The organism is bacterium, from assembly GCA_016703265.1.
GTDB lineage: Bacteria > Krumholzibacteriota > Krumholzibacteriia > LZORAL124-64-63 > LZORAL124-64-63 > CAINDZ01.
On sequence record JADJCK010000004.1, the window covers coordinates 230,687 to 346,029 of the forward strand.

A 115,343-nucleotide genomic window follows, 5' to 3' on the forward strand; every position below is an offset into this window, starting at 1 on the left:
CCGGGTACGACAACCCAGCGCTCGCGCGGCACGCCCATCCGCTCTTCTAGCATGCGCAGGAACGCATAGACGGAGGCGTACTCGTCCATCGCCGCGGTATCCGCAAGGTCTCCGGTGACGACAACCGAATCCAAACGCTCGATCTTCAGCCGGTGCTTCAGATCGAACACGAGATCGACCACAAGCTTCCGGATGTTTTCACCGCCGCGGAAGTGCAGATCGCTCAGGTGAAGGACATGTGCCGGTGCGCGACCGGGTGCAGAACGCTGCGGGATTTCGCACGCTGGGGCTGTTTCGTGCCGGTAATCGACGTCGTGCAGGGCCGCCGCCATTTCCGGAAGCTCCCAGATCTGGATCTCGCGGCTGCCGTTTGTCGGAACCGCCAGCCCGCCACCGGCGGGATTGAACGACAGACAGCCGCCCGGTTCGTGGTAGTGCGTGGCATCCATCGCGAGCGAGCCGTCCGCGAGCAGCGAGCCGTCGCGCCACCCCCACAACCGGCAGTGACCGCTGCGGTCAAGCGTCAGCAGGCGGGAACCGTCCGGCGACAGGCAGAGGCGTACCACGGCGCCTTCCGGCTGAGTCCAGCGGCCACGGTACCGCCGCTCCCTGACGTCCCAGATGCCAATGCGCCCGTCGTCGCCGCCGGAGATGACAAAGCGGCCCTCTGGCGTCCAGACGACGTCATTGACCGCTTCCAGGTGTCCGGCCGTGATATCGACGAGATCGTTGTCGACCACGGACCAGATCCTGACGGTTCCGTCGGCTGCGGCCGATGCCAGTTCGTGCCCCGAAGCAGACCACGCCAATGCCCGGACCGGCGCATGATGACGTCCAAGCGGCGACGAGCGGAGCCGGCAAGCGCCGGGTGTCCGCGTCCACAAGGTAACGGACCCATCGGCGGATCCGCTCGCGAAGGCATCTTCATTGGGCGCCGCAGCCAGCGCTCCGACACGGCCGTGGCCGGTCTCCAATACGGCCCGGCGCGCCCAGTCCGGCCCATCGAACCTGATGACGCGGCCACGATCGACGGCCACGATCAGCCCCAGACCATCGGCAGTGCCCGTGACTGCCGTGACATGTCCGTCGATCCGGGCGGTGGCCAGGCAGCGGCGCGCCGTCAAGCTCCATTTCTCGACTTCTCCGTCCGCGTTGATCAGCGCCAGATGTCGGCCGTCTGGAGTCCAGACAGTGTGGCTGAACCTGCCGCTCCGGCAACCGAGACGCATCACGCCTTCCGGGTCCACGCGCAGAACCCGAGCCAGTTCGTTCATGGCGTCACCGTTCGCGTCGTCACGGTCGCTGCGCGGATCTCGCGCGGTTCCGGTCTCGCTGGTCCTGATCATCCATGAGGTAAGCGGTGCAGGCTCGTCCATGCTCGCCGTCCGAACCGGGTCTCCTGCTCCGGCCCGGTCGTGACCACACAAGGCCTGGAGCTGTGCATGGCGCCGGGCAATTGTGTCGAGAGAAGCACTGTTCATCACATCGGCCAGGGTTGGGGCCACCTTCTCGACGGCGCGTCGCGCGAGTGCAACCAGGGCCACTTCGTTACGATCAAGAATCTGCAGCAGCACCGGGTCCAGACGATGGTCAGCTGGACCCTGCGCGATGCCATCGGCGAAGCCGGCGCGGCGCGCCAGCGCGTCAGCGATCTGGACGACCCCTGCCAAGTCCCAGCGATTCCAACCCTGTACATGGTGCTCAAACGGATCGTGGTGCCCCGCGATGGCACTGACGGTCTCGGCGGCCAGGTGCGACAACTCGAGCACCTGCGCGGCAACGATGGCGTGGTCTGCTGCGCTCCCGTCCGCCTGGCGCAGGTGACGACGTTCTCCGTCCTGCGTTGTCAGACCCTCGCCCTGGCAGGTGATCGCCACATGGCGGTAGATGTCTCCGCCGTGCCGGATCAGCAACAACTTGCCGAAATCGTGCAGGAGCCCCGCCAGGCGAGCCTGTTCGGCGAAAGCTCGATTGCGATGTTCGCCCAGATCATGCGCCAGCTCAGCGACGATCAGGCTGTGGGCGAGCAGATGGTCCGCGAGCGCGCCCGCCCTGCCGGCCAGATGGCACAGGCCCTGACGCAGCGCACAGTAGTTGACGACGTCGCGCCCCAGACGTGTCACGGCCGTCGGCAGATCGCTGATCGTGCGCCCGGAGGTTCCGTAGAAGGCGCTGTTGGCGCGGCGCATGATCACGGTGGTCAGATCGGGATCGTTGGCCACGGCTCTGGCCAGGCGCCGGTTGTCACTGCACTCGGCTTGGCGCAGCTCCTCAAGCACTACCGCCAACGCCCCGGGCAATGACGCCCGGGCCAGGTTGGGAAGGTCGGGCACATCCACGATGTGGAACAGGTCGGGCTCGCCGGCCGCGCTGGCGGGCTCGTGCTCGATCGTGAGTGCTTCGGCGGTAGTGAATACCAGGCCCATGTCGTGCCTCCGTGCGGCGGCGCTGCGCTTATCCCGGATGACCTCCCTCGGGTGCCCTTCAATTGCTGATATCGTTCGTCAATCGCCGATACGGCTTGAGATCGCTATTGGACCAGGCTTGCACGTTTGTCTTGTTTTTTGCGGCGCCGTGTTGCGATGCTCCGCTTTGGGCGGTCAAACTCCCTGGTCGGGGCGGAACTCGTTCGTGAGTGCTTAACAATCCTCCCGGATAAATCGCTCGAGGAATGCCTCGTAGGCCCCCTTCATCGGCAGCCCCAGATCGACGCATAGACCGCGTCCCGAAGCTCGGGCCCCCGTACCATCTGCGTCGGAGACCGTTGACGATTGATTGCCTTCCCAGTAGACACCAATGCCGCGGCGCTGCCAGGCCGGCAGGTCATTGAAATTGATGCCGGCCCGCTCATACAACAGGTCGTTCTTGGCGGCAGTCGACATCCCCGCGAGCTGAGTCGCAGACTCGGCCGGGGTCCGGCCCTCCCGTCGCAACTGCCAATAGCAGTGTCCGTTCAGTGCATTGCGGTGGGCGTCATCGGCGCGCCAGCGGAAGTAGCTCAGGACGCGCGCCCGGTCGGGCAACTGGGCGATCCGGGCGTCGAACGCCGCGGGTATCCCCAATCGGTGGGTAAACCACGCGCTGGCTTCGCCGGCCAGGATCGATTCGTACTTACGAAGCTTGCGGCCAAAGGCGTCTTCGTCGCGGTCCAAAAGCAACGAGATCTCATCGCTCTGCGTGTATGCATAGACGACGCGAAATCCGCACGACATCAGGTGCTTGGTCGTCTCGACCATGTGGTCGCGAAATGATTCGTCATACGGTGCGGTGAAACAACACACTTCGCGTGTCAGGCGGGTGAAGTTGCGGCCATCGATCCGCACTACAATGTGCAGGCCTGGCAGGACACAATGGTCGTGCGCGGTTTCGAAGATCCGCATCGCGGTATCAAGATCCGTGAACCTCATCGCGCCACTCCTCGACTGCGAAGCCACCCCTCGGCACCTGTGAGACATACCATAGTTGCGTGAAACCCTCGGCAAGGCTTGGCAGCCTCAGCCGCCCAGCCGTGCCCCGGACGGCCGCGTCCGGCACGCGTTCAGGGCCGGAACGGAGCCGGTTGCGCTCCAGACAATCGGTGACCACGCTTCGGAAATAGTACCCCACAACCTCGTAACCCGCGGCCAGAGCCGGCACGATAAAGCGCGCGCGTTCCGCGATGCTCGCATTCGTGTTGTCGACGACAAAAGGCCGACGCTCGAGGATACATGCCTCCAACAGCGTCGCTTCGCGACGTCTCGTGCGCAGCGAGTCGAGATTCAAGCGCACGTGGGTGTCGGCGAAGCGCTGCTGGCAGAACGTCGACTTTCCGGCAGCGGGAAGGCCGATGAGAATAACTGCATGCATGTGTCTTCATCACCCGGTCGGATCCTGAACGGCACGGTGGCCCCTGAATCCTGGTGGCGAGCGACGGCCTCATCAGAGTCCGCTGCGCGATGTACGTCCCGTCCACATGTTGTCAAACATGCGGATGGAATTCAACTGCGAACAACCGAACGATCGACGGAAACACCGCGGGACTGCGGAATCCGGTTTCCCGGGAACCGCGCCGTCCTCTACAATGGGGGCCGATCGGAACCTGACGGCGGTTCGACGTCGACTTCGTCCCGGCGCCGCGGGCTTTGCGAGCCGGGTCGTCCTCAAACGGGAGTACGTGAAGTGAGCCTGAGCTGCACCGTCCTGGGCGCCCCCGGCAAGGACAACGCCCTGCTGGTGACCGTCGACACCGGCCAATCTGTCCACAGGCTGCTATTCGACTGCGGGGACGGGTGTTTGACCGGTCTGCCGATAGCCGACATTCTCGCGATTGACCACTTGTTCCTGTCGCATCTGCACATGGACCACATTGCCGGCTTCGACACGTTTTTCCGATGCACCTTCGATCGCTCCAGTCGGCCCAATCGGGCGTGGGGCCCGCCTGGAACCGCGCGCATTCTCCAACACCGGTTCCAGGGCTTCCTGTGGAACCTGCACGAGCAGATGCAGGGCACCTGGCGTGTCACCGACATCGGCCCCGAATGCCTGCACACGGCACGCTTCGAACTGGGTGAGGCGTTCGCCGCGCTTCACGACGACTGCATGGAGGAGCGGTCCGCGGTCGTTCTGGACCATCCTCAGTTCACCGTCGAAGCCATTGCCATGGAGCACCGCACCACCACTTTGGCTTACATCGTGCGCGAGAAGCCACGCCGCAACATCGACGTCACGCGTCTTGGCGCGCTCGGCTTGCAGCCTGGCCCATGGCTGAAGCAACTGAAGGAAGCGATCGATCCGGATTCGACCATTGTTGTCGAAGGAGTTGCGCATACCGCCGGCACACTTGCCGAGTCACTTGTCAGCGAAACTCCAGGCGATTCCGTTGCCTATCTGACGGACTTTCTTCTCGACGACCAGGCGATGGATGCTCTCGTGCCGCGGCTGCGCGAATGCAACACCGTCGTCTGTGAGGCGCAGTACAGGCACGCGGATCTGGACCTTGCGCATCGCCATTTCCATATGACCACCGTCTTGTCCGCAACGTTGGCACAACGAGCAGCCGTCCGGGAGTTGGTACTCTTTCATCTGTCGGAGCGATATTCGCGAAGCGAATGGCTGGATATGTTGAACGAGGCGCGGGCCGTGTTTCCCAGGACGCGGTTCGCGGATTCCTGGCGCCTGGATGCCGACTAGGGTGGCTACTGTCAGGCAGCGCGCCCGCGTGGCCGGAAGTTCAGCCCCTGGCGGCTAATCGGGCGCTTTCCCGGCAGCTTTGCCACTCGACTCCCTGAGCGCGCGCCACTCGTCCGCCAGCACGTCGAGATACACCATGTCGCACCATTCGCCTCGCATGAACGCTGCCTGGCGCAGCACACTTCCGCGGCGATAACCCTGCTTCTCGAGAGCGCGAAGCGAGGCGTGGTTGTCGGCCAGCACCTCAGCCCACAAACTATGTAGTCCGAGCTCGCCGAATGCGTAATCCATCATCAGGTTCTTGGCTGCCGTGCCGAATCCCCGGCTGCGGTACTCCGGCGGGCCGATCACGATGCCCGTCATCGCACGGCGACGAATCCAGTCAATGGCATGCAGGCCTGCCGTCCCGATCAGGATTTGATTGTCGCCATCCGGAATAGTGATGCCCAGAACCACATCTCGACGATCGGCGCCCGCCGTCGAATGCGACTGCAGCCATGCCGTCTCGTCGCCAGCCGTGATGGGGAATCTGACGGAGAGAAAGCGCCTCAGCTCAGGACTGTTCAGCCAAACAACCAATTGTTCGGCGTCGCTGGGCTCGAGTGTGCGCAGATTCACGGCTTCGCCGCTTAGAAACACCACCGCGTGTCCCCCTCCGTGTTCTCGGCCATGTTGGCCCCGAAGGCGCGCTCAGCTCTTGCGCCGTCGCGCGGTCTCCGGCGGTACGGATTGTACGGCTTGAACTCCGTCGCGGTCAACCTCTCCGGAACAGACGCGACCGTGCGAACCCTATCCCAGCAAGCGTTCGTAGACTTCAAGATCTCGCGCCGAGAAGCAGCAGAACTGCACCTCTTCGATGCCCTGTGGTGCCGAGCGGACCGTCGCGATGGCCGTTGCAGCCGCCTCTTCTATCGGATAGCCGAAGATGCCCGTGCTGATGCTGGGGAACGCAAGCGTCCTGATCCCATTCGCGACGGCGACCTCCATCGAGCGGCGGTAGCATGACGCCAACAGATCCGGCTCACCATGGGTACCGCCGCGCCACACCGGTCCGACGGTATGAATGATGAAGCTCGCGGGAATCCTGTAGCCACGTGTGATCTTCGCATCTCCCGTTCGGCAGCCGCCCAGCAGCCTGCACTCGTGCACCAGTTCTGGACCTGCCGCACGGTGAATGGCACCATCGACGCCACCACCACCCAGCAGCGACGAGTTTGCAGCGTTGACGATCGCCTCTACAGGTACCTTCGTGATGTCGGCCTTAACGGCCCGGATGATCATGGCGTCTCCAGTTCGGGCTCTCAAGCGTGCCGCGCGACACAGATCCGCAGTCTCCAGCCAAGCCCATCAATCGACGGCCAACTGCAATCGGCCGGCGATCGCCGGATCACGGGGGCGGTACACACGTTCGCGTGGGGCCTGAAGCCCGGCCACCCCGGCGACCGCAAGTCGGGCTCGTTGGTCGGCCACGAATCCCGACACATCCATGACCTCGATCAATTCGTTGCACCCGTATGACTTCAGAACGCGTCCGCGCAGGCCCAACTGGACAGCTCTTCGTGGCAAGCGGGCGCCGAATGGGTGATGATCTGGGTCCCATCGCAGCCTTACCTCTGACGTCTTCAGCGCGCGGGACCATTCGCCTTCCGTGGCGAACTCGCCACAATCCCACAACGAGGGCACCGCCTGGGCCAACAACGAGTCAAAAAACACCTGTCGTATGCGCAATGCCAGGACGGTTTCCTGCCCGACTTTGGTGCCCCATCCGGAGCGATACATCATCCACAGGAAATTCGGCTTCACCCAGCTCATTCGTGAATAGCTGAAGCCGGGTCCGAATGTCCCGTGTTCGGCGGCATATTGACCAGTCGGCGATCGGAATGCCTGATAGACGATGATTGTGTCGTCGTCGTACTGGGCGAGTATGTGGCGCCCTTCCGCGGGCCACAGCTTCACCTGCTCCAGATAGGATTCGGTTTCCAGATTCATTCGTCTCACCTTGGGCCCTCGCGCAGACTCTCGACTACGGCAGCTTGTTGGGCGATTCAGCGGGCGCCGGTGGCGCCTCCAGAGGCATAAGACCCAGATCCGCCTCGACAACTTCCGCATACTCCACGAGCGTTGCGATCACTTCACAATAGGCATCGAGAGCGCCGGTGGCCATGCTCTGCGCTCGCCGCAGCAGGTCGTCTTCGGCTGCCGCCAAGCGTGCGTCGGCGTCCCGCAGACTTTTCAGCATGACTCCGGTAACGCCATGTTCTGCCGTGAGTACCGCGACGATGGTCGCCAACTTGCCGAACTGATCGACGATTGCTGAGGCGTGGAGATTCACGCGCTCCGATGTGACATCCGTCCACGTGGCGCCCCTGGCCGACACCAGATCGGTCATGGCTTCCACGCGTTCGCTGATTTCCCGGCTCGGCGCCAATATGCGCTTGAGGCTCTGTGCGTCCGCTGCCAGGGCGGCCATGGCCGCGGAGGTGTCACTCCGCAGTGCCGATTGCAGCTGGCAGGACTCGAGCGCGGTCCCGAACAGGACACATGTTGTCAGCCGGGCTGACATGGCGTCGACAGGCGCTGCTTCACCGCGGCGGATCGCCTCCTGGATCAGATCGCGCGCGGCGACCAGGTCGGCTCGTGCCGCCTGCTCGGAGACTGGATCCCGTTCCGCAGGTACCTGAATTTCAAGGCCGACCAGGGAACAACCCGTCGGCATGTACCTCGCCAGGCACACCGGCGTGCGGCCGAACGCTCCTTGCGGTTCAGGTACTCGCTCAAGGGCTCGATCGTTTCCGGGCTGGGCGCGGCGCCCAGCCCGGACGCGTAGAACACCTGACTGGCCGCGACATGCACCGCATTCGGCCTGCTCAGCAAGGTACTGGCGGCGGCATTGCCGGCGATGACGCCCTCACCGCCAAGTTGTTCCGCTGCGGCGATGCGATCGGCTTCACACTGATGTGTCGCGCGAGGCTCCGTCCGTGTCGCCAGAACTTCGCTCCAGCGCTCGGCGAAGGTCGCCTGGTCAAGACGCGACGCCTCGACGGCAATCAACTCGCCAACGGAGTCTGGAAGGACTCCGCGGCGCAGGAAGTGCGACAATTCAGCCTCGACAACGGATCTTCCCGAAGCCAATTCGTGCAGCCGCCGCGCGGTTGCCGCGAACTCGTTGCTGCCGGCCACCAGGGTCTCGTAGCGATCCGCATCGAACTCCATCTGGCGCAACTGGAACGAACTGATGAGCACGCCGACTTCCATAAGCAGGCGCAGGATCGCACGCGAGATCCACACCATGCCACGAGCAGCCCAGCAAACCACAACCAACGTCACATGTTGCGAGCCGACCCCGTTGTCGAGCCACTCGTCCAGGCGATCCCGCTGGTACACGACCCGCGAGAACCACCAGTTGACAGAGCGAATCACGTACGAGACACGCATCGCGCCGCCTTGTGCGAAATGGCCCAACTCATGCGCCATGACGCCGGTGAGTTGCCGCAGGGACATGCCGGCCAGGAGCGGCGTTCCGATCGTCAGCACAAGGTCGTTACCAATGAAGCTGAACATGCCGCGGCGGAATGCGGCCGAGGCATTGACGTCGCAGTTCACTCGTATCTCGCGCGGTCTCGGCGCTTGTAGCGTGTCGGCGAGACGGTTCACGTGGGCATGCAGTTCCGGTTCTGCAATGGGGTCGAGCACCACATGATCGGCCCGGTAAGCGGCACGGCTGAAGAGCGGCTTGATCAGAAAGAGCCAGGTAATGCTCCCGACGATGAGCGGGCCAAGGTAAAATGTGAGTTGGAGACGGCCCATGCCGTGGTCGAAGATCGCCAATCCACGAACGGCGTGCGTGGCGATCAGCCACGCCAGTGCAGCCAGCAGGCCCACGTACAGCATGGGCAGTAGAATCATGCCCGCCGCCACGATTGTCGTGCCCAGGTTGTAGCGCGCCGGGCGGCGAGGCCGATTGATGGCGTTGGTCGTCCAGACCGTCGCTACCGCGATGGGTTCCTCTGCAACGGGGCTTTGCACAGTGAATTCCTTGGTTGAAGAACCAGACGCACGCGCGAGTGGCAGGACACACCGCCCGCGTACGATCTCGAAGATCATCATGTCGGTCTTCGTCAGCATCTGTGACAAAAAGCGCGAACCGCAGCCAGGACCGGCAACGTTGACCTCCCTTTCCGCACAACAACGGACCCGCAGTCGCGATAACGACGCTATCGCCGAAGGAGACCGCGCAGAATTCATGAGGCTGTGCGCGGTTTGTCCTTGACAACGGTCGGAGAGACTTGTAACATCCCCGCCGTTACAAAAACGCGCAACGCTTCAGGGAAGGAGGAATGGACATGTTCGGGCAAGCCAGACTGCGAAGTTCGCATATGTCGATTCCCTCACTGGGCTTTGCCGCGGTGTCGGCGGGAGTTGGATGATCTCATCCGGCCACGCCAACAGCATTCCGCCCGCGAAGCCCTTGGGAAACCGAGGGTTTTTTGTTTTCGGGCCCGTAGCTCAGTTGGATAGAGCGCCTGGTTCCGAACCAGGAGGCCGGGGGTTCGAGCCCCTCTGGGCCCACCAGATCGCGAGCCTGTATGCTCAACTGGATAGAGCGCCTGATTACGAATCAGGAGGTTGGGGGTTCGAGCCCCTCCAGGCTCGCCAAGAGCATCGCCGCAAGTTCAAGCAACCAAGGAAGCAAGGCTGTTGAAGCAATCAAACGAATCCGACCGCGATGAGGCAGCAAGGGCCCCCGTCGCGACCTGGCTGAGCGAGCGGATGCCTGAGCCCGTATCGCGGGCCATCGCAAGACTGTCGACCTGCGACGATGTGGTGAAGATCGCCGTGATGCCGGATGTGCACCTGGCTGCGGACGTCTGCAACGGAGTCGTCGTGGCGACGCGGGAGCGACTCTATCCGCAAGCTGTCGGTGGGGATATCGGCTGCGGCATGACCGCACTGCGGCTTGACGGCAGCGCAGGTCTCTTGCGCTCCCGGCATCAGGCGCAGCAGATACTGAAGGGGCTTGAGACGGCCGTGCCGATCGAACGTCATTCGCGGGCCACCGTCGCCGATGAACTGCCCGGCGATCTGCGCGACCAGCCCCTGAGCGATCCTGCAATGGCGCTGCAGGCCGCGCGCACGGGCCTGTTCCAGCTGGGTACGCTGGGGCGTGGCAACCATTTCCTGGAGATCCAGGCCGACGACCAGGACCAGCTCTGGCTGATGGTCCACAGTGGCTCGCGGGGTCTTGGTCAGGCGATTGCGATGCGGCATCTGGCGCGCGCGGAGGATTCCGGTCGCGGCCTGCGCTCGCTGGACGCGGGCAGCGACGACGGCAAGGCCTACCTGAACGACATGGACTGGGCGGTCCGCTACGCCAGCCGGAGCCGACTGGCCATGGCTCGCGCGGCGGCTCACCTGCTCGAAGCGGTACTCGGCGCTCCGGCGGTCGAGAACTCGCTTGTCGACACCCCGCACAACCTGGTTCGCCAGGAGAACGTGGCCGGGCAGCAGCTCTGGATCCACCGCAAGGGCGCCATGGGCGCCCGGGAGGGAGAGCCCGGGGTGATTCCCGGGGCCATGGGCGCCATCAGCTACCATGTCACCGGACGCGGCAGCGAGGAAGCGCTGAACTCGTGCTCGCACGGGGCGGGTCGCGCCATGAGCCGAACGGAGGCGCGGCGGCGGATCACGCGACGCGATTTCGAGCGCCAGGTGGGAGACCTGTGGTACGACGAACGCCGCGCCAACGATCTCCGTGAGGAATCTCCGGGCGCCTACAAGGACCTCCGCCTCGTAATGAAGGCACAGGCCGATCTCGTGCGTATCGACCGCCGCTTGCGGGGCGTGCTGACCTACAAGGGGATCTGACGCCCCAAACGCTGTCGGTCACACTGCGAAAGCCGCGCCACTGCGGAAATCGCGGATTGACCAGCGAAAGGGCTCCGTGGGATCATGGCATCGTTTGATGCGGTTCCGGGCTGGGGGCGGGATGCGATCTTGTGAGCTAGCTTCGACTTGATCTGACAGATCGTGCTCCAAAGAACAAACGATCTTTCAGGTCCAGTTGCCGCTGTCTCAACTAGCGCCCCTCTTGGCTTCGCACCCAGGCCTCGTCCTCCTCGGTGGCGTGCTGCCATAGAGAGGTCAGCCCCCACCACTTGATCCCGCCCCCGCGCGAGTCCGAACCGGCACACACACCAGGAATGCCGTCAGCGCCGCAGTACGTCACTTCGACATTCCACGCCTTCGTTGCATCTGCGATACGTAGGGCCTCGTCCAGATCCTGGATGTGCTCCGAGACCGTGATGTACGGCTTGCTTCTTCCTTCCTGTCGGCTCACCGTGAAGCTTCCTCCGATCCGTTCCACCATCAGCTTGTCCAGGTTCTTGCCGCGTTGCTCGCCTGCGCCTTCATCCGTTCCCTTGCAATCCCCGCAGACGCGATCAAGAGAGGTCCGCGTGACCCGACGACGGCAGTACCCGCACCGCTGGGGGTCGCTGCTCCAGTATCCCGTTTGGGGAAATTCCTCTCGTGACGCGCGCCACTCGACCATGCTCGGATGGTCCTCGGGGAGCCACGAGCCTTCACCATCTGTTGGTGACTCAGGGCAATTTCCGTGCAGGTAGCCCAAGATCCAGTATTCGGACTCACGTGAGCAGGACATGATCTCTGCCTTCGAGATCCGGGTGAACCCCTCCTTCGAAGGGCAGTACACCTCAATGCGTCCCGGATGTGTGTAGGGATTCCCCACCAGGTAGTGCCGAGCCGTCCCGCAAGTATCATTGATTTCCACCCACAGGCAGTCGTCAATCTCATACTCCGCATCCGATGCCGATAAGCGAACCTTCACGTCTGATCTCCCTTCCGGACCCCGCGCACTCGGAAACAGGTGGTAACGCCCAGGACTGGATTCACATGACGCTCATTCGAATCGCGTGACACAACTTCACGATCTGCGCATCCTCAAGATCAATATCAAGCTGGCGCAGGCGACGACGTCCCAACCGTCGATCCAGCATTGCGAACGCACGGATCAGGTCGTCTTCTGAATGAAGTGCCTCGTCGATGTTGCAAGTCAGATATTCCTCGACGGCACGGATGAACTCTTCTTCGTCGTAGACATCCTGCTCGGCCACTTCATCATGCGTGTATCTGGCATTCAGCTTCTTGTAGTACCCGGCGCCGAATACCTTCTCGCCGTCAAGGGTGATCCAGGCCTCGCCGACGTCGTCGTGCGCGCCGCGATATGAAGTCACGTAGATGTCGACCCGCTTGCTGAGCTCTGGGCACAGCATGCTCTTGAAGCTCTTTCTCTTGCCGGACCAATTCATCGCTTGCACAATCTCCTTGTTCACTCGTCGCGAGGCGGGCTCGTTCACTTTCGCGATACTGTCGCATCGGAATTGCGGGCGAGGCGTACTCGCTGCAGCCCAACAAAGAAGTCACAAAGCCTCAATTTCGACGCCGAACGTGACCCTCAATCGCTCTGATGCCAGCAAGCATCCGCTCCCTGGCCGCCGCATTGGCCGAATGGACGGCGATCTTCGGCGGTGAGAATTCGCGCAAAGCCACTTCCTCCTCGATCCAGAGGATCACGTCGTATCCCGTTCCCCTCGCATCGTCTCCCAGGTCATGATCCAGACTCAGCTCCTGTACGGCGCCGGTCTTGAGAAGTTCGATGGCTTCTGACGGCCAGTACACGCGAATCCAGCCTTCCGGCGCTGCGCGCTCGTCATCCAGAAAGACCTTCATGCCGCACCGCTCCTTCTGGGCGTCGAGGCCCCTGGGCGCTGCCGCGCGCCGGGCCTATTGCCCTGCACGCCGCCCGCCCCGCGCGCGGAAATCTGCGCCCTCGTACACCCGAATCGGATTCCCTCTCTCCAACTGATCGTGCCCCTCCCAGCGCTGCTGCCTGGCAGCATCCAACTGGCGCTCACCGCTGCGGTGCACCAGAATCGCCAACCGTTCCAGCGCGCGCTTGCGATTGGCGATCTGGGATCGTTCATCGCGAGCGATGGCCACCAGCCCTGTCGGGACATGGACAGCGCGGACGGCCGACTCCGTGGTGTTCACGTGCTGTCCGCCGGGACCCGAGGCGCGCATCACTTCAATCCGTACATCCCGCTCGGAGAACACCGGTGTCGCGGGTACGGGGACGCGCCGCACGCCGACAAACCAGTTCTTTCGCTTGTTTTCGGGCCGGAAGCGCGAGGTGCCGATCCACTGGACGGTGCCCTCAAGGGTCGCAGCAAAGGCGGCGCAGTCATCGCCGGACAGGTGAATCAGAGCCGAGAGGAGCGTGCCGGGTTCCGGCCCGGGCTCGGTTTCGATCAGTTCGGCGTTGAGTTCGGCCCCACGCGCCTCCATGAGGAGCACTTCGACCAGCTGTGCGGCCACCCAGGCGCACTCCACCGGCCCGCGGCCGGATGTGATCTGAATCAGCTCTGTGCTCATCTTTCCCTGACCTTGTACGTCAACACGGGGGTGAACGAGGCGATGACCCGGATCAGGCCGAACGTCTGCATGTTCTCGATGATCGTCTCGATGTCCTTATAGGCCTGGGGGGCTTCTTCGTACAGCAGGCTCTTGTCTTCGCAGATGACGTAGCTCCCCACGCCGGTCCGGCGCAGCGAGTCGGCGCTGTAGCGCTCCCGCAAGCGGCCCTCGCATTCCGAGCGGCTCCATTTGCGGCCGGCTCCGTGGGCCACGGACCAGAGATTCGGCTCCTGTTCGCCGCTCGGCATCACCAGATAGCTGGCTGCTCCGCGTGATCCTGGGATGACAACGGCGCCGGCATCAGAGGGGGCTGCGCCTTTGCGGTGCAGACAACAGGGCCCATCGTCGGTCGCCACCTGAGTGACGGAATTGTGCACCAGATCCACCACGCGGCGGTATCCGCTCCCCAACTGTTCGAGAAAGCGCAGCGCGATCAGTTCCCGGTTGGCGCCCGCCCAGCCAATGGCATTCTGGTGACGTTCCAGGTAGATCGCGGCTTCCTCGCCGCCGGCGGCCAGACTGCCATCGCGGAACCGGGTTGTATGGGCCCGCAGCAACGCTTCGCCGAGTCCGCGGGAGCCTGAATGCACCAACAGCGCAAGTGCGTCCTTCTTCAAGCCCAGCGACTGGAATGTCTCGGGGTCCGGGATATCCTTCGCGCGCAGGAGTTCCGCAAAGTGGTTGCCGCCACCGATCGTGCCCACAGATCTGGCATGGCCCTCTTCCCGGGCCCCACGCTCTTCGAGCCAAGCAACCGCATCGCCATCCCACGGCTCTTCCAGATGGCAGAGCTTCTTGGACCATCTTTCCGGCTTGGCTCTGGCCACCTCAAGATCGGTCGCGAACAGCCCCATACCGCAACCCACGTCCGAACCGACCAGATGGGGATAGAACTCCAGCCTCGAAAGCATGGCGGCGCCAACCGGCGAGCCCTTTCCCGGGTGCAGGTCCGGGAAGCCCGCAACCCTGACCATGCCGGACAAAGCGGCCACCCGCTCCAGCTGGCGAAGCGCTTCGCCCTCGATTCGGGCGTCAGAGGTGGCGAAGAGTGAGATCGGCTTGTCGTTCACGGGATGCGTTCCTTCTGTATTTCGATCGGCTTGGCTCGGCACCAGGGATGTCCTCGGGGTGAACTTCCGTTTTCGTCATGTCGCAGGCATGCGGACCATTGTGACAGACGGCGTCACTTTGAATCGAACAGGGTATGCGGTTCCGAAGGCAGTGATTCGATCTCCTCGACTCGCCGGTGGTCTGTTGTCGCGATCGGCGGGCTCCAGGGCTCTACTCATAGATCTTGCCACAATAGAGCATGACTGCGAACTGCTTCCAGGGATTGTCAGGCGACAGCTCGCCGAAATCGGTGTCTTCAGCCCATCTGGCGGCCGCGCTCAGGAACGTGTCGATCTTCGTGTTTTCCCACCCACCCGCGTCCGGCCCATACCGTGAACTCGGCTCGGCGCGCTCGGCCGTGATCGCGCGCTTGCGATCCTCAATCAGTGCCTGGACGAATACGAGTAGGGTCTGGGAATCACAGACATCATCAAGCACCTCGTGCAGCTCTTTGCGCGGCGGCTCCACGGGTTGCGGTACGGATCTCGACACTCTCTTGGCGCGTTTTTGCGAGGACATGGATTCACTCACTCTTCTGATGTTCTGCCGTCACAACTGTCTCGTCGAGGACTGCCGTCTCCCAGCGACCGTAGAGCGTCCTCCACATCCCGGGCACCACCCAACCGAGCGCGTAGCGAAGCCTCGGCTCCGGATTGAGATGCCGCGGAATGAGAATCTCGTTCCCGCCCTCGGCCGTGAAGAGCCTGCCCGCGCCGTCGCCCGGCAACCGGCACACCACGGGACCAGGCGCCTCGCCGTCGAATACAGGACGGATGACGATGTGGCTTCCGCGCACGCCAACGACCGCCGACAGTTGAGGTATGCGCTCGAAGAGATCCCGCTCACGATGCGCGAAGTCTCTCGTTGCCTCCGCCTGTCGGCCCAGAACGCGCTCCAGGTCGATGCCCGCCCCCTGAGCGGTGTCGTACCACCACGCCGCGCCCGTGAGGTCGTGCCGAGCGCCGGGCCGCGCCATGCTCCCAAGAAGCCGTGCCGGCGCGTCCTTGCCGTAGGCATCAACGAGGGCCCGGAAGAACGATTCCCCCAGGGCATAGACCACCGCATCGTCGCGCTCTTCACACAATCGCTCGTCGTCGGACAGCAGATCGAATGCGACCGGATCCTTGACCTCAATGGCCGCCGCATAGCGTCGCAACTCCTCAAGACCGGCCGGATAGAGTTGGTGTTCCACAAACGTCGCCAGTCCTTCGTGCGCAAACCTGGTTGACGCCCAATGCTTCGCCATGGCACCTTTGCTCAGTTTTTCCACATACACGTGCGCCGTCTCGTGGGCGAGGACCGCCCGCACTGCGCTGTCCCCCAAAGCACGCTCGAGCGGAATCCTGATCTTCGTCCAGTGCGCATCCCCAAGAACGCCGTCCCGACTCTCGCCCCCCAGATCCGCCACGATTCTTATGTCAAGTGGCGGACACTGCAGGGCCAACGCCACAGCTTCGCAAATGCTGTCCGCCGCAGCTATCAGGCCTCTTGCGTCCGTCTTCTGGGACGTGCGATAGACGAACTCGTAGTAGCGCGTTTCCTGCCTCTGGAATGCCGCCTCACCGCCTGGATGGCGTTCATCCTGTGTGTCATTGTCACTGCCGCCGTCGCCCAGCGCAACCATTCCCACGATCCAGATCACTGGCAGCGACCACGTCCCGATGCGCGCAGCGCCAGCAGCCAGCGCTCGCCGGCGCGGGGAACGAAGTCCACCGCCACCAGGCCATGCATTGAGTTGGCTGAATCCGACTGTGACTAACGCAACAGCCGTCACGGCGAGGCCAGCGTACAGAAGACTCTGTCGCCAAGCGACGGGTGCCGGTGGATCCGCAAGTGCGGCGCCAAGGTATCGGCTTGGGTCCACGTAGGCGATCACCTTCCAGTCGGCTTCGCGCAGCCACATGAAGCCCCAGATCACCGCTGCCGACACCAGGGCGTACCATTTTCCGGCGAGCGAGATCATCAGGGCGACGCTATAGATGGCGATCGCGACAATCAGCAACTGCGCCAGCACCCCCATTTGCGTTCCAGCGTGAAGCGGGGCATCCAGCGAGGTCTTCGTCCACGCCTGCTGCACCAGATCGTAACCACGCTGGGGCAAGATCATGAGTACGATGGCGCCGGCGCCGGCGCACCACTTGGCCAGGAGCACCCGGGTGCGCCCGACCGGAAGCGTGTCCAGGAACTTCAGTGTGCCGTCGCGGGCCTCAGCTCCGGTCTGGCCGGCAGCTATCAGGAATGCTACCAAGACGATCCACAGCACCCATTCATCCACGAACTCTGATTGAGGGCTCGCATCGGGCATATCCAGGAACTCCGTGCCCATGACAAAGACGAAGTCCACGAGCCAGATCGCCGCCGCGAGCATGAGCGCCGGCGCGACGGCACGGAGTTCCTTGCGAATCAATTGTCGCATCACGAATCGGACCTCCGTGCCGTGTCTGCGCTTGCAGAGCGCCATTCGGCCCATTCGGCCACGAAGTCCTCCAAAGTGGCCCCGGTGGCGCGCCGCCAGCGGAGCGAAACCGGGTGTGCCGCGTCCCGGATTGACGCCACGGCATTGCGGCGCACTTCACGGCCGAGAACGTCGCCGAGGAATGTCCTCAAGGCTACGGAACCATAGCGTTGTGCAGCGAACCTGAGTCCGCCTGCTGCCATGGAGCCCGCTTCATCAGCGCCTACCCGTTCACGCAATGTCAGCCAGGCATCCAGGTCGTGACGATCAACGACTTCCATATCTGCCCTGCCGCAATCCCCGGCGTCGGCGATGGCGGAATCGACGCCGGCAACCGTTCCAGGCCACCAGGACACGAACCCGTCCAGTACCCACGACGTCTGCTCGCGCTCCAGCCGCCCGAGGCTCCGGGCCAGGAGTGCTTCCCGAATCACGCGCGCTCGGAGCTCCTCGCCCTCGCCGGCCAGCAGACGCAGATCCAACCTCAGCATCACGCCCTGTTCGTGAACTATGTCGCCAGGACTGATCTCATGTGGAAGCATGTTTCGACGGTGCACGAGATGTACCGGCGGCAGGTCCTCACAGTCCAGATAAGTGGCCAATCGGTCGAGATCCCCGCTTATCCATTGCGCCACCCGTTCCATTGCGGCCTGCTCCTCCGGTAGCAGATCACCGACAGCAGACGCCACGACGACGCGCGTACGCAGGCTGACGATCTCTACGGCGCCGGGGAACTGGAGGGGGCGATTGTGCTTTCGATTCTCGTCGTACGTGAAGCGTATGATTGCAATCGCGAGCAGCAGACTGATGATCACCGTACGCTCCCTGGAGGACATTCGCTGCGCCAGCGCCGGGCCCAGGTGCCCCCCGAAACCCGCTCCCAGCGCGAACGCCACAGAGATCCAGACCAGGCTGGCAAAAGCAGCCACAAGCAGAGCGACCACTGGAAAGTCGTAGCGCTCGTAAGCGAAATCGGAACCCACGAGAGCCCAAGGCATCGCGTGTTCAAAGCCGCGGGCGGGCAGGGTTGGCATGAACACCAGGACGGCAATCGTCACCACGACAACTGCGAGCCGGTAGCGCCCGGTGAAGGCCCAGGCGAATGTGAAGCTGTACACGAGACCGGCATGAGCGAAGGACCGGGCTGCGATGATCGCAATCTGCCGCGCCGTCACGGCATCTGTTGTTCTGCCGGCCCAGACGGCCAGGCCCAAACCGACCGCCAGTCCCAAACCGACCGCCGCTATTCCCAGTATGAACTTGATGGCAACCATACGGCTGCGTGAGATCGGAATGCCGTCAATGAAGACATGAACCGGATGATGGTACTCCGAGGCAACCAGAGCCTGGGCCAGCACGAGACAGCTGATGGGCAGCAGACTGAAATGGAGCAGCCGCAGAGCTTCCAGCGGCGTGTCGTTGGACTTCCCGATCACCGGCAGCGCGGCTATCAGCAGTACGCTCCCCGCAATCACGAGTACAGTGGCGAGGAGCAGGCCGCGGTGCTGGCGCCATTCCTTGACGAGAATTCCGTACGTCATGACGAGGCTGCCGGCGCGCGTACGAACGCCACAAAGATGTCCTCAAGCGACAGCGGTACGCGGGTCGATCCTGGAGGCAACGTGTCGTCCGACCACGCACCAGAGCGCGAGTGCAGTGTGACTCGCCGCATCTCGTCAATGGTGGCGTCGTTCCAGATAGCGAGATCGTTGTTCTGCGGCAGGTCGGCGCCAACCGGCACGAGGTATTGCCGCACACGATCGCGAAGCTCAGCCATCGCGCCCTCGAAGCGCATACGTCCCTGATGGATGATGCCGACGCGATCCGCACAGCGCTCCACCTCGTCGATCAGATGGGACGAGAACAGGGTTGTGCATCCGCGTTGGCGGGCTTGCTGCGTCACGAGCTCCATGAACTCACGGCGAGCGAGCGGATCCAGCCCGGCCGTGGGTTCGTCCAGGACCAGCAGATCGGGGTGGGGCGCCACCGCGAGGGCCAGAGCCAGTTTGGCCGTCATGCCCCCCGACAGCTCGCTGCACCGCCGTCGCTCCGGGATATCGAAGATCCTGAGCAGGCGGGCGAACTCCGCTCCGTCCCAAGTGGGGTAGCAGGCGCCGACGAAACGGCCCAGATCGGCACATGTCATCCACGGATAGAAGTGTTGTTCCTGAGAGACGTAGCCAATACGTCGCTTTTCCTGGATGGAAACCCGCCGTATAGGCCTGCCGAGCAGCTTGAATGTGCCGGCGTCAGCCGAGAGGATTCCCATCAAGAGACGAATTGTAGTAGTCTTGCCGGCGCCGTTGACGCCGAGAAAGCCGTAGATCTCGCCACAGCGCACCGTAAGATCGACTCCGTCGACCGCGGCAAACTTGCCGAAGCTGCGCCTCAGTCCGCGTACTTCCAGGAATGCCGCTGCGCCATCCGAAGTCGCCACCAGTGGGCTCGGTTCGTTGGGCAAGTGCACGTCACTCACTCCTCGGGTTCGCGGACCATCCCGGATCGATCCGAATCGATCGGCGCCTGTCGTCATCTGCCTTGGTGGCCCGGGTTTCTGAAAATCCACGGCGCGGGTTTCGCGGGTACGGTCGGCCGTAGGCGCTCCCTGGGCGCGAACCAGCATCGGCGATCTTGTGAGTTATCGTCAACTGCCGATCGACGTTGCCCTGTTGCCGACGGACGCGTGGACTGCGGGCTCCTGATCCGGCTGCGCGCGGCAACCAATTCGTGAATCTGATTCAACGGCCTGACTCTCAGCAGCTTCAGCGTGAAACGCGAACAGATCCGGCAGCATTTTCTTGTAGCATGAGCGGGCAAGAAGGCAGGGAGAACGCGGCGAGACACATCTGCCCGTGTTTGAGACCGTCCGCCGACCCCGTCCAGGGCGCTTCGGTGCCCGGGTTTCTTGCCGCTATCGGGGCACCGCAAAGCGGCCGCCCCGCGGCTTCAGCGACTCGCTCTGTCACACGAACTGCCAACTGGCGACTATCACATCACGGCCCACGCCGACGCAGTAGCCAATTGTCGAGCCAATCCCAGGCGAGGTTAATCATGAATCGATCACCTTTGGTTTCGGCCGCCTACCGGACGGCCTTCGTCGCGCTCGCGCTTCTTGGCATCCTCGGTGTCCAGCGAGCGCAGGCCGGTAGCGCCTCTGTGCGCGAGCTCTATGCCCTTCAGAAGTTCGATGACGTGATCGTTGCGTGTCGCGGGAAAACCGATCACGAGAGCACGATCATGCGCGCCCTGGCCCTGTCGGAGAAGGCCGCCCTCTACAGGCAGTCGGTCGACAAGAAAGACCTGGACGCCGCAACTAAGAGCCTGAAGGACGAGCTGGCGGCCGCCGATCTGGAGCTGCTGGCCGATCTGGCGGCGATCTCCACCAACCCCAACGGATCCGCACTGGCGACCAAGCTGATGCAGGGCGTCCTACAGCGCGTGTCGACGCTCGAGGACATGAATCTTGTCGTAGAAGCGCTGAAAGCCAATCCGGGCCCACTGGGTACGGAGGCCGCCCTCAAGTCCGTGGCACGCCATCTCGACTACGTGCGCGCCTATGTTAACGACGGGGGCACCATGCCTGAACCGGAGCGCCTGTTCTTCGCCCGTGAAGATCTGATAGCTCTGCTTGTGGGCCAGCTTGAGACCAAGGGTTGCGCGTCCGTCGCCCAGAAGTGCTTGGTGTTGATCGAGGAACCCGCGTTGATGCCCTGCGAGAGCCGCGGCGGCGAGGCCGCGCTGGAGACGGCGCGCAAGATCCGCGCCGCCATAGCGACTCGGGAGAAGAAGCTGCCGGGAAGCGCCTGGCATGGGAAGCACTGACACCCGCCAGCGACGGAGGTCACGATCCCCTTGGCATAGTGATCGAAGGCGCGAAGTTCCTTGACGGCGTGCTGGAGTAGGCCGCCGGGCAAGAGGTCATACACAACACATGGCCATTGCTCTAAATGACACGTGGTCACCCCGCGTCGTCGGCCACACTCCAGCCGACGCCTTTGACTGTGATGTCCTCGGCGAACTATCACGAACGCCGCGCAAACTGGACTGTCACACGCCCGTAGTCGCAGCGACAAACATCGCTGTTGGCGCTGAGGCCGCACACCGGCCACGCAGCCAGATCGAGCAGATCATCGCGGGGCAACGAGATCAAACAGGGAGCACGAGACATGAGACAGGATGCAATGCGCAGGCTGAAGTTCGGAATGATTTGGCTGGTCGGGGGGATCATTGTGACCGTCGGTTCCTTTGCGGTTGCCGAGGACGGCGGCAGCTACGTCGTGGCTTGGGGAGCCATCGCCTGGGGAGTGATCCAGGTGCTGCGCGGGCTGGTGGGTATCGCCAGGTCATCGCGCGAGCACGCCGACCCGTCTGTGGGTGGCATCGTGGGATCAGCGGTTTCCGCCGGCTTCGAGCGCGCCAAGAGGGGCGACGACTGATTCCGAGCGTGAATCCTCCCCTGATCGCGCTGAACGCCGCGGGGATTGAGCCACAAGATGAGTGCCCCGCCGTGATTCACCGTGTCCATCGCCAACCCCTCGCGATAGCCCTCTGACACCCCCTGAATGTATCCCCCACCTGGGCGCCGTATCCGCCCTGCGCGGCTCGTCTAATGCACCACGGGCACCTGCTCAAGTTCGAATGAAGGAGTTCGCGGCTGAAGGAGGCCGCGGCCCGGGTTGCAAACCGCGGCACGCGTGCCTAGAATGCGACCGTCCAGTCGGGGCCGGGTGGAGGAAGTTGACCTGGCCACAGGTAGGGGACGTTGGGGTGGCCGCCGGGGGCGGCGGTCATCGGGCCAGAATCGGTGTCAGAAAGCGACTATTAGCTGGAGCGGTTCTTCGTCTCAATCAGGTGACGACCGACAATGACCTTTGACTCCCTGTATTCCAGATTCGCCTGGCAACCTATTCGCGATTGCCCCGGCCGGTTCGTCTTGCGCGGGGTCACGGCGACCGTTGGGCTTGTGGATCTGCTTGACGAGACGATGGTCGCTCGGCGTTTTGATTCGGTGCATGCGAAGGATGCCGTCTGGGTCGCTCGGTTCGACGATGGCGGGGTGATTTCGTATCAGCGAGGCGATGGGACCTGGCTGCACACGCTCTGCACGCCGGCGGGACTTGAGCGCAAGCTAAGGCAGCTAGAAATCCCCTACAGCGACTCTTGATCTTGCCGGCGCGCGGCGCCATGAAAAATGGTGGCGGCAATGCGGCTCCAAGGCATGCTTACAGAAATGCGCCCCCTCAACCTGGTTTCGCCTCCAAGAGCTGTCCGACCTTCTCTATCAGCACGGCAACGTCATTTCTGGCATGTTCAATGAATTCCAGATCGGAAGCACGCGCATCCCCAACAAATAGATCTATTGCGTAACCAACTCCGGGAGTGATTGCGTAGAGAACCTCGCCCTCGTCAGGGTGGGCGGGATCAGGAATGTGAATAGCCCACGGGTTAGTGCTTGCTGACTTGTATCTCTCAGTGATCTCCATCAACTCGGACTTGGTCATGGAAATTTCTTTGAACTGAGAAAGAAGCCTAGGTATATCACTGCGCGCCGCCACGATGAAGTGCAAGTCCTCGCCGGGTCCCCCGGGGATTTCAATATAGTCACCAGTCGTGGGTTTTCCCGGCTTGTGTCCAACGACAATGGTGCTGGTATGACTGTCGGACGGGCCTTCGGGTTTGGCCCACCAGGGCAACTTCGTCGCAGCACCGCAGCGACAGGCGATCTCCAGAAGAACTGGATCGTTCATTGCGCATCTCTTGTCAGATTGCATTGTGCCTCCAATTGTCCCAGATCTTCATCACGGCATCGGCCTCACCCAGAATCCCAATGATCTGAGTCTCTGTGATCTCGGACGTCCTCATCGGAACCTCCTGGCTGCAGTACGCCAAGAAGCTCCGCTTCTCAACTGTCTGGATTCGGGGGCAGCTTACGCTGGCACTCACAACCTATTGTCGACGCGACGGCAAGTGGGTGACACAGATCTCGCAGCCCAACACCTTGCTTCAGTGGCGGGTGCGGTTGGCGCAGGCACTGCTTTGCGCAGCCCGTTGCAACCGTGACCATCAGCCGCAAACAGAAGTTTCGGCGCCGGTCCCCGACCGGAAAAGCCAACCCGCCCCGCTCCCACCCGCGCGGCCACGTGCAATCTCAACTGTTTGGCGGTGCTGGACACCGCCTAGTCACGTTTCTGGCTGCTGAGAATCACCTCGCGGGCGCAATGGTGTAGATGGCCACGAAGTCAGGATCGACCAGAACTTCGCCAGTAGTTCGAAGATGATACTCCCCCGGCGTGGCCACATGAATGGCTGATGTATCGGGTGGCAGATTGAACTGCTCGCCCTCTCTCATTCCCTCCAGGCCCAGCAGGATTCCTTCGCGACTGTGCGCTCGCAGAACTCGGCCATAAAACTGCCCCTGCTTCTTGATCTCCCCGTTCTCTTCGAGAAACGTAAGGCCGACGAGTACTACCGAGCCAGTGAGAGACTGGGCGAATTCCTCGTTCCATGGTGTTTCGTCCGGTCGTGAATCAGTCATTCACTTCTCCTCAAAAGTTGTGTCCAGACGGCGTGGAGCAGCTGCCCAGCGCCGGCTTCAGCAGCGAAGACGACTGGCGTTGGCCGTGTGCATACACGGACCGTGACCGGCGGCTTCGTCTGCTGCAAGATCCGGCCAGGTGCCATCCACCGTCGCGATTCATGGCCCTCGCGACCTGCCATCGCCAGGACGCCTCTTCCTTCCGGGCAAGCCGTACTCGTGAAGCATACTCGCTGGCAGCACCGTTCCAAGATTCGGCAGCGCAGAAGAGAGCGCCGCGCATCCGCGTTCTCGATGTGTATGCGCACGACGCTATTGGCTGCTGCAAATCTGCTCAGAGATCGCGCTTTCGGAGTATCCAGCCTCATCTCGGAAGAGCCCCTTCAAGCTCCACCCGAAGCGGCCACCGACCCTGCAGCTTACCCGCCTCCAAGTAGTCGTGGTGGAAGTAGCTGATGACCCATGCCGCTGAGCCGGGAAGTAGCGGTAGCAGCACACAGTCCGAGTTGGGGTTGCAAAGAAGAATGTCGGCCCAGCGGTCACGAAGCGTCGCGCTTTCGATCAACGCCGCCATCGATTCGTACTCCCAGAGAGCGACTGCATACTCATCCGCAGAACCGGTCAGCAACGTCTCGACGGCGACCTTCGCTATCGGCGCTTCCGTCGCCTCCGGCCACCGCCCCGAGTACACCAGCTCGAACCGGCCCGTGTCGAGTTGGGGTGCCCAGGGAGCCCACGCCACTTGCGCCTCATGTGCCCAATCCGTGACAAGCGCTCGCGCCTCCGCATCCAAGATCCACGCACTCTCCGTCACATGCGCGAGTCCGAGATTTTCGAGAGCACTCCGATCGCTGGTAAGGTGCCGGCCCAACATGCGGAAGAGTGCGGGAGCGCCGCGGCATTCGCAATGCGCGATGCAGTACTCTCCAAAAGGGGAGCGCCTGATCGCAGGCGGAAGGCCTTGCGTCCAAAGGCGCAGTTCGTCAACCGTGCGCAACTCGGCCAGACGCGCGCCGAACCCCGCTGGTTGCCAGCGACGATCATCAGAGCCAATTGCCCGGACCAAATGGTCCCATCGACGCACGACCGCGTCTCTCAAGTCCTTGTCAAACATGTCACCATTACTCATGCCCGCCACTCCTTCATACAGCACGGCCGCATGCACCTAACACCAGCTTCAGCAGCGAAGACGGCTGGCGCGGACCGTGCATCAGCACGAGCCATTACAGATGGCCTCATCTGCTGCAGGCTTTGGTTGACACTTGACACCGCATCAACGGCATAACGGTTTCCACTAGCCGTCACTTGAGCCCAATTCTCTGTAGATGCCACCAGGGCCTCCGTGATTCCTGCTCTTGCGACGCGTCATCACCATCTCCAGCGCGCCAAAACGCACCGCGATTTCCCTGTACGGCCCACCCGCCTCATCGCGACCGACCCAGAAGATCATCCTATGCTCAAACAGCCCAGCGGCGATGGCGTCCACTTCATCACGGAGCAGTTCGGCGCAGTGACTGCCCGTGTCGTCTTGAAGAGTCGCCACCGAGCGCCAAGCCCCGGCGTCGGTGTTCTCCAGATCCACCGCGGCATACTTGAGGTCAAGATCGAAGTACCCACGGTCAAGATCGCCACACCGAAGCACAAGATGCAGACTGCACGCAATTCGATCCAGCGTAACGGCACGAATTAGACCATCGTGAAGACTGACTTCAGACGCCAGAGCATATAGAGCCGGCGGAAGCACAGGCTTGAGCTGGCGGACATGATCGCCATATGCAGAAGCCACTGCCCGGCGCTCGCCATCAGGCATATCACCGGACAACCACCTGTCCGTAAAGTATCTCACAGCCGCACCCCCGATCCATCTCTTAAGTAGCCGCGTCGCCCGCCCGCCGCAGCGTGCGGATGTCCAGTACCGCGACGACGCACGGATCGGCGCAGTCGCGGACGAAGCGATCCCGGGCGACCAGCCCCAGCAACACGTCGGGGTATGGTCGCGCCTCAACCGACAGGAAGACATGCAGCATACTTCGCGAGCAACCGAAGCGGACGACGGCGCCGAGCGGGCCGTTCAGCCGCTCTACGGAGATCTGCCCGGCCGGAGCATCCTGGGGTCCGAGTGACCGGGATGCAACGGACCGCGCGTGCTCGGCCAAGTTCAGCTCGGGATGGTCACTTTCACAGGCGACGCAGGTGCCGTGCTCGAGTAGTGCCAGACCGACCGCTGCCCGGTCGACGACCGCAGGAAGCGCGGCCAACACCGCCTGCCGGCGCAGAGTGCGGCGTACGGGCTCCAGAACGAGGCCGAGCTTGTTTCCCCCCTCACCATCGCCTCCGTCGGCCCAATAGTCGTCGTTCCGCGTGTGCTCTACGAGGCGTGCATCGCAGGTCGCCAACAGGATCTCCCGTATGTCGTCGTGCTGCTCGAATTTCGCCAGCACGCATCTTTCCATGACGGCATCTTTCACGGCCGCCCAGTCCGCACGCAGATTGCCATCCCTGCCGCGCCCTATGCGCGCCGCCCTGCCGGGCGTGGTCGCGCTGCGAATCAGGTCCTCCTTCGGAGTACCCGCGTACTTCTGTGCCTGGAAGTAGTGCTCTGTCGTGGGCCAGACCTTGCCGTCCAGAGTGATCGGATGCGCCGAGAAGTTCGAGAAGCAGCCGTAGGCGTCTTCTGCCCGATAGAAGAGGATGCGCGGCTCGTCATCATCGTCAAGAGTGTCGTGATCGGACTTACCGCACATGACATCGTCCCCCTGGCAGTCGAACGGCACGTTTCGGGTTCGAAAACTGCGTACACGCACTGCGCCCATCGCCGGTCAGGCCTCTCGGCGGGACCTTCAACTGCCCCTGCCATGGCGATTCAGTATTCGCGAAGATCTTCCAGGCTGACCTCGATGCCGCCTTCGCCAGGCTCAGCTGCCAGCGCCTTGTCGTAGAATGGGGCCTCTCGTCCGCGCCGGTCCGATCGGCTCCGCTCGCGGCGGCCCACCTGCCTGTAGATCTCGGCCATCGCGATCGTTGCGAAGAGCCGATAGTGATAGGCGAATTCGCTGTGCGGCAGTTCGATATGGACGAGCGTGGCACCAGCGAACCGCTCTGTCGCCAGATCAGCGGCGCACATGCGGGCCTCGTCCGGAATGACGATCAGCTGTTCCGGGCCATTGGACAGTCGGGCCTGCCCAAGTGGTGTTCCCATTCCCCTGGTGTTTACGACGACGACCTCCCGGAACGACAAGCGCGACCCCGGTTCACCGGCACCAGCCTGGTGGTATTTCGACTGGCGCGCGGCGGCACGCCCCTCCGCGCGCTTCCAGCGCTCAGATCCGAACCACACGCCGCCGGGATCATCGATCAGGCATCGGCGCCAGCCGAACGCGCACGCGGAGCGGATCGCGCTGCCCAACTCCACATGATCGTCGCCTCCGACCAGCAAAAGCTCGGGGCGACGGCCGTCCGGACTTCCGCCGGCGCGCATCCGGCCGACCCCACCCCGTGTCAGATAGTAGAGGCCGACCCCCGAAGCGGCGGCGACATTGAGGCAGTTGATCGCTTTGGAGTCCATCGGGATCTCCACGGCTGCAGACATGGAGGCCGTCACTTCGCGGGACAGCCCGCGGCGCTCGTTCCCAACGATGAGCGCGGCCGCCGTCGACCGCGGCAGCCGGTACCCGTAGATGGCTTGGGCGCCGGCGCTGTTGTCGAAACCAATCAGGAGGGGGAACGCCTCCGTGAGCGCGGCGATGGTGACGTCCGGCACTGCAAGGCCGTCTTCGTCGCCTCTCGCTTCCGTCAGCCCTTGCGTATCGCGGAAGAGGCATGTGCAGCCGAACATCTCGGCGGCGTGCATCATCGTCTGCGCGTTGTGGTGGTTCTCGATGCCGTCACCAACGAGCGCAATTCCAGCTGTCTTCATCGGTGGACGTCCTTCTGTGCGACTACTCCGCGCAGCTGATGTCTCCGTCGATGTCCGCGGAAAGGGCCGTCGGCGCCCCACCGTGCTTGCTGCGCGTTGCTCAGTCCGTCTCTTGATCGCGTTTGCGCCCGAAGGCGCCCGTCGCTGCCGCCTGCCCCGTCCAGTTGATCCGACATTGTCGCGCGAACGCATCGGCAAAGGCCTCATGGTCGCTGGTCCTGGCTGCCGCGCTTCGCATTCGGCGACGGGAGTGTTGGATCAGGTGGTGACCGATCTCATGGACCAGCACGTCGAAGAGCATAAAATCACGAAGTGCCGCCCGGCTGGGCCAATCAACGACGGTGACGGTGCCGGCGTTGACGACCTCGACACTCGCACCCGCCCGCTCCAGCTGCGCCACCGCCCCGGCGTCGACAATCCCGTCGATCCGCCACGGAGGAGGAGGCTGGGCGAAGAGAGTGATGCACCCGGGATTCTCGTACCGCCCCAGTTTCAGCTGCCGGGATCCGTCATTCGCCGAACCCAAGGTGATGCAGCGCAGGCCATAGTAGCACTCCGGCCCGAGGCGCAGCAGGGCTTGTCTGATCTCCCGCCTGTTCAGGACGTGCTCACGACCAGGCCGGGGACGAGTCTCGACAATCCGCGGAAGTATCGCCCGACGAATCCGACGCGGCTCGCTGGGCTGCGGCACAACGCCTCTCAACTTGAGCTGCCTGGCCACCCGCCGTCGCTGCCGCGCATCGCCCGCGCTGCGCGGCGCCCGCGGATCGGCCGTGCGATCGGTCGCGATCAGGATCCGTGGTCTCGTGTGCTTGCTCCGGGACATGAATTGCGCCCCCGTACCTGCATTGCAGCATCGGCGTGCCTCGCATGATGACCGATCTGGGCCGCGCGTGCCCGGGACGACACATATTGTCAGGGATCGTTTGGGTGCGGTCAAGCGGCGCGTGTTCTTGCGTGATGCGCGCCGGACGCAATTGAGGTGGCGGAGGTAGTGCGACGGCAACGGGGCGTCACGGGACGGATTCAGAAGCCGGATCAAGGCAAGGCGCTGTTCGATTGACCTCTGGTTCGGAGTTGCGGATACTGAAGAGGGCCACGCGATATCGCGTAGCTCTTGAAGGGGGGTAATGGCGCCATGGAATTTCCTCGCCCCACGCCGTTGCGACTCATAGCGGAGAAGACATGGGCGATTATCCAGGCGGGCGGCTATACCGCCGATGATGGCATGCGCATCGAAATCGCACAGGAGATCGCAGCTGCGGTCGCCGGCACACAGCTCTTTGATCTAGGGCGTCTCGAAAGCCTGCTCAATCGTGCTGGCGGCAACGGGCCGCGTGCCGCGATCGAGGTGACGGGCGAACTCACGCAGGAGGCGGCCAGACGAATGATCCTGGACGAGCGCTGCAAGGACGTGCTTCTGCTGAACTTCGCGTCCGCAAAGCGGGTCGGGGGCGGGCTTCTGACTGGCGCGAAGGCCCAGGAAGAGGATCTCCTGCGGGCATCAGCGCTGTACCCCTGCCTGCTGAAGGTTCCTGAATACTACAGCCGCAATCGGGAATGCGGACACCTGACCTATACTGACCACATGATCGCGTCGCCACGCGTGCCATTTTTCGGGTCAGCGCGCACGCGCTGCTCCATCGACCGTTTTTTGCGACCGTCATTTCGGCTGCGGCCCCGAACGCGATGGCACTCACCCTCCCGTGGCCGGCCAGTCTCGAGGACCGCGACTACCAAGCCATCCTGCGCCGCCGCGTGGGCATGGTGCTCGCGCTCGCCGAGCATCTCGGCAGTCGTCAACTTGTTCTGGGCGCCTGGGGTTGCGGGGTGTTCCGCAACGACCCCGAATGGGTCGCGGGTTCATTCGGCCACTGGCTCGAGCACACGCGTTTTGCGGGCTCCTTTGATCGTGTGGTGTTCGCCATCCGGGACCGGAACACGGCCAACCGCATGGTCTTCGAAAAGCGCTTCGCCACCTGAATTCTAGCCGAGCGGAACAAGCCGTGCCCGGCGCGGTGTCCGCGTGCCCGCCTATTCGGGGCTTCTGGCGTCATTGGTCGAAAGCACGGCAGTCTCATCCTGCCGGGATGCACCGCGCCAGATCGCGCCGTAGCCATAGGACCCTGGCGATCTGCTGTCCCAATAGTAGGAGCCATTGGTCTCCACACAGATGGCCCAGCCGCTCTGCGCGCGCGCTAAGCGCATCGCGTCGGGGAGCCGCTCCATGCCGGCCTCGATCGGCATCCATGGCTTCGATTTGCCCGCCTGCACATTCACGGTGAACACAAGGCCTCGCCGACGGGCCATTTCGGCATCAAGTTCGAGACCGCGCTCGGCGTCGAAGCCGGCCGTTCCTGCGCATGTTGCACACCTGTCCTCGAGTGTCGTGGGGAGGAGGCGCTTTCTGCACATCTCACATCTACGATTCTCGTTCCAGTGGCCGGTGAGGGGGAACTCATCCCTGGCCATCCCCCATTCGACCATCTCCGGTGCATCGAAGTCGAACCAGTCGCCTTCCGCGTCAAGGGGCGGTGCAGGAGTCGCCCCATGCAGGAAGCCGGCTATCCAGTACGCGGCCTCGTGGGATTGATCGACGATTTCGCTCTTGCTGATTCGCGTCGTCTTTTGCTGAGCGGGGCACCAGACGAGGATTCGACCGGGGAACGTGAAGGCGTTTCCAACCAGATAGTGACGTCGTTCACCGCAGCCGGCGTCGAGATCCACCCAAAGCGTCTCGTCCAGGCGGAATGCCAAAGATCCATCGTTGTTTCTGACGTCAATCATCTCCGACTCCGGGCTCGCGCCAATGGCGCATACAGGCCAGGTGGTGAGGGCTCCGTCTGCAGACTGCGCAACTAGCGGTGACCTCCGTCAAACCGTCCTCGCCAACCGCGCTTCTCGATGGAGAGGACGTTCGACACGCTCTTCAAGGACTGCAGATAGACCCCCATGAGCTGCAGCTCATTGTCTTCTGGATCGCCTTCGTAGTCGGACGCCAGGACGAGATTGCCATAACTTCTTGTCCATTTTGCCGCTGTATTGTCGACGACAATGATCCTCTCAAGATCGTAACCGAGCTTCTTGACCTTCTTGATGTTCTTGGTATGACGATAAGCGAAGTCATGATGATCAAACTGCAGTGTGCAGCGTTCGCGCGCCCAGACGAAATCAAGTTCCGCGCGCGCGCCGAACAGGTGGTCGACAACGCCGGCAGCATAGGCCTCCGTCGCTGAGGTCCAAACCGCCAACCGGAATGCCGCGGCACACGAAGCAATGAACTCTCGCACGAAGGGTCGCTCGTAGCCGTGATACCCACCGACGCGGCAGTCGGCCGGCGTTTCCAGAGGCGGTATCGTTCCGAATATCAAGGTCTCGTCGAGATCCAGGATCAACAGCTTCCTGTCCACGCGTCCTCGCTTACATGTGCCGACTAGAGTTGCAGGCTTGCACGACCACTTCATTGTTGGCCGCTCGTCTCGAGCCCGGCCAGTCACGCCAATTGCCAGGATTCCACTTGCCCGTTGGTGCCTTTGACGTCCCAATCGAGAACTGCACTCATGTATGGCATCGCCTCGGCAAACCAGGACTTGGCCGCAATTCGGGTTGCCGATGAGCCGCAGACATCCTGGCGATTCGTCTATCCGGACCCACCATCATCAGGCGCGCGCTTGTAGTACTCGCGGACATTGCGATCGCGGTAGAAGTACCACACCAGAATGGCGATACTGATCACGCCCTGTACGACCCGGCCCCAGCGAGCGGTATCGCGGGACATGATGGCGGCTTCCCCGGTCGAATCGGCGATAAGCCCCAGATTGTTGATGCCGATCGATCCGTAGTGGATGACCGCGAGCACAACGAGTGCGTGTCGCGCGAACGAATGGCCGCGCCACGCCCCGGCCGCTGCTGCCGCGATGGCGACACTGAACGACAGTTGGTACGCCCAATTTGCTGGCGTCAGAAGACCAGCAGGGTCCTCCACATTGTCTACGCCGGCCATGATCGACAACGCAATGATGGGAAAGGCCGCCACGACAACCACCAGGTAGATCGTGAGCACAGTGACGGCTCGAGGCCGTCCCGCGCGGCGTGATTCCCGCCTTCCTGGCCGCCTGTGGATAGTGGAGCTTGGGCATGGACAGCCGCACCGGCTCTTCATCGACGACGACGAGATCCTCTTCGTGGGGTGCGTTCGTTTGGCTGGAAGCCGAAGTTGTCGTGGTCACCAACTCACGTGACGGTCCCGCACATCCCATTGCGATGAGCGAAAGGAAAACGTAGGCCAGCAAGGGCTTCATCATTCCACTCACTCCAAAGGGTACCTCGGCAGCCCTCAAGTACACCCGTGTAAGAAGTACATCCGTATAAGCGCGGAACGGACGCAGAGACGGCAATCTCTCTCCGGGAGACGGCCATCACCTCGCCGGCGAGGGCTGGCCGCCCTGAGCGCGCCGCGCCCGGCGATCGTCACGATTCCAGTCTCTCATCGAGATAGGCACGCACGGTCTCCGCGGAATCGAACAGCCCGTACAATTGGTCCTCATAGCACTGCCGTAGAAACTCCCCCATGTGTTGCCCTGGCGCCATACCGCGGGCGACCAGGTCGCGCCCCCGGATCAGCGGCTCCGGCCGACTGGCCGTGATGCCTTCAGCGTCAGCCTTGGCTAGCAGCCACTTGCCGGCCTCGAACTCACCGACCTCGATCGGCGGGCGGCCGCGCTGATCCGCTTCCGCCACGCGCACCAGGCGGTCGATGCGTCCGACCCGGCTCGCCAGCCTCCTGATGGCGGCGGCCGACGCCGAAGCCTGGAAAAGCTCGACCGGACGCAGGTGCTCCGCGACCAGCGGACAGACCTGGTCCACGAGATCCTGGTGTCGCGACATGCCGGCCAGGAAGCTCCGTGTCGGCTCAAGGCCGGCTTCGCTGTGACCCAGAGAGCGGATGCCCTCTCCGGTCGTCGCCGTCGTCAGCGGCTTTCCCAGATCATGGCAAAGCACGGCAAACCCGACGACGAGGTCTTCCCAATCGTCGCCAGTGCGCGCCGCGGCGAATGCGTCCAGGCAATGGCAGGTATGCGTCCAGACATCGCCTTCCGGATGCCAGTATGGATCCTGCTCACAGCCGATCAGTGCCTCCACTTCGGGAAAGAACCGCACCCATCCGCTTTCACGCAGGAAGCGCAGCCCGCGCGACGGCTCCTCGCCCTTGAGGATGAGCTTGGACCATTCCTCGAACACTCTTTCGGGGGCGAGCCCCTCCATGTCCAGGCCGCGACACAACGCAACGGTCTCCGGCGCCGCGTCCAGGCGGAAGCGCGCGCAGAACTGCATGCCGCGCAGCACCCGCAGCGGATCCTCGGCGAACTGTTCCGATGTGTGGCGCAGTATCCGTCGCTGCAGGTCCTCGGCGCCTCCGAACGGATCGACGATCTCCCCGGTCAGCGGATCGAACGACATGGCGTTGATGGTGAAGTCGCGGCGCCGGGCGGCGACATCCGGCGGCAGCCCGGGATCGGACTCGACGAGAAAGCCGCGGTGCCCGAGCCCCCGCTTCGATTCGCGCCGGGGAATCGAAACGTCGATCGGCCAGCTCTTGAGCTTGAGGATGCCGAACGCCTTCCCCGTGAGATCGACCGCGTGATGGCGCTCCAGCAGCGCCTGCACGTCCGCCGCGGGGATCCCGTACACCTCGAGGTCCAGATCGCGCGATTCCAGGCCCAGCAGGCGATCGCGCACCCAGCCGCCGACAAGCAGCGACCTGCCGCCATGCTGACGGAAGAGACGACAGAGATCTTCCGTGGCCTGCAATTCCGGGGTTGTCGGCTGCCAGTCCATGGGCTGGGCCTCGCTTCAGTTGACCCGCCACCAGGATCAGGCAGGATTGTCGATGTCGATGAATTCATGCTGGAGGTCGAACTGCGCGGCCACATGCTCGCCCAGCGCCGCCGCGCCCAAGCGCTCCGTGGCGTGATGACCGCACGCCAGGAAAGCAACACCCGTCTCGCGGGCCAGGTGCGCCTGCGGTTCCGAGATCTCACCCGTCAGATAGGCGTCGGCACCGGCGCCGATCGCCAGTTCGAACTGGCCCTGCGCACCACCGCTGCACCAGGCCACCCTGCGGAGTGGGCGCCCGTCACCCGGCACGAGCACCGGAGCGCGCCCCAAACGTTCTGTAACCAAGGCCGCCAGATCGGCGGCGGACGACATCGGTCCCACCGGCCCCACAAAGAGAAGTCCCTGTTCGCCGAGAACCTGCTCGACTTCGAAGTCCAGACGCCGCCCCCATTGCGCATTATTGCCCAAGGTGCGATGGGCGTCCAACGGGAGATGATAGGCGAACAGGCTGAGCCCGGCGCGTATCAGGGCCGCCACGCGCCGGTATCGCCAGCCGACCAAGCGGACGTCCTGCCCCTGCCAGAAGATTCCGTGATGCACCAGCAGCGCATCAGCGCCTGCCGCCGCCCCGGCCTCGATGAGTGCCAGGCTGGCGGTCACGCCCGAGACGACCTTGCGGATCTCCGGGCGGCCCTCGACCTGCAAGCCATTGGGGCAATAGTCGGCGAAGTTGCCAACTTCAAGCAAATCGAGAAGATAGCGCTCAAGGGCGTTGCGGTCTGTCACGTCGAAGACCCTTCTGTGTGGTTCCGCTCCGGCACGCGGATGGTGGCCGAGCTGTGGCTGGCGGCAATGTAGATGCCAATCATGGCGAAGCCCAGATTGAACTTCAGGCTCTCGGTCGTCGCAGCCTTTGGATGGACTTGTCGTCCGCACTTGGATGCTGTGACGGCGCATCAGACTTGGGGCCTCATAATATGAGCCGGCTTGGACTCGCGCGCGGGGACGGCGCATCTCGCTTGAACAGAAAGGAGCGCCACACCCAGTCACTGGGACGCGGGATTCCCCAGCATCCTCTTCGCCTGTGCCGGGCGCCGCAGCGCCTCGTAGGCCGAAGCTGCAATCCGCCTCTCGTCATCATCCCAGTCCCGCGGCCGTCCGTAGGGGCCCGCCCGTAGAGTCCGCAACGCGAGCGATGGCTCACCGACAGCCACAAGCTCCTCTGCGATCTTGCTGCGCCACCACCAGCCCCACGCGCGCTGGGCGTGCCGACGGCACATGAGGCGGTCCATGATCCTCCGACTCGTCGCTACGTTACCGTTCGACCTCAAGAGCTTGGAAGCGAGGAGATTGAATCTGGTGTCCAGGTCATCACAGAGGAGGAGCTCCTCGGCGAACGCATAGACAATCTCCGGCCGCCGGTCTTCGGGCATTGCCTCCACAACGGAAGGAATCAGCGTTGGGCTCAGTTCATGGGGATCCAGCCGGCGTTCAATTTCTGCGCGCAGCTGGCCGGCCGGGATCTTGGCGACTGAGCTCATGAACTCTGAATCGGCTTTCAGGAAATCAAGCAGTCCACCGATGTCGACGGGTCCGTCGTCATACCATCCACGCATCACCAGATCAGCGACGCGCCCGCCGGCCGCCACACCGGCGCCCATACGCGCCGCGAGTTCGGTGACATAGGTGCTTATCATGATCTCGAACTCGGCCCGGTTCCCATGTGTGTAACGATGATAGGTCAGGATCTCCCCGCGCTCCGTCAGAGCCAGCAAGCACCGCCCGACGACCGATCCCCGGCCGTCGCGCGCATAGACCACGGCCTTGTTGGCACCGGCCGCATTCAGGACGGCGATGTGGAAGTTCATACCGTCGGGGGACAGGTATGTTCCGAACGGCGCGCCCATCATCATGACGCGCGCAGGATCATGCTCGATCTCCAGTTGCACCCGGGATCCATCACTGAACTCGGCGGCGCGGCGCGAGTCCCCTTCCAACCAGGGAGCCAGGTCGAGGCCCATCTTGCGCATGCGCTCCGCGAAAGCGTGATTGTCCGCATGGTCGTACATGCGCGTTTCGCCGCGAGCAGACGCCGCGAGCATCTGGTGCGCCAGCGACCTGTAGCTCTCGGGGAGGCGCGCAGCCGCGCTGAACAGGATGCCGAAATCGCGCTCTCGAAGCGCTGCCGAGCCCAGCTCGACACCGAGAAATCGATCTGCAGCCGCGTGGATCTCAGCGTCCAATCCTGACGCGATCAGGGCCGCTTCGGCTTCACATACGCGTCGTTCGAGCCTGTGACGGGCTTTCTCGATCATCTTCTGCCTCGGACCTGCCGCGGGGCGCGCGCGGCGCTCCTCAAGATTCGCTACTCGTCGGAGAAGCCGATCGCGTCGCGAATCAGTGGCCTCGACTGCCAGCTGCCCAGATGAACGGGCACAGATGTGGAGCCGCATTTCTGCGGATCTGCGGATGTGCATGGAGGCCCCGGGGCTATCGCAACGGCCGGCCAGCTGGGTCAATCGTCCAGATCCGGGAGCTCTTCGTCAGACATTACCAGCTTGAGGACGAACTGCAGTTCCGGCATCTGCTTACCATCGATCTCCGTGGCCAGCATGCCGCGCAGATGCGCCCGCCGCGCCCGCAGTGCCTCAAGAATGCCGTTCGTCGCCAGTTCCGCAGGCAGCTCGGCCCGGGGATCAATGGTCACACTGAGAACCGCCGCACCCCGGACGGAACGCACTGAGGCCACTTGGAAATGCCCAGGTCCGGTTGCGGCCGGGGCCACGGCCAGGAATGCATCCACGACCCGTTGTGCGGCCTTCCCAACACGGCCCGCGTGAGGGTTGGGCTTGTCACCGATCCGGGATGAGCGGTCGAGGCCGCGGCGGCCGTCGGGGCCGTCGTCCGCACTCAGTTCATCGGTAAGCGTTGCGAGAATCCCAGGCAAACGGGTACTGGTTTTCCGCAGCCGACTTTCGAACTCGTCCTCGCCGGAGATGTCCCGATTGTCCATGTGTCAATTGTTCCGATCTGCGGAAATGGGTGCCAATGAACGGGTCATGCCGTTCAGGTCGTACGCGAGTTGCCAACGGCGCGAATTATCGCCGTTCGGGCTTGCGATGTTGCTCAATGCCGTTTCATCTAGAAGCCGGCGTTCCATCGTCTACCGAGGGTATCAGAAGTTCCGCAACCTGCTGCCAATTCTGCACGAACGTTGCCCACGGCGGACACTGCTTCGCGCCCCCAGGATCCCCAAACAGGTACAGATGCGGAACCACATCCCTGAGGATCTGCATGATGTGGATGCGATCGTCGACGAAATGCGTGATTCCGAGATCACGGCAGATCTGAGCCTTGTCCTCGCGGCGCGGGCAGAATCGGACCTGATTCGCGCTCATGCGGGTGCGGGCGAAGAAGGCCTCAGCTTCAAGCCAACTGAGGGTCTTCGCCTGCATGCCCGGGCCGGCCTTCGAGACGATCCAGACATTGCCGGCGTAAGCCGCGACCACGTCGTGCAGCGCCTCGTAAACGCCGTCTCTGGCGATCAGCGGCCTGCTGGAATGCGCTACACCTGTTCGCGCGTGCGAACTATCCACGCAGCTCGTGGCGATGACCCCACCGAAGTCGATGCCCACACATCCGTTCACGGACGCTCCGATCCGCGGGCTCCCGCACCGCGCCAGTAGTGTCAACGCACACGCCGCCGCTCATGTCACGCCTAAATGTCCTGATAGGCCGCTTTGTCCGGCTTCTTCAGGGCGCGTCCCGTTACGCGGACCCTCCGCCCGACTACTCCCACGCTGTCTACGGTATTCAGCACGAAGCAGTCATCTGCACCAACGCCGTGAGCGCCGCACCAGATATCGAGTATTTCCCTCCCAAACACTTCGAAGACGAGCGCGAGCCTGTCCGGATCTGTGACGACCGCCTGAGTATCCGGCCAATCCGCGCCGCAAAGAGCAACTCCAAGCCTGTCGTCAGGATCATGGTCCTCTTGCGCCAGCAGCCGCCATTCCGGGAGATTGCGCTCCAAAAAGTCGCGGACATAGGTCGCCGGCAGTTCCAGGGAGTATTCTTCGTCCACGGCGCCGGGGGTGCGCCAGTGTTGACCGAAGTTCATCGTGCGAACTGTCAGCGCATCGACCGCAACCGCGTCGCCGGATGCCGTGCAACGGCATGATGGCGTGTCTGTATACATCACTCGCAGATCTTCACCGCTGAAGGCAAAGCCGAAGCACATCGGGTCCCCCTCGCGCTTCCAAAGCAAATCGCCATGCTTGCTGCGTTCCCAATTGTCAATTCGGCCGTCGGGCATGATTAACTTCCCAGCTCATCGATATACCCCACCCCCACCCCCTCCGTAAGCCAAACCCCATTCGCCGAAACAAGGAACACTACCCCTGCACGCGACATCTCCCCCGCCCGCACCCGCAGCACAACCGGCACGCCGTGCCGCGCTCCTACGCTCCGGGCGGTCTCCTCGTCTGCCGACAGATGGACGTGGTGCCGGGCACCGCGGTGCAGCCCCTCGCGCCGGATCACTTCGAGGAAGCGCGCGGCCGTGCCATGGTAGAGCACTTCCGGCGGCACGCACGGTTCATAGCCAAGATCGATCGGCACCGAATGGCCCTGGCTGGCGCGGATCCGTCGTCCGTCCTCGCTGATGGCGTAACGCCGTTTCTCATCCTGCGCCACGACCAGATCCAGATCGGCGCGACCGAACATCCGCCCGTGAGCCGCACACGCAGCCAGCAGCGCGTCGATATCGACCCAACCGTTGGCGTCCAGCGCCAGGTCGACGGCATCGGGGCGATGCCGCAGGACGTAGCTCAGAAACCGACTGATGCGGATGTGCTTCTTTTCCATGCTCTCTTCACCGCTCTGACGACCGCCTGATCGCCTGGGTAGCCCACGCCCACGCTACATCCTGAACACCTTCCCCCGCGCCACGAACGGCAACTGCCCACGCCGCGGCATCAGGAAGGCGTGCTCCCGGCGGATCTTCACCACGTCGCACCCGCCGTCGGTGATGATCAGCAGCGGCCCCTTCTCCGGGAAGTCCTCCGCCGCCTCGAGCAGGTCGATCGCCGGCTGCAGTACTGTACCACCGCGTCCGCGCACCCGCACGCGGCCGGCGATATCCTCGGGGGCCAGGTACCCCTGGTCATACGGATGCGCGTCGCAGAAGACGACCCGGGCCAGCGGCACCTCGCGCGACACGCAATAGCTTGCGATCGCGCCCAGCGCATGTGCGAGCAGCGGCCGCTCCATCGAGCCCGAGGTATCGAGAACCACACCGAAGGTCCGCGCCTCCGCCCACCCATCCACCGGCACCCAACGGGGTCGGGGGATGTCGGGCGTCGACGATTGCCGTCGGCTCGGGCGGGCATACGTCCGGCGCCTTTCGACCGGCGCGAAGTAGACATCCAGCCACTGCGCAAGCTGGACGTCCCACGGGATCGGCGGAAACGATTGGGCCCGGATCTCCTCGACCAGTCCGGCCGGCAGCAGGCCTCGCCCAGCCTCCTGGTGATAGGTGAGTCCTTGCGCAAGGCAGCGCCGATAGAAATCGTCCAGCGACGTGCCGACATCGCCCTTCCACCACTCCTCGTTCATGGGGCCCAGGATGTCGCCGGCGGCGGAGCCCTTGAAGGTGGACAGCTTGCGGAATCGCCTCAGGTCGGTGGCCATGCGGTCGTAGAGCGATTCCGCCGACGCGCCGGCAAGCTGCGGGTCGTGGAGCAGGCCCACGCCGGGAGCATCGCCGATCCGCATCTCGATCAGCCACGCGTTGATGACGTAGTCGCAGGCGATGTTCCACAGGTAGGGATCACGACCGCGGCAGCGCTCCGCGTGACGCAGGCCCACGTGCAGCAGTTCGTGCGCCATGACGAAACGGCATTCGCGCTCCGAAAGCGCCGAGAGGGGATTGATGTAGATCTTCTTCTGCGACGGGTCGACGGCCGCCACCTGGATATCCAGCAGGCGGCAGGTCTTCAGGTCCTCGACGATCTCGAACGCCGCCGCCATCGATCCCATAAGGGGATAGCTGCTGATGAACCACGATTTCGCGCGTGCGGCAGCGGACTTCTCCCGCGGCGCCCCCGCGACCGCGCGGTCATCGATGCCGCCGGCTCGGTCCACCGCCTCGCTCACCGCACAGCTGACGCCCACCGAGAACAGCCGCGGCCAGTTCTCCGCGCGGCCCCACTGACGCACGAGGGGCAGCATGTCGGGCACCCCGCGCCCGGCGCTGCCGTATCCGCACAGTTCGTCCGGCACGCCGCCCAGGCACAGGTGCTGGTACAGTTCGTTCTCCCCGCGCGGGTAGGAGGTTTCGCACAGCGGCTCGGGCAGCCGCGCCATCTTCACCTCGGCAATGAAGCGCGCAACGGCATAGTCGCAGGCGATGTTCCATTCGCGCGGCCGTGCAACCGCGACCACGTGGCCGAAGGCGAGATGGAGCAGGCAGTGGGCGAGCGCATACCGCCATTCGTCGACCTCGGCCAGGAGATCGGGATGCGCATGCAGGACACCCGTGTTGTCGACGGCCACCAGTCCGTTGCGCGGATAGTCCGCTCGCTCCTGCCGCGTGATCGTGGCTCTCATCAGCAGGGGCGACAGGATCGGGTTGTCTTGCAGCGCCTGTTTGGCGGCAAGGTAGTTCTGGTCCGCCTTGTTTCCGGGCGTACTCTTGCGGGGCCGTTTGCTCATGGCTTCTTGTCGATGATGCGCGGAATGTCACGCACGATCTCGACCATGAACCAATCCTGCAGCGACTTGCCGTCATCCCCGGTCGCGACGACCATCTGCGCCATTTCCAGGCTGATGACTGCCAGATCGCGGATGAGGCGCTTGGCCGTGTGGCCCAGCTGGACCTGGGCCTCGTTCTGGTCCTGCTTGGCCGATGGCAGCTCCTTGATGAGATGCGCCCGAAAGGACTGGGACAGGAAATACAGCACGTCGCGGTCCTCGGGCGCCGCCGGCCACGGCATCTCGCCCTTGAGGATGCGGCCGAGCTGGAACCGGCTCCTGGTCTGCTTCAGGTAGGCCACGAACTGCGCCGCATGCGGAGGGGAAAGGCAGCCGAAGGCGAGCGCCTCCATGTGGGCTGGCGAGATTTCCCTGAAGCCGCTGATGGCGTCGCTCAGCATGTGCCACGCGCGAGGCGTCGAGAACGGTTCTTCGTGCTTCGGCGGCTGGCTCCACAGGTGATCCGGCCGCAGGCCGATGTACGCAATGATGTCACCGTGGATGGCGTTGGCGCCGGCCCACTCCAGCCAATCGCGATGGGAGACCTCGAGGTGCACGTGCACCATGCGGTTGATGAGCGCCGATGACATCTGCTTGACGATGGCGCTGTCCTGCGTCCGGTTGCCGGCGCCGATGACGATGGAGCCCGCCGGCATCGTATACTCCCCGACGCGCTTCTCGTGGATCAGGCTGTAGAACGACTTCTGGACCTCGTGCGAGCAGGCGTTCAGCTCGTCCAGGAAGAGGCAGTACGGTGCCTCACGCGCGATCGTCCGCGGCGGACAGAATGTACTCTTGCCGCCCTCGATCTGCGGTACGCCAATGATGTCCTCGGGCGCGAGCTGGCTGCCCAGCAGGGAGACGCACTCGAGCCCCAGGTTGCGGGCGAACTGCTCGACGAGACTCGACTTCCCGATCCCGGGCGCGCCCCAGATGAACACCGGGCGCATCGGCGCGACGCCGAGCAGGAACTCGGGAAGCTGCTTCTGGGTGAGGGTGCGGGTCGTGTTCATGGATCGAATCCTCAGGATCGCGGCGATAGTCATAGACTCAGCGAATGACCGCCGGTCGCAGCCAGCGCCGGGTCGCCAATCAGCCGGCCAAGCATCGATTATAAGCGTAGAGCCGGGTGTGTGGCGGCAAGAAATTCTGCCGTTTTCGCCATGGCGCGATGTTCGTAGTGGCCTCACGGCCGTAGTGCCCGGCCAGGGAACAGGTCGCACAGGAGCGAAGCGACGAGAACTGTTCGCGGAACCTGCTGTTGGGGCTCCGCGAACACGATTACCACAACATGGAGGAAAGAAGGGGCCATCCAGGACTCAGCGGATGGCCATTGCAGATTCGCTCAGCCAGGAAGTGTTCAAGCTCCCGCGTGCGGTCTCTTGGGGAACTTCAGCGGCGATATCACACACCGATCCTTGCACGTCCGCGAAAGTGCGTCAGGCAGTGGAAGCCACAGCACTTGCGGATCGCCTGGACGGAGAGGTAGTAGCGGCGCAGCAGGCTCTTCGCGTTCTCGACGCAGAACTGAATCAGGTAACCGCTGGAGCTAATCTCCGCCTCCCGCCAAGACAGGTCCGAAAGATGACAATGCAACATGTCTGCCAGGGGGCCGTAACGGCGGTTTTGAGTGCAGATTCGTCCGCAAGCCTCAGGTACCGTTGCCGCGCCCGCAGGCCGTGTCGTCGTGGATTGGCCACTCGCCGCCTTCCCCCGCCGTTCACCGCCGCGGCGATGCACATCCCTGCTGCACGAAGCGCGCGATGTCCTCGATGACCATCGGCGCCACCGGTCGCGGCGTCGCATAGTCAGCAGGCTTGGACTTGCCCGCGCCCGCGCGCATCAGGTGGTCGAGGTCGCCGTACACCTTATAACAGGTGCGCGGACCGGGCCGCAGGGCCGCCTGCCAGCGCCGGAAGTCCTCCATGGTCACCTGATAGTCGCGTGCACCCTGCAGGACGAGCACGGGGATGTCAAGGGCGGCCGCCTCAGCGGGTGCATCGTGCGCCTCGAGGTCGGCAAGATAACCCGCAGGCAACCCCATAAAGCTGCCCGTACCGGCCGGCGCCTCGCGGTAACGCTTCACGGACTCCGCCATGCGCTCGTTCTCGATCACCTCGTCCATCGTCAAGGTGTCGTCGACGGCGGCGATGTACCGCACCTGCTCGAGCACCATCTCGGGCAACGGCCGCGTGGCGCCGGCCAGGATGATCATGCCGTCAGCCTTTGCCTGTCCGGCGATGCGCGGCGCCACCATGCCGCCCAGCGAATGCCCCAGCACGTACACCCGCGCGGGGTCGATCTCCGGCCGCGTGCGCAGCAGCGCCACCGCCGCCACGGCGTCGTCGATGGACTCGTGCTGCACCGTCATCGCCGCGCCATGGGCCATCAGCGAGCCCGGGTTCGCGAAGCTGCGCTTGTCGTAGCGCAGGGTGGCGACGCCCTTCGTCGCCAGGCCGTTCGCAATGTCGCGGTAGGGGCGGTTGCCCGAGACGTTGCCGTCACGGTCGCTCGGCCCGCTGCCGTGCACCAGGACGACGACGGGGAACGGGCCATCACCGTCGGGCAGGGTCAGGGTACCGGGCAGCGCGCTGTCGGCGGGGCCGACGCTCACCTCGACCTGGCGCGGTTGCGGCCCTTCGGCGGCCGCGGGCGCCGCGCCCGGCGCCGCCTGGTGTGGCTTCAGCCACAGCCCGGCCACGTGCCCGTCGCCGTCGATGACGACCTGGAAGTCGAGGTTCCCCTTCTCGCCCCGCAGCGCGACCCGATGGTGCGTGTAGCCGCTCTCGGTGGTCTCCAGCCAGGCAGCGTCGGTGCCGGTGATGGCGCCGATCTGCGCGGTCACCGCAGCCATGATCTGGCTGATGGTCGCGTCGGTCATGGCGGCGGCGAGCTTGGCGTCGCCGAGGGCGCGCGCCGCGGCGCCGTCGCGGGCGACGACGGCGGTGGCGAAGGATTCGGCGGTGGTGGCATGGGCCGGATCCACTTGCGCCGGCGCAACTTCTGCCGCCTCCGCAGGCGCCAACCCCGCCACCGCGAACCACGCCGCCGCGAGCAGCGCCGCCCGCGCAGGACCGCGGTGCGATCGGAATGTGTGGCTTCCCATGTTCACGTCTCCTCGGCTCTGGTGAGCGTTGCGCGGCAGCGGCCGTCAGTGGCCGGCCGGCTCCGGGGTGAAGAACCGGTATTCGTAGCGCATCTCGCGCGTGACCGTTCCACTGGCATCGCGATCGGAGACCGCCAGCGGCAGCCGGTCCGGCCGGTAGGTGTAGACCTGGCTCGAGGCCACGGCGCCGTCGGGCCCGCGCCGCGTGATGTGCGCGAAGTCGCCGTCCGGCGTGTACTCGTAGGTGAAGGTCCAGGCCGGGGCGCCGTCGGCGCCGAACACTTCCTTCGTGCGGCGCCGCTTGCCGTCGTAGGACTGGCGCGTACGCGTGCGCAGCTTGCCGTCGGCCTCGCTCTGGATGGCCTCGGCCAGTCGCTCCAGGCCGCTGCCGGGCTCGTACCGGTAGCGGATCACGTACAGCGACTCGCCGGTCGCCCCGGTCTTGGTGACCACGATCTCGTCGCGCTGCGGCGCCGTCTCGTAGGTCAGTTCGTCGCGCGTGCCGCCCTCGAGGTCCTCGCTCACGATGCGGCGCACGAGGCCATCCGCATCGCTGATGAACGTCGTGCGCTCGGACAGCTTGCCTTCGCGCCAGGTCTCCTCGGCCAGCCAGGTGCCGTCGGGTGCGTAGCGGCTGACCGAGCGCTGGGCCTGCGCCGGATCCACGACGACCTGCTCGAGATGGTTGCCGTCGCGGTCGAAGGTGTTGGACAGATACAGCGACTCGGCGCCGCCTTCGACGCCCGGCCGCGTCACGAACATGTGTTGCTCGCTGACGCCGAGCGAGGCGAAGAGCTGGCGTCGCTCCGCCTGGTCGCGGTATTCGGCCATTGTCTTGGGAGGTTCGTCGTGGGCGCGGGCGGTGGCGGTGCCCAGGGACAGTGCCAGGGTGGTCGCCAGGAGCAGGGCCGGAAACGGTCGATTCATCCGCTGTTCCCTTTCCGTTCGCGCGGGCATCGTATCACCGGAAGAGTATCACCCGGGTTCGCCGGTTCCAGTCCCGATTCCGGCCTTTTCCCTGTCCCGCCTCTTCGCGGAGCTCCTGAGGTCGCGCTTCATTTCGCTCCAGCCGCACCTCAGCGCGTCGTCGGGATTGCTGTGGAACATGAGCAGGTCGGGAAACGCATTGGCGTCGGTCGCCGGCTTGGGCAGCAGGCCGGCTTTGCGGATCATGCCGTCACCGTGCTTCATCTGGTCGGCGGCGAACGGTGACGAATGGCCTATCCGCAGACCTCTGCCATGCGGTTGCGCTCGCGGTCCGGTCCGGACATGACCGGGCAGCCCCATCCACGCGTAACGCCCCATTAGCGTGGCAGTTAACCTCCGCGTGCTGCCTCCATCGGTGCGCCCTGCGCATCCTCGCCGATGCCGCATCGCATCCAATGATATCCGGAAACTCCTCATTCTTTCCTAAACCCTACCCCCGCGATAGCCGATTCCGCTTGCCTAACGTCCAGCCACGTCGCAGCGGCACGGGGCTTTGCCCCGGGCAGCGGGCTCCGCCCGCCGAACGACCTGCTTCAGGTTCGGACGCACTGGACAGACCGATGCCCTCTTGCAGGAGGTGGAGCCCCGTGAAGAAGACCATGATGACCGTGCTGGCTTTCGGGCTGGCTCTCAATCTCGCCGCGGCCGCGGTCGCCGAACCGGGCGTGACCGGCGGCGAAGTTGTTGTCGGCCAGACGTGCGCCCTTGGCGGACCGGCCCAGTCGCTCGGCCAAGGCATGCAGGTCGGGATCCAGGCCGCCTTCGCCCACGTGAATGCCAATGGCGGCATCAACGGTCGCCAGGTGCGCCTGGTGAGCAAGGACGACGGCTACGAGCCCGACCTGGCCATCGCCAACACCCGCGCCCTGATCGACCAGGACCAGGTCTTCATGCTGATCGGCGGCGTCGGCACACCCACCGCCAAGGCGATCGTGCCGATCGCGGACGCCGCCGGCGTACCGTTCTTCGGTCCGTTCACCGGCGCCGAGTTCCTGCGCACGCCGTTCAACCGCAACGTGGTGAACGTGCGTGGAAGCTACTTCCAGGAGATGGAGACGCAGGCGGCCTATCTGGTCGACAAGCTGGGCTACCAGCGCATCGCTTGCTTCTACCAGAACGACCCCTACGGCAAGGCCGGGCTCGAGGGCATCGAGAAGGCCCTCGCGCGCCGCAACCTGCAGTTGGCCGCCACCGGCACCTACGAGCGCAATACGACCGCGGTCAAGGGCGGCCTGATGGCGGTCAAGAGCGGCGACCCGCAGGCCGTGGTCATGGTCGGTGCCTACCAGCCGTGCGCCGAGTTCATCAAGCTGGCCAAATCGATCGGCATGACCAGCGTCACGTACACGAACATCTCGTTCGTGGGCACGGACGCGCTGGTCGCCGCGCTCGGCGACGCCGGCGAGGGCGGCATCATCTCGCAGGTCGTCTGCTATCCGTGGGACACGAAGGTGCCCCTGGTGGCCGAGTACACGGCCAGCCTGGCGAAGCACCAGCCGACAGCGCAGCCGGGCTTCGTGTCGCTCGAGGGCTATATGGTCGGCAAGCTCTTCTGCCAGGTCGCAGCGAAGTGCGGCGGCAACCTCACGCGCGCTGCCTTCCTCGACGCCCTGGCCACGACCGGCACCTTTGATCTGGGCGGTGTCACGCTGCAGTTCGGGGCACAGGACCACCAAGGCATGGACACGATTTACATGACCGTGATCCAGGGCGGCAAGGCCGTGCCGCTGGCCGACAACCCGATGTAATCGCGACTCAAGGAGGACACCCATGCACTGGAGAGCGCCTTCGGGCATCCAGTCCCGGCTGATCGTCGGCTTCGCGCTTTGCGGCGTGTTCACCCTGGTCTCGGCGACCATGGGCGTGACGTCACTGGGCCAGATCCACCACCTGCTGAATCAGATGGCGGGTGACATCGGCACCAGCATCGCCGAGCAGAACCGGGCACTCCAGTCATCGGTGTCCTCCGACGTCTCGGCCCGTGTCGCCTCGCAGCTGAGCCTCAGCGAGGCCACCGCCTCGCTGAGGGCCGGCATCGGCGCCGTGACCGGCGCCCGCGACACGGCAACCCTGCAGGCGGCTGCCGGGGAAGCGCTGCGCCTGGCCGGTGCCGTGCAGGGCGACGAGGCACGCGTCCTGGCCGCGACCATTCGCGAGCGGCTGGTGCCGCTGCGCGAGGCCGAACTCGCTGCGGCCGCGAGCGCCGTCAGCCGCCGTGAAGCCGCCGCCGCGATCCTCGGCAAGATCAGCACAACGGCCAACGTCATCGCCGACGACGCCGAGTTCGAGGTGCTGATGCTGGACGACCGGATCAAGGGCATCGAAAAGTCCGCCGCCGACCAGGCCGCGCTGGCGGCCGGGCTGGCCGAGCTCAAGACATCGTTCCACGGCATCGTCGGCTCGGTCATGGCGGCCCAGAAGGTGAAGATCGGCGGCCAGACGCTGCTGGCGCTGGCCAATGAGGCCGTGCTTCAGTCCGACCCGGCCCTGGTCGATGCGCGCGGCCGCGAGATCGACACCATGATCGAAACGACGCAGGCCAGCGTACGGGGGCTGCCTGCGGGGCCCAACCGCGACATCATCGCGGCGCAACTGGAAGCGTGCCGGCAGCCGCTGGTCGTGATGCTGGAGAGCCACAAGAAGGGGCTGGCTGTCGCCGTCGACCTGAGGAGGCTCCTGGATGCGGGCACCGGTTCCGGCTCGCTGCCCATGCAGATCGGCGCGCTCGAGCGTGCCATCCTCGACCAGTCGCAGGAGATGGGCCGCCAGATCACCAGCAGCCTGGCTACTTCCATGGCCAGCCAGGACGAGACGCTGCGCCAGTCGACCGACAGTTCGATTTCCACCGGCGCCGGACGGGTGACGTTCTGGCGGACGGTGCAGGTGGGCATCGGCATCGCCGCCGCATTCCTGGCCGCGCTGACCGGCTGGGCGACCTATCGTCGCATCGCGCCGCCGATCAACCGGGCGATCAAGACGCTGGACTACGGCAGCCGCCAGGTGACGACGGCCTCGGACCAGGTGGCCACCTCCAGCAACGGGCTGGCCGAGGGCGCCGGCGAGCAGGCCTCGAGCCTAGAAAAAGTCAACGCCGCGCTGGCGGCGCTGGTGGCGATGACGGGCGAGAACGCCGATAGCGCCGAGCGCGCCAACGTTGCCGCACAGGGCGCCCTTCGGGACGCCGATGCAGGAGCCGTCATTCTCGAACGGTTGGCGGGTACGATGGGTTTGATCAAGTCGTCGACCGACGAAACCGTCAAGATCATCCGCACCATTGACGAGATCGCGTTCCAGACGAACCTCCTGGCGCTGAATGCCGCCGTTGAGGCGGCGCGAGCCGGCGACGCCGGTCGCGGCTTCGCTGTCGTGGCGGAGGAAGTGCGGAACCTCGCCCAGCGCAGCGCCGAGTCCGCGCGCTCCACGTCGGCCCTGATCGCCGAGGCGAAGGAGAATGCCGAGCGCGGGGTGGCCGTCTCGCAGGAAGCCCACGAACTGGTGGGCTCGATCATCGGCGGCCTGCACCAGATCGCCGGCCAGGTGGACGGGATCGCGAAGGCCGGTCGCGCCCAGCGTCACGGCATCGCCGAAATCAACCAGGCGATCTCGATGATCGACCGCGTCACGCAGTCGAACGCCGCGGCAGCCGAGGAGTCGGCAGCGGCAGCGCAGGACATGGCCGCGCAAGCGCGCGACCTCACCGGCTCCGTGTCCGACCTCCTGGCGCTGGTGGGGCGCGGCGAGGAACAGGCCGCCGCCGACCGCTGAGGCGTCGCCGGCTGCCGCCGGATCTCAGGCAGTGAAAAGGCCTCCCAGACTCAGTGGGGGGCCTTTACAGATTCGCTCAGCTAAGAAACGCTCACGCCACCGGATGCGGGCTCTTACGGAACTTCAGGGGAGACATCCCGCAACGGTCCTTGAACGTCCGCGAAAAGTGCGCCAGGCTGTGGAAGCCGCAGCGCTTGCTGATCGCATCGACCGAGAGGTCGAAGCGGCGCAGCAGGCTCTTCGCGTTCTCGACGCGCACCTGGATCAGGTAGTCGCTGAAGCTCATCCCCACTTCCTGCCGGAACAGGTTCGAGAAGTAACCCGGCGACAGGTTGACCATCTCGGCCATCTTGTCGCGGTTGATGTTCTCGTGGAAATGCGCCAGCACATAGCGGCACGCGTACTCGGCCCGGTAATCCTGCAACGTGTGGGATGCGCGGATGATGTTGCCCTGCTCATCGACCAGCACGATCTCGGGCAGGTTTTCACTCCACAGATCCTCGTCGCCGGGGATGGTGTGCGGGCCCGTGTCCAGCGCCGTCCCGCTCGGCTTCTCGGCCTGCGGATGAGCGCTTCCAGGATGGCCGGCCGTCACGGAATTGAGGAACTCCGTCACCATGCGGGCCGCTTTGACGACATTCGACTTGCGCGCCACCAGCATCGGGGCGCCAGCCTGTGAGGTCGGTCCGACGAGGGCAGCCCGCAGCGCATCGGGCGTCTCGGCGGCGTACACGAAGTTCAACGAAGCGGCGGCCATGGCCTCGGTCGACTCGCCATCCTGCATGCGGTGCATGAGGATCTGCGACCCGAACAGCGCCAGGCACAGCTCCGTCGTGTTGGTTTCAGCCCGCGGACAATAGAACAGGATCCGCTGGCTCTCCTCTCGTCCCTGGATGAGATGCTTCGGATAAGTCGGAAACTCGATCACGAAACAGGTCCACGGTTCTTTGAGAGGTTCGTACCGTTCTTCCACAATAAAACCCCCAAGCGAGCACATTCTTGGGCAGCGCAAAGGTGTACTGAACTACAAAATTTCATGCCGGACGTTATATAGGATACAAGTCGGTACTAGGAGTTGTCCATGAAAAAAACAACATTATTACCTTTTATTTCTTTCCATAGCGCCATTGTGCAGATGGAATCTTGCCAAATTTTGTCTGGTTAAATCACTTAGCTATACAGAATTTCCTATGTTTTCGCATCAATTGGCAAAAATGGGCCCAAAAACGAGCCCAAACTGGCTGAATCCTTGTCACTATTGGAGTTAGAAAATGGGATGGGGATGACCTGTTCCAGATCTAAACAACACGGTTTTCGCCGTGGAACCCTGCCGATCCGGGCCGTGACCTTATCCTGCACTTCGGCCCCGCCGCGAAACAGGGCTGGCGCCTCGCCGCGTCGACCACTTGGCCGACGATGTCGCCGGAGCGATTCCTGGCCGCGGTGGGCGTTGCGCCGGCGCAACTCTCGCAGGCTCGTGACACCTGGGCCGGTCATGGATTCTCCTCAACAAACGCCTTCAACCGCCCCAGCGCCTCGTCCCACTGCCGGGAGATCGACTCCAGGTAGGCGCCCAGTTCGGCCACGCCGGCGGGCTGATAGCTATACCGGTTCTCCCGTCCAAGGCGCTCTCCGCGCATGAGGCCCGCGTGCTCCAGCACAAGCAGGTGCTTGGTCACCGCCTGGCGCGACAGGCGCGTGCGCTCGCAGAGCTGCGTGATGGAACAGGCGTCGCCCGCCGCCAGGCGCGAGACGAGCTGCAGTCTCGTCTCGTGGCCCAGCGCGGCGAAGACCGGTGCGTGGCGGCGCCGCGTGGCGGCGTTGTGGCTACTTGCTTGCGGTGACATGTGCGGCAATGTTCCTCATCTGCTCTGCCCAGCCGCCTTCGTTCATGCGGAATGCTTCGTCGCGGCGGTGGGCCGGGATCCGGTCGAAGCCCGATTCGACTACGGTCAGGAGCGTGCCGCGGCCCTTCTCGGTGAGCGTGAACTCGACCAGGGTGGGCGTTTCCTTCGAGTAGTCGACACCGGGTTCGCTCGGATAGGGGTGCCAGGTGTACGAGAAGAACCGTGGCGCCTCCATCTTCTGGACGGCGGCTTCGAAAATCAGGTGCTCGTAGCCGGGATAGGTGATGTTGCCGCGGGTGGTTTGGCCCGGCGTGAAGGGCGCATCCAGCTTCACGCGGAACCACTGCCCGAACTCCGTGTGATCGGTCAGGGCCTTCCAGACGCGCGCCACGGGCGCCGCGATCTCGATCTGCTTCTCGATTCTATCGTTCATCGCCAGGGACCTCCGATTCAGCGGTTGCGCGCCGTGCGCTACCGGATGAGAGCAGGATACGGCGGCGAGCAGCGACACGCAACCATATGGTTGCGCTTTCCATCACGCCTTGACAGCTGAATCTATCTGTGTATACTCTCTATACCCACCCCAACCAAGGCGCCGCCATGCATAGCGAACTGTACCTCTCCCCGCACTCCAGCAAGCCCATGTACGCCCAGATCGTGGAGCAGGTCGTGGCCAAGGTGATGGGCGGGCAATGGCGGGCCGGGCAGGCGCTGCCCTCGATCCGCGAGCTGGCCGCCGGCAGCAAAGTCAGCGTGATCACGGTCAAGCGGGCGTACCTCGAGCTGGAGCGGGCGGGCGTGATCGTCACCCGGCAGGGGAAGGGCTCATTCGTGGCCGAAGAACTGGATGTGACGCGGTCTCTGGCGGCCGGCGCGTTCCAGGCGCAGCTGCAAGGGCTCATGGAGGCCGGGCGGAAGCTGGGCCTGGGGCCGCAGGACATCGTCGAGCGGGTCGAGCAGGAGCTGGCCCAGCCGTGGACCGAAACCGAAGAATGAAGGATGCCGGGATGGATGTGGCGATCGCGCTGAAGGGCGTGCGCAAGCAATACGACGGGTTCGCCCTGCGCGACATCGACCTCACGCTGCCGACCGGGCAGGTGATGGGGCTGGTCGGCATCAACGGAGCCGGCAAGTCGACGCTGCTGCGGATGCTGATGGGGCTGGTGCGCGCCGACGGCGGCGAGGTCGAGGTGCTCGGGCAGCGACTGCCGCAGGCGCAGGTCGCGGTGAAGCGGGAGATCGGCTACGCGTCGGACGACATGCGCCTGTACCCCGGCCAGCCGCTGCGCTGGCACATGGACCTGGTCAGCGGCATCTACGACGGCTGGGACGAGGCCTACGCGCAGGACCTGCTGAAGCGGTTCGACCTGCGGCCGCAGCAGAAGATGGGCGGGTTCTCGCACGGGCAGCGCGTCAAGGCGCTGCTTCTGCTGGTATTCGCGCGGCATCCGCGACTGCTGCTGCTGGACGAGCCGACCACGGGGCTGGACCCGGTCGCACGCGGCGAAGTGATCGCGGCGGTGGCCGACGTGCTGGGCGATGAGCAGCGCTCGGTCCTGTTCTCGTCGCACAACACGGCGGACATCGAACAGATCGCCGACTCGATCACGTTCCTGCACGGCGGCGAGGTGGTGATGTCGCGCGACAAGGAGTCGTTCCTGGACAGCTGGCGGCGCATCATCTGCCATGGCACCTGGACCGACGCGCTGCGCGACCTGCCGGGCGTGTTCGTGGCTCGCGGCGGCTCGCCGCTGATCGAGCTAAAGACCGGCGCCTTCGACGCCTCTACCCTGCCCGCGCTGCAGGCGCTGGGGCTCACCGTGAGTTCCGTCGAGCCGATGCCCCTCGAGGACATCTTCGTGACCACTGTCCAGGGAGGCAACTACGCATGAGCTGGCTCGCATCCGATGGGGCGATGGTCCGCCGCCTGGTCGTCAAGGACTGGCAGGTCTACCAGAAGCAGTTGTACGGCTACCTGGCGGGGATGGCGGTGGCGCTGGGGCTGGTCGCCACCGGCATCGGCCCGGCGCAGGCTGCCGGCTCGCTGCTGCTGTTGGTGCTGCTGTTGGTCGTGGGCACGTACGCCATCCAGTCCTCGATCATGGCCGAGCGCAAGCAGCAGACTGTGCCGTTCATCATGAGCCTGCCGGTCACTCCGATGGACGTGTACTGGGGCAAGCTGCTGGCGAACCTTGTCATCTACCTGGTGCCGTTCGCCGTGGTGACCGGCGGGTTGATCGCGCTGGTGTTGACCAAGCCGCTGATCCCCGACGGCGTCGTGCCCTGGGTGGCGGTGGTCGCGGGGTTCATGCTGGTGGTGTTCTGCGTCTCGCTGTGCGTGGCCATCGCGGTGGAGTCCGAGGGGTGGAACGTGTTCGGGATGCTGGTGATGATGACGCTCGTCGGGCCGTTCATCTGGTGGGTGGGGATGTTCGAGGGGATTCGTTCGTACATGCGGGGCGATGTAATCGTGTGGAACGGGGCTTCGTTGGGGTTGCTGGGAGCCGAGGCGGCCGTGATCGTCGTGGCGGTGCTGGTGACCAGTTGGGGGCATGCGCGGAAGAGGGCGTTTTTGTAGGCGCTGCGTGGCTTGCGGCACGGACGAAAAGCACTCGCCCCGGCTGCCGACGGTGCTATAATGACGCGTGATACGAGGCGCCCCCAAGGAGGCCGTGCGATGGACAGACAACGTGCCCTGGAATTGCTGACCGCCAGCAAGCCGGTGCTGCAGGAGCGCTTCGGCGTGACCAGGCTGGCCCTGTTCGGCTCTACCGCGCGCGATTCGGCTACCAGTGCCAGCGATGTGGACGTGCTGGTGACCTTCGAAGGCCCGGCCACCTCCAAACGATACTTCGGCGTCCAGTTCTACCTGGAGGACCTGCTCGGCTGCCCGGTGGACCTGGTCACCGAGAAGGCGCTGCGGCCGGAGCTGCGGCCGTATGTCGAACAGGAGCGGGTGTATGTCTGACACCGGTCCGCGCGAATGGCGCTTCTACATCGACGACACCTTGTGGAGCATCATCAGGGATGATGTGCCCGATTTGCTGCCGCTGCTCAAGGCTCTTCGGGGCACTGGGCGGTCTTAGGCGGGCAGCTTGCGCGGCTCGACTTGCGCCGGCGCAAGTGGCGCCCAACGCGTAGGTGAGGGCGGCCGGGCCAAGGCGGCTAGCGCGCGGGTGACAGCCAGCTGATTTCCCCGTGTTTCCACATCTTCACGAGGTGTGCGATGCCGGCAGCCACCAGAAAGACCCTGGTGCCGAAGCCGTAGGCAGAGGTCTCAGCAGTATAGCCCCCATTCTCCAGGATCTCGCAGATCGGAACAACCACGCAGCCAAGGCTCAATGTTGTCCAACCCATCGAACTGAAGCCCGCTGGTGAACGCGAGCCTTCCGAATCTCTTCGGCCGAAAGTAGAAACCAGGCGGTTGCGACGGAGCGGAGTCGGGCCCGCGTGAGGGCACGCTTCCGTTGCCCGCGTGCTTACCTGGTTCCGGCTGATTCATCGGGTCGCACCATTTCCCGGGGATCCGTGGCGGCGTGATTCGTGAGGTCTCGCGTATCGGCATAAGCGCAGAGCGTCTGGGAAAGCGGCAGTGATCGCGACCGAGCGCCGCCAGAAACCGTCAGGTCATCGCAACCTACCGCGCCCCCATCGCCACCAGCGCAGCCTCCACCGATGGATACATCGCGGTCGCCCACAGCGCGTCGTACGATCGCTGCCAGGCAGCCTCCTGTTCCGGAGTCAGAGTGCTGCAGGCCGCCTCCGCCAGGGCCACGATGCGCTGCGAGTCCGACTGGCGCACCACGGCCAGGTCCAGCACCTTCTCCAGTCGCGGGCATTCACCGTCGGCAGCGGCGGCGATGCGGGCCACTTCCCGGTACACCGACGTGTTCGAGCCGAGCGTCGCGATATACTCCGTTGCCCGCGTAATCACCGGGAGGTTGTGTCGTGCCGCGATGACGCGCCCGCCTCCCTCCAGCACCGCCAGCGGGTGATTGGCGCCGGTGAACAGGCTGCCGATGACCGTTCCCAGCGCTTCGCGCTTCGGTTGCAGTTGCGGGCTCAAGAGGGCGATCAGCGCGAGGGCACACGCGAGAGTGGCTGCGACCATGGCAACTCGGGGCATCAGATCACTCCTGTCGCATGGCTGCCACGCTCTTCATCGCCGAAGCCGCCAGGTGTTGTCCGCGCGCAGGCCCCGGCCGCTCCACGCGGCCTGGTCGCCCGCAATCGCGAAAATCCCGTCAGAAGCGCCTGCGGTACATGTACACTGCCTGCTCAAAGCGCTCGCGCGTCACGAACCGCTGCTCTTGCGGAGGCTCACTCTCCCAGCCGATGACTTCCCAGGCGCCGGCGCCCAGATACTCGGCGATACGATCATTCGCGTCCAGGTAGTTGCGCCCGCGGCCTGCGGCAACCAGCTGTCGCCCGGAATCCGAGAGTTCGAACATCTCGTTGTCGGCGACAATCAACCCTTGCGCGCTCAGCCTGAAGACGGCGCGACACAGTTCGGCATAGACCGGAATGGCGTGATTCACGGCGTCTGCATGTGAGATGACGTCCACGAGCGACGTCTGTCGCCCCTGTCTTGCGTCCATCGACTGCAGGATCCAGATGTCGTTGCGACAGAGCGTCGGCTGGTTCATTGTCGGCACTCCATTCCCTCTTCACGCCGACTTCCGCAGCGTTGGCGACGCCGAGGGCTGCGACTACCGCCCCGATACGCCGCCCAGTCGACAGCTAGCGGTACGCCCCCTTGAGCGTCCCCCAGCTGATCACGGATGTGCCGAGCGCGTCACAACCGGCCGGATCCGCCTCGGGGACGATGCGCGACACCAGGAAGAACGAACCCGGCGGCATGCCGCTGACGTAGGCCTGACCGTAGACGTTCACGAGCGCGCCCGCACCGACGATGGCCTCCCAGCCCGGCTCGGCCTCTGAGAAATCCAACGGTATCCCGATCCAGCAGTGGTCCGCGCAAGGATCGAGAATGATGGTGCCGCCCGCGCCGACGATGCGCCCGCGGCCGAATACGGCATCGCTGGCGCAGGCTTCCATGTCGTATTGCAGGATGTCCCCGGAGTCGCCCACGCTGAACTCGTGACCCTGCTCGTCGCGGCCGAATATCTCGAAGTACATGAAGCGGCCCCTGTCGAGGGTCGGCACCGTGAATACCGTGTCGGCCAGCTCCCACATCGGCGGGAAGGGAATGGGCTGCGGGCTGATCTCCACGGCGGGCTCGCAGGATCCGATGACCCGGGCCCTTACATGCGCCGATTTCCCGGCGGGATCCAGGAAGTCACCCATGAGAAGGACGTAGACATGCAGGGAGTCGCCGGCGCACGCGACAGCCAGGTGTGCCGCTGATGCCGGGAGGACCGATGAGACCAGGAACGCCAGTACCAGAAATGCCGCCTTCATGGGGCCGCCTCCATTATTGCCAGCACACCGTCAGTTCGACGAAATGTGTCCAATCGACGCGAACAGCGCTATCGCGCCCGCCGCCATCAGGATAATCAACGCCGACGATAAGGTCGCCGCCGCATATGCGGGACTCGACCGGTCTTCAGCCTTCAACTCGGCGATGTCACGGGCCAGGATAACGTGTTCCTCGAATCCGTAGTTGCCGACCCGGCCGAGGGTCACCGAGCTGTCGGTGACCGCGGTGACTTCGCCGGTGATGGTCTTGCCGGTCCAGAGCTTCGCGCTCGCCGGCGCGCCGACCGTGACGACCGGCAACGGCGTGTCGGCCTGCGTGGCGTCAGCCGGTTGGCCGGGAAGCCGGGCAAGCCGCAGGGTGCCGCAGCCGGCCAGGTTGATGGCGATCGCGACAGTCAGCGCGGCCTGACAAACCTTCGAGAGTCTGGTGATGCTGTTCCTCCGCGCTTCTGCAGTGTTCGGTTGCCATCGGGCGCGGGCGCCTGATGGACTACCTGCCCCAGGGCCAACTCAACCCGAAGGTTGCCGCGCGGGCCACGACCTTTGCATGCTCGGCCTGCGCCGCCGCCAGCGCTTCCGGGTCCAGGCCCGTGGCGGTCATGAGGCCCTCGCGATCATACCCGTTGGGCCCGCTGAAATGTTCCTGAACGTAGCCAAAGATCAGGGCTCGATAGAGCTCGCCGATCTCGGCCGGACTCGCCGAACCGGACGCATCGGTGTCGGCGATGGCGCGCACGAGATCTCCCATCGGGAGTCGCGGCGTTGCGATGGCCGGTTGGTCGCTCTCCGGCACCAGCCAGCGGTCGCCGCTGCCGATGGACGTGATCCAGCGGCCGTTGGTCCCGGCAATATGATAGCCGAGGCCGAGGCGACCGGAACACACGCCGGCGAGGTCCAGGACGGACTTCGCCGCCCGCAGGGCTTCCGGATCGGCCGATGGCGTCTGCTCCGTGCGCGCAGGCGCGACAGGCGGGTCCGATGGGGCCGGGGACTCCTGGAGCCGCGATGGCGGATCAGGGATCGGCTCCGAATATCGATCCACAACCACACCCGTCTGGGAGTCGATCACCATCACGTCCTCATAGGGACGCGGCTGGGCAGGCACGCGGTGACCAACCCACCAGAGCGCCCTCTCCTTGATCACATCCCAGGCCAGCGTCACATGGATGGGGTGCTCGTCGTCGCCCATGCCGGCGTCCAGCGCGATCTCGAGTGCACGGCGCGGCCGAATGGCGAACTCGTCGCGCGTGGGGTTCCCGCCGAGCGAGCAGGGCGCTGTCCTGCCGTTACGGGTCACGACCTCGACGCGGCCGCGCTCCGACACCTGGACCTCGAAATCCAGATGGTGATCGCGATCGTCGGCCAGCCAAAGCCGGTAGGTGTAGCGGTAGCGCCTGTCATACTCCGACCAGCCGCCGTTCACCTCGAAGCCGTCCGCGCACAGTTCCTCGCCGGCCAGGAGGCACACGCAGTCGTCGGCAGCCTGGATGGCGTCCATTTCGTCGATGGGCGGCGCGCCGGCGGGATACGAGGCGCAGCCTGCGGCGAGGAGTGCGCAGGCGCCGGCGATCAGCAGGCTGCGGATGGCGCTGGACACGGGCGGTATCCTCCTCATCGTCCTGACACCGGATTCTGACGCTCGAAGGCCGGCTCCGGATGAACAGGGCGCGGTCGCATGTGCGGTCGCATGTGCGGTCACTTGTGCCGCCACTTGCGCCGGCGCAAGTCGCCGCCATGGCCGCCCGCTCACTACCGAAACAGGCCCCCGCACACAACCTACCGGTACATCGACTTGAAGGACCCCCAGCTCGGCTGCTCCACGGCGACGGCGTTGGTACAGGACACGTAGGGTATCTCGGGAATGGTGACACATGAGCCCAGGATGGCATCGACCCCGTTTGACAGGACGTTCGCGGTCGCGATCTCCGCCGGGGTGTCCGCGGACGCCCAGACGATCGGGCCGGGAACCGGCAAAGTCGGAGTTGAGGCTCCCGTGAGGATGAGACACGCCTCCGGGGCGGTGGGCAGGATCATCACCGTTGCCAGGACCGTCTTCGCGCCCACGGCGAGGGGCTCCGCGTATGCGACGCGGAGATCAACGCCCGCATCGCTGTCTGTGCCGCCGGAAAGCACGGTTGAGCCGATCACAAAGATGTCATCACCGGCGGAATGCACGGCCGCCTCCCAGCCGTACAATTGGCTGAACGTGGGATCCAGCAGCACAACGTACAACGTCACGGGCACGAAGGGGGCGCCCAACTGGCACGGGACCTCTCCTTCCGCATCGAACCACAGGGCGATCTCGTCCGATGCGCAGGCCCTGTACGCCTGACCCGCGGCGACGGCGACCAACCAAAGCAGTAACCAGCCGGTCAGACGGCCCACGACAGACCTCCCCGCATTCCCCTGGATGGTTTCAGGCGCTCATGCATCAACGGTACTCGGCTTTCGTTCGGCCCCAGCCCTGCCTCTCGGTGGGCACCACACCCCGCGAGCCGTAGTATTCCGTGCGCGACCCGGCGTCGATGATGGATGCCGGCCATTCCGACCAGTTCCGGAGCGTCATCACGGGCGTTGCATCGTCCGAGATCCCCCACGACATCCAGCTGTTCTCGTCGCTGGTGCTCAAGAGTGCGATCAGGAACGGCGGCACGTAGACATCGACGATTCCCCAATGGCCCGAGTGGGCGACCTGGTTGTCCTGATAGCGAACGTATTCCCCGTTCTCGCCGAACATGAGCTGCCTGGTATGGCCCGTGGTTGGCGGCGATTCCGTACCCCCGAGCACATACACCGTACCGCCCATTCCCACGTCCCGATGAAGGCCATCGATTGGGCCGCGGCATCGGCCCCCATGAGCAGCGCGGCAATGAAGATGACGATGGAAGCTCGCGACGATCCGCCCCTGGACCTGTCCGGCATGATGCCCTCCGCATTCAACGGAATCTGCTCTTCAGCGATCCCCAGGTTTCGTTGACGACAGCCACTGCGTTGCACCCCTGCGGGTCCGTAACCGGTTCCACGCGCACAATGTTGCCGCAAACCGGCGGCGGCATGGTGCAGGCGGTGATGGGATAGTACACGGCATTGGCGTAGATGTTGACGATGATGCCCGTGCCGACCAGGCCCTCCCAGCCGGGCGCCGCGTCCATCGCGAACCAGTACGCGCCGCACGGCACCCAATTGGAGCCTTCGCAAACGTCCACTTCAACCACAATGGAGGCCCCCGCGCCCACAAGGCGCCCGCGCGCGGCGATGGCCGGGCCGCATGCCGCGTAGGCGCGGGGCGGCACGCACGTTGACCGCTGCGGTACGGAGAGCGTCCCCGACTGGTCGATCAACCGCGACTCGATGACATAGAACCGCTCGCGTTCCGGCGGCAGGTAGCGAAAGATCACCACCTGCTCCGTGTCGACGGCTTCGATGGGCAGCGGTGTTGGCGTGATGACCTCGGGCGGCTGCCCGGCGCCGACCAGTTCCGCCATGATGACCAGGGACTGGCCGGCATACGCGGTACCGCCGGTGATGGTCGATCGCACGACGATGGTGTCGCCGGCCGCCGTGGCATAGGTGTCCACTGCGGCCATCGACCCGCGCGCGAAGAGCAGGATGAAGGTGGCGGCTATTGCCCGGCAGGTCATGGATGGATCCCCTCGATAGTGCGCGCACCTGGCTTGGGCAGCGAAGGCGGCTGGCGCGGCGACGTCCCTGAGTCCGCCCCCGAACTGCGCCTCAGCGATACAAGCCCTTTATGGTCGACCAACTCGCCGATTCGACGCCGACGCCGCTGGACACTTCCACCGTTGCTGAGATTTCGGGAAAAGACGGAAACCTCAGCGAATTTGGTATTTCGCGCGCCGATATGACATAGCTGCCAGCGGCAGCGAATACGATCGTGCACGAAACTTCGATTGGAACCTCGGCGAAGTGACAGAACCCACAGGGCTGGTCGTAGCAATCGAGCGTGCGCACGGTAATGCCAGCTTCCTGGTCAACAACCTCTCCGCATTGCTGATCCAGCAATGTCCAGCAGAGGTCGGGCATGCTGCCGACTACTGTCACCAGAACGGGCTGCCCGGCCACCGGCGCGGCGGGGCTGAACTCGATCGCAGTCAGTTCCGCTCCTGCTGGCGGCACCAGCAACAGCAGAGCAGACAGTGCCAGGAACAGTACTTTCACGGCGAGTCGCCTCCTTGATGTCTATCACCAGCGTCAGCAGTGGGCACGGTTGGCGCGGGCCGTGCTTTGCACGGGCCGTGACGACCGTGACCATCTGCTGCAAGCAGAGGTTAGGCAATAGACCGTCGCGACCCACCAAAGCTGTGCGTGCGGACCCAACTTGTTGCCGCAATTTGGGTCCAAACCGCGATTACTGCTCCTGCCGCCGCCTCGGCACGATGAACAGTCCAAAGAGCATGAACAGGGCGCACAGGGCGAACAGCCCATGAAACTTGGCGTATGACTCGTAGCCCGGCAGGTAACGCACAAAGCCCAAGCATCCGAGGCCGCCAAGAAAACCCAAATAGCCGAGGTAGCCCAAAGGATTGAGTTTCGATGTTTCAGGCATCTGCCCCCCCTTCATCCGCTACACCCAGCCGCATGACACATGGACTCAGCAGGCGGCACGGCTGCCGCGCTCTACGCCTGGCACCTGCATCTTGCCCCGCCTGTCACGCATGGTCGCACCTACATCCGTTTGACCTTTGGCAGATCAAGATAGACAACCGGCATCTCACCGTCGTCAGTGGCAAACCAGGGAATGTAGTCGGCCGACACGCCGAGCCAAGAACACGTCGCGTCTACTGGCAGCCAGCCTTCGCCGCTCAAGTAGACCTCAGCCCATACATGGCCCGAATTGACGGTGCCGACCCAGCCGGCTGTCTCCCGGGCCCGCAGACCCGCCGCCCGGCACATGGCCACAAGTGCGTCGCTCTTGTCCCAACAGTGACCGTATCCTTGCAAGAAGGTCTGCGCAACTCCGTACCGACTGCCGGTTACCGAGCCGCCATCCGCAATTCGCTGCCGGACGTAGGTTAGGACCGCTCCCAACCGCTCCCGATCCGACTTCCCGCCGCTCGCCAGATGACGGGCCAGATCCGCCGCCGATTTGTCCTCGAGTTGCCAGCGAGGAGCAGCCGCGTCCTCCCCTGGCTGCCCATCGACCGGGCTGTAGCGATCACCGACACGAATGGTCGCAGTCACGAAAACGGACGGCATGCCGTGCACAGCCGGCAGGTCCGCAAATCGGTATCGAATCACGCCATCGTGCTCGATCATTTCCGTCGGCGCAGGCTCGATGCTGTACTCTACGTCAAAGCCGGGGCCCGGGGCGCGCAATGCGATCGAATTGCCAAACGTCCAATCAACGATTAGCGAATCGATGGTCGCCTGTGCGCGCGCATCCTGTGGATCGCGATCAGCAGCGAGGCAGAGGTTGAACACTCGGCTCGCTTCCATGTAATCAAGTGTCTCTACACAGGCAACGCGAAATGACACCTGCCATACGGTCGCGGCTTCCTGCGATAGCCCCATGGCGTTGCGGCACGCCTGCGCCGCCAGAACGCCCATATTGGCGAATTCGACGACGGTGCTTCCCTTTCGCGCCACAAACACGGGATCCCGTCCACCGAGGAGGATCTGCGCGACCCGCACGGCGTCAACTTCGCTCTGCGTCGTAATCGAGTTTACCAGGAGGTGCATGCCCCGCACGTTCATGGACTGATTGCGGACCTTGGTCAATTTGGCGCCAAATTTGGTTTCAAACTTGGGCAAATCGGCTTCTGGCGCCACGATTTCTCGCTCAATGGACCAGCCGTCCGGCATGTGATTGGGATCAAATGCAAGTTCCTGGGCGGACAGACGGCATGTTGGTGCAATGATGAGCAGCATCGCGATGACGGTCACGTGATGTGCGGCAATGGCGCCGCGCGCGCGTCTGAGATGTGATCTCTTCAACATTCGTTCCTCCGTGTTTGTCTCAACACCTGAGCTTCAGCATCGGGCGCGGTTGGCGCGGGCCGTGCTTTGCACGGACCATGACGACCGTGACCATCTGCTGCAAGCAGAGGTTATGCTACGACACCAGGCCGCAGTGCCGCATTCAGTTTCAATAACCAGTCGTGCCGACTAACCCCTGCCGGCATACGAGGCGCTGGCAAGTACGTCCTCGAGCGCGTTGATGGTCCGCTTGCGGAGCCAATAGAACAGCACCGGGACACCAACGACCCATATGCCCGCGCCGTAAAGCGTCTTCGCCGTGAATACGCCTTCTGCCGATTTCAACTGGCCCGGTAACTTCATGACCGCCCATAGTACGACTGGCAAGAGAGCGGCGAAGAGCGATAGCCCCACAACCCCACCCAAGGATGCGTCCAATTTCAGGACGCCGTCCTGTGCCTCAATGGAAACCTCAGTCGCGCCTCGAATGGGATTCTCTTTTGTGCTCTGCATTCCGCGGCCCCTCAGTGCCAACCGCGACGCACTTGAATCCACGACACGGAATCCGTTGGGCAGCAGGGCGGCCTCGGCGACGCGCAGTGCGTCCGAAGCGTTGCCAGAATACGATCGTGTAGCTGCGAAACGCATTTCCCCTCCCTTGCATAACACCTTGCTTCAGCAGCGCCGCCGACTCGCGCGAACCGCCCTACACGTGACCAGCCGTCTCCCGCCCTACCTGTAGAGCGCCTTCAACGCGCCCCACCCGGTGACAGCGGCATCAACAACTCCCCAGCAGCTCGTGTCCGTTCCGTTGATCTGGGCGACCACGTTGCCGTCGCCATAGGTGTAGACGGTCGCCGGGACGTCCTGCCCGCCTTCGATGCGGAGCAGCGGAGGATCCGTGCCGGGCGGCAACCCGGAGGGGCCGCTCAACGCCAGGCAGTTCGCCTCGAGATCGCGCGTCAGGTACCACAACGTCATCAGGACCAGCCCGTCTTCAGTTGCGATGGGCGACGGATACTGCACGGACAACTCCGGGAAGTCGCCGGCGTTGACACCGCCGTGGTAGAAGGTGACATCCAGGAGATACGCCGTCCCCTGCAGGCCGACGGAACAGGCCCAGCCGGCGAGCTGCGGCATGGTTGGCCCGTACAGGACCAGGTGGGCGCGAATGGGAGTGAACGGGGCCACCGGCTCGTAGAGGCTGGCCGGCGGCCGGATACCGGGATACTCGCCGAAGAAGAGACCGAGCTCATTGGCGGCATTGGCGGGCGATCCCAGAAGCAGCACCAGCAACGCCATCACGGCACCGAGGCATTTCATCATCGATCCCCCTATTCAGTCCGCATCAGTATACCGAATCCACCGCCCGGAATGCGAGGCCGTCTGGGCCGGGCGCACCCAGGCGCCGCGATGATGATTGCGAAAATCGATTTCATCCGGGGGCGATGTGCCCACCCACGCGCCGGTTGCGCCCGCCGCGGCCCCGGATTGCCTCTGTGACGTCGTAACCCGGAGCACGCTCACCGTTCAATCGACCTGGATCCCGAGGGAAAACACGGGCGCCGCCTTGAACGGCGCCTCGGGACTCCAGAGCCAGCTTCTCAATCCCGCCACCAGCGCCACGCGCCCGGAAACGGCGTACTCGGCGCGCGAGATCACGAATGCGGTCCAGCTGCCGTCCCCGAGCGAGCAGAACGGCTCGCTGCAGCTGGAATTGTTCCTGGTCATGAACACGAGACTGCCGCCCGCGCCGACGGTCAGGCAGAAATCGGAAGACCCCCATACCTTCCTGTCGAACGACGCTTCCAGTGAAGTGGCCCGGTAGTCACGGTCGAAAACGTAGCCGGCCTTGTCCTTCAATGTCAGCCGCTGCACCCCGACACCAAGGCCCCACCGCCAGGTCGCCTCGCCGTCGCGGAAGTTCCTCGACAGGATGGCGAGCCGCATGGAGAGGCGCGCGTGCGCCGCGTACTCCGTGTCCGAATAGAATGAATGGGTGACGCGCGAGGGCGTGTTCAGGTCGGCTGCCAGTTCCAGCATGCCGGCGCGGGCCGCGGCTGGCGACATGGCGAGGGCGGCGAGAAGAATCGTGGTCGTGATCTTCAATGGTTCCCCCTGTTTCCGATATCATCAGCCATGGATCCGGTTGGTGCGCGCCCAAACTGCTGCCGGCCTCCACCAGGCACCGACGCTCATTGAATCCGAATCTGGGAAATCGCAACCAGCGCCAGGGCAACGACCGTCGTGGCAATGACGCTCGCGATCGAAAACCGCGGTTGCTTGCTGTTCGCCTCCTCGACGACCTCGAGCTTCGCGATGTCGGCAATCGCGACGGCGCGCTCCTCGAACGAATAGTCGCGCGGCCGCTCGAGCGTGATGGAATCATCCCCGACATCGCGGACCTGTCCGGAAATGCTGTCGCCCGACTTCAGCAAGACGCGCACGTAGGCGCCGGTGAGCCGCAGGCGCTGGCGGTCGGCGGCCGGGTCCAGTTCGCGGGTCGTCTCCACGTGGACCTCGCGGTTGCCCGAGCAAGCCGACAGGTTCACGCATGCGGCTACCGACAAGTAGGTTATCAAGTGGCGATGTTTCACCTGCACCCCGCCATGCTCGTGTGCGCGCAACGCCTCCGTGCCGGGTACCGCGACAGGCCTCTTCGCCCGCCGCCAGCGCTGGCTATGCGCCCCCAAGGCCAATTGCCAGCCCGGCAAATACGCTGTGCCCGGTACCGAAACCCAGCCCCGTGTGTGACCGTTCAGTCAATGGGCCGCTCGATTCAAAGCGGGCCCGCTCGCGCCAATCGAACCGATAGCCGACGATGGAGTCGACGCGCTCCATTCCGCGGGTGTATCAGGCCCATCGCTATCTGAAGATCGCCTTGACGGCGCCCCAGGAACTTGCGCTGCTCGAAACAGCCCCAAGCAACTCCAGTTGAACGCTTGTCATGGTCCCGTGGGCCGCCTCCACGTAGTCCACCACCACCTCCGGAGGCATATCACAATACAGCTCGGCCACGACTTCTCCCTCGAGCAGCGCGCCGATGTCCGGAATGCCCAGATCGCAGGTTCCGATCAGTTGTTCGTCGGCATAAGCAAAATGCCACACGGGAACCGTCGCCGCGAAGACGCAGTGGTCGTCGAGCACGGCGCGCAGCCTGAGTGTCAGGTTGGTCCCGGCCGGGAGCGTGTCACAAATGGTCATGGAACCGACTTCCCGACAGTACAGGCGCATTCCCGGAGTCCAGTCACCGAGCATGGTAAGCCGAAGCCCGGTGATCGCGGCAACACTGTCGGGAAACGTGAACGTCATCTCCCGGGCTGAAGGTGCCTCTCCGGGTGGCTGCCCCCCGAGACTGAGTTCTCCGGTGAGGCCATCGAGGACAACCACGGGTGATCCGAATGCCGCCGTCGCCGACAGCAAGGCCCCAAGCACTACAGCGGTCAACCTGTCCATAGTCGTCTCCCCTCTCAGTTGCCGAGCGGCCCGCGTTTCTCGCACCCGGCATCAATGGCGGCGCGAAGAGCCGGTCGATGCGTGCTGTTGTCACGCTTCGTCTCCTGGATCTCATACGTTCGCAGCACGCGCCAGGGCGCGGCGCCTGCTTGCTCAATGATCGAGACACGGGTGAAATGGACGGCGCCCATGGCCGGCAGCAGGTTCGCGTTTGCCAGGCAGTTTCCCGCCGACTTCGGGTTGCGCGGATGCGCCAGCGTGAGGTGCGGCACCTGGCGCCTGATGGCCGGGGAACCGAGCAGGTGCACCCTCAGCGCGTGGAAGGCCTCTTCCCCGGCGATACAGGGCAGGAGGATGCCGTGCCCGTGAAAGACCTCCGGCTTGCCGAAATGGAGGGTTACGCACTCTACCCTGGCGTCGGCAAGACGGGACTCGAGCAGGTCGGTGTCTACGAGGGCAAGCTCATCTTCCCGGCACAATGTCACGTGCGCGGGAATGAGGCTGCTTTGAACCGGGTCGAGAAGCCGGCGCACAGGCTCGACCTGGCTGGCCTCGGGTTCTGGCAGGTACGGGCTCCATTGAATGCGCGTCGTCACGGTGCTACCACATTTTCCAGGGGTGCCCCACAGCGGATTCAGCGGCGAAGGCGGCTGGCGCGGCGCCCGCGCATGCAGGCGACGTGACAGGCGGCTTCGTCTGCTGCAAGCTCTGGTTAGCCATCAGCGAGTCCGCTCGACATCTTCGCCCCCAACAAGACCGTCACCGTACTTCTCGATTGCCTCAACAACCCGCGGCAAGTCCCACCAGCTCGGTGAACACCACATCTCGCCGTTGCTCATGTGCAGGAGGAACGCACTTCTGACCCCCACAATCAGCTCATTACGCGGGAAGAAGTCGTTCACTAAGTGGACGATGCCCTCGTCCCCGGCGTCCGTCGTGTAGTCGACGTTTGCCGTCATGTTGTCGGCCACAAACAGCGCCGTGACGGTATCGCCCGCAGCCAGCGCAGTGCCGGTACGATTCTGCAGAACCCGGAAGACTGCGAATCGAGCCCGCGCATGCGGAAAGAGCCAATCTTCCGATCCGGCGACCGGCAGATCCGGCACAGTCCTGGGGTCTACGAGAGTTACTGAGACCACCTTACCGTCGATAATCATCAGATGATCTCGCGCCATCCAACTATCATTCGCCGCTCGCTCAATTGCGGCAAATGCAGAGGTCGCTATTAAGATCGCCGCACCGAGCGCCGCCGCAGTCTTCATGGACGTCGGTCCTTCATGGCTATCACCGGCTTCGTCTGCTGCAATCTCTGGTTAGCTTTCCCAACCGCTGTCTCGGGCCCGACTATTGGACCTCGTCCGCCGCTGGGTCCTCCACGACGCCGAGTTCACCCATTCTCCACGTCAGCACACAACTGACCAGAAGGCCGGCAAAAAAGACGATGATCGCTGGAGCGTCAGACTCCATCGAGGTCTTCACCGCATATGAAATCACAACCGAGGCCGCGACCGATGCGACGAGTATCGTTCGTGTGCCCCCCGCCAGCGCCAGCCTGGCATTGCAGGATGGGCACGCGAACGAGAACAGGCGAATGAACCAAAAGACCTTTGCGGCCGGGACAGCGGTTCCACATTGTGGACATCGAAGGCTCATGTTCGCGCCCCCCCAACAGCTAACCCGTCTTCAGCGGTGCACGCGCCCGTCGCGCGCCAGCCATGCGCGTCTTGCTCCGGCTTCCCGCGTCAGAACCCCACCCGGGTAAGTATACCGAATCCCAACCCGGATTCCTTCGCGGAAGTCACCATCGGGGAGATCGACCAGGCGCGCGAAAGGCCGTCCTCGCTGCCGCGCGGCTTCGCTTCGTCGCCGTGACGCGTCAGCTGCATGGTCCCCAGCACCGTGACAAGCGCCCCGGTGACGAAGACCCCGCCGGAAAAGGACGTCAGTTCCTTCCCCCCGAGCACGAGGCTGGCCGCACCGGCGCCGACGCCGATCCAGCCCCAGGTCCTGCCCGGGAGGTCGTGCTGGAGATGGCGACCGAGCTGGGCGGCGAGGGTGAGGTTGGCGCCGATCAGGGCGACGCTCGCCAGGTTCTCGGAGGATCTATTGGGCGGTGAGAGTTCAGTGCGTGCTGATGCCGGCTGGGAGCAGGCGAGCGTCATGACGAGGATTGCGAGAATCGATTTCACCCGAGCCGTCTCCTTCTCTTTCGTCCCGCGCGCTCGGCGCCATCTCATGCCGCCCCGCCACCGCCGCCGCAGGGCCGCCCCGCCGAACGCGAGCGCCGTCCAGACCAGCCAGTTGCGCGCCAGGTTGAGCAGGTCGAACACCCACTCCTGCATCAGGCTGACCGGCAGCTGGATTCCCAACGCGGGCATGCTGCTGCCGTGCGGATGGACGATGGCGAACGGGAATCCGTAGGCGTTGCCGTCCGCGCAGAACTCATGCGGGATGGCCGTCAGGGCCGCAGTGATCCCCAGTCCGGCGAGCAGGCTGCGCAGCACGCGTCGCGTTCGGGTCAGCGCGGCGAGCGCCACCACCGACCAGAAGGCGACATCGACGAGCAGCCGCACCGGCTCGAAGACGACGGGGAAGCGTGCGTATCCGCTGGCGCCGATCGGCTCCTCCTCGTCGCGTTGCGGCATGGGAACCGGCACGCTGCCGATCTGGATCTCCAGGCCGTGCGGCTCGCAGGTGCGGATCCAGCCGAAGGGGATGCCGCGCTGCACGATCTCGACGTCTTCGCTCGGGTTGGGATCCCAGACGGGCAGGCCGCCGAGGAGGGTGGCGGACAGGCCGATGAGCAGGCAGCTGCGCAGAAAACGGCTGCGAGGTTGGCGGGGGCTGGGTTCGCGGACGTGGTCGCAGGATTCAGGGACCGGCATGGGGTGCTCCCTGGCTCGATTGTCGACGCTACTCATTGCTCGCCCGCCCGCGGCGCAGGAACTGCATGATTCTATGGGCTTTGTCTACTTCGCGCTGGGGGTAGCGCGGCCACTCGCCTATGAAGTGCGAGTTGAACTCGCACCTCCGCTCGGAAATGGTGAGCGTCGAGTCCGCCAGGACGGCGCTGTCCGGCTCCGATATCTTGATCATACGGAACAACGGCGGTTCCACGTACCCCGGACGCGGGTCGCTGCGGGGGTCGACAAGGATCTGCGCCTGTTCCGCGGCCGAATATGTGCGATCCAGCCATTGAGCCAAAATTGCCCTGATGGCGTCCTTACGCGGATCGACTTCAGGCAGCTCTTCCGCCTGGCCGGACTCGCGGTCCGCTCCGACATACCACGGCCCAGGACCGCCGCCGAAGAGCATGACCTCTATGAACACATGATATTCCACGCCGGTGGAGTCGAGCAGGGTGCCTTTCAGTGAACCGCCGTCCGCGCACAGACCAAACAAAGCGACCGTGACCGGCGGCACCAGGCCCAGGGCGCGTTCCGGTCCCTCGCCTCGTGCCGGCGTGACCAGCGCGATCATCAAAGCCACGACTGCAAGTGCTCCGGTCACGGCGGACCATCTCCCTGCATTCCAACGCCAGCTTCGACTGCCGCAGGCCCTGATCAGACAACACCGCGTCCGTGTAAGTATACCGAATCCCGATGCCGGCTTTTCCGGAGAAGTCTCCGGCGGGGAGACTGTCAAGGAGCGCGATTGCGAGAATCGATTCATCTGCCCCGTCGGCGCCCGTTCATGTGGTTATCGGCACTTGCGCCGGCGCAAGTCGTCGCGCTGGCGCAAGCCGAATCAGATGTACTTGCGGTAGATCCCAAGGTCTTCCATGCGATAGGCAATGGTGCGATCGTTCACATTCAACCGTTTTCCAATCTCCCTGAAGATGATGGGCCAATCGACATCAAGCATTGGGGTCAATTCGATGCCGTGCGACCGCACTGTGGCGATGACTTCATCGGCGGTTCGCTCAAGCAGTTGCGCCGGAGCGATCAGAGCGCCGGCGAACAAGTGCGCCTGCTGTTCCAGCTTGCTATATGTGTCCTGGCCGATCTTCCGCCTGAATGCGTCGAATTCTGCTCGAGTCTTGTGCGTAGCGGCCTCAAAGACCTGCGGGTGCAGAACAAGATGACCGACCTCGTGGGCCAGCGAGTAGTTGTACCATGCAGGATCGCGGACCGTTGTTTCGTAGTCAACGAACACTTGCCTGCAGCCGCCGGCCACGAAAGCGTGCACCGACGTTGTCCGAAAGAGGTCTTCGGCAACGACGATCTCAGCTCCGAAAACCGTTTCAAGAATGTAGTCGGCCTCGACAGGATCATTGCCGAGGCCATGTTCGTCGAGCAGTGCTTCAGCGCGCGCATAGATGGCTTCCTTGCGGATCCACGGCGCATTGATCGAATCCATATCACGACCTCTTGATGATCTCCATCAACTTGTCGATCGTCTCGTCGCCGACCTGCTCGCTCCTGATACTCCGCATGACTGCCGGAAGCAATTCGACTGCTCTTTCATCCGAAAGAAGATCGGGGGGAATCGTCCCGGACTCGACGTGGCCCAGGTCGAGAAATGCGACCCGGTCTGCTCCGGTCAACTGAAGGGCGTCTGCGAGCTTCTCCCGGAACTCGTCCCCCGGCAGCTTGATGCGCCCTCGTTCGATCTTGCTGATGAGCGCCGGATCCAGGCTGTTCTCAACGCAGAACCGCCGTAGCCCCATCCCTAGGGCAAGTCGCGCCTCCCTGCATTTCTCGCCGAATTGCGACATGGCTGACCTCCAGTTACAGATGCCGCCTCCCTTTGCGCGGGGTCTGTTGTCAAAAATTTACAACACCTTATGGCCCGCTGCAAGCTGCTTGTTGAAGAGTTCCGAAAAACGATGGGGGCTTTGCGTCGTGGGCGAATATCGTCTTAATTGATTATTCTGCAATGCCTTGGCCCTACAGGGTCTTCGGCCCGCCCACCGCCTCCGCGACTTGCGCCGGCGCAAGTCCCGGCGCTACCGCACCCCGCCAATCGCCGCCGGATATCGGCCTCCCGGGCAAACGACTCGTTCCGCGTCTCGATGGACTCCGGCCGCAACTCCGGAGGCGCGCTAACATCGATCGTCCCCCAAATTTCTAACTGTTGTACCCACCGCCAGTTTCCCCAGCTCCTCTAGGTCCAAACACCCCACAGTCCTCACCCCACTACAAACATCCACCCCAAACGGCCGCACCGCGCGAATAGCCTCCGCGACATTATCCGCCCTCATCCCCCCAGCCAAAAACACCGGCACCGGCGCCACCGCCTCAACAAGCCGCCGACTAACCCCCCAATCATGCACGCGACCAGTTCCGCCAAGCTCCGGAACCCCAGCCGACGGCCTCCCAGAATCCAACAACAACGCATCCGCCCCCGCCGCCGCCAGCCCCCGAGCTTCGGCAATCGCCTCGTCCCCCTCCACATGCACCACCGGCACCAACCTAACCCAAGGCAACTGCGCCCGAACCGCCCCAAGCACTTGCGCCGGCGCAACCAACGGCGAAACGATCTGAATAGCGGTCGTCCGACACCGTCCCCACTGCGCCACGATGGCGTCCGGCTCCACCAAAGCAGTGAGCAAAAAAGTAGCGACCGGCGGTGACACGCCGGCCGCTATCTCTGCTATCAACTCTTCGCTGATCACCCCAGGCCCACTCGGCATCGCCGAAACAAGCCCCAGCGCATCAGCGCCCGCCGCAATGGCCATCCGCGCTTCGTCCACGCTCTGGATGCAGCACACCTTCAGCCGGGTGCGCGCCATGGCGGCTACTCCTCGTCGGGCGTCCCGTCCTCATCGAGCGAGGCATCCTCATCCACCGCCACATCCTCATCGATGTCTGCGGCTTCATCCTCGAACTCATCCACCACCGCGATCGGCCCCCGCGCCGCCGCCGAAGCCGCCGCCGCATCGGCCCGCGACAGCTCCTCGCGCGACAGCTCTTCCCGCGAGATCTTCGCGATGGAGGCCACGCGGTCGCCCTCGTTCAGGTTGATGATGCGCACGCCCTGCGTGTTGCGGCCCTGTTCGCTGACCTCGTCCAGGCCGATGCGGATCATGATGCCGCCGCGCGTGATCACCATCAGTTCTTCGCCCGGGTGCACGTCGCGGATGGCCATCAGGGTGCCGTTGCGCTCGCTGCACTTGATCGTGATCAGGCCCTTGCCGCCGCGGCCCTGCGGGCGGTAGTCGCTGAGCGGGGTGCGCTTGCCGTAGCCGTTCTCGGTCACCGAGAGCAGCGTGGCCGTCTCGTCCTTCTCGCTCACGACCACCATGCCGATCAGCTTCTCGCCCTCTTCCAGGCCGATACCGCGCACACCGCGCGCGGTGCGGCCCATCGAGCGGGCCTGTTCCTCCTCGAAGCGGATCGCCATGCCATCACTGGTCGCCAGGATGATGTCGCTGTTGCCGTCGGTCTCGCGCACGGCCACCAGGTGCTCGCCCTCGAGCAGGCTGATGGCGCGGATGCCGGCCGACCGCGGGCGCGCGAACTCGGTCAGCGGGGTGCGCTTGACCTGGCCCTGGTCGGTGGCGAAGGCCAGGAAGCTCGTCTCGCTGAACTCGCGCACCGGCACGATGGCGTGGATGCGGTCGCCCGGCTGGATCTGGATCAGGTTCACCAGCGGCTGGCCCTTGCTGGTGCGGCTGCTCTTCGGGATGCGGTGCACCTTCAGCCAGTGCAGCTGCCCGTTCTCCGTCAGCACCAGCAGGTACTGGTGCGTGGTGGCGATGAACAGGTTGTCGACGAAATCCTCGTCCTTGGTGCCCATCGCCGTGATGCCCTTGCCGCCGCGGCCCTGCTGGCGGTAGGTGTCCACCGGGATGCGCTTGGCGTAGCCCTGGTTGCTGATCGTGACGACCATCGGCTCGTCGGCGATCAGGTCTTCCAGGTCGATCTCGCCCTCGTCCTCCACGATCTGCGTGCGCCGCTCGTCGCCGTACGAGGCACGCACGTCCGCGATCTCGTCGCGGATGATCTGCAGCACCAGCGCCCGGCTGTCCAGGATCGCCTTCAGGTGCGCGATCTTCTCGAGCAGCTCGCGGTACTCGTCCTCGATCTTCTGCCGCTCCAGCCCGGTCAGCCGCGCCAGCCGCAGGTCGAGGATGGCCTGCGCCTGGATCTCCGACAGCGCGAACGTGGCCATCAGGGCGGTGCGCGCCGCCTCGGTCGAGGCGCTCGCGCGGATCAGCGCCACGATGGCGTCGATGTTGTCCAGCGCGATGCGGTAGCCCTCGAGGATGTGCGCGCGCTCCTCCGCCTTCCGCAACTGGTAGCGCGTGCGCCGCACCACCACTTCCTCGCGGAAGTTCAGGAACTCCTGCATCGCCTCCTTCAGCGACATCACCTTCGGCTGGTTGCCCACCAGCGCCAGGTTGATCACGCCGAAGGTGCTCTGCATGAGCGTGTGCGCGTACAGCGCCTTGAGAACCACCTGGGGGAACGCGTCCTTCTTCAGGACGATGACGATGCGCATCCCCTCGCGGTCGCTCTCGTCGCGCAGGTCGCTGATGCCTTCCAGCACGCCGGCGCGCACCAGGTTGGCGATCTTCTCGATCAGCGTCGACTTGTTCACCTGGTAGGGAATCTCGTTGACGATGATCTGCGCGCGCCCGCCGTCGAGCATCTCCATCTCGGTCTTCGCGCGCACCACCACGCGGCCGCGGCCGGTGGTCACGTAGTCGAAGATGCCGCGCCGCCCGTGGATCACGCCGCCGGTCGGGAAGTCGGGCCCCTGCACGTACTGCAGCATCTCGTGCGGCTGGCAGTCCGGGTTGTCGAGCAGCGCCACCAGGCCGTCGCAGATCTCGGTCAGGTTGTGCGGGGGAATCTTGGTGGCCATGCCCACCGCGATGCCCTCCGACCCGTTCACCAGCAGGTTCGGCACGCGCGCCGGCATCACCGACGGCATCATGCGCGAACCGTCGTAGTTGGGGACGAAGTCGACCGTTTCCTTGTCGAGGTCGTCGAGCAGCTCGGTGGCGAACTTCTCCAGGCGCGCCTCGGTGTACCGTTCGGCCGCCGCCGCGTCGCCGTCCACCGAGCCGAAGTTGCCCTGCCCATCCACCAGCGGATAGCGCAGCGAGAAGTCCTGCGCCATGCGCACCAGCGTGTCGTACACCGACGTGGTGCCGTGCGGATGGTAGTTACCGGTGGTATCGCCTGTGATCTTGGCGCTCTTGCGGTACGGCCGGCCCGGCTGCAGGTTCAGGTCGTTCATCGCCGTCAGCGTGCGCCGATGCACCGGCTTCAGGCCGTCGCGCACGTCCGGCAGCGCGCGGCTCACGATCACGCTCATCGAATATTCGATGTAGCTCGTGCGCATCTTGCCGACGATGCCGGCGTCGTTGATCGTCTCGCCGCGCGAAGGCAGGGGCACGCCCGGGGGCGTTCCGCCCGCTTCCGGGGTGCCGTCCACGCCGCTGTCCAGATTCTCGTCGCCGGGATTCTTCTCGTCCGCCATGCGTCGTTCCCTCTGTCACGTCTGCGGCCGCGCTGCAGGGCGGCCGACGGTCCGTTCTGTATCCAGTTGAACTAGATATCCAGATCTTCCAGCTTCACCATCGCCGCGTTCTCCTCGATGAACCGCCGGCGCGGCTCCACCTCGTCACCCATCAAAATGGTGAAGATGTGGTCGGCCTCGACGGCGTCCTCGATGGTCACGCGCGTCATGGTGCGCGAGTCCGGATTCATCGTCGTCTCCCAGAGCTGCTCCGGGTTCATTTCGCCCAGGCCCTTGTAGCGCTGCACGTACACGTGCTTGGCGCCGCCCATCTCTTCGAGCAGGCGGTCCTTGGCCTGGTCCGAGTTCACGTAGATCTCGGTGGCGCCCTTCTTCAGGCGGTACAGCGGCGGCTCGGCGATGTACAGGTGGCCGTTGTCGATGATCTCCCGGAAATGCCGGAAGAACAGCGTCATGATCAGCGTGCGGATGTGGCTGCCGTCCACGTCGGCATCGGTCATGATGATGATCTTGTGGTAGCGGAGCCGCGCCACCTCGAAGATGCCCGCGCCGATACTCGTGCCCAGCGCGGTGATGATCGTCTTGATCTCGTCGTTGCCCAGCATCTTGTCGAGGCGGGCCTTCTCCACGTTCAGGATCTTGCCCTTCAGCGGCAAAATGGCCTGGTACCGCCGGTCGCGGCCCTGCTTGGCCGAGCCGCCGGCGCTGTCACCCTCGACCAGGTACAGCTCGCACTCGGCCGGGTCGCGGCTCGAGCAGTCGGCCAGCTTGCCCGGCAGCGAGGCCGAATCCAGCGCCGACTTGCGCCGCGTCAGGTCGCGCGCCTTGCGCGCCGCCTCGCGTCCCTGCGCCGCCGTGAGGCACTTGCCGACGATCGACTTCGCCTCGCGCGGATGCTCCGCCAGGTACTCGCCCAGGTACGTGTTGACCAGCGCCTCGACGTGGCCCTTCACCTCGGTGTTGCCCAGCTTCGTCTTGGTCTGGCCCTCGAACTGCGGCTCGGGCACCTTCACCGAGATGATCGCCGTCAGGCCCTCGCGCACGTCATCGCCGGTCAGCGCCTTGATCTCCTTCTTCAGGAGATTCGTGCTGGTGGCGTACGCATTCAGCGTGCGCGTCAGGCCCGCGCGGAACCCCGACAGGTGGCTGCCGCCCTCGGTGGTGTTGATGTTGTTGGCGAACGTGAACAGCGCCTCGGCGTAGCCGTCGTTGTAGTCGAGGGCCACCTCGATCTGGATGCCGTCCTTCTCGCCCGTGAAGAACACCGGCTCCGGACAGATGACCGTACGACCCTCGTTCAGCCACCGCACGTACTCGACGATGCCGCCCTCGAAATGGAAGCGGTCGTTCCGCTTCTTTTCGGTGCGCTCGTCGGCCAGCGTGATCGTCAGCCCGCGATTCAGGAACGCCAGCTCGCGCAGCCGCCCGCGCAGCGTGTCGTAGTTGTAGACCAGCTCGGGGAAGATCTCGTAGTCGGGCTTGAACGTGACCAGCGTGCCCGTCTCGCCCGGCTTGCAGTCGCCCAGCGTGCGCAGCGGCACGGTGAGGATGCCGCGCTCGAAGCCGATCTCGTACACGTGCGCATCGCGCCGGATCTCGACCTTCAGGCTCTCGCTCAGCGCATTGACGCAACTGACGCCCACGCCGTGCAGGCCGCCCGACACCTTGTAGCTGCCCTTGTCGAACTTGCCGCCCGCGTGCAGGCTGCTGAGCACGACCTCGACGGCGGGCTTGTGCTCTTCCTTGTGCATGTCGACAGGAATGCCGCGCCCGTTGTCCCGCACGCTGATGATGTCGTTCTCGTGGATCACCACTTCGATGTCGGTGCAGAACCCGGCCATCGCCTCGTCGATCGAGTTGTCGACGACCTCGTACACCAGGTGGTGCAGGCCCTTCACACTCGTATCGCCGATGTACATGGCCGGCCGCTTGCGCACGGCCTCGAGGCCCTTCAGCACCTGGATGCCGTCGGCGGTGTAGTCCCGGGCGCCGGCTGCCGATTTGCGCAGCGCAGCCTCGCCGGCGGCGGCAGCCTCGGCCGCCAGATTCTCGCTCACGTGGTCGGTATCGCTCATCTGCCTTGGTCACGCTTCCTGCCGCGGGCACCCCAGGGAGACCTTGCCCCCTGGAGCCATTGCAGCTGGCTGACAGTTCCTTCGCCGAACCTGGCGTTGAATTTCCCCATGATCTCGGGCGCCAGCATGGACAGTTCCTGGCGCCAGGCGCCGTGATCCGCTTCCAGCATCAGCACGCCCTCGGCCAGATCGACCGCCCGCACATGGTCGGCGATCTCGTCGCCGGCAATCTCGCGCCAATGCAGCAGCGGACCGCGGCCCTGCAGGCGGTCACTGACGCCCGCTTCGCGCAGCGCGTTCTCGAGAATGCGGGAGACGGGTTGCAGACCGTCTTTCCTGGTCGTCATGTTTGCCGCATCAGTCCCCGGCCGCGGACGCATCCTCGACCGCCGTAAAGCGCCCCTGCTCCACGCGCCAGGCGCGCAGTCCCGCGGGCTGCCAGCCGGCGATATCGTCCGGTCGCGCCGTCGCGATGAAGACCTGATGTTCGCGCGAAGACATCTCCTGCAGCCGCCGGGCGCGATCCCGATCCAGCTCGCTGAAGATGTCATCGAAGAACAACACCGGTCTCATCCGGCGCTGACCGAACAGCACGTCGCTGCGGGCCAGGATCATGGCGATGGCTGCGGTGCGGGTTTGTCCCTGCGAGCCGAAAACCCTCAGGTCGACCCCCTCCACAGCCATGGAGAAGTCGTCGAACTGGGGCCCGACCAGGGGCCTTCCGCGCCTGATCTCCGAGTCCATAATATAGTCGATTTCAGTGAAAATCGCGCCCGCCAAATCACCTTCCGGAGGTAATTCTCCACCCCCCAAAACCAGGTATTTCGTGACCGCCTCCAGCCGCGGCCGATAGTCGCAGGACAGCTCCCCGACGGGCCCCGCCAGCTGCTCATGATTGGCCCTGAGCGGCGCCTCGAGCAGCCGCACATACGCCGCCCGCCCGCGACACACCGCCGCCGCATGCACCGCCAACTCGCGGTTCCACGCCGTCAATTCGGCCCGCCCGCGGCCGTTCCCGCCGAACCCCCGTTTTAAGTCGTGCAGCAGCCCGGTCTTCTGCTTGAGCACCCGCTGGCACGCACTCAGGTGCCCCAGATACGCCGGGTCCAGCTCCGACATCCCCTGATCCGCAAACTGCCGCCGCAACTGCGGCGCCCCCCGCACCAGCCCGATGGTGTCGGGATTGAACACCACCGTCACCAGCCTGCCGACCAGGTCGGTCCGCAGCTTCAGCGGTTCGCCATCGACCCTCAGCCGGCGCCCCGCACGCCGGTCCAGCCCGTACTCGCAGGTCACCTGGGCGCCGTCATCCTCCTCCACCTGCAGGGAGACGTGCAGCGCATCCTCCCCGAAGGCGATCATCTCTTCGGGGCGGGCGCCCATGTGGGAGCGGCCGAGCGCGAACCAGCCGAGGGCCTCGAGGAGGTTGGTTTTGCCTTCGCCGTTGCGGCCCATCAGGAGGTTGACCGATGGGGAGAACTGCAGCTCAGCCTCGGCGAGGTTGCGGAAGTGCTGGAGGGTGGCGGAGAGGATGCGCACTTCTCGGGGCTCCGGGGCTGGCTCCATCTTCGGTCTTCGGGGTGCGGGCGCGGCGGCCGGCACGGCAGGGGAAGGATAGGCGATGACGGGGGTGGCGTCGAGGGTGGGGGTGCGTTGCCGGGGGGCGTTGCCGGGGTGCGGTGCCGGGGTGCGACCGCGAGTTGCGCGTCTGATTTCCTGCGACGGTTGACCCGTCAACGATTCCAGGACTTCCAATCGGTCGGATGGGCGCGCGAAATTGGTTGATAGGTCAACCATCTCCGAAATCGGGGCTGCGTAGAGAGCGGTGTCGCACCAATAACCGGTTAGCGTGGCGACGGGCCGCGATCGGCAATGCGGGCGCATCTCTCACGGCAGCGGGACGACTTGCGCCGACGCAAGAGGCCCGAAGGCAACAATCCATATCAAAGCGCCTCCACGAGATCCAGCTTCGTGCGCTGCCCTGGGTGCGGATCTGTGTCTTTCGGCGTTGCCGGTGTGCTATCATCCAGCCGTGATCGCATCCATGCTCCGGGGGTATCCTGATGCCAAAATGGACCATCCTCACCTGCCTGCTGCTGGCCGCCACCCTCTGCCACGCCGGCGAATGCCACGACTATCGGCTTCCGACCGACTCGCTCGACCTGGCCGCCCACGTCACGGACGAGGATGTCCGGCTGCTCGCGGCTGACGGCGATTTCCTGTGCTGGGCCGGCGCCGACAACTCGTTCATGACGCTCCGCTGGGGCCTGGCCGGCCCGGACGGCGCCCTGTTGCCGCAGGGGTCGCACCGCGTGCAGCGTGACGGCGTGGATTACATCGGCAACCACCTCCAGGTGAGCGGGAAGCGGGTGGTCGTGGGCGATCGCTTCGGGGGCTGGCAGGTGGTCGATTTCTCCGACCCCGCGTCGCCGACCGCTCCCTGGGAGGCCCACGTGGGCACGACGATCGGCGGGCCGGTGCTCCGCGGCAACCAGTTGCTGGTGCCGACCAGCGCCGGGTTGGCCGTGCTCGACCTCGTCGCGGGCGGGCCGGCAGCGCTGCGTTCCCTGGTCGACCTGGTGCCGTCTCATCCGGAGTTCGACAACACCGTGACCATGCGCCTGGCGATGGATGGCAGCCGGTGCTGGGCCCTCGTGGAGTACCAGACCGGTAGCGGCGTGGCCCAGTATCTTGTCGTCGTCGATATCGCCGATCCGGACGCCCCGCTGGTCTCTGACGCGCTCCTGCTGGGGTATTCCGATGACTACTTCGCCAAGACCTACTACTCCCTGGCCGCTGACGGCGGCACAGCGATCACAACGCGTCGACTCCGCCGCTGGAGCGGCCATCCGTACGATTTCTCGGACACCTACGAGACCATGATCTTCACCTTGCCCGAGTCCGGGGCTCCCTCGCTGGTGCAGGTCGACGCTTCAGCCACCTGCGGCGACGCGGACATCTCCGGAGATCTCGCCTGGGTCGTCGAGGGGCGCACGCTGCGCTATTTCGAACGCCGCGGCGGCACCTGGTACATGCGGCAGGCCCTTGCCGTGGGCGCCGACGGGGCGCCACGCCTGGCGGCGTCGACCCACGCGGCCTGGAGCGGCTATGGCCGCGCCCTCCGCGCCTGGGCACACAGGATCCCCGATGCATCGCCGGACCTCGGCGTGGCCTACAGGACCCTGGACGGGCAATGCATCAGCCTTGATGTGGTGGGCGACTATCTCATCACGCTGGTCTATGGATACAGCAACAGCGACATCGACCCGTGGAAGATCGTCGTTCTCGACCCGGCCGACCCCCTCCGCATGGCGGCGGCGGAGATTCAGGGCCCGAATGTCTGGCTCGCGTACAACCGCGTCGTCGGTGATCATGCGTACACAAACGGCGGCATCTATGACCTCACCGCGCGTGCCTGGGTCAGCTCAATGTCGCCGGTCGTCTTCGGCGGCACCGGAACCGCACTGTGGGCCTGGGAGTCCCCGGATCGTCTGGTCACCTACGACGCCACCGATCCCGCCGCGCCGGCGCGCCGGTCCGAGTGCTTTGCGATCGACGGGGATCTGTGGGATCTCCCGGTCGTAGCCTCGGCGAACGGGGTAGCCGTCTTCGCCCACCGCGACACACTGATCGCCACCGACATCACCTCGCCGCTCGATCCCGTCGTGACCGACCGCCTGGCCGCACCCTTCGGTGGCGTTCACGCCATGGTCATGGGTGACAGCCTGCTCTATGTCGCCCACGAGGGCGGGTTGTCGGTGGTGGCCGTCGGGCCGGCTGGAACGCTGGCACTACGCGGCCAGGTTAGTGTGCCCGCGTCCGGCCTGTATACGCTCGCGATTGACGATCACCTTCTCTACGCCGTGACGACCACCGGCAGCCGGCTGCAGATCTACGACATCGCCGATCCGGACCTGCCTCAGCTGATCGCCGAGCCGGGCGCTTTCGGATACCATCTCGCGCTGCGCGACGACCTGCTCTACGTGGCCGGCTATTCCACCATCACCGCCCTGCGGCGTCAGTGTTCGCTCGCGGTGCCGGTCTCGCTCCATGACCTGGACCTGGCTTGGCTGGCGGACGCCGCGCGCCTGTCCTGGCGACTCGACGGTCCTTTCACGGCCGTCCGCGTCCTCGCCCGCTCCGGTCATCGCGAATGGGTCGTACCCTGGCGATCGGAGAACGGTCTCAGCATCGCGACCGACACCCGCGCGCCGCTCGGATTCACCGTCGACTACGCCGTGCAGGTCCTGGCCGACAACCAGTGGCTGACGATCGCCGAAGCCTCGCTGGCGATCCCCGGCCCCGCGCTGGCCCTCACCGCGCCGACACCCAACCCGTTCAATGCCGAGACCACGTTCTCCTTCGCGCTCGACGCCCCGGGGTTCGTGGAGCTGTCGGTCCTCGATACCGCCGGCCGCATCGTCCAGACGCTGCTCGCGGAGCCGCGCGCCGAGGGCCATCACCAGGTCACCTGGCGGGGCGATGACAGGAACGGCCGCCCGGTCGCCGCCGGCACCTATCTGGTCCGCCTGACGGCCGCGCACGGCGTCCGCACCGTGAAGGCGGTGCTGGTGAAGTAGGTCGCTAGTATTGCGGACTGGTGTTGCGGAGTTGCGCCGGCGCAACTATCACATCTTTGCCACCACTTGCGCCGGCGCAAGTGATCCCGCCTCAAGAAGCCACACCAGGCCGCCCCTCCTCACGAAAGGCCCCCATGCAACCCCGCAAACTCGGCACCACCGGCCTCGAAGTCTCGCCGCTCGGCCTCGGCTGCATGGGCATGAGCTACTCCTACGGCCCGCCCAAGGACAAGCGCGAGATGGCCTCCCTGCTCGCCGCCGCCGTCGAGCGCGGCGTCACGTTCTTCGACACGGCCGAGGTCTACGGCCCCTACACGAACGAGGAGCTGGTCGGCGAGGCGCTGGCGCCGTTTCGCGGGCGCGTCGTGATCGCCACCAAGTTCGGGTTCGATCTCGACACGCCGCCCGACCTGCGCGGGACGAAAGGCGCTCCGACGCTCAACAGCCGGCCCGCGCACATCGTTGCGGCGGTCGAGGGTTCGCTGCGGCGGCTGCGGGTCGAGTGCATCGACCTGCTCTACCAGCACCGCGTCGACCCCGAGGTGCCCATCGAGGATGTGGCCGGCGCCGTGAAGCAGCTCATCGAGCAGGGCAAGGTGAAGCATTTCGGGTTGTCCGAGGCGGGCGTCGCGACGATCCGCCGCGCCCACGCCGTGCAACCGGTCGCCGCACTGCAGAACGAGTACTCGCTGTGGTTTCGCACGCCCGAGAAGGAAGTGATCCCCGTGCTCGAGGAGCTGGGCATCGGCCTGGTGCCCTACAGTCCGCTGGGGCGCGGCTTCCTCACCGGCCACATCGACGGCAGCACCACCTTCGACAGCACCGACTTCCGCAGCGCCCTCCCCCGCTTCGCGCCCGCGGCGCTGCAGGCCAACCAGGCGCTGGTCGCGCTGCTTCACGCGATCGCGGTGCGCAAGGGCGCCACACCGGCGCAGGTCGCGCTGGCCTGGCTGCTGGCGCAGAAGCCGTGGGTGGTGCCGATCCCGGGCACGACGCGGCTGGATCGCCTCGAGGAGAACCTTGGGGCCCTGACGGTGTTGCTGGCGGCGGATGATCTTGCCGAAATCGACCGCGCGGCGGCGGCGATCACGGTGGTGGGTGAGCGCTATCCGGAGCGGTTGGAGAAGATGACGGGGCGGTGAGCGGCGGTCTCTCTCTACACACTTCTTTTTTGCCGAATGGTTGACCTATCAACTATTTCCCGCCCACGAACGGCGAGTATGCACGCGGTTTAATGGTTGATAGGTCAACCATCCAGCAAAAAAGAAGTGTGTAGAGAGAGAGACCCCATCGCCAGATAACCAGGCGGCCCATTGGCGCCGGCGCCCATAGGTGAAAAGCGGGAGACGCCTTTCGACGCCCCCCGCTGTCCAGCAGGAATCCCAAACCTCACCGCGTCACGAAGATCTTCCGCGTCGCTTCCCTGTCGCCCGCCCGCACGCGCGCGAAGTAGACGCCGCCCGGTACGGGCGCGCCGTCCTCGCGGTTCAGTTCCCAGCGCGCGGTGTGGGTGCCGGCGGGCAGGTCGCTGGCGCCCATGAGCGTGCGCACGCGGTGGCCGCGCACGTCGAACACGTCGACGGTGACCCGCGCCGCGGCGTCGAGGCGGAACTCGAAGCGCGTGGCGCCGGTGGCCGGGTTCGGCACGGCGGGGCGCAGGTCGAGGCCGGCGAAGACGGGTTCGCGCTCCGTCGGCACGGCGCTCGCGACGGGGTGCACGTTGCGCAGGTACTGGAAGGACTGCTGCGTGGCGCTCGTCACGACCAGGTCCAGGTCGCCGTCGGCGTCGAAATCGTTGGCCACGAGGTCGGTTGGGGCAAAGCACACGCCGAAGTCGAACGCGGCGCCGAACACGCCGCCGCCCAGGCCCGGGTGCACCGCGACCTCGCTCGCCAGGCTGAGTGCGGCGGCGTCGAGGTTGCCGTCCAGGTCGAAGTCCTCGACCACCAGGAACTGGCCGAGTTGCGGCGTCGGCACCTCGACGGGCAGGGCGAAGCCGGCGCCACCCTCGTTGATGATGGTCGCCAGCGAGCCCGACGACGACAGCGCGATGATGTCCAGCGAGCCCTCCCCGTCGACATCCCGCACCGCGACCGCGGACGGGGCCGTCACCGCGGCCGCCTGGAATCCGGCGCCGAACACGCCGGGGGCCGTGGCCGGATAGACCATGATCTTGTCGGTGCAGGTCAGCGGCGCCACGATGTCCATCCTGCCGTCCTGGGTGACGTCGCCGATCGCCGCGCCGTTGGGGCACCCGCCGGGAATGTTGATCACCGATGACGGCGAGAACGGGAAGCCGGTGGGCGCGGCGAGGTAGATCAGCAGGCTGTGGGTGAACAACGCTTCGGCCGTGGACTTGTCCGTGGCGCCCCGGGCACCTTTGCCGGCCGCTGCGGTCTCGCCGCCGCTGCTGCAGATCACGACCAGGTCGTCCAGTCCGTCGCCGTCCAGGTCGCCGGCCACGACGTCGATCGGCCACTGGCCCGTCGCGTACGGTTGCACCGGGGCAAAGCCACCGGAGCCGTCGTTCAGCACCACGATGACGACGCCGATGTCGGAGATGACGGTGGCGTAGTCCGGCGCCGCATCGGCATTGAAACGTCCCGTCGCCAGCCCGGAGGGCGGAAAGCTCAGGCTCGTCACCGCGGGCGCGTCGAAGGCGCCGCCCAGGCGCGCGAACGTCTCCACGGCGCTGATCGACTTGTTGATCGTCACCGCGTCCTCATCGGAGTCGCTGTCGATGTCGCTGAAGACCAGCGCATCGGCGTAGTCCGCCGCGAGCTTCACATCGAACCCGAAGGTGCCGTCGCCATTGCCGTGGGCCGCGATCAGCGCGGCGCCGTAGTTGCCGCAACCCAGCACGTCGGGCACCGTGTCGCCGTCGAAATCCACCAAGGCCAGGACGCTGTAGTTGTGCGTGTCCGGCGGCAGGGCGTTGCCCAGCACCGTGAACGTGCCGCTGCCGCCGTTCAGCAGCACGTACGTCTGCGGGCCGACAAGGATGAGGTCGCGGTCGGCGTCCCCGTCGAGGTCGTCACAGGCCACGACGAAATTGGCCGAGCCCGCGGCGCCGCCGTAGAAGATCGGCGTGCCGAACGTCTGGGCGCCGGTGTTCAGGATGACCGCCGCGCCCGTGCCGTCGGACATGCCGATCACCACGTCGCGCAACGCATCACCGTTCAGGTCGGCGATCGCGGCCGCCGAACCGATCGCCTCACCACCGAGCGGAATATTCACCGACGACGCGATGGCACCGGTGCCGTCGCCATAGAGCACCTCGGCCAGCGCCACCGCATCATGCGACAGCACCATGTCGTCATGGCCGTCGCCGTCCAGGTCGCCTGTGGCCACGGATGTCGGCGAGGCCTCGGTCACATAGGTCGTCGCCGGCGTCAGCGTCCCACCGCCGGCACTGCCGCCCAGGAATGTCTCCAGCGTGGACAGGATGTACGACACCGCGACGAGGTCATCCTGCGCGTCGCCGTTGAGGCTGGCCGCCGCAAGGAAGATCGCCCCGAACGGCGCCGAGCGCGCCGCAAATCCGGAGCTCCCGCCGGTGCCATCGCCGAACAGCGCGATGACGTTGCCGAGTTGGTCGAGGCCCGCGACATCGCGGTGGCCATCGCCGTTGAAGTCCCCCGCCACCAGCGATGTCAGCAGGTCCGAGGTCCAGCTCCCGGCCGCACTGAACGAATGGTCGGCATTCTGGCGCATGAAGACCAGGTCGGCGGTCGGATTCGAGATCGCGACCACGGCATCGACCAGGCCGTCCTCGTCGAAATCGCCGTGCGCCAGCGAAATCGCCTCCACTCCCGCGGGATACTCGCGGAACGGGGCCTCGAATTCGGGGATGGCGCCGGCGGTGGTTACCCCGAAGGCGACCGCGGCGACCGCAGCCAACAATGCGCGGCGAACGGAGGGAGTGCGGCGGCGAGACGGCATGAGCTGTCCTCCACGGTGATGTGAAACGAAAACGCCCACTTACCGTCGACCATCAGGCCGCGCCGGCCCGGGCGCACATGTGATGTGAACTGTGCCAACCGTGGGTCATGGCGGCGGTCCCCCGTGGCCGCGCCATGTTCCGTGATCCCTGCCTCGCCGACCCTGCCCCCGATCTCCCCCCGGGCACATGCGGGCAGGCTAGCATGGCCGGGGTGGCGGTGTCAAACGGGCGGCAGTGCGCGCAGCTTGCGCCGGCGCAATTATCACAGCCCCGCGAGACTTGCGCCGGCGCAATTATCACAGCCCCGCGAGACTTGCGCCGGCGCCATTCCATGGAGAAGGCGAGCACTCGCCCCTCGCACCGGACCAGCCGCGCGTCGCACGCTTCGTTTTCCGCGAAGGATGACCTGTCAACCATTCCAAGCCCGCCAACAACCCGCCTAGGGCCCCTCAACTTGTTGACACGTCAACCAACCCGCAAAACCAAAGTGTGAAGAGAGAGAACCCGCCCCACCCCCACTTGCGCCGGCACAACTGCGGGCACAAAAAAACCAACCCCGCTGCGCATCACCGCAACGGGGCCGGCCATTCCGCAAACAACGCCGCAGCGTAACCCGCTAATCCCCCGCCAGCCGCAACGGCATCAACAGACAAAGCACGCCCGTCTCTTCCCCGGTCTCGTGCACCGGCTTGATGAGCGCCGCGCTCTGCGAGTCCTTCAGCGACAGGACCACCGACTCGGCCTGCAGGTTCTTCAGGATGTCCTGGAGGTAGGCATAGTTGAAGCCGATCTCCATGGGGTCGCCCTGGTAGCTGACCTGGATCTCGTCTTCGGAGGTGCTGCCCTCGGTGCCGCGGGCGGTCAGTTCCATGCGGCCGGCCTCGACGCCCAGCTTGATCTGGCTGGTGACGCGGTCGGCGGTGATGGCGACGCGGCGGATGGACTGCGCGAAGTCGGCCTTGTCGACGGTGACGTGCTTGTCGTTATCCTTCGGCAGCACGGCCTGGTAGTCGGGGAACGGGCCCTCGAGCAGGCGCACCTGGAGCACGGTGCTGCCGGCGCGGAACGAGCTGGCTGCCGCCGATGAAGATGTTGATGTCGGTGTTGGCGGCGTCCTCGTCCCTGGCGGCGGCGGCGATGCGGGCGATCTGGCGCAGGCCGTTCGTGTCGACGATGAGGTTCTTCTCGCCCGTGAACTTCCACTCCATGGGGCGCAGGCTGCGGGCCAGGCGGTGGGCGTCGGTGGCGACCATCGTCAGCGTGGTCGGGCGCACTTCCCAGAGGATGCCCATCAGCGCGGGGCGCGTCTCGTCGCGCGAGACGGCGTAGGCGGTTTCGTTGATCATGTTGATGAGCGTGTCGGCGTTCATCGCCAGGCCTGACTTCTCCTCCGGCTTCTTGAGCGCCGGGTAGTCGGCCACGTTCATCGTGTTCTCGGTCAGGCGCGACTTGCCGCTGGTCAGCGTGATCTGCTCGCCCTTCTGCGAGATCGTCACCGCGCCCGGCCGCAGGCTGCGCACGAACGGCACGAACTTCACGGCGGGAATGGCGATGCGGCCCGGATCCTTGACCGTGGCCTTCGTCGTCGTCGTCGTGATCGAGATGTCCAGGTTCGTGGCCGAGAGCGTGAGGCTCTCCTTCGTCGCTTCCAGCAGGACGCAGCTGAGGATCGGCAGGGTGGTCTTGCTCGGGACCACGTTGGCGATGACGTCGAGGGCCTTCTGCAGGTCCTCCTGCTGGATTTCGAACTTCACGATCCGGGCCTCCGGTGGGAGTGTTGCCGTCGTTCTTCGCGGAGGGCCATGATAGGCGATGGCCGCCGGGCAGGCAAGCATGTGATCCGGCTTCCGGGGCTCCCTCTGAGTCCATCTTCTTCATGAAGATTATATATAAAGTAGTCGTAGATATAGGGGTCGGGGATAACCGGGATAACTCTGCGCATCACGCCGTGGCGCGACCACCGGACCGCTTTCAGGCACCTCGCGGCGCCGTCCCGCCGGGGACAACCATGGGCTCTGCCGACCCGCAACCCGGCCCTTATCCCCCACGCCGCCGGCGACCCGTATTTGACCCCGCTCGCACCGCTGCTTGTCCGGAGGTCATCCCCGAAGTTATCCCAATGATATACAGTGTGCGGGGCGCATTTAAATCTGACTTCGATCACCGCCAACGCCTCCCTGCGGGCTTCGACACCTTCCCGAAAAGTAGCGACCTCCCGCAATACGACCTCCCCAAAAGCCACGACGCCGGCCCCCTTGGGAACCGGCGTCGTTGCTGTGCCCTGTCCGTGTGGGGGTGCGCCACCCGGTCAGGTTCTCCTCCCGCGGACCTTGTCCTGAAGGTCAAGGACGTAGCCGCGGAAGCGCGGGTCGTCGCTCATGTCCTTGCCGATCTTCTGGCACGCATGCGCGACGGTGGAATGATCGCGACCGCCAAAGGCGCGGCCGATCTGGTTGAGGGAGGCGCCCGTCATCTCGCGTGACAGGTACATCGCCATCTGACGGGCCCGGGCCAGGTCCTGGGTGCGTCGCTTGGACTTGAGCTGATCGACGGTCACGTCGGTGGCGTCGGAGACGACCTTCATGACATCGGCGATCTTCACAGGCCCGGATGAATTCCCCTGGAAAAAGGAGGAGAGGACCTCGGAGGCCATTTCCAGGGAGATTTCACGCCCCGTCAGACTAGCGAAAGCAAGCAGGCGGATCAGCGCCCCCTCAAGCCGGCGGATATTGTCGGTGATATTCTCGGCGATATAGGCGATCACCTCGTCGGTGATGTAGATGTTGTTCGACTCGACCTTCCGCTTCAGGATGGCCATGCGCGTCTCGAGGTTGGGCGGCTGGATGTCGGTGATGAGCCCCCACTCGAAGCGCGACCGCAGCCGCTCCTCCAGCGTCGTGATCTCCTTCGGCGACCGGTCGGAAGTCAGGATGATCTGCTTCTTCAGGTCGTACAGCGCGTTGAACGTGTGGAAGAACTCCTCCTGCGTGGACTCCTTGCCGGCCAGGAAGGCGACGTCGTCCACCAGCAGCACGTCGACGCTGCGGTATTTCATCTTGAAGTCGGGCGTCCGGTTGTCGCGGATCGACCCGATCAGGTCGTTCATGAAGTTCTCGGCCGTGATGTAGGCGATGCGCCGGCCGGGATGCTGCTCGGCGATGGCGTTGCCCACCGCGTGCATCAGGTGCGTCTTGCCCAGCCCCACCCCGCCGTGGATGAACAGCGTATTGAAGTGGCTGCCCGGACTGCGCGCCACGGCGGTGGCCGCCGCGAACGCCATATCGGTACCCGACCCCACCACGAAATTGGCGAAGGTGTAGTCGGGATTCAGGTTCATGAGCTGGGCGCCCGCGAGATGTCGACGGGGACGCCGCCTGGACCGGCGCCGGGGCGGGGCGCACCCCGCCGGCGGCATCGACCCGGCCGGCGGGCGGCCGGTCTTCCGGGTCGGGGGTCAGGTCCGGGGCCAGCGGGGTCAGCGCGTTGGGCGCCCCCTCCTGGATCTTCAGCGTAAAGACGACGTCACGTCCGAAGCAGGTGGCGCCGGCCTCGTTCAGGACCGCCAGGTGGTGCTCGCTGAACCAATCCATGAAGAAGTGGTTCGGGCAGGCCACCTTGAGCGACCCGTTGGGCGAATTTTCCGGCTGCAGGGGGGCAAACCACGTGTTGAAGGTCTGCTGGGCGACCCGTTGACGGACGACATCGAGGATTTCCGGCCAATAAGCGTCCAGGTCCGACATGGACTCCCCACACCCCGAGGGGGTAACCGCGCCGTCGCGCCTGGGTTGTCCACACATGGGACAAGGCGCCAACGGCTTGTTGTTGATGAGGATAGGCTGTGTCTGGCCCGGAAGAACAAAAAGTTATCCACAATTATCAAGGCCTGTGGATAACTTATTGCGCCCCCGTGTTGGGTTGTTCTCTATCCGCGGCGAAGCTAGCATGTGATTTCGCGGCCGGACAAGAATTTTCTCCGGAAATTTACAGCCGCCCGCAGTCCATTAGAATAGAGGCAGTTGCGGCCCTGGAAAAAATCCTGCCGCCCCGGGGGCCCGCCCTGCCGGACGGGAACCGGCTTCCGGCCCTGTGGATAACCCGGTGTTTTCCTTGACACTGCAGGGACGTGTCGCTAACATTCGGGGCTGTTGCCGATTGTTTGACCGCAGTCGTTGTTGACCGCAGACTGAGGAGAGATCCGTGAAGCGGACGTTCCAACCGAGCCTCATCAAGCGTTCCCGCCGGCATGGCTTCCGCAAGCGGATGTCCACGCGGGGCGGCCGCCTGGTGCTGAGCCGGCGCAGGGCCAAGGGCCGCAAGCGCATTTCCGCCTAGTTCCGCCCAGTCCCCGACGGCGGCCCCGGCCGCGACGCAGGCGGGTGATCATGAGCGGAACCATCGCCTGGCGCTCGCTGGTTCGACAGGGTGAATTCCAGAAGGTCTACGCTGGAGGCGCCAAGGCAGTCGGGCGCCTTCTGGTGGTCTATCTGTTGCCGGCTGCCGAGCCCGCCCGAGCCGTTGTCGCCAGCCGCAAAGTGGGCGGCGCCGTGCAGCGGAACCGGGCCAAACGTTTGTTGCGTGAAGCGTTCCGCAAGGGTACGCTCGGCAACGTGGCCGCTGTGAGCGGCCTTTCGCTGAGGCAGACCGAAGCCGCGACGCCCCTGGAAGGCGCCGGCGCGCCGCCGCAGAGCCTCTGGGTCGTGCTCGTCGCCCGCCGCAACATTCTCGCGGCCGGCATCATCGACGTGCAGGACGAACTGGATCGGTTGCTGCGCGCGCTCCTCGAGGCTTCGGGACCGGATGCTTCGTGACGAAACGCATCGCTGACGCCTGATCGCTGCCGCATTGGCGCCGCCCTGCCGCGCCTCCTGCCGCCGCCAGCGTCGCCGCCGCCGTCACCGACCCCGGTTGCCTCGCCATTCAACCGGTGCACCCCGCCCGCCCCTGTATTTCCTGCCAGGGCGACGCACCACACAGGACCGTATGTGGCGTGTGCCATACCTGCTGATCCTTGCCTACCGGCGGGTGCTGTCACCCTGGCTGCCGCCGGTCTGTCGCTTCCACCCATCGTGTTCCGCCTACGGCGCCGAAGCGTTCCGCACGCACGGCCTGTGGCGTGGCGCCTGGCTCACCCTGCGTCGGGTAACGCGCTGCCATCCCTGGCATCCCGGCGGCATCGACCCCGTGCCGCCCCGCCGCGGGGCCGCCGGCACATCCCACGACGACGCGACCCCGGGGCCGCGCGACCGGCACGCCTGCTGTGCCATCACCAACGGAGACATTGCCCATGGATAGGCGCCCGATCATCGGCTTCGTGCTGATCTTCCTCATCATCATCGGCTACTACTTCGTCATGGGTCAGTTGTACCCGGCCAAGCCCGTTCCGCCGAAACCGGCGACCGAAGCGGTCGCCGACAAGCCCGGTGCCGCCAGTTCGACTTCCGCTGAACCGACAGCGGTGCCGAAGGCCGTTCTGGAGTCGCTGCTCAGCTCGTACGTGGCCGGCGCCGACAGCATCCCCGGCGCACCGCTGACCATGGAGCAGGCGCTGGTGCCGCAGCCGGCGGCCGGCGGCCCCGAATCCGTGACCGTGACCACGCCGCTGTACCGTGCCCGGATCGACATGCGCGGCGGCGCCATCGCCGGCTGGGAACTGCTCGAACACAAGGCGTGGCGCGGCGGGCCGGTGCAGCTGGTGCCGCAGGGCGGCGTGGAGGGCGGCGCCGACAAGATCATCTTCCGCGCGGCGGAACTGGACCTGGCAACGTTCCCGTACACGGCCGACCAGGGCGACCTGACCCTGAACGCCGGCGACGGCAAGCGCACCCTGACCCTGCGCGGCACCACGCGCGGCGGCCTCGAGGTGCGGAAGCTCTTCACGTTCGACCCGGCGGCGTACGGCGTCACGGTCGACCTGGAGCTGGGCGGCGACGGCGTGGCCGTGGCCAACCTGATGGCGCAGACCGGCACTCCGGAGGCGATGCGGTTCGGGTGGAACCGCGGTATCGCGCTGGTCGAGCGCAATGAGAAGCAGGAGCGGGGGATGCTGCGCGCGTTCGCGAGCATCGGCGAGGACCTGCACCTGAAGAAGCGCACGGACCTGAAGAAGGACGTCGCGAAGGTCGAAGGCCAGTGGACGGGCTCGGTCCGCTACGCCGGCCTTCAGGACCGCTATTTCATGATCGCCGGTATCGTTCCCCGGGAGCAGGGGGAACCGGTCGAGGCCACGGTGCGGCTCGGCGGGGACATGGCTCGACAGGCCCAGACCTGGGCCCTCGACCTGCCCGCGCGTCGCGGCGAAGGTGGCGGTCTTGCCGCCGCGCGCCTCGAACTCTATGTCGGTCCCCAGCAGGCCGATCTGCTCACCGTCTACGGACAGGGTCTGGAAAACGCCATGGACCTGGGCTGGAAGTGGGTGCGCCCGCTTTCGAAGCTCGTGCTCTGGGGTATGGACCTGCTGTATCGGGTGATCCCGAACTACGGCGTGGTGATCCTCATCTTCTCCATCGTGACGAAGCTGATGTTCTACCCGCTCACGCAGACTTCGACCAAGTCCATGAAGAAAATGGCGGAGCTTCAGCCCAAGCTGAAGGCCCTGCAGGAGAAGCACAAGAACGACAAGGAGAAGCTGAACGCGGCGACCCTGAAGCTGTACCAGGAGGAGAAGGTCAATCCCCTGTCCGGCTGCTGGCCGCTGCTCGTCCAGTCTCCCGTGTTCATCGCGCTCTACCAGGCGCTCAGCCACATGGTCTCGCTGCGCGGCCAGCCGTTCTTCGGTTGGATGCGGGACCTGTCGCAGCCTGATGCGCTGATGGTCATGCCTTTCGGGCTGCCGTGGGACCTCAATGTCCTGCCGTTCCTGATGGGCATCGCCATGTACTTCCAGACCAAGTACACCCCCAACACCGGTGGCGGCCAGATGGCCATGCTCAACACGCTGATGCCGGTGTTCATGATCTTCATCTTCTACAACATGCCGTCCGGCCTGGTGCTGTACTGGTTCGCGCAGAACGTTCTGCAGGCGTACCAGTCGTGGCGCATCTTCAAGACGGCGGACAAGAGTGGAGGCGTTGTCAACGCATGAGTGAATCAATCGAAACCAAGGGCAAGACCGTCGACCTGGCGGTGTCCGAAGCCCTGCTGCAGCTCGGCCTGCGGCGGGACGAAGTCGAGATCAAAGTTCTGGAAGAGCCCCGTGCCGGGCTCATGGGATTCCTGGGCGCGCGGCAGGCCAAGGTCCTGGTCTCCAAGCGCCAGTCCACGCGCGGCGGCCGCGGCGGCGGTCGCGATCGCCGCAACGACGACGACCACCGCGCGCACGACCTGACCGCCAGCGGCGCCTCGGGCCGCGGTCGCGGCGGCTCGCGCGGCGGCCGCAGCGGCGGTCGCGACGAGGGGCGGAGTGGGCGGCCTGAAGGTCGCAGTGATGGCCGCAGCGACGGCCGGAGCGACAATCGCAGCGACGTTCGCGGTGACAATCGCGGCGGCGGTCGTGGCCGGGAAGAGGCGCGTGGCGAGGGCCGCGGCGAGCCCCGCGGTGAGCGTGGGGGGCGTGGCGGTCGCGATGGGTCGCGACGCCGGTGGTCGTGACGGCGGTGGTCGCGACGCCGGTGGTCGCGACGGCGGTCGCAGTGAGCCGCGCGGTGAGCCCCGGGGCGACAGCCGCAACGGCAACCGCGAGCAGGCCCCGCGTCCTCCGCGCGAAGGCGGCGAGATCCGCGCCGACGGCGCCGGTGACGATCGTACCGAAGCGCAGCGCTCGCGCCGCCGTCGCGGCGGTCGGGGCCGCGGCGGTCGGGGCCGTTCCGGTTCGGGCGCCCCGCGCGACGATCAGCAGCCGACCAACATCGTCAACAATTTCGAGGCGCCCGACGAGGGCCACGACATGCTGCGGCTGGACGAGCGTCCGGGCCGTGACGATCTCATCGAGCGCAAAGTCTCGGGTGACCGGGGCGATCGCGCGCCGCGCGGCGACCGCGGCGGCCGCGGCGAGCGCAGCGATCGTGGCGATCGTGGTGACCGGGGCGACCGCGCCCCGCGCGGCGACCGTGAAGCCCGCAGCAGTCGTGATGACCGCGGCGAGCGTCCTGTGCGCGACCGCGATGAGGTCCGCCTGGAGAGCCCCGTCGAGGACAGCCTCGGCAACCCGCCCGTGCGCGAGGAGTCGGTGCCGCGTGAGCAGGCCCGCGAAGAGCGCTCGCGCCGCGAGCTGCACGTGACCCCGGAGGCGCCGGCCGGCAGCGCCCCCGAGGCCGAGGCTTCGGCCCCGGAAGTGATCGAGACGGCCGTCATCGCCAATGTGGCGCTGAAGGCCAAGAAGAAGGCCTGGGGCGGACTCGGTGCCCGTCGCGAGCGTGCGCCGGCGTCGTCGCTGCCGCGCGTGAGCGTCGAGTCGCCGGCCACCGCCGGCGCCGTGTTCAAGCCGGCGCGCACCAAGGCCTCGAAGGCCGCGGCCGAGCGCCAGGCCACCAGGGAGGCCAACGCCGCCAACGCGGCGAAGATCGGCGCCATCGACTCTCCGCTGGCCGGCCCGGCCGGCACGACGGGCTACGGGGCGCCGCGCAATGGTGGTTTCGGTGGACGGTCGTCGTCGTCATCGGACGAGACCATCGCCGCCGGCATCGCCGCGACCGACTACGCCAAGCCGATGGCCGCGGTCGACGAGGACGGACAGCCGACCCTGCTGACCGAACTGACCAACGGGATGCTGGCCCGCGCCGGCTTCCCGTGCGAGTGCGAAACCATCCCCGGTGAGTACCACGCCGTGAAGGTGTCGGTGGACGAGGATGCCGCGGGCATGCTGATCGGTCGCGGCGGCTCCACCGCCGAAGCCGTCGAGCACCTGGTCGAGCGCATGGCCAGCAACGCCGCCGGCGACCGCGTGCGCATGAACCTGGACATCAACGACTATCGCATCCGCCGCGAGGAGCAGCTCCGCGAGCGCACGGCCGAAGCCGTCGCCGAGGTGCGCGCCACCGGCGAGCCCTACCACATGGAATCGATGGACGCCCGCGAGCGCCGCGTCGTGCACATGGCCACCGAGTCGCTGACGGACATCACCACCTACACGGTGATGGGCGGCGGCGGCAAGCACGTGGTCATCGCCCTGAATGACGGCTCGCAGCGCAGCGACGACGATGGTCACGAAGGCGGCGAGGACTGATCGCCGAACCCGCCGATCCGCACGAACAGGGAGCGGCGCGACGGCGCCGCTCCTTGTCTTGAGGGGTGGAGGAGGAATGCCCATGGACCCGAACCTGACCCACGATCTCGACACCGTCGTCGCCCGCGCCACACCCGAGGGCGAGGGCGGCCTGGCCGTCGTGCGCCTGAGCGGACCGCAGGCCTTGGCGATTGCGTCGCGGGTGTTCCGGGGAGCGGGGTATGGACGGGGGAGCGGGGAACCGGGCCCGGGCCCCGACCCGGCGGCGCCTGGCGACAGCGCCGCCCCGGGCGGCGAGGGCCCCGCAAGGACTCCGGTCCCACCCCCCGCCGCGCTGTATACGGTATTTTCCATGAACCGATTGATGCCCAACACGAAGACCCGCAGGCACTTGCCGTGATCGACGAGTCACTCGCGCTCTGGCTCCCCGGCCCCCACAGCTACACCGGTGAAGACACGGTGGAGTTCTTCTGCCATGGCGGCCGGCAGGTGACCGCCGCCGTGGTGCGCGCCTGCCAGAAGGCCGGCGCGGTGGCGGCGGCCCCCGGCGAGTTCACCCGCCGCGCCTTCCTCAACGGCCGCCTCTCGCTCGACCAGGCCGAGGCCGTGGCCGACCTCATCCAGGCCGGCAGCGAACAGGCGGCGCGCGCCGCGGTGGCCCAGCTGCGCGGCGGCCTCGACGCCGAACTGGGCGCCCTCGAGTGGCCGCTGCTCGACCTGCTGGTCCGCCTCGAAGGCTCGCTCGAATTCAGCGACGACGACAGCGACGAAGCCGTCGTCGATGCCGCCGAGATCCGGGGTGTCTTGTCCGAAGCCCTCGACGGCGTGGACCAGCTCCTGACCCTGGCCCCGGCCGGCCGCCTGCTGCGCGAAGGCGTGCACGTGGCCCTGGCCGGCGCCCCCAACGCCGGCAAGAGCAGCCTGTTCAACCGGATGGTCGGCAGCGACCGCGCCCTGGTCGACGCCGAACCCGGCACCACCCGCGACATCGTCACCGCCCCGGTGCGCCGCGGCGGTCGCCTCTATGTTTTCCACGACACCGCCGGCCTGCGCGAGCCCGCCGGCCGCGTCGAGTCGATGGGGATTGCGCGGGCGCGCGAGGCGGCGGACCAGGCGGACCTTGTGTTGGTGTTGGCGGCATTGGGCGATGGGGTTGTGGCTTGGCCGGAGGTCGGTGGCTGGGGCGATGGCGCGACCGCGGCGGGCTCGACTTGCGCCGGCGCAAGTAGTGGCGCAAGTGGTGGCGCAAGTGCCGGCGAGGAAGCGGGCTCGACTTGCGCCGGCGCAAGTGGCGGGGCGCCTGGTGGCGCAAGCGCGGCCGACCAACCGGGGGCTGTCTCCGGCGCCCGGCCGCCAGCACTGTTTGTCCTGACGAAGTGCGACCTGGTTTCAGGCGCCGGGCGGGGCGGGGCGGACCGGGCCACCACCGACACCGGCACATGCCCCGCCACTTGCGCCGGCGCAAGTCCCCACACCGCCATCGCCACCTCGAGCCTGACCGGCGCGGGCGTGGAGGATCTGTGGGCGGCCATCGAACACCAGGTGGCGGCGTGGCGGCTCGATGAAGCGGCCAGCCTGGGCGTGGTGCTGAACGAGCGCCACCGGCAGAGATTGCTGGAGTGTCGCGACGAGCTCGCGCAGCTGCTGGACCTGTATCGCCACGAGTCGGCGCCCGGCAGCGAAGTGGCCGGCACACTGTTGGCCTCGCTGTTGGCGCGGCTGGGCGAGATCAGCGGACGGGTGTTCACCGAACAGATGCTCGACAGCATCTTCAAGCGCTTTTGCGTGGGAAAATAGGGGATTCGTGAACCTCGGCACTGGCAGCAACACCACGCGAGGCGCCTCCCGCCAGGAGGCGTGGGACGTGGTCGTGGTCGGCGGCGGACACGCGGGCCTGGAGGCGGCACTGGCGGCCGCCCGCCTGGGCGCGCGCACGGTGCTGGTCACGCATGCCATCAACGAGATCGGTCGCATGCCGTGCAACCCCGCGATCGGCGGGCTCGGCAAGGGCCATCTTGTGCGCGAGATCGATGTGCTCGGCGGCCGGATGGGCGAGGCCATCGACGCAACCGGCATCCAGTTCCGCCTGCTGAACACGAAAAAGGGCCCCGCGGTGCAGTCGCCGCGCGCGCAGGCCGACAAGCACAGCTACCAGCGATACATGCGCGACGTGGTGCTGGCGCAGCCCGGGCTCGACATGATCGAAGGCGATGTCGTCGACATCCTGGCGGATCGCGGTCGGGGCCAGGCGGCGGGCGCGTCGGCGCAGGGGGGGGGGGGGGGGGGGGGGGGGGGGGGGGGGGGGGGGGGGGGGGGGGGGGGGGGGGGGGGGGGGGGGGGGGGGCGCGCCGCTGCCGCCTTGCGCCGGCGCAAGTGATGGCGAAGCTGGTGGCGCAAGCGCTGCCGATACCGCCGTCCGCACTTGCGCCGGCGCAAGTAGTGGCGCAACTGCCGCCGCATCCGCCCGCGCCCGCGTCCGCGGCGTCCGCCTGGCCAACGGCCGCGACGTCATCGGTGCCGCCGTCATCCTCAGTTCCGGCACGTTCATGCGCGGGCTCATGCATGTGGGCGCGCGGCAGACGGTGGGCGGGCGCGAAGGCGCCGCGAGTGCGGAGGGCATCAGCGAAAGCCTGCGCCGACTCGGCTTCACGCTGCGACGGTTGAAGACGGGAACGCCGCCGCGGTTGTGGCGCGACTCGATCGACTTCGCGCAGCTGCAGCCACAGCCCGGCGATGCGGAGCCGCTGCCGTTCTCGCTGCGCACCGAAGCGTTCGCGCCGCGCCAGATCGAGTGCCACCAGGTGTGGACCAACGATGCGACGCACGCCATCATCCGCGCGAACCTCGAGCGGTCGCCGCTGTTCGGCGGCGTCATCGAGGGGCGGGGGCCGCGCTATTGCCCGTCGATCGAGGACAAGGTCGTGCGCTTCGCGGACAAGGAGCGGCACCTGCTGTTTCTCGAGCCGGAGGGGCGCGACGATCCCGAGATCTACGTGAACGGACTCTCGACCAGCCTGCCGGTCGATGTGCAGGAGGCGATCGTCCGCTCCCTGCCCGGGCTGGAGGCGGCGCGGCTGGCCCGCTATGGCTACGCGGTCGAATATGACAGTGTGCCATCGTGGCAGATCGGCGGCAGCCTTGAGTCGCAACCCGTTGCGGGGCTTTATCTTGCCGGGCAGGTGCTCGGGACTTCGGGCTATGAGGAGGCCGCCGCGCAGGGCCTGGTGGCCGGCGTGAATGCGGTGCGGGCCCTCGGTGGCCAGCCGCCACTGGGGTTGGCGCGCGACACCTCGTACCTGGGCGTGCTGGTCGATGACCTGGTCACCAAGGAGATCACCGAGCCCTACCGCATGTTCACCTCGCGGGCCGAGCACCGGCTGCACCTGCGCTGCGACAATGCCGAGGAGCGGCTGGGGGCGCAGGCCCTGGAGCTGGGGCTGCTCGATGCGCGCGGCCGACGCCGGCTGCAGGCGCGCGCCGCTTATGCCGAAGGCCTGCAGGCACTGTTGGCCCGCAGCAACGTGAAGCCGGCGGGCGGCGGTTCGACGATCACCGCGGCGCAGTACCTGCGCTACCCGGAAGTGGATCTGGCGACGGCGCTGGCGGCGGCCGTGGCCCACGGGGCCGAGGTCGGCAGCCGCCTGGCGGTGTTGCGCGCCGAGTTGGCGGCCACCGCGCCGGAGCCGCACGTCGTCCGCGGGGCCGAGGCCCAGGTGGAGAACGGGCTCAAATACGGCGGCTACATTGCCAAGCAGGCGCGCCTGCTGGCGCAGCGCGAAAGCCTCGATTTGCGGGCCATGCCGGCCGATTTCGACTACAAGTCCATGTCGGCCTTGAGCTTCGAGGCCCGTGAGAAACTCGCGCGCATCCGGCCGGCCACGCTGGGCCAGGCTGGGCGCATTGATGGGGTGCGCGCCGGCGACCTGGCGGTGCTGACCGTGTACCTGCGCCGGCACCGCGGCGGCGCCGCGACACCGGGTGGAGATGACGATGGCCAGGCGTGACGACAAGGCGCCCCTCGACGGGCGGACCCGCGAACTGCTCGTGGCCTACCGCGCCGAGCTGCTGCGGTGGAACCAGCAGATCAACCTGCTGTCGCGGCGCGACGCCGAAGGCACCGCCGACACCCTTATCCGCCAATGCCTCGATGCGTTCGAGATGTGGTGGCTGGCCTCGGGCGCCGAGCTCGCGGCCGGCGGCACGCTGCGCCTGTTCGACCTGGGCTCGGGCGGCGGGCTGCCGGCGTTCGTGTGGCTGGCCCAGCTGAAGGCGCGGGGCGTGGCGACGCGCGCCACCCTGGTGGAGCCGCGGGCCAAGCGCGCCTGGTTCCTGGAGCGATTGACGCACCTGCCCGGCGCGCCCGCGTTCGAGGTGGTGGCCGCGCGCTGGGGCGATCGGCTCGCTTTCGGTCCGTTTGGGCCGGAAACGCCGCCCGCCGACGCGACGGCCCCCATGGAGCCCATCTTGTTCACTCTCAAGGCTTTGCGGCTGCCCGAAAACACCGTTCTGGACGGGCTGGGCGACGCCGAACCGCTCCAGCGGCTGGCCCTGGGCGCCACCGTCGAACTGGTCCGCTTCCAGCCGAGTCGTGGCGTGACGGCCGCGCGCCTGGCCCGCGAACTGGACATCCCGGCCGCCGGGACAGCGTTCAGCCGGGAAGAGATGCAGTTCGAGGCGGGCGGGATGTCGGCTCCTGGAGCCCAAGGCGAAGGGCGCCGCGGCGGCCGGCGCGGCGGGACTGCTGGTGTCGCGGCATCGGCTGGTTGGGGTGAAGACTCTCGGGTAGAGCAGGGCGGATTGTTCCACGTGGAACAAGGCCGCATTCCAGTCCCCGCCCGGCCCTGGCCGGTCATGATGTTCCACGTGGAACAGTGGCCCGTCCCGCGCGCTGGCCGAATTCAGCTGCCCGGATTGTTCCACGTGGAACAACGCTCTTAGGCGACTGGCGACTGGCAGCCGGCAACCGACGACCGGCCGCCGCGCCGCCGCACCGGCCTGCCGCCCTGCCGCCCTGCCACCCCGCCGCCCTGCCGCCCTGCCGCCTGCCACCCCGCCGGCCCACCAGCGCGCACCTCCCCACCACGCAAGCTCCCCGCCGCGCATGTTCCACGTGGAACACCAGCCCCGCGCCGCAGTCGGGCAGCCCCCGGCCGGTCCAGCTCGGTCTTCGACGAACTCCCTCGGATCCGGCCCGGCCCAACCGCCCCCGCCCGAAATGTTCTACGTGGAACAACCCCGCACCACGCCCTCGGCGCCCCATCCCGTCACCCCCCGGCGCCAAATCCACATTCCCGGAGGACAACCAGCGAACAACTCCCGGCGTGTCTTGACGCATCCACCAGCGCGCCGGTAGATTGTCGTTCCCATCTCAGACACCCGTCCCAACGGAAAGGCGGCCTTCCCGCCATGACCAAGATCGTAGCCATTTCGAACCAGAAGGGTGGCGTCGGCAAGACGACCACGGCGGTGAACCTGGCCGCCAGCCTGGCCGTCGCCGAGCGGCGGACGCTGCTTCTGGACTTCGACCCGCAGGGCAATGCGTCCAGCGGCGTGGGCTTATCCGCAGGTGAAAAAACAAGTTACGAGTTCCTTGTGGGCGGCGCGGCGTTCGGCGAAGCCGTCCAGACGACCAAGCTGCCGTTCCTCGATGTGCTCACCACGGACCGCCGCCTGGCGGGCGCCGAGATCGAACTGGTGGGCGAGGAGAACCGCGAGGGCTTCCTGAAGCGGGCGTTGGCGCCGCTGCGCGGGCGCTACGAGTTCATCCTGATCGACACCCCGCCGTCGCTCGGATTGCTGACGCTCAATGCGCTCACCGCGTCCGATTCGGTGCTGATCCCGATCCAGTGCGAGTACTACGCGCTGGAGGGGCTGAGCCAGCTCCTGAGCACGGTGCAGTTGGTCCAGCGCGGCCTGAACCGCGACCTGCGGCTCGAGGGTGTGCTCCTGACCATGTTCGACCGGCGCCTGCGGCTGTCGAACCAGGTGGCAGACGAAGCCACCGACTTCTTCGGCGAGATGGTCTACGAGACGCGGATCCCCCGCAATGTGCGCCTGAGCGAGGCGCCGTCGTTCGGGCAGCCGATCTGTCTCTATGATGTGGAGTGCATAGGCTCCCAGTGTTACCTGGACCTCGCCAAAGAGGTCATCGCAGACAACTCCTGACGGCGCAAGTCGTTACGGGCACGAGGACAGACAAGGACGGCGCCATGAACAACCCCGTTAACAAGACCCGCGTCCTGGGCAAGGGACTGTCGGCCCTGATCCAGGGAGCCGACCTGACCGGTGTGCCGCCGCGGCCGACCGAGGCCGCCACGGCCGGCGGCGCCGCCAGGTTGCCCCTGGCGAACATCGGCGTGAACCCCAACCAGCCGCGTAAGATATTTCACGACAACGAGTTGGCTGAGTTGGCGGACTCGATCCGGCAGGTCGGCATCCTGCAGCCGGTGCTGGTGCGTCGCCTGCAGCCCGGCCAGACGGCCGTGCGGGCGCCGGGCGAAGAGGGCAGCGTGGCCCCGCTCGAGTATTGCGTGGTGGCCGGCGAGCGCCGCGTGCGCGCCGCGCGTCTGGCGGGACTGAACGACGTGCCGGCGCTCGTTGTGTCGTTCGAGCAGTCCGAGGCGCTGAAGGTGGCGCTGCTCGAGAACATCCAGCGTGAGGATCTCGGGCCGGTCGAAGAGGCGACGGCGTATCGCCAGTTGATGAACGAGTACGGCGCCACGCAGGAGGAAGTCGCGGCGATGCTCGGCAAGAGCCGCAGCAGTGTCGCGAACCTGCTGCGCCTGTTGTCGCTCGAGGAGGAGATCCTCGACCTGCTGCAGGACGGACACCTGAGCACCGGTCACGGCAAGGCGCTGCTCGGCCTGGCGCCCGGGCCGGCGCGCGTGCAGCTGGCGAAGCTGTGCCGCACGCGCGGCATGTCGGTGCGCGAATGCGAGCGGCGCGTGCAGGCCGGCGGCGCGAAGCCGCGCAAGGCGGGCGCGAAGAAGCGCGGCGCCACGGCCGATGATCCTTCGCTGCGCGCGCTGACCGAGCGCGCCGAGGCGGTCTACGGTTCGCCGGTGACGATCGAGCGCGATCCGCGCACGGGCAAGGGCTCCGTCAGCGTGCGCTTCTTCAACGATGGCGACCTGATCCGCCTGCTGCAGATCATGGGGGTGGACACCGCGCTGTGAGGAAGCTGGCCAAATGGCTGGGTCGTGTACTGTTGATGCGCCTTCTGCTGTGGGCGCTGGTCGTGGCGTCGGCGGCGTTCATCGTCGTCACGCTGGCCAGGCTCAGCGACGACTACGCCGCGGCCGGTTCTCTGCGCGGGCTATGGCAGGCCGAGTGGCGCAACGGCGAGGCGCTGCGCCGGGTCTTCGGCGGGGGCGTTTTCCAGTTCCTGTTCCTGGTCGTGGGCTGGAGCGCCTGGTTCCGCCTGCGCCTTCGCGAGCTGGGCCAGCTGCGCCTGCGCCGCAGCGAGCAGAAGTACCGCAACATCATCAATCACGCCGGCGAAGCCATCTTTCTGCTCGATGCCGGCGGTCGTGTGCTCGAGTGGAACAAGAAGTCGGAAGACCTCTTCCACCAGCCGCGTCGCAATGTGCTGGGCCGGCGGCTGCAGGACGTGGCGCCGCAGCTGCAGCTGGATGTGGGGCAGATCTTCGCCGACGTGGTGAAGGCGCATCGCAGCCTGGCCTTCGAGGTGACGCTGCCGCTCGAGGGCGCGGTGCCGCGCCTGCTGACGATGATCTTCTCGGCGGTGCTGCCGGGCGGTGGGCCGCTGGCCGATCGCGAGGCGACGTTCGTCGTCATCGCGCGCGACATCACCTCGGAGAAGCAGTTCGAGAGCCGCCTCAGCGAGACCGAGAAGCTGGTGGGCATCGGGCAGCTGGCGGCGGGCATTGCGCACCAGCTGAACACGCCGCTGGGCGCGATCCTGCTGTCGGCGCAGATGCTCGAGGATGCGGCGCGCACCGAGGACGAGCAGGACGACATCCGCCGCATCATCCGCCAGACCGAGCAGTGCCGCGGCATCATCAAGGGCCTGCTGAATTTCGCGCGGCCCACGGGTACCGAGCGCGGGCGGCTGGATCTGGCGGGCATCGTGCGCGGCACCGTGTACCTGATGGAGAAGAACCTGAAGGTGGCGGGCATCGAGGTGACCGTCGAGGCGCGCACCGAGCCCTGGGTGTACGGCAATCGCAACGAGCTCGAACAGGTGGTGTGCAACCTGCTGGTCAACGCGATGGATGCGATGGAGCCGTTCGGGCAGGGCGGGCGCATCGATATCGTCGTGGCCGATGGCGGGGCCGGCGAAGTGCTGCTGACCCTGTCCGACACCGGCCCCGGTATTCCGGCGGCCACGCGCGCGAACATCTTCCTGCCCTTCTTCACGACCAAGGACTACGGCAAGGGGACGGGACTGGGATTGTCGATCGTGGCGCGCATCGTGCACGAGCACGGCGGACGCATCGAGTTGCGCGAGCATGCCGGACCCGGCGCCGTGTTCGACCTGTGGCTGCCGCGCGCGCGTGCCGGCGGCGGGCATGTGGCGCTCATCGAGGACGGCGACGGCGAGGAGGGAGGCACCGATGTCCATTCCCCGACGGACCCGGGTGATCCTGGGCGGTGAGGGCGGCGGCCCGCGCCGCGAGTTCTGCCTGTCGCGGCCGGTGGCCCTGCTGCTGGGGGTGCTGGTGCTGGGCGTCTTGGTCGGCGCCGTCCTGCTCGCGATGGGCCTGTTCGACACCCGCGGCCAGCGCGCCACCATCACCGAGCTCGAACGCCAGCTTGCCGAGGCCCGCACCGAAGCCCTGACCGCGCGCATCCTCAAGGCCGAATTGGAGCAGTCGCGCCGCCTGCAGGATGAATTGATGGCGATGCTGGGCCTGGCCCGCACCGACTCGCTGGGCAACGCGCTGGCCGACTCGATCTGCGACGTGCCGATGGGCCTGGTGCCGGCCGGCGCCGCACCTGACGCGACACCCGGCGCTGCGGCCGGCGCAACCGCCCCCGCAACCCTTCCCGCACAGCCCGGCCAGGCCCCTTCGCGTTGGCCCGCGGCCGGCACCGTCATCCGCGAATTCACGCGCGGCGACCCGGCCCACGGCGTGGAAGCGCACGTCGGCATCGACATCGGCGGGCAGGAAGGATCGCGCGTGGTGGCGGCGGCCGAGGGAGATGTCGACTTTGTGGGAGAGGACGAGGTGTTCGGCAAGTATGTGGAGATCCGTCACGGCGACGACTGGGTGACCGTGTACGGCCATTGCGCCTCGATCAACGTGGGTCCCGGTCACCATGTGCGCGCCGGCGAACAGGTGGCGAAGATGGGCCGCACGGGCCGGGCCGGGACGGCGCAGCTCCATTTCCAGGTGTGGCAGCGCGGCGAAGCCGTGGATCCGCGCAAACTTCTCAGTGGCGAACCCGCGCCCAGGTAGGGCATAGTACGCACATCCCCGGCGACCACCGCCGCGGCCCCCAAGGAGGACGTTTCATGTTCGGGAAAGAACCGGAAAACCAGACGGTCAACGCCGGCCAGACCTCGATCATCGCGCAGGGATGCAAGTTCGACGGCAAGATCGACGTGAAGGGCACGCTGCGCATCGAGGGCGAGTACCGGGGCACGATTGGTAATCCCGAGAGCCTGGTCATCGGCAAGACCGGCGTTGTGCACGCCAACTGCACGGTGAAGAACGCCATCATCGGCGGCCAGCTCTTTGGCAATATCGTCGCCGAGAACAAGATCGAGTTGCAGAGCGGCTCGCATGTCGAAGGCGACATCAAGACCAAGCGCCTGGTGATCGACGAAGGCGTCTTCTTCGAAGGCAACTGCTCGATGGGCGCGGGCCAGAAGAAGGCCCCGCTGGCGGGCGATGTCCCGTCCGCGACCGTCGGTGCGCCGGTGGCGGAGCCGCTGCGGAAGTAGCTGTTCGTCGATGAAGGCTGGCCGCGGCGCAACGGCAGTGACGACGCGAGGCGTGCGCCGGCGCAACTCGCCGACTCCGGTGCGCGGCACAGGGGACCAGGCCTGCAGGCGGAGCTTGCGCGGCAGGAAGGCGAGGAGCGCCCCGGCAGGAGTCGGGGCGCTCGTGCGTTGAGACCAGCATGATTCCAACGGGAGCATGGCTTGCCCTACAAGAAACTCGATTCCGCGAAGATCGAACGCACGATCTACAACCTGCACGGGAAGATCGCCTCGAGCCTGGGCGACCGCGGGCTGGCCCGGGTCTGCGGTGAGCTGCACGAGCTGTCGCGCAAGGCCGAGGGCGAGGCGGTGGCCATCGCCCGCCGGAACTGGCTGGTGGTCGGGGTGGCCGTCGCCCTGTCGGTGGTCATCGTCGGCCTGATCGTCTGGTCGATGCTGCACCTCAAGCCCATCAACGGACCGCTGGTCTTCTCCGACTACCTGCAGGCGCTCGAGTCGGGGATCAACGACCTGCTGCTGACCGGCGCCGCGATCTGGTTCCTGTTCACGGTCGAGAACCGGCTCAAGAGGCGCCGCGCCCTGAACGCGATCCATGAACTGCGCGCCATTGCCCACATCATCGACATGCACCAGCTGACCAAGAACCCCTCCTGGGAGGGCGCCGGGCCGGGCGAGCAGCCGGCGCCGGAGGTCGGCGAGGATCTCCATCTCTACTTCCAGTACTGCAGCGCCATGCTGTCACTGACGGGCAAGGTGGCCGCCCTCTACGTGCAGAAGTTCAATGACAGCGAGACGCTCGCGGCCGTCAACGAGGTGGAAGAGCTCACGACGGGCCTTTCGCGCAAGATCTGGCAGAAGATGACGGTGTTGCAATCCGGCCGCGGCGCAGTCAATGTTGCCGCGTCGGTCGTCCCGACGATCGCCCCGGCCGCCACGCAAGGAGACCAGGCCTCATGATGCACCGCAGCCCAGCGCGCCTTGTCGTTCCCGTCCTGCTCGTTCTGGCCGCGGCGATGGGCGGCCCCGCCCGCGCCCAGTCCCTGCTCGGCCTGTCCATCGGCGCCCCCGCCTCGGCCGCCAATCGCCTGGGCCTGGCGGCCGCCGACTCGGTGGTGAGCGCCAAGCTGGTGGTCCGCGGCTACAAGCTGCCGGGCGGCGGGACGCTCGAGGTGACAGCCGACCGCAGCGACAACAGGATCGTCTTTCTGCAGCAACTGCTCCTCGGCGTGCCCGGCCTCGTGCCCAGCGACCTGGCGGGTTTCACGTTCGGCAAGACGACACTGTCGAGCATCCGGCGCTCGTGCGGCTCGAACGGTTTCGCCTACAAGGGCGGGCCGGCGCCCAGCCAGATCCGCGACCTGTACGTGCTGCTGAACGCGTACGACATCAAGGGCCGGTCCGAAGTCGTCATCTTCCTGACGGCGCTGCCGGTGGCCGCCGCCAAACAGCTCTCGTCGTCGCGGCCTGAAGATGTCGCCGCCATGGGCGACCGCGCCATCCTGGTGGGGATGATCCTGGCGAAGCGCTCCTATCTCGAGGGCGCGTGGGGCGCCGAGCGCATCTCGGACAACCCGTGCCCGCCCATCAACTGGGTCAACCGGCCGTAGCGCGCGCTTGCCGGGCCACACGACGGAGCTGAATGATGTCGACGGGTACGCGCCTTCTCGATCGCGACGGCTGTGTCCTGAACATCGTCGATCAGGGCGGCGGCAAGCTGATCCTGCTCATCGCCGGCATCGGCGAGGCGGTCACCGATGGCTTCACCGTCGGCCTGGCGCCCGCCTCGCTGGCCGAGCTGCGCGCGGCCGCGGGTGCGCCCGTGTTCGCGTGGGAGCACCGCGACGGTTCCCTGCGCATCAACGCGAGCGGCGGCGCCTGGCATCTGACGTTCACCATGAATGAACCGCCGTACGGAAGCCGCGCGCTGCTGCTGACGGAGCCGGAATCGAAGCAGATGGCGGTCTTGCTGTTGGGGCGGGCGGGGCGCTGAGCCGGGCGACTGCGGCGCGCGACGGGTAGCCCGCGCGACGGGTAGCCCGTGCGACTTGCGCCGGCGCAAGGGCAACGTCGCCGAAAAAGGAAGTGCCACCATCACCACTACCGACCCGACCCCGTCGACCGCGAAGCGGCCCGCCTCTCCCGCGCCGAAGCCTGCCTGCTCGGCCACCTGGCCGGCGATGCGCTCGGCTCGCTGGTGGAATTCGAATCCGCCGCCCACATCGCCGCGCACCATCCCGACGGCCCCCGCGAACTGGCGAGCAGCCCCAGGTGGCACACCCTGCCCGGCCAGCCCACCGACGACGGCGAGATGATGCTCGCCCTCGCGCACGCCATCGCGGACCACGGCGACTACGAGCCCGGCGCCGCCATGGCGGCCTATCGGCGGTGGGGCCGATCGGGTCCGTTCGACTGCGGGACCACCATCGGCAACGCGCTGGCCGGCAGCACCAGTACCACGAGCCAGGCCAACGGCGCGCTCATGCGCGCGGCGCCGCTGGGGTTGCTCGGGGCGCGGCGCGGCGCCGACCACGCCGCGGCGTGTGCCCGTCGCGATGCCGAACTGACGCATCCGCACCCGGTGTGCGTGCAGGCCAATGCGATCTATGTGCGCGCGCTCTCGTGCGCCATCGATGAGGGCGTCAGCGGCCCCGACCTGTACGAACGCATCCTCGCCTGGACCGCCGCCGAAGTGACCGAGCCCACGCTGCGCGACGTCATCATCGCCGCCGCCGACGGCCCGCCGCCCGAGTTCATGGACAGCATGGGCTGGGTGCTCATCGCCCTGCGCAACGCCTTGTGGCAGCTGGTGCGGGAGCCGTCGTTCGAGGACGCGCTTGTCGATACGGTGCGCCGCGGCGGCGATACCGACACGAACGCGGCGATCTGCGGCGCCTTGCTTGGTGCGGTGTACGGCATGCAGCAAGTGCCGCCGCGCTGGCTGGCCGTGCTCACGCACTGCCGGGCCGACCAGGGCGGGCCCGGCGACAACACCTGTCGCCCCCGCGAGTACTGGCCAGAAGGGGCTGCCGCGGTGGCGCGGCGCATCATGGGAGGGATTTCATGAAGCACGACATACAGAGATTCACCGGGGCCGGCGTGCTGTTGCTCGCGCTGATCACGTTGATGGGCGGCTGCGCCGGTACGCGGCCCGACCTCGAAGGCGCCTGGGAGTGCTTGCAGCCGGCGGCGCAACCGGGACAGCCGCCGGTGGTCAAGGTTCTGGTCGACGGTCACTTCGCCTTTGGTGCCGGGTCGGTTGATGGAAGCGCGCCGCGGGCTGGCGGCGGCATTTACGCGCAGACGGGCGGCGCCTACACCGAGACCATCACGTACCACTGGGCCAAGGCGTTGGTTGGCCAGGTCATCACGTTCGAGTGTGTCATGGAGGAGGGTCTCTGGCATCACCGGGGGTCGTTTGTCGCCGATGGCGAGCGCTTCCAGATCGATGAGGTGTGGCGGCGCGTCGGCGAGCCGGCCCCGACGCGCTAGCCGCCCCCGTCGGACTTGCGCCGGCGCAAGTCGGGACGGCGGCGCCTCTGGGCTAACTGCAAACATCTAAACAAGTTATCGTGGCGGCGGGCGCCCCGCCCGCCCCCCAAATTGGAGATTGTGCGGAAACCGCACAAAGTATATAATCATCAGGACAAAAATCCCACATCGCCCACAAGGCCGACCCCTGCGCCGGCCAGCCAGGGGAACCGCCATGCGCCTGCGCCCGATCGCCGCCCCGTCCCTCGTCTGCCTGCTTCTGGCCGCCGCCTTCACCATGCCGCTGACCGCCCGCGCGCAGGTCGGCCCGCTGCTGTGGGAGGACAACTTCACCTCGCTCGACAACTGGCTGAAGATCACCGGCAACATCAACTGGGGTTGGGGCAACGGCGAGCTCGAGTACTACCACAACGACAACGTCGACATCGCCGATGTGCCGGGCGAGCCGGGCAACAAGGCGCTGCGCATCGTGGCGAAGCAGCAGAGCGGGCCGGGCATCGTCGACCAGTGGGGCAACCCGCTGCTCTACACGTCGGGCAAGGTGTCGAGCGAGTCGCTGGTGTCGGTGAAGTACGGGATGATCGAGGCGCGCGTGCGCGTGCCGAACCTGGACCTCGGCGGCTGGCCGGCGCTGTGGCTGCTGGGCACCACCACGCAGGGCTGGCCGGGCAGCGGCGAGATCGACCTGTTCGAGATGGGCGCGTCGAAGGCGTTCCGCGACCTGCACGACACGCACAACGGCGGCACCGGCCTGAACAACTCGACGGTCAACCAGATGACCGGCGCCAACCTGATCTACCACTCGCCGGCCGCCGTGAACCCGGGCAACCTGTCGGGCGCCGCGAGCATCGCCTGGGATCCGTCCGACATCTACTGCCGGCCGTACTACAACCAGGTCACGTCGCTGAACGACCGCTTCCTCATCTATCGTCTCTACTGGGATGAGTCGACGATGCGCCTGACCGTCACCGATAACGGCGTCGAGCACGATCTCTACCAGGCGCCGTTCACGCTCACCGCCGACTCGGACGAGTTCCGGCAGCCGTTCTACCTGATCGCCAACCTCGCGATCGGCGGCGCCTACACCGACTGTTACCGGCTGGGCGATCCTTCCAGCGGCCTGCCCATCACGATGCCGATGCCGGCGACGATGTACGTCGACTACATCCGCGTCTACGAGTGGAACGGGCAGGGCGAGGTGCACCTGGGCCCGCCCGCGAACCAGGCCGGCAGCTACGGACTGTACACCGACCTGACGCCGACCGCCGCGCGCGTGACCCTCGGCACCGATGCCAATGTATACGTGTGGGAAGGGACGCTGGTCACCGGGACCACACCGCCGTTCGAGGGCGCCAACGTGCTGGCCTGGCAGACGAACAACAAGGGCTGGTTCGGCGCCGGCATCATGACGACGCAGCCGCTGAACCTGTTCGACTTCGCGAACGGCTTCCTCAAGTTCCGCATCCGCATCCCGGCGAACGTCGCCTTCCGCATCGGCATCATCGACAAGTGGGGCAACCAGAACTACGTCGACTTCCCCGCCTTCCAGACCAAGTACGGCCTGGTGCGCAACGGCGAGTGGGGCCAGGCGGCGATCCCGGTCAGCGAGATCCGCGGCACGGCCATGGACCTGCGCATGCTCAGCTACCCGTTCGTGATCCTCGAGCAGAACGGCACCGCCTGCACCTTCGGCCTCGACGACATCTACTGGGATGCCGGCTACGTGGCCGGCGTGGATGACGGCGCCACCCCCGCCCGCCAGGCGCTGCCGCTGGCCGCCGCTCCCAACCCGTTCAACGCCGGCACCGAGCTGCGCTTCACGCTGCCCGCCGACGCCATCTACGACATCACCGTGCACGACGCCGCCGGCCGCCTGGTCCGCAGCTTCCACGGCCTGGGCCGCGAAGGCGCGAACGCCCTGCGCTGGGACGGGCGCGATGACGACGGCCGCAACGCGGCTTCGGGCGTGTACCACTACCGCCTGCAGGCCGACGGGCGCGAGGCGGTCGGGAAGATGATGCTGGTGAAGTAGGAGCCGCGTCCGGCTGGTTGTGACGAGGGGCTTGCCTTGGGGCAGGCCCCTGGCCGTCCGCATGTGAAATGGTACGAGAGTCTGCACATCGAAGCGCGAATGATGACAAAACAACAAGTGCCCCTCTGGCCCACAGCGAGCGGCTCCGGCGAGACAAGGGCCTGTTTGTGATGCGGTTATATCTGCAGGCTCGCGTGTTTGCTGAGGCTTTGCGAGCTGGCGGGTATTCGGTATACCGACCACGCGGGCCCCGCGCCGGCCGTTGCGCCGGTGCAAGTTGGTCGGCCCCCATTCGATGGTCTAGAGAACCATACAATGTTATGTATTGTCATCATTAGTGGCCGCTGGTGTTCTGTTTGATGCTAATATCCATCGTGTATTTTGTATACAGCGCGGGCCCGTGGGCGAAATAATGATCATCTATTGATGGCCAAAGCCGATATAATAACCGATTATGTCCTTAAAGATGGGAGGACGCCTCATGACGTTCTACGCAGCAACCGACCAGGCCGTACTCGAGGAGCTGGGACAGCGCCTGCGCCAGCGCCGGCTCGACAGCAACCTCAGCCAGGCCGAGGTGGCGGAGCGCGCCGGGCTCGACCGCACCACCATCGGGCAACTCGAGCGCGACGGCCGCGCCTCGCTGCTCACCATGGTGCAGGTGCTGCGCGCCCTCGGGGCGCTCGACGAACTCGACGCCTTCCTGCCGCCGCTCGGTCCCAGTCCGCTCGAGCTGGCCCGGCGCCAGGGGCGGCAGCGGCAGCGGGCCTCGCGCCCGCGGCGCACCGGCGACGACGGCACGGCCGCGCCCGATGGCGAGACGTGACGATGGCTGCGCGCGTCGACACCGCGTTCGTGAACATCTGGGGGCGCACCGCCGGAGCCGTGGCCTGGGATGACCAGCGCGGGGTCGCGACCTTCGAGTACGATCCCGATTTCCTCGACAGCGACCTCGACCTCTCGCCCCTGCACATGCCGCTCGCCGCGGCGCGCCGCGGAGGCGCCCGCTTCTCGTTCCCCGCACTGCCGCGCCGGACGTTCCTGGGCTTGCCCGGCCTGCTGGCCGACGCCCTGCCCGACCGCTTCGGCCACCAGCTCATCGACGCCTGGCTGGTGACGCGCGGACGACGCCCCGCCGACTTCAGCCCGGTCGAAAGGCTGTGCTATGTCGGCAATCGGGCGTTGGGCGCCCTTTCGTTCACGCCCGCCCTGCGCGGTACACTGAATACAGATGCCCGCGTCGACATCGCCGAGCTGGTGTCGCTGGCGCGCGAGGTGCTGCTGCGGCGCGCCGACCTGGACACATCGCTGGCCGGCGGCACGAAGGCCATCGCCGACATCCTGCGCGTGGGCACGTCGGCCGGCGGCGCACGGGCCAAGGCCGTGATCGCCATCAACGACGCCACCGGCGAGGTGCGCTCGGGCCAACTCGAGGCGCCGCCCGGCTTCGCGCACTGGCTGCTGAAGTTCGACGGCGTGCAGGACCGCTCCCTGGACAACCCCGAAGGGTACGGCCGCCTCGAGTACGCCTACCACCTGATGGCCGTGGCCGCCGGCATCACCATGACCGAATGCCGACTGCTGGAGGAAGGCGGCCGCGCCCACTTCCTGACCCGCCGCTTCGATCGCCCCGCCGACGGCAGCCGGCTGCACCTGCAGACCCTGTGCGGCCTGGCGCATCTCGACTTCAACGAACCGGCCGCCCACTCCTACGAGCAGGCCTTCGCCGTCATGCGCGAACTGCGCCTGCCCTATCCCGATGTCGCCGAACTGTTCCGTCGTCTGGTCTTCAACGCGGCCGCCCGCAACCAGGACGACCACACCAAGAACCTGGCCTTCCTGATGTCGACCAACGGCGAGTGGCGCCTGGCCCCCGCCTACGACGTGATCTGGGCCTGGAACCCCGACGGCCGCTGGACCAGCCGCCACCAGATGTCGATCAACGGCAAGCGCGACGCCATCACCCGCGCCGACCTGCTGGCCGTGGCGGCGAACGTGGGCGTGAAGAAGCCGGGCGCGATCATCGACGAGGTGCGCAACGCCCTGGCCGAGTGGCCGCGGTTCGCCGCGGCGGCGGGCGTGGCGGAGGAGCAGGCGGCGCGGGTAGGGGGCACGTTTCGGGAGTTCGGCGGGGGTTGAGTTGCGCCGGCGCAAGTCTCGGCGGCGCCCACCTCCTCTTGCGCCTCATCCACCCGCGCCGTAAGGTCATCCCCGGTTGCGATGGCAGCTCATGGTCGAAAGGATCCCCATGTCGCGGACCATCCGCACGATATTGATTCTGCTCCTTTCCGGCAGCCTGATCACGACCGCGCTCCCTGCCGCCGCACTACCGCCTGACCGCATCGCGGCGCAGATGAGCCAGACCCTGGCCGCCAATCCCAACGTGGTGGAGGCCTGGATCGACCTGGCCGAAGCGCAGCGGGTGATGGGCTACCAGGAGCGCGCGCGGACCTCGCTGGCGCGTGCGGCCGAGCTCATCAAGGCGCTGCCGGTTGAAGAGCGGCGCCGACTGGCGGGTTCGTATCACACCGTGATGGCCTGGCTCGAATACGACGCCACAGACTGGCAGGCGGCAGCCGAGCAGGCGAGCATGGCGGTGCGCTATGGCCCGAGCCGCGAGTCGCGACTGGTCCAGGCGCTGGCGATCGCGGCGATGCCCGATCACGGCACGCCGCTCCGCGAGTACTATTCCTATCTGAAGCCGTACGAAGATCCCGGTCCCGACAACCGACTGCGCAACTTCTACTGGATCTCGCTCGTGCGAGGGCACCACGAATCCGGGCCATTCGATCGTTGGACCAGAGGCGATCTGCATTCATTCACGCACGTGGGTATCCAGCCGGCGGCGGCCTGCTGGGGCGAGCTTCCCTGTCGCCGCGACTACGGCTATGTCTACGAAGCCAATCGCGAGTGGGGTCTTGCGGTGACGAGCTACGAACGCAGTGCCGCCGCCTGCGACGACGGGCTTGCCGCCTGGGCCACCCGCCGCGAGCGCCGCTCGCCGCTGCAGCCGGCAAGCGCCGCTCCACTGCCGTTCTGGACGAATGCGGAGGGCGGCTACGTCACCGGGTCACTCCTGGCCTACGCCGACCACGCCTGCGAACGCATGATGGCGGCCGAGGCGGACACCGAGCGGACTCTCTGGGCCTCCCACCTGGCATTCGGCGCCACGCGCGCCCTGGCCGTGTCCATCGACCCGACCTGGCCCTGGCTGTGGCGCGCCCTGGCCTGGCAAACCACGGGCGATGCGCAGGCCGCCGCCCGCGACCTGGTGCAGGCGGAGGATGTGCTCGCCGACGATGCGCGCGCCCGGCCTTGGCTCGACTTCGCGCACGGGCACGCCGAGCTGCTCAAGGAACGCTTCGGTCCGGCCCGCACCCGTCTCGAAGCCGCCGTCGCCGCCGGCCTGGATGCCGCGCCCTGCTGGGCCGACCTCGGCCTGGCGCGCGCCATGACCGGCGACAGGAGCGGTGCCCGCCTCGCCTTCGACCGCGCCCTGGCCCTGACCCCGCGATCGGCCGTCGCCCTGCACAATCGCGGCATGCTGTCCCTGCAGGAGGGCGACACGCCCACCGCCCTGGCCGACCTGCGCCGCGCCGCCGAACTGGCCCCGCACGACGAACAGGTGGGGCGTGACGTGCAGAAGGCGGAGTTGATGGCGAGGGAGTGATGGGAGTTGCGCCGGCGCAAGTGCCACACGAGCGCAAGCGCCGCAGCCGGCGGCGGCTCAACATGATGCCGCTGGCACAAGGCCATGTGAGTAAACAAATTGCGCGCGAATCGGCCGAGCCCGCATACTGTATACGGGACAAGTGGGGCCCTGTGGATTGAAAAATCGTTGCACAAGCCACCGATTATCGCGATAATCCACACATGAATCAGCGATTCTCCCCCATCCAGCGCGCACTCAATCTGCCGTGGTCGCCCAATCCGGCCACAGGCTCGGCGGCTGCGTTCCTGTGGGGGCCCCGCCAGACCGGCAAGACAACGCTGTTGCGGCAGGCGTTTCCCGATGCGCGATTCTACGACCTGCTCGACTCGTCCCTGAGCGCCGACCTCAGCGTCTCGCCCCACCTCCTGCGCGAGCAGGTCCTGGCCGTGAGCCCGCCGGTGGTGGTCATCGACGAAGTGCAAAAAATCCCGGCCCTGCTCGAAGAGGTGCACTGGCTGCTGGAGAACACCGGCACGCGGTTCGTCCTGTGCGGATCCAGTGCGCGCAAGCTGCGGCGGAAGGCGCACAATCTCCTCGGTGGACGTGCGGTCGAACACCACCTGCTGCCCCTGACCAGCCGGGAGTTGCCCGACCTGGACCTTGTCCGTTACCTGAACCACGGCGGCTTGCCCGCGCACTATCTGGCCGACGAGCCGGGGCCGCGGCTCCGGTCGTACGTGAACGCGTACATCCGCGAAGAGATCATCGACGAATCGGCCACGCGGAGCGTGCCGGCGTTCGCGCGCTTTCTGCAGGTCGTGGGCCTGACGCACGGCCAGCAGTTGAACTACGCCAACATCGCGCGCGAGACGGGCGTTTCCCCGAGCACCGTACGGGCGTATTTCCAGATCCTGGGCGATACCCTCCTCGGTTTCACTCTCGAACCGTGGCGGCGAGCCGGTCGGCGTCGCCTGGTCGAGACCGCGAAATTCTTCCTGTTCGACGTTGGCGTGGCTCGCGCCCTGCGGCCCGAGATGCCGGCGGCGGTCGAAGGCTCGGATCTGTTCGGGCGCGCGTTCGAGCACTTCCTGCTCAACGAAGTCCGCGCTTGCCTGGCGTACACGGGACGTGAACGGCTGCTCTCGTACTGGCGGACGCACAGCGGCTTTGAGGTCGACCTCATCGTTGGCGACATGGACGTTGCGCTCGAGTTCAAGTCGGGCCGAGAGGTGCGCGATGCCGACCTGCGCGGCCTGCGCGCCCTGGCCGAGGACCAGCAGCCGCGGCGCTCGCTTGTCGTGGCACGCGTGGAACAGCGGCGGCGGACAGTGGACGGGATAGAGATCGTGCCTTGGCGCGAGTTCTGCGAGGAGATGTGGGCGGGTCGGGTCATTTGACTCCAGGCTGGCGCACAGTATACAGACCACCGGAACACCCAAAATAGTTCGAGGAGGCCGCACGCATGCCCATCCTGTCGTTCTTCGCCCACCTGCTCATCACTGCCGCCCTGCTGCTGCTGGTGGCCCGCCTCGTGAAAGGCGTCAAGGTCGAGGGCTGGGGCCCGGCCTTTATCGGCGCGCTGGTGCTGGGGCTGGCCAATGCGATCGTCAAGCCGGTGATGGTGGTGCTGACGCTGCCGCTGACCATCCTCACGCTGGGGTTGTTCCTGCTGGTGATCAATGCGCTGATGCTGCGGCTGGTCAGCGCGCTGGTGCCCGGGATCAAGGTGCAGGGATGCGGGACGGCGCTGTGGGGCGCCTTGGTGCTGTCTCTGCTCAACCTGGCGGTGGAGGCGGTGATCGGCGGCGGGTGGTCGCAGCTGTAGGGCGCCGGCAGCGACCCGTACGCGACAAGCCGGCCGCCGGCGGCTATGCTGAAGGGGCGCCGCGGACTTGCGCCGGCGCAAGTGGTCCATCGGCGCCATTGGTCCATCACCCCGTAAGGAACCCCGGCCGTGCCCCAGACCATCGACCCGCGCCTGCTGCTCCAGCTGCCCGCCGACCGGCGGGCCCACCTGTTTGCGCAATTGAACGGCCTGGTCACGCCCCAGCGGCTGCAGCGCATGGATGCGGTGCTGGCGGCGCGCACCGCGCACATCACCGTTGTCTTCGAGGATGTCTACCATCCGCACAACGCCAGCGCCGTGCTGCGCACCTGCGAGTGCCTGGGGCTGCAGGATGTGCACGTGGTGGAGGACGAGAAGAGCTTCCGGCCGGCGCGGCGCATTGCGCGGGGGTCGGCGCGGTGGTTGACGATGCATCGGTGGGCGGGTGGCGACGCGGGCGCGGACGTCGGCGAGTGCCTGCGCAGCCTGCGCGGGCAGGGCTACTCGATTCTCGCGACCAGCCCGGCCGAGGATGCGGTACCGCTCGACGAGGTGTCGCTGGAGAAGCCGTTGGCCGTGTGCTTCGGCACCGAGGAAACGGGGCTGTCGCCGGCGGCGTTCGCGGCGGCCGATGTGCGGGTGACCATCCCGACGCCGGGGTTCACGCGCAGCCTGAATGTGTCGGTGACGGCGGCGCTGGTGCTGTATCATCTGGCGGGGCGGCTGCGCGAGGGCGAGGCCGCCGGCTGGCAGTTGCCGGCCGCGCGCTGCGACGACCTGCGGCTGATGTGGCTGGCCGACGAGAGCCGCAGTTCGCGCGGGCTGGCCCGCGAGGCGCTGCGCGAGGCGGGGCTGCTGCCGCCGCAAACGCCATTCTTCCGCGACCGGCCGCGCTGAGGCGCGTTCATCGCTTCAGCCTCGAGGTGGGATTGTGCCGCCACACGCCATTGCCGCTGCGCCGCGCCCCGGTTGGCGTTCGTCGCTGGCCGCGGGGGCCGTTGCCCTGGCGGCCTACCTGGCGCTGGCGCCCCAGGTGTGCGGCGACAAGGACGCCGCCGAGTTCACGCTGGTGCTGGGCGCCGGGGGCGTGGCGCATCCTTCGGGCTATCCGCTGTACACGCTGCTGGGTCATCCCTTCGTGAAGCTGCTGCATGCGTTCGGCGCCAGCTGGGCGTACGCGGCCAACGCCTGGAGTGCGCTGGGCGGCGCCGTGGCCGTGGCGTTGCTGCACCGGTTGGCGCGGCGACTGACATGGGCGCCGGGCGAGGCGATGCGCCCGGTCGCCTGGTTCGCGTGGCTGCCCGTGCTGCTTTTCGGACTCAATCCGCTGTGGACCTACGAGACGACGCTCGCCGAGACGGGTTCGTGGCACCTGGCGTGGGCCGCAGGGGCGGTGCTGCTCGCCTTGCGGTTGCTCGAAACGCGCGCCGACGCGCCG

The 115,343-nt window shown here is 66.0% G+C and carries 113 protein-coding genes, 2 tRNA genes and 3 pseudogenes (2 of these 118 running past the window's edge); 45 read left to right on the plus strand and 73 right to left on the minus strand.

The features are described from left to right. From IPG61_08305 to IPG61_08315, 3 genes are all read right to left on the minus strand, one after another. Nucleotides 1-2,426, minus strand: partial view of an HDOD domain-containing protein gene (locus IPG61_08305; GenBank protein MBK6734080.1) — the 5' portion only. 745 nt of this gene lie to the left of the window's left edge; the window shows 2,426 of its 3,171 coding nt (coding positions 1-2,426); the start codon lies at nt 2,424-2,426; its stop codon lies off the left edge, out of view. A 213-nt stretch (nt 2,427-2,639) separates the two neighbouring features. Beyond that, nucleotides 2,640-3,407: a guanylyltransferase gene (locus IPG61_08310; protein MBK6734081.1), complete on the minus strand. Its 768-nt coding sequence runs from the start codon at nt 3,405-3,407 to the stop codon at nt 2,640-2,642. After that, the gene (locus IPG61_08315; GenBank protein MBK6734082.1) at nt 3,388-3,846 is read right to left on the minus strand and encodes a hypothetical protein; all 459 of its coding nucleotides are present in this window, start codon (nt 3,844-3,846) and stop codon (nt 3,388-3,390) included. The genes IPG61_08310 and IPG61_08315 overlap by 20 nt, the downstream gene beginning before the upstream one ends. Before the next feature lie 312 nt (nt 3,847-4,158). Between IPG61_08315 and IPG61_08320 the strand changes: the two genes are divergently transcribed. Further along, a complete protein-coding gene (locus IPG61_08320; protein ID MBK6734083.1) occupies nt 4,159-5,169 on the plus strand; it encodes an MBL fold metallo-hydrolase in 1,011 nt (336 codons plus the stop codon). Between the two features lie 54 nt (nt 5,170-5,223). On the opposite strand, the gene IPG61_08325 is transcribed toward IPG61_08320, so the two are convergent. From IPG61_08325 to IPG61_08345, 5 genes are all read right to left on the minus strand, one after another. After that, a complete protein-coding gene (locus IPG61_08325; GenBank protein ID MBK6734084.1) occupies nt 5,224-5,787 on the minus strand; it encodes a GNAT family N-acetyltransferase in 564 nt (187 codons plus the stop codon). Between the two features lie 171 nt (nt 5,788-5,958). After that, nucleotides 5,959-6,450 (minus strand): O-acetyl-ADP-ribose deacetylase, encoded by a 492-nt coding sequence (locus IPG61_08330; protein MBK6734085.1) that lies wholly within the window; start codon nt 6,448-6,450, stop codon nt 5,959-5,961. 66 nt (nt 6,451-6,516) lie between these two features. Further along, nucleotides 6,517-7,158 carry a DUF4291 domain-containing protein gene (locus IPG61_08335; protein MBK6734086.1) on the minus strand — a complete coding sequence of 214 codons (642 nt, stop codon included), beginning with the start codon at nt 7,156-7,158 and terminating at the stop codon, nt 6,517-6,519. Nucleotides 7,159-7,192: 34 nt separating this feature from the next. Beyond that, nucleotides 7,193-7,885, minus strand: a complete 693-nt coding sequence (locus IPG61_08340; protein ID MBK6734087.1) for a hypothetical protein — start codon at nt 7,883-7,885, stop codon at nt 7,193-7,195. Next, complete coding sequence (locus IPG61_08345) at nt 7,777-9,276, minus strand: M48 family metalloprotease (GenBank protein MBK6734088.1); 1,500 nt, start codon at nt 9,274-9,276, stop codon at nt 7,777-7,779. Before IPG61_08345 ends, IPG61_08340 begins: the two co-directional genes overlap by 109 nt. Nucleotides 9,277-9,664: 388 nt before the next feature. On the opposite strand from IPG61_08345, the gene IPG61_08350 reads away from it, so the two are divergent. From IPG61_08350 to IPG61_08360, 3 genes are all read left to right on the plus strand, one after another. Further along, nucleotides 9,665-9,741 (plus strand) — tRNA-Arg (locus tag IPG61_08350). A gap of 6 nt (nt 9,742-9,747) precedes the next feature. Further along, nucleotides 9,748-9,825, plus strand: a tRNA-Arg gene (locus tag IPG61_08355). Nucleotides 9,826-9,867: 42 nt separating this feature from the next. Next, entirely contained in the window at nt 9,868-11,034 is a 1,167-nt protein-coding gene (locus tag IPG61_08360; GenBank protein ID MBK6734089.1) for an RtcB family protein, read from the plus strand. Nucleotides 11,035-11,245: 211 nt separating this feature from the next. Here the strand turns inward: IPG61_08360 and IPG61_08365 are convergent, their stop codons facing one another. The 9 genes from IPG61_08365 to IPG61_08405 form a co-directional block, all read right to left on the minus strand. Further along, nucleotides 11,246-12,016, minus strand: coding sequence for a hypothetical protein (locus IPG61_08365; GenBank protein ID MBK6734090.1), 771 nt, complete (start codon nt 12,014-12,016; stop codon nt 11,246-11,248). A 61-nt stretch (nt 12,017-12,077) separates the two neighbouring features. Then, nucleotides 12,078-12,521 carry a hypothetical protein gene (locus tag IPG61_08370; GenBank protein MBK6734091.1) on the minus strand — a complete coding sequence of 148 codons (444 nt, stop codon included), beginning with the start codon at nt 12,519-12,521 and terminating at the stop codon, nt 12,078-12,080. Nucleotides 12,522-12,618: 97 nt separating this feature from the next. After that, nucleotides 12,619-12,918 (minus strand): hypothetical protein, encoded by a 300-nt coding sequence (locus IPG61_08375; GenBank protein MBK6734092.1) that lies wholly within the window; start codon nt 12,916-12,918, stop codon nt 12,619-12,621. 54 nt (nt 12,919-12,972) lie between these two features. Then, on the minus strand, nt 12,973-13,620 hold the full coding sequence (locus tag IPG61_08380; GenBank protein ID MBK6734093.1) for a peptide chain release factor H: 648 nt from the start codon (nt 13,618-13,620) through the stop codon (nt 12,973-12,975). After that, the gene (locus IPG61_08385; GenBank protein ID MBK6734094.1) at nt 13,617-14,732 is read right to left on the minus strand and encodes an RNA ligase RtcB family protein; all 1,116 of its coding nucleotides are present in this window, start codon (nt 14,730-14,732) and stop codon (nt 13,617-13,619) included. Before IPG61_08385 ends, IPG61_08380 begins: the two co-directional genes overlap by 4 nt. 211 nt (nt 14,733-14,943) lie before the next feature. Next, nucleotides 14,944-15,240, minus strand: coding sequence for a hypothetical protein (locus IPG61_08390; protein MBK6734095.1), 297 nt, complete (start codon nt 15,238-15,240; stop codon nt 14,944-14,946). 55 nt (nt 15,241-15,295) lie between these two features. Beyond that, nucleotides 15,296-17,191 carry an ABC transporter permease gene (locus IPG61_08395; protein MBK6734096.1) on the minus strand — a complete coding sequence of 632 codons (1,896 nt, stop codon included), beginning with the start codon at nt 17,189-17,191 and terminating at the stop codon, nt 15,296-15,298. After that, a complete protein-coding gene (locus IPG61_08400; protein MBK6734097.1) occupies nt 17,188-18,768 on the minus strand; it encodes a hypothetical protein in 1,581 nt (526 codons plus the stop codon). Before IPG61_08400 ends, IPG61_08395 begins: the two co-directional genes overlap by 4 nt. After that, complete coding sequence (locus tag IPG61_08405) at nt 18,765-19,694, minus strand: ABC transporter ATP-binding protein (protein ID MBK6734098.1); 930 nt, start codon at nt 19,692-19,694, stop codon at nt 18,765-18,767. Before IPG61_08405 ends, IPG61_08400 begins: the two co-directional genes overlap by 4 nt. 584 nt (nt 19,695-20,278) lie before the next feature. Here IPG61_08405 and IPG61_08410 point away from each other — a divergent pair. Beyond that, nucleotides 20,279-21,049 (plus strand): hypothetical protein, encoded by a 771-nt coding sequence (locus IPG61_08410; protein MBK6734099.1) that lies wholly within the window; start codon nt 20,279-20,281, stop codon nt 21,047-21,049. Between the two features lie 380 nt (nt 21,050-21,429). Continuing rightward, on the plus strand, nt 21,430-21,663 hold the full coding sequence (locus IPG61_08415; GenBank protein MBK6734100.1) for a hypothetical protein: 234 nt from the start codon (nt 21,430-21,432) through the stop codon (nt 21,661-21,663). An 804-nt stretch (nt 21,664-22,467) separates the two neighbouring features. On the opposite strand, the gene IPG61_08420 is transcribed toward IPG61_08415, so the two are convergent. From IPG61_08420 to IPG61_08430, 3 genes are all read right to left on the minus strand, one after another. After that, nucleotides 22,468-22,974, minus strand: a complete 507-nt coding sequence (locus IPG61_08420) for a hypothetical protein (GenBank protein ID MBK6734101.1) — start codon at nt 22,972-22,974, stop codon at nt 22,468-22,470. Nucleotides 22,975-23,429: 455 nt separating this feature from the next. Beyond that, the gene (locus tag IPG61_08425; GenBank protein MBK6734102.1) at nt 23,430-23,762 is read right to left on the minus strand and encodes a hypothetical protein; all 333 of its coding nucleotides are present in this window, start codon (nt 23,760-23,762) and stop codon (nt 23,430-23,432) included. Nucleotides 23,763-24,126: 364 nt separating this feature from the next. Beyond that, nucleotides 24,127-24,891 carry a hypothetical protein gene (locus tag IPG61_08430; protein ID MBK6734103.1) on the minus strand — a complete coding sequence of 255 codons (765 nt, stop codon included), beginning with the start codon at nt 24,889-24,891 and terminating at the stop codon, nt 24,127-24,129. A gap of 324 nt (nt 24,892-25,215) precedes the next feature. Here IPG61_08430 and IPG61_08435 point away from each other — a divergent pair, with 324 nt between their 5' ends. After that, nucleotides 25,216-25,452 (plus strand): hypothetical protein, encoded by a 237-nt coding sequence (locus IPG61_08435; GenBank protein ID MBK6734104.1) that lies wholly within the window; start codon nt 25,216-25,218, stop codon nt 25,450-25,452. 178 nt (nt 25,453-25,630) lie between these two features. Here the strand turns inward: IPG61_08435 and IPG61_08440 are convergent, their stop codons facing one another. The 3 genes from IPG61_08440 to IPG61_08450 all read right to left on the minus strand — a co-directional run bounded on the left by IPG61_08440 (nt 25,631) and on the right by IPG61_08450 (nt 28,504). After that, on the minus strand, nt 25,631-26,506 hold the full coding sequence (locus IPG61_08440) for an NADAR family protein (GenBank protein ID MBK6734105.1): 876 nt from the start codon (nt 26,504-26,506) through the stop codon (nt 25,631-25,633). A gap of 119 nt (nt 26,507-26,625) precedes the next feature. Next, the gene (locus tag IPG61_08445; GenBank protein ID MBK6734106.1) at nt 26,626-27,678 is read right to left on the minus strand and encodes a hypothetical protein; all 1,053 of its coding nucleotides are present in this window, start codon (nt 27,676-27,678) and stop codon (nt 26,626-26,628) included. 100 nt (nt 27,679-27,778) lie between these two features. Next, complete coding sequence (locus tag IPG61_08450; GenBank protein ID MBK6734107.1) at nt 27,779-28,504, minus strand: hypothetical protein; 726 nt, start codon at nt 28,502-28,504, stop codon at nt 27,779-27,781. 312 nt (nt 28,505-28,816) lie between these two features. On the opposite strand from IPG61_08450, the pseudogene IPG61_08455 reads away from it, so the two are divergent. Further along, nucleotides 28,817-29,661: pseudogene (locus tag IPG61_08455) on the plus strand (TIGR02452 family protein). Nucleotides 29,662-29,712: 51 nt separating this feature from the next. Here IPG61_08455 and IPG61_08460 read toward each other — a convergent pair. The 15 genes from IPG61_08460 to IPG61_08530 form a co-directional block, all read right to left on the minus strand. Beyond that, nucleotides 29,713-30,465, minus strand: a complete 753-nt coding sequence (locus IPG61_08460; GenBank protein MBK6734108.1) for a hypothetical protein — start codon at nt 30,463-30,465, stop codon at nt 29,713-29,715. Between the two features lie 71 nt (nt 30,466-30,536). Next, nucleotides 30,537-31,088 (minus strand): HAD family hydrolase, encoded by a 552-nt coding sequence (locus tag IPG61_08465; protein ID MBK6734109.1) that lies wholly within the window; start codon nt 31,086-31,088, stop codon nt 30,537-30,539. Nucleotides 31,089-31,318: 230 nt separating this feature from the next. Further along, nucleotides 31,319-31,741 (minus strand): hypothetical protein, encoded by a 423-nt coding sequence (locus IPG61_08470; protein MBK6734110.1) that lies wholly within the window; start codon nt 31,739-31,741, stop codon nt 31,319-31,321. Nucleotides 31,742-32,148: 407 nt separating this feature from the next. Next, a complete protein-coding gene (locus IPG61_08475; GenBank protein MBK6734111.1) occupies nt 32,149-33,516 on the minus strand; it encodes a polynucleotide adenylyltransferase in 1,368 nt (455 codons plus the stop codon). Between the two features lie 36 nt (nt 33,517-33,552). Beyond that, nucleotides 33,553-34,473, minus strand: a complete 921-nt coding sequence (locus IPG61_08480) for a Nif3-like dinuclear metal center hexameric protein (GenBank protein ID MBK6734112.1) — start codon at nt 34,471-34,473, stop codon at nt 33,553-33,555. An 89-nt stretch (nt 34,474-34,562) separates the two neighbouring features. Continuing rightward, the gene (locus IPG61_08485) at nt 34,563-35,831 is read right to left on the minus strand and encodes a hypothetical protein (protein ID MBK6734113.1); all 1,269 of its coding nucleotides are present in this window, start codon (nt 35,829-35,831) and stop codon (nt 34,563-34,565) included. A gap of 200 nt (nt 35,832-36,031) precedes the next feature. Next, entirely contained in the window at nt 36,032-36,529 is a 498-nt protein-coding gene (locus IPG61_08490; protein ID MBK6734114.1) for a hypothetical protein, read from the minus strand. A gap of 124 nt (nt 36,530-36,653) precedes the next feature. Further along, entirely contained in the window at nt 36,654-37,151 is a 498-nt protein-coding gene (locus tag IPG61_08495; protein MBK6734115.1) for a hypothetical protein, read from the minus strand. Between the two features lie 83 nt (nt 37,152-37,234). Beyond that, on the minus strand, nt 37,235-37,831 hold the full coding sequence (locus IPG61_08500) for a hypothetical protein (GenBank protein MBK6734116.1): 597 nt from the start codon (nt 37,829-37,831) through the stop codon (nt 37,235-37,237). 2 nt (nt 37,832-37,833) lie between these two features. Next, a complete protein-coding gene (locus IPG61_08505) occupies nt 37,834-38,382 on the minus strand; it encodes an RNA 2'-phosphotransferase (GenBank protein MBK6734117.1) in 549 nt (182 codons plus the stop codon). A gap of 54 nt (nt 38,383-38,436) precedes the next feature. Beyond that, the gene (locus IPG61_08510; GenBank protein MBK6734118.1) at nt 38,437-40,230 is read right to left on the minus strand and encodes a peptidase; all 1,794 of its coding nucleotides are present in this window, start codon (nt 40,228-40,230) and stop codon (nt 38,437-38,439) included. Continuing rightward, nucleotides 40,227-41,282, minus strand: a complete 1,056-nt coding sequence (locus tag IPG61_08515; protein ID MBK6734119.1) for an AAA family ATPase — start codon at nt 41,280-41,282, stop codon at nt 40,227-40,229. The genes IPG61_08510 and IPG61_08515 overlap by 4 nt, the downstream gene beginning before the upstream one ends. A gap of 707 nt (nt 41,283-41,989) precedes the next feature. After that, nucleotides 41,990-43,375, minus strand: a complete 1,386-nt coding sequence (locus IPG61_08520; protein MBK6734120.1) for an alpha/beta fold hydrolase — start codon at nt 43,373-43,375, stop codon at nt 41,990-41,992. 45 nt (nt 43,376-43,420) lie between these two features. Next, nucleotides 43,421-44,302: a hypothetical protein gene (locus IPG61_08525; protein ID MBK6734121.1), complete on the minus strand. Its 882-nt coding sequence runs from the start codon at nt 44,300-44,302 to the stop codon at nt 43,421-43,423. A 48-nt stretch (nt 44,303-44,350) separates the two neighbouring features. Further along, entirely contained in the window at nt 44,351-44,548 is a 198-nt protein-coding gene (locus IPG61_08530; GenBank protein ID MBK6734122.1) for a hypothetical protein, read from the minus strand. Between the two features lie 413 nt (nt 44,549-44,961). Between IPG61_08530 and IPG61_08535 the strand changes: the two genes are divergently transcribed. Together IPG61_08535 and IPG61_08540 are read left to right on the plus strand one after the other, a co-directional pair. Next, entirely contained in the window at nt 44,962-46,110 is a 1,149-nt protein-coding gene (locus IPG61_08535; protein MBK6734123.1) for an ABC transporter substrate-binding protein, read from the plus strand. Between the two features lie 22 nt (nt 46,111-46,132). Beyond that, nucleotides 46,133-48,127 carry a hypothetical protein gene (locus IPG61_08540; GenBank protein MBK6734124.1) on the plus strand — a complete coding sequence of 665 codons (1,995 nt, stop codon included), beginning with the start codon at nt 46,133-46,135 and terminating at the stop codon, nt 48,125-48,127. A 91-nt stretch (nt 48,128-48,218) separates the two neighbouring features. Here the strand turns inward: IPG61_08540 and IPG61_08545 are convergent, their stop codons facing one another. The 3 genes from IPG61_08545 to IPG61_08555 form a co-directional block, all read right to left on the minus strand. Further along, nucleotides 48,219-49,055: a helix-turn-helix transcriptional regulator gene (locus IPG61_08545; protein MBK6734125.1), complete on the minus strand. Its 837-nt coding sequence runs from the start codon at nt 49,053-49,055 to the stop codon at nt 48,219-48,221. 565 nt (nt 49,056-49,620) lie between these two features. Next, complete coding sequence (locus IPG61_08550) at nt 49,621-49,974, minus strand: helix-turn-helix transcriptional regulator (protein MBK6734126.1); 354 nt, start codon at nt 49,972-49,974, stop codon at nt 49,621-49,623. Beyond that, entirely contained in the window at nt 49,955-50,407 is a 453-nt protein-coding gene (locus IPG61_08555) for an SRPBCC family protein (protein ID MBK6734127.1), read from the minus strand. The genes IPG61_08550 and IPG61_08555 overlap by 20 nt, the downstream gene beginning before the upstream one ends. A 167-nt stretch (nt 50,408-50,574) precedes the next feature. Between IPG61_08555 and IPG61_08560 the strand changes: the two genes are divergently transcribed. From IPG61_08560 to IPG61_08575, 4 genes are all read left to right on the plus strand, one after another. Then, complete coding sequence (locus IPG61_08560) at nt 50,575-50,970, plus strand: GntR family transcriptional regulator (protein ID MBK6734128.1); 396 nt, start codon at nt 50,575-50,577, stop codon at nt 50,968-50,970. Between the two features lie 11 nt (nt 50,971-50,981). After that, nucleotides 50,982-51,866 (plus strand): ABC transporter ATP-binding protein, encoded by an 885-nt coding sequence (locus IPG61_08565; protein MBK6734129.1) that lies wholly within the window; start codon nt 50,982-50,984, stop codon nt 51,864-51,866. After that, a complete protein-coding gene (locus tag IPG61_08570) occupies nt 51,863-52,552 on the plus strand; it encodes an ABC-2 transporter permease (GenBank protein ID MBK6734130.1) in 690 nt (229 codons plus the stop codon). Before IPG61_08565 ends, IPG61_08570 begins: the two co-directional genes overlap by 4 nt. A gap of 99 nt (nt 52,553-52,651) precedes the next feature. Beyond that, complete coding sequence (locus tag IPG61_08575; protein ID MBK6734131.1) at nt 52,652-52,942, plus strand: nucleotidyltransferase family protein; 291 nt, start codon at nt 52,652-52,654, stop codon at nt 52,940-52,942. Between the two features lie 669 nt (nt 52,943-53,611). On the opposite strand, the gene IPG61_08580 is transcribed toward IPG61_08575, so the two are convergent. The 27 genes from IPG61_08580 to recF form a co-directional block, all read right to left on the minus strand. Continuing rightward, nucleotides 53,612-54,100: a hypothetical protein gene (locus IPG61_08580; protein MBK6734132.1), complete on the minus strand. Its 489-nt coding sequence runs from the start codon at nt 54,098-54,100 to the stop codon at nt 53,612-53,614. A 118-nt stretch (nt 54,101-54,218) separates the two neighbouring features. Further along, nucleotides 54,219-54,620: a hypothetical protein gene (locus tag IPG61_08585; protein MBK6734133.1), complete on the minus strand. Its 402-nt coding sequence runs from the start codon at nt 54,618-54,620 to the stop codon at nt 54,219-54,221. A gap of 94 nt (nt 54,621-54,714) precedes the next feature. Further along, entirely contained in the window at nt 54,715-55,395 is a 681-nt protein-coding gene (locus tag IPG61_08590; protein MBK6734134.1) for a hypothetical protein, read from the minus strand. Between the two features lie 30 nt (nt 55,396-55,425). Next, complete coding sequence (locus IPG61_08595; protein MBK6734135.1) at nt 55,426-55,713, minus strand: hypothetical protein; 288 nt, start codon at nt 55,711-55,713, stop codon at nt 55,426-55,428. Nucleotides 55,714-55,903: 190 nt separating this feature from the next. Beyond that, the gene (locus IPG61_08600) at nt 55,904-57,010 is read right to left on the minus strand and encodes a hypothetical protein (protein ID MBK6734136.1); all 1,107 of its coding nucleotides are present in this window, start codon (nt 57,008-57,010) and stop codon (nt 55,904-55,906) included. A gap of 179 nt (nt 57,011-57,189) precedes the next feature. Further along, on the minus strand, nt 57,190-57,798 hold the full coding sequence (locus tag IPG61_08605) for a hypothetical protein (protein ID MBK6734137.1): 609 nt from the start codon (nt 57,796-57,798) through the stop codon (nt 57,190-57,192). Between the two features lie 46 nt (nt 57,799-57,844). Continuing rightward, nucleotides 57,845-58,219 (minus strand): hypothetical protein, encoded by a 375-nt coding sequence (locus tag IPG61_08610; protein MBK6734138.1) that lies wholly within the window; start codon nt 58,217-58,219, stop codon nt 57,845-57,847. Between the two features lie 130 nt (nt 58,220-58,349). Beyond that, nucleotides 58,350-59,054 (minus strand): hypothetical protein, encoded by a 705-nt coding sequence (locus tag IPG61_08615; GenBank protein ID MBK6734139.1) that lies wholly within the window; start codon nt 59,052-59,054, stop codon nt 58,350-58,352. A gap of 91 nt (nt 59,055-59,145) precedes the next feature. Then, nucleotides 59,146-59,592 carry a hypothetical protein gene (locus IPG61_08620; GenBank protein MBK6734140.1) on the minus strand — a complete coding sequence of 149 codons (447 nt, stop codon included), beginning with the start codon at nt 59,590-59,592 and terminating at the stop codon, nt 59,146-59,148. A gap of 190 nt (nt 59,593-59,782) precedes the next feature. Beyond that, on the minus strand, nt 59,783-59,980 hold the full coding sequence (locus IPG61_08625; GenBank protein ID MBK6734141.1) for a hypothetical protein: 198 nt from the start codon (nt 59,978-59,980) through the stop codon (nt 59,783-59,785). A gap of 119 nt (nt 59,981-60,099) precedes the next feature. After that, nucleotides 60,100-61,371, minus strand: a complete 1,272-nt coding sequence (locus tag IPG61_08630) for a transglutaminase family protein (protein ID MBK6734142.1) — start codon at nt 61,369-61,371, stop codon at nt 60,100-60,102. 168 nt (nt 61,372-61,539) lie between these two features. Further along, nucleotides 61,540-61,998, minus strand: coding sequence for a hypothetical protein (locus IPG61_08635; GenBank protein MBK6734143.1), 459 nt, complete (start codon nt 61,996-61,998; stop codon nt 61,540-61,542). Nucleotides 61,999-62,082: 84 nt separating this feature from the next. Then, nucleotides 62,083-62,676, minus strand: a complete 594-nt coding sequence (locus IPG61_08640) for a hypothetical protein (GenBank protein MBK6734144.1) — start codon at nt 62,674-62,676, stop codon at nt 62,083-62,085. Nucleotides 62,677-62,880: 204 nt separating this feature from the next. Further along, nucleotides 62,881-63,459 (minus strand): hypothetical protein, encoded by a 579-nt coding sequence (locus IPG61_08645; GenBank protein ID MBK6734145.1) that lies wholly within the window; start codon nt 63,457-63,459, stop codon nt 62,881-62,883. 86 nt (nt 63,460-63,545) lie between these two features. Next, on the minus strand, nt 63,546-63,863 hold the full coding sequence (locus IPG61_08650; protein MBK6734146.1) for a hypothetical protein: 318 nt from the start codon (nt 63,861-63,863) through the stop codon (nt 63,546-63,548). 352 nt (nt 63,864-64,215) lie between these two features. Beyond that, nucleotides 64,216-64,806, minus strand: a complete 591-nt coding sequence (locus IPG61_08655) for a hypothetical protein (GenBank protein MBK6734147.1) — start codon at nt 64,804-64,806, stop codon at nt 64,216-64,218. A gap of 14 nt (nt 64,807-64,820) precedes the next feature. Further along, on the minus strand, nt 64,821-65,402 hold the full coding sequence (locus IPG61_08660) for a 2'-5' RNA ligase family protein (GenBank protein MBK6734148.1): 582 nt from the start codon (nt 65,400-65,402) through the stop codon (nt 64,821-64,823). A gap of 123 nt (nt 65,403-65,525) precedes the next feature. After that, entirely contained in the window at nt 65,526-66,068 is a 543-nt protein-coding gene (locus IPG61_08665; GenBank protein ID MBK6734149.1) for a hypothetical protein, read from the minus strand. Between the two features lie 480 nt (nt 66,069-66,548). Further along, on the minus strand, nt 66,549-67,727 hold the full coding sequence (locus tag IPG61_08670; protein ID MBK6734150.1) for a hypothetical protein: 1,179 nt from the start codon (nt 67,725-67,727) through the stop codon (nt 66,549-66,551). Beyond that, a complete protein-coding gene (locus tag IPG61_08675) occupies nt 67,720-68,295 on the minus strand; it encodes a hypothetical protein (GenBank protein ID MBK6734151.1) in 576 nt (191 codons plus the stop codon). The genes IPG61_08670 and IPG61_08675 overlap by 8 nt, the downstream gene beginning before the upstream one ends. A 258-nt stretch (nt 68,296-68,553) precedes the next feature. Beyond that, entirely contained in the window at nt 68,554-69,165 is a 612-nt protein-coding gene (locus tag IPG61_08680) for an ImmA/IrrE family metallo-endopeptidase (protein MBK6734152.1), read from the minus strand. Between the two features lies 1 nt (nt 69,166). After that, a complete protein-coding gene (locus tag IPG61_08685) occupies nt 69,167-69,523 on the minus strand; it encodes a helix-turn-helix domain-containing protein (protein MBK6734153.1) in 357 nt (118 codons plus the stop codon). A 327-nt stretch (nt 69,524-69,850) separates the two neighbouring features. Further along, nucleotides 69,851-70,540: a phosphoribosylanthranilate isomerase gene (locus tag IPG61_08690; GenBank protein ID MBK6734154.1), complete on the minus strand. Its 690-nt coding sequence runs from the start codon at nt 70,538-70,540 to the stop codon at nt 69,851-69,853. A 5-nt stretch (nt 70,541-70,545) separates the two neighbouring features. Beyond that, entirely contained in the window at nt 70,546-73,239 is a 2,694-nt protein-coding gene (gene gyrA / locus IPG61_08695; protein ID MBK6734155.1) for a DNA gyrase subunit A, read from the minus strand. A gap of 71 nt (nt 73,240-73,310) precedes the next feature. Continuing rightward, a complete protein-coding gene (gyrB, locus tag IPG61_08700) occupies nt 73,311-75,314 on the minus strand; it encodes a DNA topoisomerase (ATP-hydrolyzing) subunit B (GenBank protein MBK6734156.1) in 2,004 nt (667 codons plus the stop codon). Beyond that, on the minus strand, nt 75,311-75,661 hold the full coding sequence (locus IPG61_08705; GenBank protein ID MBK6734157.1) for a DUF721 domain-containing protein: 351 nt from the start codon (nt 75,659-75,661) through the stop codon (nt 75,311-75,313). Before IPG61_08705 ends, gyrB begins: the two co-directional genes overlap by 4 nt. 10 nt (nt 75,662-75,671) lie before the next feature. Further along, nucleotides 75,672-77,051 (minus strand): DNA replication and repair protein RecF, encoded by a 1,380-nt coding sequence (gene recF / locus IPG61_08710; GenBank protein ID MBK6734158.1) that lies wholly within the window; start codon nt 77,049-77,051, stop codon nt 75,672-75,674. 326 nt (nt 77,052-77,377) lie between these two features. Between recF and IPG61_08715 the strand changes: the two genes are divergently transcribed. Both IPG61_08715 and IPG61_08720 read left to right on the plus strand, forming a co-directional pair. Next, nucleotides 77,378-79,894 (plus strand): hypothetical protein, encoded by a 2,517-nt coding sequence (locus IPG61_08715; protein MBK6734159.1) that lies wholly within the window; start codon nt 77,378-77,380, stop codon nt 79,892-79,894. A 134-nt stretch (nt 79,895-80,028) separates the two neighbouring features. Then, nucleotides 80,029-81,036 (plus strand): aldo/keto reductase, encoded by a 1,008-nt coding sequence (locus tag IPG61_08720; GenBank protein MBK6734160.1) that lies wholly within the window; start codon nt 80,029-80,031, stop codon nt 81,034-81,036. A 247-nt stretch (nt 81,037-81,283) separates the two neighbouring features. Here the strand turns inward: IPG61_08720 and IPG61_08725 are convergent, their stop codons facing one another. The 5 genes and pseudogenes from IPG61_08725 to IPG61_08745 form a co-directional block, all read right to left on the minus strand. Beyond that, complete coding sequence (locus IPG61_08725; GenBank protein ID MBK6734161.1) at nt 81,284-83,836, minus strand: VCBS repeat-containing protein; 2,553 nt, start codon at nt 83,834-83,836, stop codon at nt 81,284-81,286. 617 nt (nt 83,837-84,453) lie between these two features. Beyond that, nucleotides 84,454-84,885, minus strand: coding sequence for a hypothetical protein (locus IPG61_08730; GenBank protein MBK6734162.1), 432 nt, complete (start codon nt 84,883-84,885; stop codon nt 84,454-84,456). Further along, nucleotides 84,821-85,591, minus strand: coding sequence for a DNA polymerase III subunit beta (gene dnaN, locus IPG61_08735; protein ID MBK6734163.1), 771 nt, complete (start codon nt 85,589-85,591; stop codon nt 84,821-84,823). The genes IPG61_08730 and dnaN overlap by 65 nt, the downstream gene beginning before the upstream one ends. Before the next feature lie 554 nt (nt 85,592-86,145). Next, nucleotides 86,146-87,174, minus strand: coding sequence for a chromosomal replication initiator protein DnaA (dnaA, locus tag IPG61_08740; protein MBK6734164.1), 1,029 nt, complete (start codon nt 87,172-87,174; stop codon nt 86,146-86,148). 208 nt (nt 87,175-87,382) lie between these two features. Beyond that, a pseudogene (locus IPG61_08745) lies at nt 87,383-87,634 on the minus strand (hypothetical protein). 400 nt (nt 87,635-88,034) lie between these two features. Between IPG61_08745 and rpmH the strand changes: the two are divergent. From rpmH to IPG61_08890, 29 genes and pseudogenes are all read left to right on the plus strand, one after another. Then, the gene (rpmH, locus tag IPG61_08750; protein ID MBK6734165.1) at nt 88,035-88,169 is read left to right on the plus strand and encodes a 50S ribosomal protein L34; all 135 of its coding nucleotides are present in this window, start codon (nt 88,035-88,037) and stop codon (nt 88,167-88,169) included. A 50-nt stretch (nt 88,170-88,219) separates the two neighbouring features. Continuing rightward, on the plus strand, nt 88,220-88,645 hold the full coding sequence (rnpA, locus tag IPG61_08755) for a ribonuclease P protein component (GenBank protein MBK6734166.1): 426 nt from the start codon (nt 88,220-88,222) through the stop codon (nt 88,643-88,645). A gap of 172 nt (nt 88,646-88,817) precedes the next feature. Then, nucleotides 88,818-89,129, plus strand: a complete 312-nt coding sequence (yidD, locus tag IPG61_08760) for a membrane protein insertion efficiency factor YidD (protein ID MBK6734167.1) — start codon at nt 88,818-88,820, stop codon at nt 89,127-89,129. Then, nucleotides 89,122-90,918, plus strand: coding sequence for a membrane protein insertase YidC (yidC, locus tag IPG61_08765; protein ID MBK6734168.1), 1,797 nt, complete (start codon nt 89,122-89,124; stop codon nt 90,916-90,918). The genes yidD and yidC overlap by 8 nt, the downstream gene beginning before the upstream one ends. Beyond that, nucleotides 90,915-91,079, plus strand: a pseudogene (locus IPG61_08770) (Jag N-terminal domain-containing protein). The gene yidC and the pseudogene IPG61_08770 overlap by 4 nt, the downstream one beginning before the upstream one ends. 265 nt (nt 91,080-91,344) lie before the next feature. Continuing rightward, entirely contained in the window at nt 91,345-92,997 is a 1,653-nt protein-coding gene (locus tag IPG61_08775; GenBank protein ID MBK6734169.1) for a KH domain-containing protein, read from the plus strand. A gap of 82 nt (nt 92,998-93,079) precedes the next feature. Beyond that, nucleotides 93,080-93,397 (plus strand): hypothetical protein, encoded by a 318-nt coding sequence (locus tag IPG61_08780; protein ID MBK6734170.1) that lies wholly within the window; start codon nt 93,080-93,082, stop codon nt 93,395-93,397. Next, a complete protein-coding gene (locus tag IPG61_08785) occupies nt 93,394-94,794 on the plus strand; it encodes a 50S ribosome-binding GTPase (GenBank protein ID MBK6734171.1) in 1,401 nt (466 codons plus the stop codon). Before IPG61_08780 ends, IPG61_08785 begins: the two co-directional genes overlap by 4 nt. A 7-nt stretch (nt 94,795-94,801) precedes the next feature. Then, nucleotides 94,802-95,374: an FAD-dependent oxidoreductase gene (locus tag IPG61_08790; protein MBK6734172.1), complete on the plus strand. Its 573-nt coding sequence runs from the start codon at nt 94,802-94,804 to the stop codon at nt 95,372-95,374. A 169-nt stretch (nt 95,375-95,543) separates the two neighbouring features. Then, nucleotides 95,544-97,001 (plus strand): tRNA uridine-5-carboxymethylaminomethyl(34) synthesis enzyme MnmG, encoded by a 1,458-nt coding sequence (gene mnmG, locus IPG61_08795; GenBank protein MBK6734173.1) that lies wholly within the window; start codon nt 95,544-95,546, stop codon nt 96,999-97,001. After that, nucleotides 96,988-97,935, plus strand: a complete 948-nt coding sequence (locus IPG61_08800) for a class I SAM-dependent methyltransferase (GenBank protein ID MBK6734174.1) — start codon at nt 96,988-96,990, stop codon at nt 97,933-97,935. The genes mnmG and IPG61_08800 overlap by 14 nt, the downstream gene beginning before the upstream one ends. 468 nt (nt 97,936-98,403) lie before the next feature. After that, nucleotides 98,404-99,162, plus strand: a complete 759-nt coding sequence (locus tag IPG61_08805; protein MBK6734175.1) for a ParA family protein — start codon at nt 98,404-98,406, stop codon at nt 99,160-99,162. A 44-nt stretch (nt 99,163-99,206) separates the two neighbouring features. After that, the gene (locus IPG61_08810) at nt 99,207-100,172 is read left to right on the plus strand and encodes a ParB/RepB/Spo0J family partition protein (GenBank protein MBK6734176.1); all 966 of its coding nucleotides are present in this window, start codon (nt 99,207-99,209) and stop codon (nt 100,170-100,172) included. Beyond that, a complete protein-coding gene (locus IPG61_08815; GenBank protein ID MBK6734177.1) occupies nt 100,169-101,614 on the plus strand; it encodes a PAS domain S-box protein in 1,446 nt (481 codons plus the stop codon). Before IPG61_08810 ends, IPG61_08815 begins: the two co-directional genes overlap by 4 nt. Then, nucleotides 101,574-102,419 carry a M23 family metallopeptidase gene (locus IPG61_08820; protein ID MBK6734178.1) on the plus strand — a complete coding sequence of 282 codons (846 nt, stop codon included), beginning with the start codon at nt 101,574-101,576 and terminating at the stop codon, nt 102,417-102,419. Before IPG61_08815 ends, IPG61_08820 begins: the two co-directional genes overlap by 41 nt. Nucleotides 102,420-102,475: 56 nt before the next feature. Continuing rightward, nucleotides 102,476-102,907 (plus strand): polymer-forming cytoskeletal protein, encoded by a 432-nt coding sequence (locus IPG61_08825; protein ID MBK6734179.1) that lies wholly within the window; start codon nt 102,476-102,478, stop codon nt 102,905-102,907. Between the two features lie 201 nt (nt 102,908-103,108). Then, a complete protein-coding gene (locus IPG61_08830; protein MBK6734180.1) occupies nt 103,109-103,864 on the plus strand; it encodes a hypothetical protein in 756 nt (251 codons plus the stop codon). After that, the gene (locus tag IPG61_08835; GenBank protein MBK6734181.1) at nt 103,861-104,514 is read left to right on the plus strand and encodes a hypothetical protein; all 654 of its coding nucleotides are present in this window, start codon (nt 103,861-103,863) and stop codon (nt 104,512-104,514) included. The genes IPG61_08830 and IPG61_08835 overlap by 4 nt, the downstream gene beginning before the upstream one ends. A gap of 32 nt (nt 104,515-104,546) precedes the next feature. Beyond that, nucleotides 104,547-104,897 carry a hypothetical protein gene (locus IPG61_08840; GenBank protein ID MBK6734182.1) on the plus strand — a complete coding sequence of 117 codons (351 nt, stop codon included), beginning with the start codon at nt 104,547-104,549 and terminating at the stop codon, nt 104,895-104,897. A 48-nt stretch (nt 104,898-104,945) separates the two neighbouring features. Continuing rightward, complete coding sequence (locus tag IPG61_08845; GenBank protein MBK6734183.1) at nt 104,946-105,971, plus strand: ADP-ribosylglycohydrolase family protein; 1,026 nt, start codon at nt 104,946-104,948, stop codon at nt 105,969-105,971. Next, nucleotides 105,968-106,396 (plus strand): hypothetical protein, encoded by a 429-nt coding sequence (locus IPG61_08850; protein MBK6734184.1) that lies wholly within the window; start codon nt 105,968-105,970, stop codon nt 106,394-106,396. The genes IPG61_08845 and IPG61_08850 overlap by 4 nt, the downstream gene beginning before the upstream one ends. Before the next feature lie 214 nt (nt 106,397-106,610). Then, entirely contained in the window at nt 106,611-108,428 is a 1,818-nt protein-coding gene (locus IPG61_08855; GenBank protein MBK6734185.1) for a T9SS type A sorting domain-containing protein, read from the plus strand. Nucleotides 108,429-108,909: 481 nt separating this feature from the next. Next, nucleotides 108,910-109,254, plus strand: coding sequence for a helix-turn-helix transcriptional regulator (locus IPG61_08860; GenBank protein MBK6734186.1), 345 nt, complete (start codon nt 108,910-108,912; stop codon nt 109,252-109,254). Between the two features lie 2 nt (nt 109,255-109,256). Beyond that, nucleotides 109,257-110,567, plus strand: coding sequence for a type II toxin-antitoxin system HipA family toxin (locus IPG61_08865; protein ID MBK6734187.1), 1,311 nt, complete (start codon nt 109,257-109,259; stop codon nt 110,565-110,567). 109 nt (nt 110,568-110,676) lie between these two features. Then, nucleotides 110,677-112,098 carry a hypothetical protein gene (locus tag IPG61_08870; protein ID MBK6734188.1) on the plus strand — a complete coding sequence of 474 codons (1,422 nt, stop codon included), beginning with the start codon at nt 110,677-110,679 and terminating at the stop codon, nt 112,096-112,098. Between the two features lie 203 nt (nt 112,099-112,301). Next, nucleotides 112,302-113,477, plus strand: a complete 1,176-nt coding sequence (locus IPG61_08875) for an ATP-binding protein (protein ID MBK6734189.1) — start codon at nt 112,302-112,304, stop codon at nt 113,475-113,477. 71 nt (nt 113,478-113,548) lie between these two features. Beyond that, a complete protein-coding gene (locus tag IPG61_08880; GenBank protein MBK6734190.1) occupies nt 113,549-113,905 on the plus strand; it encodes a phage holin family protein in 357 nt (118 codons plus the stop codon). Nucleotides 113,906-114,034: 129 nt separating this feature from the next. Beyond that, the gene (locus IPG61_08885; protein MBK6734191.1) at nt 114,035-114,802 is read left to right on the plus strand and encodes an RNA methyltransferase; all 768 of its coding nucleotides are present in this window, start codon (nt 114,035-114,037) and stop codon (nt 114,800-114,802) included. A gap of 34 nt (nt 114,803-114,836) precedes the next feature. After that, a protein-coding gene (locus tag IPG61_08890) for a DUF2723 domain-containing protein (protein MBK6734192.1) crosses the window boundary here: on the plus strand, nt 114,837-115,343 show its start. 1,071 nt of this gene lie beyond the right edge of the window; the window shows 507 of its 1,578 coding nt (coding positions 1-507); its start codon is at nt 114,837-114,839; its stop codon lies beyond the right edge, outside the window.

Excerpts from the sequence above, each read along its gene's own strand:
- IPG61_08310 (MBK6734081.1), bottom strand. The coding sequence starts at position 3,407 with ATGAGGTTCACGGATCTTGATACCGCGATGCGGATCTTCGAAACCGCG.
- IPG61_08315 (MBK6734082.1), bottom strand. The coding sequence starts at position 3,846 with ATGCATGCAGTTATTCTCATCGGCCTTCCCGCTGCCGGAAAGTCGACG.
- IPG61_08330 (MBK6734085.1), bottom strand. The coding sequence starts at position 6,450 with ATGATCATCCGGGCCGTTAAGGCCGACATCACGAAGGTACCTGTAGAG.
- IPG61_08335 (MBK6734086.1), bottom strand. The coding sequence starts at position 7,158 with ATGAATCTGGAAACCGAATCCTATCTGGAGCAGGTGAAGCTGTGGCCC.
- IPG61_08340 (MBK6734087.1), bottom strand. The coding sequence starts at position 7,885 with ATGCCGACGGGTTGTTCCCTGGTCGGCCTTGAAATTCAGGTACCTGCG.
- IPG61_08345 (MBK6734088.1), bottom strand. The coding sequence starts at position 9,276 with ATGATGATCTTCGAGATCGTACGCGGGCGGTGTGTCCTGCCACTCGCG.
- IPG61_08375 (MBK6734092.1), bottom strand. The coding sequence starts at position 12,918 with ATGAAGGTCTTTCTGGATGACGAGCGCGCAGCGCCGGAAGGCTGGATT.
- IPG61_08380 (MBK6734093.1), bottom strand. The coding sequence starts at position 13,620 with ATGAGCACAGAGCTGATTCAGATCACATCCGGCCGCGGGCCGGTGGAG.
- IPG61_08400 (MBK6734097.1), bottom strand. The coding sequence starts at position 18,768 with ATGACGTACGGAATTCTCGTCAAGGAATGGCGCCAGCACCGCGGCCTG.
- IPG61_08410 (MBK6734099.1), top strand. The coding sequence starts at position 20,279 with ATGAATCGATCACCTTTGGTTTCGGCCGCCTACCGGACGGCCTTCGTC.
- IPG61_08415 (MBK6734100.1), top strand. The coding sequence starts at position 21,430 with ATGATTTGGCTGGTCGGGGGGATCATTGTGACCGTCGGTTCCTTTGCG.
- IPG61_08420 (MBK6734101.1), bottom strand. The coding sequence starts at position 22,974 with ATGAACGATCCAGTTCTTCTGGAGATCGCCTGTCGCTGCGGTGCTGCG.
- IPG61_08425 (MBK6734102.1), bottom strand. The coding sequence starts at position 23,762 with ATGACTGATTCACGACCGGACGAAACACCATGGAACGAGGAATTCGCC.
- IPG61_08430 (MBK6734103.1), bottom strand. The coding sequence starts at position 24,891 with ATGAGTAATGGTGACATGTTTGACAAGGACTTGAGAGACGCGGTCGTG.
- IPG61_08435 (MBK6734104.1), top strand. The coding sequence starts at position 25,216 with ATGCTCAAACAGCCCAGCGGCGATGGCGTCCACTTCATCACGGAGCAG.
- IPG61_08440 (MBK6734105.1), bottom strand. The coding sequence starts at position 26,506 with ATGTGCGGTAAGTCCGATCACGACACTCTTGACGATGATGACGAGCCG.
- IPG61_08445 (MBK6734106.1), bottom strand. The coding sequence starts at position 27,678 with ATGAAGACAGCTGGAATTGCGCTCGTTGGTGACGGCATCGAGAACCAC.
- IPG61_08450 (MBK6734107.1), bottom strand. The coding sequence starts at position 28,504 with ATGTCCCGGAGCAAGCACACGAGACCACGGATCCTGATCGCGACCGAT.
- IPG61_08460 (MBK6734108.1), bottom strand. The coding sequence starts at position 30,465 with ATGATTGACGTCAGAAACAACGATGGATCTTTGGCATTCCGCCTGGAC.
- IPG61_08475 (MBK6734111.1), bottom strand. The coding sequence starts at position 33,516 with ATGGACTGGCAGCCGACAACCCCGGAATTGCAGGCCACGGAAGATCTC.
- IPG61_08480 (MBK6734112.1), bottom strand. The coding sequence starts at position 34,473 with ATGCGCCGTCACAGCATCCAAGTGCGGACGACAAGTCCATCCAAAGGC.
- IPG61_08485 (MBK6734113.1), bottom strand. The coding sequence starts at position 35,831 with ATGATCGAGAAAGCCCGTCACAGGCTCGAACGACGCGTATGTGAAGCC.
- IPG61_08490 (MBK6734114.1), bottom strand. The coding sequence starts at position 36,529 with ATGGACAATCGGGACATCTCCGGCGAGGACGAGTTCGAAAGTCGGCTG.
- IPG61_08500 (MBK6734116.1), bottom strand. The coding sequence starts at position 37,831 with ATGCCCGACGGCCGAATTGACAATTGGGAACGCAGCAAGCATGGCGAT.
- IPG61_08505 (MBK6734117.1), bottom strand. The coding sequence starts at position 38,382 with ATGGAAAAGAAGCACATCCGCATCAGTCGGTTTCTGAGCTACGTCCTG.
- IPG61_08510 (MBK6734118.1), bottom strand. The coding sequence starts at position 40,230 with ATGAGCAAACGGCCCCGCAAGAGTACGCCCGGAAACAAGGCGGACCAG.
- IPG61_08515 (MBK6734119.1), bottom strand. The coding sequence starts at position 41,282 with ATGAACACGACCCGCACCCTCACCCAGAAGCAGCTTCCCGAGTTCCTG.
- IPG61_08520 (MBK6734120.1), bottom strand. The coding sequence starts at position 43,375 with ATGGGAAGCCACACATTCCGATCGCACCGCGGTCCTGCGCGGGCGGCG.
- IPG61_08525 (MBK6734121.1), bottom strand. The coding sequence starts at position 44,302 with ATGAATCGACCGTTTCCGGCCCTGCTCCTGGCGACCACCCTGGCACTG.
- IPG61_08530 (MBK6734122.1), bottom strand. The coding sequence starts at position 44,548 with ATGATCCGCAAAGCCGGCCTGCTGCCCAAGCCGGCGACCGACGCCAAT.
- IPG61_08535 (MBK6734123.1), top strand. The coding sequence starts at position 44,962 with ATGATGACCGTGCTGGCTTTCGGGCTGGCTCTCAATCTCGCCGCGGCC.
- IPG61_08540 (MBK6734124.1), top strand. The coding sequence starts at position 46,133 with ATGCACTGGAGAGCGCCTTCGGGCATCCAGTCCCGGCTGATCGTCGGC.
- IPG61_08550 (MBK6734126.1), bottom strand. The coding sequence starts at position 49,974 with ATGTCACCGCAAGCAAGTAGCCACAACGCCGCCACGCGGCGCCGCCAC.
- IPG61_08555 (MBK6734127.1), bottom strand. The coding sequence starts at position 50,407 with ATGAACGATAGAATCGAGAAGCAGATCGAGATCGCGGCGCCCGTGGCG.
- IPG61_08560 (MBK6734128.1), top strand. The coding sequence starts at position 50,575 with ATGCATAGCGAACTGTACCTCTCCCCGCACTCCAGCAAGCCCATGTAC.
- IPG61_08565 (MBK6734129.1), top strand. The coding sequence starts at position 50,982 with ATGGATGTGGCGATCGCGCTGAAGGGCGTGCGCAAGCAATACGACGGG.
- IPG61_08570 (MBK6734130.1), top strand. The coding sequence starts at position 51,863 with ATGAGCTGGCTCGCATCCGATGGGGCGATGGTCCGCCGCCTGGTCGTC.
- IPG61_08575 (MBK6734131.1), top strand. The coding sequence starts at position 52,652 with ATGGACAGACAACGTGCCCTGGAATTGCTGACCGCCAGCAAGCCGGTG.
- IPG61_08580 (MBK6734132.1), bottom strand. The coding sequence starts at position 54,100 with ATGCCCCGAGTTGCCATGGTCGCAGCCACTCTCGCGTGTGCCCTCGCG.
- IPG61_08585 (MBK6734133.1), bottom strand. The coding sequence starts at position 54,620 with ATGAACCAGCCGACGCTCTGTCGCAACGACATCTGGATCCTGCAGTCG.
- IPG61_08590 (MBK6734134.1), bottom strand. The coding sequence starts at position 55,395 with ATGAAGGCGGCATTTCTGGTACTGGCGTTCCTGGTCTCATCGGTCCTC.
- IPG61_08610 (MBK6734138.1), bottom strand. The coding sequence starts at position 58,219 with ATGGGCGGTACGGTGTATGTGCTCGGGGGTACGGAATCGCCGCCAACC.
- IPG61_08615 (MBK6734139.1), bottom strand. The coding sequence starts at position 59,054 with ATGACCTGCCGGGCAATAGCCGCCACCTTCATCCTGCTCTTCGCGCGC.
- IPG61_08625 (MBK6734141.1), bottom strand. The coding sequence starts at position 59,980 with ATGCCTGAAACATCGAAACTCAATCCTTTGGGCTACCTCGGCTATTTG.
- IPG61_08630 (MBK6734142.1), bottom strand. The coding sequence starts at position 61,371 with ATGTTGAAGAGATCACATCTCAGACGCGCGCGCGGCGCCATTGCCGCA.
- IPG61_08635 (MBK6734143.1), bottom strand. The coding sequence starts at position 61,998 with ATGCGTTTCGCAGCTACACGATCGTATTCTGGCAACGCTTCGGACGCA.
- IPG61_08640 (MBK6734144.1), bottom strand. The coding sequence starts at position 62,676 with ATGATGAAATGCCTCGGTGCCGTGATGGCGTTGCTGGTGCTGCTTCTG.
- IPG61_08655 (MBK6734147.1), bottom strand. The coding sequence starts at position 64,806 with ATGGACAGGTTGACCGCTGTAGTGCTTGGGGCCTTGCTGTCGGCGACG.
- IPG61_08665 (MBK6734149.1), bottom strand. The coding sequence starts at position 66,068 with ATGAAGACTGCGGCGGCGCTCGGTGCGGCGATCTTAATAGCGACCTCT.
- IPG61_08670 (MBK6734150.1), bottom strand. The coding sequence starts at position 67,727 with ATGAGTAGCGTCGACAATCGAGCCAGGGAGCACCCCATGCCGGTCCCT.
- IPG61_08680 (MBK6734152.1), bottom strand. The coding sequence starts at position 69,165 with ATGGATTCGATCAATGCGCCGTGGATCCGCAAGGAAGCCATCTATGCG.
- IPG61_08685 (MBK6734153.1), bottom strand. The coding sequence starts at position 69,523 with ATGTCGCAATTCGGCGAGAAATGCAGGGAGGCGCGACTTGCCCTAGGG.
- IPG61_08690 (MBK6734154.1), bottom strand. The coding sequence starts at position 70,540 with ATGGCGCGCACCCGGCTGAAGGTGTGCTGCATCCAGAGCGTGGACGAA.
- gyrA (MBK6734155.1), bottom strand. The coding sequence starts at position 73,239 with ATGGCGGACGAGAAGAATCCCGGCGACGAGAATCTGGACAGCGGCGTG.
- gyrB (MBK6734156.1), bottom strand. The coding sequence starts at position 75,314 with ATGAGCGATACCGACCACGTGAGCGAGAATCTGGCGGCCGAGGCTGCC.
- IPG61_08705 (MBK6734157.1), bottom strand. The coding sequence starts at position 75,661 with ATGACGACCAGGAAAGACGGTCTGCAACCCGTCTCCCGCATTCTCGAG.
- IPG61_08715 (MBK6734159.1), top strand. The coding sequence starts at position 77,378 with ATGCCAAAATGGACCATCCTCACCTGCCTGCTGCTGGCCGCCACCCTC.
- IPG61_08720 (MBK6734160.1), top strand. The coding sequence starts at position 80,029 with ATGCAACCCCGCAAACTCGGCACCACCGGCCTCGAAGTCTCGCCGCTC.
- IPG61_08725 (MBK6734161.1), bottom strand. The coding sequence starts at position 83,836 with ATGCCGTCTCGCCGCCGCACTCCCTCCGTTCGCCGCGCATTGTTGGCT.
- dnaA (MBK6734164.1), bottom strand. The coding sequence starts at position 87,174 with ATGAACCTGAATCCCGACTACACCTTCGCCAATTTCGTGGTGGGGTCG.
- rnpA (MBK6734166.1), top strand. The coding sequence starts at position 88,220 with ATGAGCGGAACCATCGCCTGGCGCTCGCTGGTTCGACAGGGTGAATTC.
- yidD (MBK6734167.1), top strand. The coding sequence starts at position 88,818 with ATGTGGCGTGTGCCATACCTGCTGATCCTTGCCTACCGGCGGGTGCTG.
- yidC (MBK6734168.1), top strand. The coding sequence starts at position 89,122 with ATGGATAGGCGCCCGATCATCGGCTTCGTGCTGATCTTCCTCATCATC.
- IPG61_08780 (MBK6734170.1), top strand. The coding sequence starts at position 93,080 with ATGGACCCGAACCTGACCCACGATCTCGACACCGTCGTCGCCCGCGCC.
- mnmG (MBK6734173.1), top strand. The coding sequence starts at position 95,544 with ATGCGCGGGCTCATGCATGTGGGCGCGCGGCAGACGGTGGGCGGGCGC.
- IPG61_08800 (MBK6734174.1), top strand. The coding sequence starts at position 96,988 with ATGGCCAGGCGTGACGACAAGGCGCCCCTCGACGGGCGGACCCGCGAA.
- IPG61_08805 (MBK6734175.1), top strand. The coding sequence starts at position 98,404 with ATGACCAAGATCGTAGCCATTTCGAACCAGAAGGGTGGCGTCGGCAAG.
- IPG61_08810 (MBK6734176.1), top strand. The coding sequence starts at position 99,207 with ATGAACAACCCCGTTAACAAGACCCGCGTCCTGGGCAAGGGACTGTCG.
- IPG61_08820 (MBK6734178.1), top strand. The coding sequence starts at position 101,574 with ATGTCCATTCCCCGACGGACCCGGGTGATCCTGGGCGGTGAGGGCGGC.
- IPG61_08825 (MBK6734179.1), top strand. The coding sequence starts at position 102,476 with ATGTTCGGGAAAGAACCGGAAAACCAGACGGTCAACGCCGGCCAGACC.
- IPG61_08835 (MBK6734181.1), top strand. The coding sequence starts at position 103,861 with ATGATGCACCGCAGCCCAGCGCGCCTTGTCGTTCCCGTCCTGCTCGTT.
- IPG61_08840 (MBK6734182.1), top strand. The coding sequence starts at position 104,547 with ATGATGTCGACGGGTACGCGCCTTCTCGATCGCGACGGCTGTGTCCTG.
- IPG61_08850 (MBK6734184.1), top strand. The coding sequence starts at position 105,968 with ATGAAGCACGACATACAGAGATTCACCGGGGCCGGCGTGCTGTTGCTC.
- IPG61_08855 (MBK6734185.1), top strand. The coding sequence starts at position 106,611 with ATGCGCCTGCGCCCGATCGCCGCCCCGTCCCTCGTCTGCCTGCTTCTG.
- IPG61_08860 (MBK6734186.1), top strand. The coding sequence starts at position 108,910 with ATGACGTTCTACGCAGCAACCGACCAGGCCGTACTCGAGGAGCTGGGA.
- IPG61_08865 (MBK6734187.1), top strand. The coding sequence starts at position 109,257 with ATGGCTGCGCGCGTCGACACCGCGTTCGTGAACATCTGGGGGCGCACC.
- IPG61_08870 (MBK6734188.1), top strand. The coding sequence starts at position 110,677 with ATGTCGCGGACCATCCGCACGATATTGATTCTGCTCCTTTCCGGCAGC.
- IPG61_08875 (MBK6734189.1), top strand. The coding sequence starts at position 112,302 with ATGAATCAGCGATTCTCCCCCATCCAGCGCGCACTCAATCTGCCGTGG.